At 74.9% G+C, this 114,496-nt stretch carries 103 protein-coding genes (1 of these 103 cut by a window edge); 63 read left to right on the top strand and 40 right to left on the bottom strand.

What is annotated here, in order from left to right; translation table 11 throughout:
- On the top strand, positions 1-337 hold the 3' portion of the coding sequence (locus tag G3T38_RS06505) for a hypothetical protein (protein WP_163771273.1). It extends 50 nt beyond the left edge of the window; 337 of the gene's 387 nt are visible here — the last part of the coding sequence; its start codon lies beyond the left edge, outside the window; it ends in the stop codon at positions 335-337.
- Between the two features lie 21 nt (positions 338-358).
- Here the strand turns inward: G3T38_RS06505 and G3T38_RS06500 are convergent, their stop codons facing one another.
- Genes G3T38_RS06500 through G3T38_RS06490 form a run of 3 tightly spaced genes read right to left on the bottom strand, consistent with a single transcriptional unit; the run spans position 359 to position 3,149 of the window.
- A complete protein-coding gene (locus G3T38_RS06500; protein WP_163771272.1) occupies positions 359-1,189 on the bottom strand; it encodes an ABC transporter ATP-binding protein in 831 nt (276 codons plus the stop codon).
- Positions 1,186-2,181: an iron chelate uptake ABC transporter family permease subunit gene (locus G3T38_RS06495; RefSeq protein ID WP_163771271.1), complete on the bottom strand. Its 996-nt coding sequence runs from the start codon at positions 2,179-2,181 to the stop codon at positions 1,186-1,188. Before G3T38_RS06495 ends, G3T38_RS06500 begins: the two co-directional genes overlap by 4 nt.
- The gene (locus G3T38_RS06490) at positions 2,178-3,149 is read right to left on the bottom strand and encodes an iron chelate uptake ABC transporter family permease subunit (RefSeq protein ID WP_163771270.1); all 972 of its coding nucleotides are present in this window, start codon (positions 3,147-3,149) and stop codon (positions 2,178-2,180) included. Before G3T38_RS06490 ends, G3T38_RS06495 begins: the two co-directional genes overlap by 4 nt.
- An 82-nt stretch (positions 3,150-3,231) precedes the next feature.
- On the opposite strand from G3T38_RS06490, the gene G3T38_RS06485 reads away from it, so the two are divergent.
- The 6 genes from G3T38_RS06485 to G3T38_RS06465 all read left to right on the top strand — a co-directional run bounded on the left by G3T38_RS06485 (position 3,232) and on the right by G3T38_RS06465 (position 9,434).
- Complete coding sequence (locus G3T38_RS06485; protein ID WP_163771269.1) at positions 3,232-4,200, top strand: ABC transporter substrate-binding protein; 969 nt, start codon at positions 3,232-3,234, stop codon at positions 4,198-4,200.
- A gap of 283 nt (positions 4,201-4,483) precedes the next feature.
- Positions 4,484-4,627, top strand: coding sequence for a streptamidine family RiPP (gene amiA / locus G3T38_RS20865; protein WP_174267677.1), 144 nt, complete (start codon positions 4,484-4,486; stop codon positions 4,625-4,627).
- Positions 4,628-4,719: 92 nt separating this feature from the next.
- Positions 4,720-5,433: a hypothetical protein gene (locus tag G3T38_RS06480; RefSeq protein WP_163771268.1), complete on the top strand. Its 714-nt coding sequence runs from the start codon at positions 4,720-4,722 to the stop codon at positions 5,431-5,433.
- 7 nt (positions 5,434-5,440) lie between these two features.
- Positions 5,441-6,727, top strand: coding sequence for a CocE/NonD family hydrolase (locus G3T38_RS06475; RefSeq protein ID WP_163771267.1), 1,287 nt, complete (start codon positions 5,441-5,443; stop codon positions 6,725-6,727).
- Complete coding sequence (locus G3T38_RS06470) at positions 6,712-8,112, top strand: YcaO-like family protein (RefSeq protein ID WP_206675802.1); 1,401 nt, start codon at positions 6,712-6,714, stop codon at positions 8,110-8,112. The genes G3T38_RS06475 and G3T38_RS06470 overlap by 16 nt, the downstream gene beginning before the upstream one ends.
- On the top strand, positions 8,109-9,434 hold the full coding sequence (locus G3T38_RS06465; protein WP_163771266.1) for an MFS transporter: 1,326 nt from the start codon (positions 8,109-8,111) through the stop codon (positions 9,432-9,434). The genes G3T38_RS06470 and G3T38_RS06465 overlap by 4 nt, the downstream gene beginning before the upstream one ends.
- A 31-nt stretch (positions 9,435-9,465) precedes the next feature.
- Here the strand turns inward: G3T38_RS06465 and G3T38_RS22140 are convergent, their stop codons facing one another.
- Positions 9,466-9,669, bottom strand: coding sequence for a helix-turn-helix domain-containing protein (locus G3T38_RS22140; RefSeq protein ID WP_163771265.1), 204 nt, complete (start codon positions 9,667-9,669; stop codon positions 9,466-9,468).
- A 4-nt stretch (positions 9,670-9,673) separates the two neighbouring features.
- Positions 9,674-10,069, bottom strand: coding sequence for a hypothetical protein (locus tag G3T38_RS06455; RefSeq protein WP_163771264.1), 396 nt, complete (start codon positions 10,067-10,069; stop codon positions 9,674-9,676).
- 102 nt (positions 10,070-10,171) lie between these two features.
- Here G3T38_RS06455 and menB point away from each other — a divergent pair, with 102 nt between their 5' ends.
- Positions 10,172-11,002 (top strand): 1,4-dihydroxy-2-naphthoyl-CoA synthase, encoded by an 831-nt coding sequence (gene menB, locus G3T38_RS06450; RefSeq protein WP_163771263.1) that lies wholly within the window; start codon positions 10,172-10,174, stop codon positions 11,000-11,002.
- A gap of 243 nt (positions 11,003-11,245) precedes the next feature.
- Positions 11,246-11,701 carry a hypothetical protein gene (locus G3T38_RS06445; RefSeq protein ID WP_163771262.1) on the top strand — a complete coding sequence of 152 codons (456 nt, stop codon included), beginning with the start codon at positions 11,246-11,248 and terminating at the stop codon, positions 11,699-11,701.
- Positions 11,702-11,775: 74 nt separating this feature from the next.
- Here G3T38_RS06445 and G3T38_RS06440 read toward each other — a convergent pair whose 3' ends face one another.
- The 3 genes from G3T38_RS06440 to G3T38_RS06430 form a co-directional block, all read right to left on the bottom strand.
- Positions 11,776-12,489, bottom strand: coding sequence for an enoyl-CoA hydratase (locus G3T38_RS06440; protein ID WP_163771261.1), 714 nt, complete (start codon positions 12,487-12,489; stop codon positions 11,776-11,778).
- Between the two features lie 38 nt (positions 12,490-12,527).
- Positions 12,528-15,368, bottom strand: coding sequence for a phosphoenolpyruvate carboxylase (gene ppc / locus G3T38_RS06435; RefSeq protein WP_163771260.1), 2,841 nt, complete (start codon positions 15,366-15,368; stop codon positions 12,528-12,530).
- Positions 15,369-15,452: 84 nt separating this feature from the next.
- Positions 15,453-17,288: a phosphoenolpyruvate carboxykinase (GTP) gene (locus G3T38_RS06430; RefSeq protein ID WP_163771259.1), complete on the bottom strand. Its 1,836-nt coding sequence runs from the start codon at positions 17,286-17,288 to the stop codon at positions 15,453-15,455.
- 172 nt (positions 17,289-17,460) lie between these two features.
- Here G3T38_RS06430 and G3T38_RS06425 point away from each other — a divergent pair, with 172 nt between their 5' ends.
- Positions 17,461-18,072 (top strand): DUF6198 family protein, encoded by a 612-nt coding sequence (locus tag G3T38_RS06425; protein ID WP_163771258.1) that lies wholly within the window; start codon positions 17,461-17,463, stop codon positions 18,070-18,072.
- 15 nt (positions 18,073-18,087) lie between these two features.
- Here G3T38_RS06425 and G3T38_RS06420 read toward each other — a convergent pair whose 3' ends face one another.
- Together G3T38_RS06420 and G3T38_RS06415 are read right to left on the bottom strand one after the other, a co-directional pair.
- Positions 18,088-18,627 carry a thermonuclease family protein gene (locus G3T38_RS06420; protein WP_163771257.1) on the bottom strand — a complete coding sequence of 180 codons (540 nt, stop codon included), beginning with the start codon at positions 18,625-18,627 and terminating at the stop codon, positions 18,088-18,090.
- A gap of 221 nt (positions 18,628-18,848) precedes the next feature.
- Positions 18,849-19,466, bottom strand: a complete 618-nt coding sequence (locus tag G3T38_RS06415) for a C40 family peptidase (RefSeq protein ID WP_206675801.1) — start codon at positions 19,464-19,466, stop codon at positions 18,849-18,851.
- Between the two features lie 361 nt (positions 19,467-19,827).
- Between G3T38_RS06415 and mftF the strand changes: the two genes are divergently transcribed.
- The 3 genes from mftF to G3T38_RS06400 all read left to right on the top strand — a co-directional run bounded on the left by mftF (position 19,828) and on the right by G3T38_RS06400 (position 23,158).
- Positions 19,828-21,243 (top strand): mycofactocin biosynthesis glycosyltransferase MftF, encoded by a 1,416-nt coding sequence (gene mftF / locus G3T38_RS06410; protein ID WP_163771256.1) that lies wholly within the window; start codon positions 19,828-19,830, stop codon positions 21,241-21,243.
- Positions 21,244-21,253: 10 nt separating this feature from the next.
- The gene (locus G3T38_RS06405; RefSeq protein WP_163771255.1) at positions 21,254-21,862 is read left to right on the top strand and encodes a TetR/AcrR family transcriptional regulator; all 609 of its coding nucleotides are present in this window, start codon (positions 21,254-21,256) and stop codon (positions 21,860-21,862) included.
- A 243-nt stretch (positions 21,863-22,105) separates the two neighbouring features.
- On the top strand, positions 22,106-23,158 hold the full coding sequence (locus tag G3T38_RS06400; protein ID WP_163771254.1) for a type IV toxin-antitoxin system AbiEi family antitoxin domain-containing protein: 1,053 nt from the start codon (positions 22,106-22,108) through the stop codon (positions 23,156-23,158).
- Between the two features lie 167 nt (positions 23,159-23,325).
- On the opposite strand, the gene G3T38_RS06395 is transcribed toward G3T38_RS06400, so the two are convergent.
- Complete coding sequence (locus tag G3T38_RS06395) at positions 23,326-23,730, bottom strand: hypothetical protein (protein WP_163771024.1); 405 nt, start codon at positions 23,728-23,730, stop codon at positions 23,326-23,328.
- Positions 23,731-23,919: 189 nt separating this feature from the next.
- Between G3T38_RS06395 and G3T38_RS06390 the strand changes: the two genes are divergently transcribed.
- Positions 23,920-24,516, top strand: a complete 597-nt coding sequence (locus tag G3T38_RS06390) for a hypothetical protein (RefSeq protein ID WP_163771253.1) — start codon at positions 23,920-23,922, stop codon at positions 24,514-24,516.
- Here G3T38_RS06390 and G3T38_RS06385 read toward each other — a convergent pair.
- From G3T38_RS06385 to mftA, 6 genes are all read right to left on the bottom strand, one after another.
- Positions 24,513-25,250, bottom strand: a complete 738-nt coding sequence (locus tag G3T38_RS06385) for a mycofactocin-coupled SDR family oxidoreductase (protein WP_163771252.1) — start codon at positions 25,248-25,250, stop codon at positions 24,513-24,515. The genes G3T38_RS06390 and G3T38_RS06385 overlap by 4 nt on opposite strands.
- On the bottom strand, positions 25,247-25,999 hold the full coding sequence (mftE, locus tag G3T38_RS06380; RefSeq protein WP_163771251.1) for a mycofactocin biosynthesis peptidyl-dipeptidase MftE: 753 nt from the start codon (positions 25,997-25,999) through the stop codon (positions 25,247-25,249). The genes G3T38_RS06385 and mftE overlap by 4 nt, the downstream gene beginning before the upstream one ends.
- A 30-nt stretch (positions 26,000-26,029) precedes the next feature.
- On the bottom strand, positions 26,030-27,295 hold the full coding sequence (mftD, locus tag G3T38_RS06375; RefSeq protein ID WP_163771250.1) for a pre-mycofactocin synthase MftD: 1,266 nt from the start codon (positions 27,293-27,295) through the stop codon (positions 26,030-26,032).
- Positions 27,296-27,413: 118 nt separating this feature from the next.
- Positions 27,414-28,808 (bottom strand): mycofactocin radical SAM maturase, encoded by a 1,395-nt coding sequence (gene mftC, locus G3T38_RS06370; RefSeq protein WP_163771249.1) that lies wholly within the window; start codon positions 28,806-28,808, stop codon positions 27,414-27,416.
- Positions 28,805-29,122, bottom strand: a complete 318-nt coding sequence (mftB, locus tag G3T38_RS06365; RefSeq protein ID WP_163771248.1) for a mycofactocin biosynthesis chaperone MftB — start codon at positions 29,120-29,122, stop codon at positions 28,805-28,807. The genes mftC and mftB overlap by 4 nt, the downstream gene beginning before the upstream one ends.
- Positions 29,123-29,146: 24 nt before the next feature.
- Complete coding sequence (gene mftA, locus G3T38_RS06360) at positions 29,147-29,245, bottom strand: mycofactocin precursor MftA (protein WP_163771247.1); 99 nt, start codon at positions 29,243-29,245, stop codon at positions 29,147-29,149.
- 245 nt (positions 29,246-29,490) lie between these two features.
- Here mftA and mftR point away from each other — a divergent pair, with 245 nt between their 5' ends.
- The 3 genes from mftR to G3T38_RS06345 all read left to right on the top strand — a co-directional run bounded on the left by mftR (position 29,491) and on the right by G3T38_RS06345 (position 32,695).
- Entirely contained in the window at positions 29,491-30,084 is a 594-nt protein-coding gene (gene mftR / locus G3T38_RS06355) for a mycofactocin system transcriptional regulator (RefSeq protein WP_338037496.1), read from the top strand.
- A gap of 383 nt (positions 30,085-30,467) precedes the next feature.
- Entirely contained in the window at positions 30,468-31,652 is a 1,185-nt protein-coding gene (locus G3T38_RS06350) for an acyl-CoA dehydrogenase family protein (RefSeq protein WP_163771246.1), read from the top strand.
- Positions 31,649-32,695 carry a phosphotransferase family protein gene (locus G3T38_RS06345; protein ID WP_338037495.1) on the top strand — a complete coding sequence of 349 codons (1,047 nt, stop codon included), beginning with the start codon at positions 31,649-31,651 and terminating at the stop codon, positions 32,693-32,695. The genes G3T38_RS06350 and G3T38_RS06345 overlap by 4 nt, the downstream gene beginning before the upstream one ends.
- Before the next feature lie 168 nt (positions 32,696-32,863).
- Here the strand turns inward: G3T38_RS06345 and G3T38_RS06340 are convergent, their stop codons facing one another.
- Together G3T38_RS06340 and G3T38_RS06335 are read right to left on the bottom strand one after the other, a co-directional pair.
- Positions 32,864-33,907: a hypothetical protein gene (locus G3T38_RS06340; RefSeq protein WP_163771245.1), complete on the bottom strand. Its 1,044-nt coding sequence runs from the start codon at positions 33,905-33,907 to the stop codon at positions 32,864-32,866.
- Positions 33,904-34,857, bottom strand: a complete 954-nt coding sequence (locus G3T38_RS06335) for an enoyl-CoA hydratase-related protein (protein WP_163771244.1) — start codon at positions 34,855-34,857, stop codon at positions 33,904-33,906. The genes G3T38_RS06340 and G3T38_RS06335 overlap by 4 nt, the downstream gene beginning before the upstream one ends.
- Positions 34,858-34,987: 130 nt before the next feature.
- On the opposite strand from G3T38_RS06335, the gene G3T38_RS21160 reads away from it, so the two are divergent.
- From G3T38_RS21160 to G3T38_RS06165, 34 genes are all read left to right on the top strand, one after another.
- Positions 34,988-37,390: a CoA transferase gene (locus tag G3T38_RS21160; protein ID WP_206675800.1), complete on the top strand. Its 2,403-nt coding sequence runs from the start codon at positions 34,988-34,990 to the stop codon at positions 37,388-37,390.
- Entirely contained in the window at positions 37,387-38,337 is a 951-nt protein-coding gene (locus G3T38_RS22525; protein ID WP_163771243.1) for a 2Fe-2S iron-sulfur cluster-binding protein, read from the top strand. The genes G3T38_RS21160 and G3T38_RS22525 overlap by 4 nt, the downstream gene beginning before the upstream one ends.
- Before the next feature lie 198 nt (positions 38,338-38,535).
- Positions 38,536-40,071, top strand: coding sequence for a class I adenylate-forming enzyme family protein (locus tag G3T38_RS06320; protein WP_163771242.1), 1,536 nt, complete (start codon positions 38,536-38,538; stop codon positions 40,069-40,071).
- 87 nt (positions 40,072-40,158) lie between these two features.
- Positions 40,159-40,953, top strand: a complete 795-nt coding sequence (locus tag G3T38_RS06315) for an enoyl-CoA hydratase-related protein (RefSeq protein ID WP_241728540.1) — start codon at positions 40,159-40,161, stop codon at positions 40,951-40,953.
- A complete protein-coding gene (locus G3T38_RS06310) occupies positions 40,950-42,191 on the top strand; it encodes an FAD-dependent oxidoreductase (protein ID WP_163771241.1) in 1,242 nt (413 codons plus the stop codon). The genes G3T38_RS06315 and G3T38_RS06310 overlap by 4 nt, the downstream gene beginning before the upstream one ends.
- Positions 42,181-43,074: an alpha/beta fold hydrolase gene (locus tag G3T38_RS06305; RefSeq protein ID WP_163771240.1), complete on the top strand. Its 894-nt coding sequence runs from the start codon at positions 42,181-42,183 to the stop codon at positions 43,072-43,074. Before G3T38_RS06310 ends, G3T38_RS06305 begins: the two co-directional genes overlap by 11 nt.
- On the top strand, positions 43,071-43,511 hold the full coding sequence (locus G3T38_RS20995; RefSeq protein ID WP_194247564.1) for a hypothetical protein: 441 nt from the start codon (positions 43,071-43,073) through the stop codon (positions 43,509-43,511). Before G3T38_RS06305 ends, G3T38_RS20995 begins: the two co-directional genes overlap by 4 nt.
- A gap of 142 nt (positions 43,512-43,653) precedes the next feature.
- The gene (locus G3T38_RS06295; RefSeq protein ID WP_163771239.1) at positions 43,654-44,832 is read left to right on the top strand and encodes an aromatic ring-hydroxylating oxygenase subunit alpha; all 1,179 of its coding nucleotides are present in this window, start codon (positions 43,654-43,656) and stop codon (positions 44,830-44,832) included.
- A gap of 7 nt (positions 44,833-44,839) precedes the next feature.
- Positions 44,840-45,820, top strand: a complete 981-nt coding sequence (locus tag G3T38_RS06290; RefSeq protein ID WP_163771238.1) for a hypothetical protein — start codon at positions 44,840-44,842, stop codon at positions 45,818-45,820.
- Positions 45,821-45,977: 157 nt separating this feature from the next.
- Positions 45,978-47,480: an aldehyde dehydrogenase family protein gene (locus G3T38_RS06285; protein ID WP_163771237.1), complete on the top strand. Its 1,503-nt coding sequence runs from the start codon at positions 45,978-45,980 to the stop codon at positions 47,478-47,480.
- A gap of 5 nt (positions 47,481-47,485) precedes the next feature.
- A complete protein-coding gene (locus G3T38_RS06280; RefSeq protein ID WP_163771236.1) occupies positions 47,486-47,692 on the top strand; it encodes a ferredoxin in 207 nt (68 codons plus the stop codon).
- Between the two features lie 43 nt (positions 47,693-47,735).
- Positions 47,736-48,992, top strand: a complete 1,257-nt coding sequence (locus G3T38_RS06275) for a cytochrome P450 (protein ID WP_163771235.1) — start codon at positions 47,736-47,738, stop codon at positions 48,990-48,992.
- Between the two features lie 73 nt (positions 48,993-49,065).
- A complete protein-coding gene (locus tag G3T38_RS06270; RefSeq protein ID WP_163771234.1) occupies positions 49,066-49,455 on the top strand; it encodes an SCP2 sterol-binding domain-containing protein in 390 nt (129 codons plus the stop codon).
- Between the two features lie 140 nt (positions 49,456-49,595).
- Positions 49,596-50,708 (top strand): NDMA-dependent alcohol dehydrogenase, encoded by a 1,113-nt coding sequence (locus G3T38_RS06265; RefSeq protein WP_163771233.1) that lies wholly within the window; start codon positions 49,596-49,598, stop codon positions 50,706-50,708.
- Between the two features lie 202 nt (positions 50,709-50,910).
- Positions 50,911-51,795, top strand: a complete 885-nt coding sequence (locus G3T38_RS06260) for an MlaE family ABC transporter permease (protein WP_206675799.1) — start codon at positions 50,911-50,913, stop codon at positions 51,793-51,795.
- Positions 51,792-52,592, top strand: a complete 801-nt coding sequence (locus G3T38_RS06255) for an MlaE family ABC transporter permease (RefSeq protein WP_163771232.1) — start codon at positions 51,792-51,794, stop codon at positions 52,590-52,592. Before G3T38_RS06260 ends, G3T38_RS06255 begins: the two co-directional genes overlap by 4 nt.
- A gap of 30 nt (positions 52,593-52,622) precedes the next feature.
- On the top strand, positions 52,623-53,444 hold the full coding sequence (locus G3T38_RS06250) for an ABC transporter ATP-binding protein (RefSeq protein ID WP_163771231.1): 822 nt from the start codon (positions 52,623-52,625) through the stop codon (positions 53,442-53,444).
- A 2-nt stretch (positions 53,445-53,446) separates the two neighbouring features.
- A complete protein-coding gene (locus tag G3T38_RS06245) occupies positions 53,447-54,697 on the top strand; it encodes an MCE family protein (protein ID WP_163771230.1) in 1,251 nt (416 codons plus the stop codon).
- Positions 54,694-56,208 carry an MlaD family protein gene (locus G3T38_RS06240; protein WP_163771229.1) on the top strand — a complete coding sequence of 505 codons (1,515 nt, stop codon included), beginning with the start codon at positions 54,694-54,696 and terminating at the stop codon, positions 56,206-56,208. Before G3T38_RS06245 ends, G3T38_RS06240 begins: the two co-directional genes overlap by 4 nt.
- Complete coding sequence (locus G3T38_RS06235) at positions 56,205-57,452, top strand: MlaD family protein (RefSeq protein WP_163771228.1); 1,248 nt, start codon at positions 56,205-56,207, stop codon at positions 57,450-57,452. Before G3T38_RS06240 ends, G3T38_RS06235 begins: the two co-directional genes overlap by 4 nt.
- Before the next feature lie 20 nt (positions 57,453-57,472).
- Positions 57,473-58,789, top strand: coding sequence for an MlaD family protein (locus tag G3T38_RS06230; protein ID WP_163771227.1), 1,317 nt, complete (start codon positions 57,473-57,475; stop codon positions 58,787-58,789).
- Positions 58,789-60,036: an MlaD family protein gene (locus tag G3T38_RS06225; RefSeq protein ID WP_163771226.1), complete on the top strand. Its 1,248-nt coding sequence runs from the start codon at positions 58,789-58,791 to the stop codon at positions 60,034-60,036. The genes G3T38_RS06230 and G3T38_RS06225 overlap by 1 nt, the downstream gene beginning before the upstream one ends.
- Positions 60,036-61,331, top strand: a complete 1,296-nt coding sequence (locus G3T38_RS06220) for an MlaD family protein (RefSeq protein WP_163771225.1) — start codon at positions 60,036-60,038, stop codon at positions 61,329-61,331. The genes G3T38_RS06225 and G3T38_RS06220 overlap by 1 nt, the downstream gene beginning before the upstream one ends.
- Positions 61,331-63,778, top strand: a complete 2,448-nt coding sequence (locus tag G3T38_RS06215) for an RND transporter family protein (protein ID WP_163771224.1) — start codon at positions 61,331-61,333, stop codon at positions 63,776-63,778. The genes G3T38_RS06220 and G3T38_RS06215 overlap by 1 nt, the downstream gene beginning before the upstream one ends.
- Positions 63,775-64,890, top strand: a complete 1,116-nt coding sequence (locus G3T38_RS06210) for a peptidylprolyl isomerase (RefSeq protein ID WP_163771223.1) — start codon at positions 63,775-63,777, stop codon at positions 64,888-64,890. Before G3T38_RS06215 ends, G3T38_RS06210 begins: the two co-directional genes overlap by 4 nt.
- Entirely contained in the window at positions 64,887-66,539 is a 1,653-nt protein-coding gene (locus G3T38_RS06205) for an FAD-dependent oxidoreductase (protein ID WP_163771222.1), read from the top strand. The genes G3T38_RS06210 and G3T38_RS06205 overlap by 4 nt, the downstream gene beginning before the upstream one ends.
- The gene (locus G3T38_RS06200) at positions 66,536-68,071 is read left to right on the top strand and encodes a hypothetical protein (RefSeq protein ID WP_338037494.1); all 1,536 of its coding nucleotides are present in this window, start codon (positions 66,536-66,538) and stop codon (positions 68,069-68,071) included. Before G3T38_RS06205 ends, G3T38_RS06200 begins: the two co-directional genes overlap by 4 nt.
- Positions 68,072-68,157: 86 nt before the next feature.
- Positions 68,158-68,526, top strand: coding sequence for a hypothetical protein (locus G3T38_RS06195; protein ID WP_163771221.1), 369 nt, complete (start codon positions 68,158-68,160; stop codon positions 68,524-68,526).
- A gap of 11 nt (positions 68,527-68,537) precedes the next feature.
- Positions 68,538-68,996: a zinc ribbon domain-containing protein gene (locus G3T38_RS06190; RefSeq protein WP_206675798.1), complete on the top strand. Its 459-nt coding sequence runs from the start codon at positions 68,538-68,540 to the stop codon at positions 68,994-68,996.
- Complete coding sequence (locus tag G3T38_RS06185) at positions 68,993-70,174, top strand: thiolase C-terminal domain-containing protein (protein WP_163771220.1); 1,182 nt, start codon at positions 68,993-68,995, stop codon at positions 70,172-70,174. Before G3T38_RS06190 ends, G3T38_RS06185 begins: the two co-directional genes overlap by 4 nt.
- Complete coding sequence (locus G3T38_RS06180) at positions 70,171-71,643, top strand: aldehyde dehydrogenase (protein WP_163771219.1); 1,473 nt, start codon at positions 70,171-70,173, stop codon at positions 71,641-71,643. The genes G3T38_RS06185 and G3T38_RS06180 overlap by 4 nt, the downstream gene beginning before the upstream one ends.
- A gap of 59 nt (positions 71,644-71,702) precedes the next feature.
- Entirely contained in the window at positions 71,703-72,332 is a 630-nt protein-coding gene (locus tag G3T38_RS06175; RefSeq protein WP_163771218.1) for a TetR family transcriptional regulator, read from the top strand.
- Between the two features lie 94 nt (positions 72,333-72,426).
- A complete protein-coding gene (locus G3T38_RS06170; RefSeq protein WP_163771217.1) occupies positions 72,427-73,572 on the top strand; it encodes an acyl-CoA dehydrogenase family protein in 1,146 nt (381 codons plus the stop codon).
- Complete coding sequence (locus G3T38_RS06165; RefSeq protein WP_163771216.1) at positions 73,569-74,336, top strand: SDR family oxidoreductase; 768 nt, start codon at positions 73,569-73,571, stop codon at positions 74,334-74,336. Before G3T38_RS06170 ends, G3T38_RS06165 begins: the two co-directional genes overlap by 4 nt.
- Positions 74,337-74,346: 10 nt before the next feature.
- Here G3T38_RS06165 and G3T38_RS06160 read toward each other — a convergent pair whose 3' ends face one another.
- The 5 genes from G3T38_RS06160 to G3T38_RS06140 all read right to left on the bottom strand — a co-directional run bounded on the left by G3T38_RS06160 (position 74,347) and on the right by G3T38_RS06140 (position 79,230).
- The gene (locus G3T38_RS06160; RefSeq protein WP_163771215.1) at positions 74,347-74,991 is read right to left on the bottom strand and encodes a TetR family transcriptional regulator; all 645 of its coding nucleotides are present in this window, start codon (positions 74,989-74,991) and stop codon (positions 74,347-74,349) included.
- Positions 74,992-75,117: 126 nt separating this feature from the next.
- Entirely contained in the window at positions 75,118-75,921 is an 804-nt protein-coding gene (locus tag G3T38_RS06155) for an SDR family NAD(P)-dependent oxidoreductase (RefSeq protein ID WP_163771214.1), read from the bottom strand.
- A 3-nt stretch (positions 75,922-75,924) separates the two neighbouring features.
- A complete protein-coding gene (locus tag G3T38_RS06150) occupies positions 75,925-77,118 on the bottom strand; it encodes an acetyl-CoA C-acyltransferase (RefSeq protein ID WP_163771213.1) in 1,194 nt (397 codons plus the stop codon).
- A 112-nt stretch (positions 77,119-77,230) separates the two neighbouring features.
- The gene (locus G3T38_RS06145; RefSeq protein WP_163771212.1) at positions 77,231-77,995 is read right to left on the bottom strand and encodes an SDR family NAD(P)-dependent oxidoreductase; all 765 of its coding nucleotides are present in this window, start codon (positions 77,993-77,995) and stop codon (positions 77,231-77,233) included.
- Between the two features lie 65 nt (positions 77,996-78,060).
- On the bottom strand, positions 78,061-79,230 hold the full coding sequence (locus G3T38_RS06140; RefSeq protein ID WP_163771211.1) for an acyl-CoA dehydrogenase family protein: 1,170 nt from the start codon (positions 79,228-79,230) through the stop codon (positions 78,061-78,063).
- Between the two features lie 96 nt (positions 79,231-79,326).
- On the opposite strand from G3T38_RS06140, the gene G3T38_RS06135 reads away from it, so the two are divergent.
- Complete coding sequence (locus G3T38_RS06135) at positions 79,327-79,905, top strand: TetR/AcrR family transcriptional regulator (RefSeq protein WP_163771210.1); 579 nt, start codon at positions 79,327-79,329, stop codon at positions 79,903-79,905.
- Between the two features lie 477 nt (positions 79,906-80,382).
- Here G3T38_RS06135 and G3T38_RS06125 read toward each other — a convergent pair whose 3' ends face one another.
- Both G3T38_RS06125 and G3T38_RS06120 read right to left on the bottom strand, forming a co-directional pair.
- Complete coding sequence (locus tag G3T38_RS06125; RefSeq protein WP_338037493.1) at positions 80,383-80,721, bottom strand: chorismate mutase; 339 nt, start codon at positions 80,719-80,721, stop codon at positions 80,383-80,385.
- Between the two features lie 29 nt (positions 80,722-80,750).
- Positions 80,751-82,355, bottom strand: a complete 1,605-nt coding sequence (locus tag G3T38_RS06120; protein WP_163771209.1) for a glycoside hydrolase family 30 protein — start codon at positions 82,353-82,355, stop codon at positions 80,751-80,753.
- 255 nt (positions 82,356-82,610) lie between these two features.
- Here G3T38_RS06120 and G3T38_RS06115 point away from each other — a divergent pair, with 255 nt between their 5' ends.
- From G3T38_RS06115 to recD, 5 genes are all read left to right on the top strand, one after another.
- Positions 82,611-84,107, top strand: coding sequence for an MDR family MFS transporter (locus tag G3T38_RS06115; RefSeq protein WP_163771208.1), 1,497 nt, complete (start codon positions 82,611-82,613; stop codon positions 84,105-84,107).
- A gap of 39 nt (positions 84,108-84,146) precedes the next feature.
- Positions 84,147-84,584 (top strand): hypothetical protein, encoded by a 438-nt coding sequence (locus G3T38_RS06110; protein ID WP_163771207.1) that lies wholly within the window; start codon positions 84,147-84,149, stop codon positions 84,582-84,584.
- Between the two features lie 229 nt (positions 84,585-84,813).
- Entirely contained in the window at positions 84,814-88,263 is a 3,450-nt protein-coding gene (gene recC, locus G3T38_RS06105; protein ID WP_163771206.1) for an exodeoxyribonuclease V subunit gamma, read from the top strand.
- Complete coding sequence (locus G3T38_RS06100; RefSeq protein ID WP_163771205.1) at positions 88,260-91,805, top strand: UvrD-helicase domain-containing protein; 3,546 nt, start codon at positions 88,260-88,262, stop codon at positions 91,803-91,805. Before recC ends, G3T38_RS06100 begins: the two co-directional genes overlap by 4 nt.
- On the top strand, positions 91,802-93,700 hold the full coding sequence (gene recD, locus G3T38_RS06095; RefSeq protein ID WP_163771204.1) for an exodeoxyribonuclease V subunit alpha: 1,899 nt from the start codon (positions 91,802-91,804) through the stop codon (positions 93,698-93,700). Before G3T38_RS06100 ends, recD begins: the two co-directional genes overlap by 4 nt.
- A 9-nt stretch (positions 93,701-93,709) precedes the next feature.
- On the opposite strand, the gene G3T38_RS06090 is transcribed toward recD, so the two are convergent.
- A complete protein-coding gene (locus G3T38_RS06090) occupies positions 93,710-95,209 on the bottom strand; it encodes a polysaccharide deacetylase family protein (protein WP_163771203.1) in 1,500 nt (499 codons plus the stop codon).
- 157 nt (positions 95,210-95,366) lie between these two features.
- Between G3T38_RS06090 and G3T38_RS06085 the strand changes: the two genes are divergently transcribed.
- The 4 genes from G3T38_RS06085 to G3T38_RS06070 all read left to right on the top strand — a co-directional run bounded on the left by G3T38_RS06085 (position 95,367) and on the right by G3T38_RS06070 (position 98,896).
- On the top strand, positions 95,367-96,017 hold the full coding sequence (locus G3T38_RS06085) for an ACT domain-containing protein (protein WP_163771202.1): 651 nt from the start codon (positions 95,367-95,369) through the stop codon (positions 96,015-96,017).
- Between the two features lie 247 nt (positions 96,018-96,264).
- A complete protein-coding gene (locus G3T38_RS06080; RefSeq protein ID WP_206675797.1) occupies positions 96,265-96,954 on the top strand; it encodes an NAD-dependent deacylase in 690 nt (229 codons plus the stop codon).
- Positions 96,951-97,784 carry a hypothetical protein gene (locus tag G3T38_RS06075; RefSeq protein ID WP_163771200.1) on the top strand — a complete coding sequence of 278 codons (834 nt, stop codon included), beginning with the start codon at positions 96,951-96,953 and terminating at the stop codon, positions 97,782-97,784. Before G3T38_RS06080 ends, G3T38_RS06075 begins: the two co-directional genes overlap by 4 nt.
- Before the next feature lie 131 nt (positions 97,785-97,915).
- The gene (locus G3T38_RS06070; RefSeq protein WP_163771199.1) at positions 97,916-98,896 is read left to right on the top strand and encodes a hypothetical protein; all 981 of its coding nucleotides are present in this window, start codon (positions 97,916-97,918) and stop codon (positions 98,894-98,896) included.
- A 23-nt stretch (positions 98,897-98,919) separates the two neighbouring features.
- Here G3T38_RS06070 and G3T38_RS06065 read toward each other — a convergent pair whose 3' ends face one another.
- The 9 genes from G3T38_RS06065 to G3T38_RS06025 all read right to left on the bottom strand — a co-directional run bounded on the left by G3T38_RS06065 (position 98,920) and on the right by G3T38_RS06025 (position 107,864).
- The gene (locus tag G3T38_RS06065; protein ID WP_338037492.1) at positions 98,920-99,516 is read right to left on the bottom strand and encodes a CPBP family glutamic-type intramembrane protease; all 597 of its coding nucleotides are present in this window, start codon (positions 99,514-99,516) and stop codon (positions 98,920-98,922) included.
- 68 nt (positions 99,517-99,584) lie between these two features.
- Positions 99,585-100,544 (bottom strand): NAD(P)H-binding protein, encoded by a 960-nt coding sequence (locus tag G3T38_RS06060; protein ID WP_338037491.1) that lies wholly within the window; start codon positions 100,542-100,544, stop codon positions 99,585-99,587.
- A 61-nt stretch (positions 100,545-100,605) separates the two neighbouring features.
- Positions 100,606-102,414, bottom strand: a complete 1,809-nt coding sequence (locus G3T38_RS06055) for an ABC transporter ATP-binding protein (protein ID WP_163771198.1) — start codon at positions 102,412-102,414, stop codon at positions 100,606-100,608.
- Positions 102,411-104,156 carry an ABC transporter transmembrane domain-containing protein gene (locus G3T38_RS06050; protein ID WP_163771197.1) on the bottom strand — a complete coding sequence of 582 codons (1,746 nt, stop codon included), beginning with the start codon at positions 104,154-104,156 and terminating at the stop codon, positions 102,411-102,413. Before G3T38_RS06050 ends, G3T38_RS06055 begins: the two co-directional genes overlap by 4 nt.
- Positions 104,157-104,229: 73 nt before the next feature.
- Complete coding sequence (locus G3T38_RS06045) at positions 104,230-104,547, bottom strand: hypothetical protein (protein ID WP_163771196.1); 318 nt, start codon at positions 104,545-104,547, stop codon at positions 104,230-104,232.
- Positions 104,547-104,993: a nitrile hydratase accessory protein gene (locus tag G3T38_RS06040; protein WP_163771195.1), complete on the bottom strand. Its 447-nt coding sequence runs from the start codon at positions 104,991-104,993 to the stop codon at positions 104,547-104,549. The genes G3T38_RS06045 and G3T38_RS06040 overlap by 1 nt, the downstream gene beginning before the upstream one ends.
- Positions 104,993-105,592 (bottom strand): nitrile hydratase subunit alpha, encoded by a 600-nt coding sequence (nthA, locus tag G3T38_RS06035; RefSeq protein ID WP_163771194.1) that lies wholly within the window; start codon positions 105,590-105,592, stop codon positions 104,993-104,995. The genes G3T38_RS06040 and nthA overlap by 1 nt, the downstream gene beginning before the upstream one ends.
- The gene (gene nthB, locus G3T38_RS06030; protein WP_163771193.1) at positions 105,589-106,329 is read right to left on the bottom strand and encodes a nitrile hydratase subunit beta; all 741 of its coding nucleotides are present in this window, start codon (positions 106,327-106,329) and stop codon (positions 105,589-105,591) included. The genes nthA and nthB overlap by 4 nt, the downstream gene beginning before the upstream one ends.
- Positions 106,326-107,864 (bottom strand): amidase, encoded by a 1,539-nt coding sequence (locus G3T38_RS06025; RefSeq protein WP_206675796.1) that lies wholly within the window; start codon positions 107,862-107,864, stop codon positions 106,326-106,328. The genes nthB and G3T38_RS06025 overlap by 4 nt, the downstream gene beginning before the upstream one ends.
- Positions 107,865-108,029: 165 nt before the next feature.
- Between G3T38_RS06025 and G3T38_RS06020 the strand changes: the two genes are divergently transcribed.
- Entirely contained in the window at positions 108,030-108,401 is a 372-nt protein-coding gene (locus G3T38_RS06020; RefSeq protein WP_206675795.1) for a metalloregulator ArsR/SmtB family transcription factor, read from the top strand.
- 53 nt (positions 108,402-108,454) lie between these two features.
- Complete coding sequence (locus G3T38_RS06015) at positions 108,455-109,906, top strand: substrate-binding protein (RefSeq protein ID WP_163771191.1); 1,452 nt, start codon at positions 108,455-108,457, stop codon at positions 109,904-109,906.
- 75 nt (positions 109,907-109,981) lie between these two features.
- On the opposite strand, the gene G3T38_RS06010 is transcribed toward G3T38_RS06015, so the two are convergent.
- The 4 genes from G3T38_RS06010 to G3T38_RS05995 form a co-directional block, all read right to left on the bottom strand.
- Positions 109,982-110,458 carry a DUF779 domain-containing protein gene (locus G3T38_RS06010; RefSeq protein ID WP_163771190.1) on the bottom strand — a complete coding sequence of 159 codons (477 nt, stop codon included), beginning with the start codon at positions 110,456-110,458 and terminating at the stop codon, positions 109,982-109,984.
- Entirely contained in the window at positions 110,458-111,981 is a 1,524-nt protein-coding gene (gene exaC, locus G3T38_RS06005; RefSeq protein ID WP_163771189.1) for an acetaldehyde dehydrogenase ExaC, read from the bottom strand. Before exaC ends, G3T38_RS06010 begins: the two co-directional genes overlap by 1 nt.
- A gap of 138 nt (positions 111,982-112,119) precedes the next feature.
- Complete coding sequence (locus G3T38_RS21150; RefSeq protein WP_206675794.1) at positions 112,120-112,989, bottom strand: collagen-like protein; 870 nt, start codon at positions 112,987-112,989, stop codon at positions 112,120-112,122.
- A gap of 118 nt (positions 112,990-113,107) precedes the next feature.
- Positions 113,108-114,304, bottom strand: coding sequence for a GAF domain-containing protein (locus G3T38_RS05995; protein ID WP_163771188.1), 1,197 nt, complete (start codon positions 114,302-114,304; stop codon positions 113,108-113,110).
- Between the last annotated feature and the right edge of the window lie 192 nt (positions 114,305-114,496).

Below are 114,496 nucleotides of genomic sequence, written 5' to 3'. Positions count from 1 at the left end.
CCCCGCGGTCGCTGTCGTCGCCGCGGCTCCCGCCGTCGCCGCGAGCACGGCTCCCGAGATCCGCATCACCAGCATCGCGCCGCGCGGGTTCGGTGATCGGACGGACGTCTTCTACACGGTCGACGGCGTGCCGACCGGCCCCACCCGCATCGTCCGGGTGAGCCGGACGCCGTCTGACGGCTCGACCATCGGGCCCGACTTCGCGGTGAGCCAGGGGCCGGGGTCGGGCAGCTTCATCTTCGTCGGCCTCGTGCCCGGCACGACCTACGACTTCACCGTCACCTACTACGTCGACGGCTCGCCGGTCGCGAGCCACTCCCTGCCCTACACCGCGTGAACCCGCGCCGCCCCCGGCAGCTCACCGCTCCACGAAGTGCGGGCGGCCGCTGACGGGGTCGGGGACCACGACGGCGTCGATCTCGAACACGCCGCGGAGCAGCGCCGGCGTCACGACGGCCTCGGGTGCGCCGTCGGCCACGATGCGGCCCTCGCGGAGCGCGACGACGCGGTCGGCGTAGCGCGCCGCCTGGTTGAGGTCGTGCAGCACCATCACGACGGTCATCCCCTCGTCGCGGAGCCGCCCGACGAGGCGGAGGAGGTCGAGCTGGTGGCGGACGTCGAGGTACGTCGTCGGCTCGTCCAGCAGCAGCACGTCCGTCTCCTGGGCGAGCGCCATCGCGATCCACGCGCGTTGCCGCTCGCCGCCCGAGAGCGTCGCGAGGCGGCGGTCGGCGAGGTGGGCGACACCGGTGCGCTCGAGGGCGCGCTCCATCGCGGCGTCGTCGGTGCGGCGCAGCATCGCCCACGGGCCGCGCTGCGGGTAGCGCCCCTGCTCCACCAGTTCGCGCACCGTCGCCCCGGGCGGCGCCGTCGACGTCTGCGGGAGCAGCGCGATCCGGCGCGCGACGGCCCGCGTGGGCAGGTCCCGCAGCGGCGTGCCGTCGAGCCGCACGGCGCCCGACCGCGGCGCCAGGACGCGCGCGAGGGCGGCGAGCAACGTCGACTTGCCCGACCCGTTGGGTCCGACGAGCGCCGTCGCCGTGCCGGCCGCGACCGCGAGCGAGAGGGCCTCGAGCACGAGCGCGTCGCGGTAGCCGACGGTGATCCGGTCGGCGGCCAGCACCGGCGCGCCCGGCGTGGAAGGCGGCGTGGAAGGCGGTGGGAGAGGCGTGGGGAGGGACGAGGTCATCCGCGCTCCTGGAGGGTGGGGCGCGCGCTCCGGCGCACCAGGTGGACGAGCAGGGGCGCCCCGATGAGCGCCGTCACCGCGCCGACGGGCACGCCCGCGACGTCGGGCCGGGCTCCCGGGAGCTCGAGGGACACGGCGAACGCGACGAGGTCCGCCGCCGACAGCAGCAGCGCCCCCAGCACGGCGGCGGCCGGCACCAGCCGCCGGTGGTCGGACCCGACGAGCATCCGCGCCGCGTGCGGCGCCACGAGGCCGACGAACGCCACGGCACCCGCCGCGGTGACGGCGGCCGCGGCCGCGAGCACCGCGACGCCGAGGATCGCGGCGGGGGTGAGCAGGCGCCGTACGCCGAGGCCCACCGCCGTCGTCTCCCCGAGCGCCCACGCGTTCATGTGGGAGGCCAGCAGCCACGCCAGCGGCACCGTCAGCAGCCAGGGGGCGACGGCGTCCCAGTCCCCGGTCGTGCGCGCGTTGAGCGAGCCGACGAGCCACCGGAGCACCGTGCCCATCGGAGCGGAGTCGAGCACCAGCGCGAACGAGGTGAGCGACCCGAACACCGCGCCGAGCAGGATCCCGGTGAGGGCGAGCGAGCGGCGGCCGAGCACGAACAGCAGCCCGCCGGCGGCCAGCGCCCCGAGGAGGGCGGCGACCGCGACGTACGGGTGCCCCGGCGCCACCAGCAGGCTCACCACGACGGCGAGCGCGGCACCCGAGCCGACGCCCGTCGTGGCGGGCTCGGCGAGGGGGTTGCGCACGACGGCCTGCACGAGCACGCCCGACGTCGCCAGCAGCGCTCCCGCCGCGAGCCCCACGAGCACCCGCGGCAGCCGGAAGCGGAGCACGATGATCTCGTGCGCGGGCTCGCGGGCGTGGCCGAGCAGCGCTGCGGCGACATCGCCGGGCGCCAGCGCGGAGCGTCCGACGAACAGGTGCGCGGCGACGAGTGCCACCACGGCCAGGGCGGCGCCGACGGCGAGCGCGAGGGTCCTCACCGCGCCTCCCGGGTGCGGGCGAGGATCCAGACGAGGGCGGGTACGCCGACGAGCGTCGTGGCCACGCCCACCGGGACCTCGACGGGGTAGAGCACGAGGCGCGAGACGAGGTCCGCCGCCACGAGCAGCACCGCCCCGACGAGCCCCGTGAGCGCGAGCACCCGAGCCGTGCTGGTGCTGCCCCGCAGGCGCCGGGCGACGTGGGGGGCCAGGAGCGCGACGTACGCCACCGGGCCGCAGACGCTCGCCACCGCCGCGGCGAGCGCGGCCGCGACGGCGAGGGCGGTGAGGCGGGTGCGGACGACGGGTACGCCGAGGCCGGTCGCCGCGACGTCCCCGAGCGCCAGCGCGGCGACGCGACGGCGGAGCAGGACGGCGACCCCGACGCCCACGACGACCCACGGCAGCACGACCTCGACGTGCGCCCACCCACGGGCGGCGAGGCTGCCGAGGAGGTAGCGGAACAGCACGACGACGTTCCCCTCGGTGCCGAGACCGACGATCGCGACCACGAGCCCGGCGCAGGCCGCGGAGACGGCGGCGCCGACGAGCACGACCTGATCGGGGTCCCGGGTGCTGCCGCCGATCGCGAGGAGCACGAGCACGCCGGCGACGAGCGCGCCGACCAGGGCGAGGTGGGGCAGTGCTGCCAGCGGGACGGGCAGGGCCAGCACGACGACGGCCGCCGTCACGACGGCAGCACCGGAGGAGACCCCGAGCAGCTCGGGTCCGGCGACCTGGTTGTGGAGCGCGTCCTGCATCAGCAGTCCCGCGACCGCGAGGCCGAGCCCCGCCAGCGCGCCCAGGACGGCCCGCGGCAGCCGCGCCTGGGTGACCGCCACGTGCTGGGGGTGGGTGGGGTCGCGCAGCGCGTCGAGCACGGCCGCGGGGCTCAACCGCGGCTCGCCGAGGCAGAGCGCGGCGCCCACGAGCGCCGCGAGCGCGAGGGCGGCGAGGAGGTGGGGCACGACGGCGGGCGTGGACCGCGCCGTTGCGCCGCGAGTGAGAACCATTATCATTTCGGCGCCATCGTCACGTACAGGAGATCCCATGCGCAACCCGAGCCCGTCCCGCGGCGTCCGCCGCGTCCGTCCCGCCCTCGCCGTCGCCGGCGTCCTCACCCTCGGAGCCGGCGTGCTCGGGGGGTGTGCCAGCGACTCCTCCGAGGCCGCCCCCGGGTCGGGTGGTGGCGGAGCGGTCAGCGCCACCGACGCCACCGGGGTCGAGGTCACGCTCGACGCCCCCGCCGAGCGCATCGCCTGCCTCACCATGATCTGCGTCGACGCGCTGACCGAGGTCGGCATCACCCCCGTCGCCTACCGGGAGCCGCTGGCGCTCGACGAGCGGTACGCCGGGCCCGACGCCGACATGCGCGAGATCACCGGCGGCTTCGGCGAGGAGAACGTCGAGGACATCGCGCTCGCCGCGCCCGACCTCGTCATCGGGCTCGCCGGCGCGCAGGACGGGCTGCGGGACGCGGTCGAGGAGATCGCGCCGCTCTACCTCGTCGACCCGGCGTCCTGGGAGGAGTCGGTCGACGTCCTGCGCACCGTCGGCGAGCTGACGGGCACGCAGGATGCAGCCGACGCCGCCGCCGACGCCTTCACCGAGCGCGTCGAGCACGCGGCCGAGCACCGCTCCGACCTCACGACGCTGTCGATGTTCGGCGAGCCCGGTTCGCTCGGCGTCGACTCGGTCGCGACCCCGGTGGGCTCGCTGCTGGCGGAGGTGAGCGACTACCCGTGGGAGGCCGGCGCCGACCCGTTCGCGACCGTTGCCGTCGAGCAGGTCGCCGCGGTCGACCCCGACGTCGTGTTCGCGCAGGCGTTCTCGGCGTCGACCGACGCCGAGCCGCTGTCGGAGCGCCTCGCCAGCGACCCGCAGTGGGCCCAGCTGACCGCCGCCCGCACCGATCGCGTCGTCGAGGTCGAGGCGGCCGTGTGGGCGACCGGCCGCGGCACGATCTCGCTCGGCATCGTGCTCGACCAGGTCGAGGACGAGCTCGGCATCGAGCACTGATGCCCGAGGAGGAAAACGCGGACCGGCTGTCGGGAGGGCGAAAGAAGACGCGGACCCGGACCCGCGACACGCCGATCGGCAGGGCCTTCCGATCCGCGTTTTCTTTCCCCCGGGCGCACTTTCCTCGCCCCCCGGGCAATGAGCCCGGGCTCCGTCCTCGTTCGCGACCGGCGCCGGCGCCGGAAAGTCGCCCCACCTCGCACTTGAGAATCATTCTCAGAAATGGTCTGATCCTCCCGCAGGTCCGTTCGGGGCCTGCGACACCGATGCGAAGGAGCAGCAGATGAACGAGTTCTTCAGCCCCGTCCCCGCCCGCGCCGCCCTGGCGACGCACTCCGCCGGTCACAGCAACGCGCTCGTCGAGAACCCGTTCGACGAGGTCGAGGCCGTCGAGGCCCAGGCCGTCGAGGCGCAGCGCGACCGCTGACCGCGACTGTCTGACCCGCTGCCCGTGCGCCCCACCTCTCCGGGGGCGCGCGGGCAGCGCTCGTCCGATCCGATCCACCCTCGGGAGCACCCATGACCGTCCTCACCGCGCCGCGGCTGGCCCCCGGCGTCCAGCTCCACCGCACCGCCGACGGCGACCTGCTGCGCACGGCGGACGGCACCCTCCACGCCGTGCACCTCCCGCCCGCCGAGGCCGACGAGCTCCGGCGCGCGCTCGTCGCCGGCCGGCGGCCGGGCACGCCGGTGGCCGCGGCGGCGTACGACGCCCTCGGCGCCGCCGGGCACCTGCGGCCCGCGACGTCCCCGGCCGCGCGCGTGCAGGGCACCGGACCGCTCGCCGCCGCCACCGCCGCCGCCCTGCGCCGGATGGGCGTGGAGGTCGGGCAGGACGAGGCGAGCACGCTCCGCATCGACGTCACCGCGCCGCGAGCCGCGCGCGTGGAGGCGTGGTGCGCGGACGGTCACCTCGTGGTGGCTCCCGCCGCCGTACCCCTCGCCGACGTCGCCGCCCGCTGGCGCGCCGCCGGGCACCACCGGCGCCTCGACGAGGTCGACCCCGCCGACGAGGTCGCGCCGTCCGTCGTGGCCGCCTCCGCGACACCCTCGTCCCGCGCCGTCGAGCTCGTCGCCCACACGCTCGCGAGCGAGGCGCTCGCCCGGGCAGACCGCGCGGACCGCGCGGACCGCCCGCAGGGCCGCGACGCCTACCTCGCCACGACGATCGACCTCCGCACCCTCGCGGTCGCGCGACGCCCCGTCCTCCCCGTCCCGCCCGCGCCCCGATGACGCCCCGATGACGCTCGCCGCCGCAGCCCCCACCACCGTGCACGCCGAGCGGCACGAGGTGGGCGGGCTCGCGACGTACGCCTGGCGCCCCGACGGCCCGCCCCGCGCCGTGCTCGTCGCCCGCACCCCGTACGACGCCGTCGGCCACGCGCCCGAGGGCGTGGGCTGGGCGCGCCACGGCGTCGCGCTCGTGCTCCAGGACGTGCGCGGCCGCCACGGCTCGCCGGGCCGGTTCACGCCCTACGCCGGCGAGGGACCGGACGGCGCCGACCTGCTCGCGTGGACGCGACGGCAGTCGTGGGTCGCGGGGCCCGTCGTGCTGCACGGCACGTCGTACGGCGCGCACTGCGCCCTCGCCGCTCTCGCCGAGCTCGAGGAGCGGGGCTCCGCACCCGCCGACGGCCCCGACGCCGTCTCGGTGGGCGTGCCCGCGCTCGGGCTCGGCGAGACCGCGTGGACGCGCGGGGGAGCGTTCCAGCTCGCGTCGCGCCTCGGCTGGTGGGGCGAGCACGCCGACCTCAGCGACTGGGGGCGCGTCGTGGACGCGACCCGCGACGACGCGGGCCGCGCCGCGCTCGCGGCCCGGCAGCGCGTGCCGCTGCTGGCGATCGGCGGGCTCCACGACCACTTCGCCCACGACACCGTCGACCTGGCCCGCGCGTGGGGCGGCCCCGTCCACCTCGTGCTCGGGCCGTGGGCCCACGACCTGCGCGGGGCGCAGCGCGCGCGCCGCGTCCTCGCGTGGCTGGACCAGCTGGCCGCCGGGACGCCCCCGACCGGGGCGTCGGTCGGGGCGTCGGTCGGGGACGGGACCCGCTCGCTCCGCCCCGGCACCCCGCTCCGCCGTCGGTTCCCCGCTGGCCCGGGCGGCGTGCTCCGCGTCGACCCGGCACGGCCCGTCCCGTCGCCGCCCCTCGGCTCCCGGGCGCTCGACCCGCGGGGCCGTCCCGACCGGCTGCTCCTCCCCGTCGACCTCCCGCGCCCGGGGGCCGGGCGTGCGCTGGTGGCCGACGTGGCGGCGTACGTCGCCGGTGACGCCCCGCCCGCCGCGCCCTGGTGCGTGGCGCTCGCGCGCCGGGGGCGCGGGGGTGCGGTGCTCGAGGAGCTCGCCCACGGTGCCGCCGTCGGGCCGCGGGTGACGCTCGGTCCGGTCGTCCTCGACCCCGCGGACGACCACGTGCTCGTCGTCGCCGCCGACGCCTTCCCCCGCACTGCCCCCGCCCGCTCGGGGGCCCCGCACGTCCGTACCGTCCGCCACGTCGACCTGGAGGTCACCCCATGGCCGCTCCGCTGACCGCGCCCGCTCCGCTCACCTTCGACGACCTCGTCGACCCGCTCGTGGGGCTCGTCCGCGAGCTGCACCCGGTGGACCGGCTCGACGGGATGCCGCCGGCGTACGTCGGCCTCACGGCCGCGGTCGCGGACTCCCGCACGTACGGCGCGTGGCCGAGCGACCTCGTGTCGCTCGGCACGACCTTCGGCGACCTGGAGGGCGCCCGGGTGGCGGCGGTGGGCGAGGCGGTGGAGCGGTACTGCGGCAACTACGTGCCCGCCGGGCTCCGCCGGGCCAGCGCCGCGGAGCTGCGCGCCGAGGGGCGTCGCCTGCTCGGGCCCGAGGACCTGCGCTGGTTCGCGGACTGGCAGCACGCGCGGCCGGGCTTCCCCTACGCCCGGTTCACCGACGACGTCGAGATCGCCTGGGCGGTCGGCACGGGCGACGGCGGCGGTGCCGGCGGTGGGGGCGAGGTGCTCGTCCCCGCGTCGTGGGTGCACCTCAACTGGCGCACCGGCGAGCGGCGCGGGGACCCGTTCCTGCACCACCTCAACTACGCGGGGATCGCCACCGGTCAGGGGCTCGCCGACGCCGCGCGCCGCGGGCTGCTCGAGCTGGTCGAGCGCGACTCCCTGTCGCTGTGGTGGCACCTCGACCTGCCGGCCCGCGGCATCGACGTCGCGAGCGTGCCGGGGCTGGCCGACCACCTCGCGGGCTCGCGGCTGGAGGTGCACCTGCTGGAGCTGCCCGCGTGGTTCGGCGTGCCGGTCGTCGCCGCCCTCGTGCGCGACCCCGTCACGGGCATCGCCGCCGGCGGGTTCTCGGCCAAGCTCGACCCGGTCGAGACGGCCACCAAGGCCGTGCTCGAGGCGGTGCACAGCTGGGTCTTCACCCGCGGCCTGCTCGACGCCGACGGCTGGGTCTTCGGGTCGATGGACGCCGGGGTGCTGTCGCGGGGGCTCTACCTGGAGCACCGGGCGGACCGGTCGTACCTCGACGCCGCCGGCCCGGTGCAGGAGCACGTCCGGGACCTCGGCGCGCAGGCGCAGGTGTGGCTCGACCCGCGGGTGCAGGCGACGCTCGGCCGCCGGTTCACCGATCCCGGCGAGGTGGTCGGCATCGACGCGCTGCCCGTCGGCACCGAGGAGGGGATGCGGGCGGCCCTCGCCGCGGCGGGGCACGAGGTGGTCGTCTGCGACCTCACCACGCCCGACGTCGCGCTCACCCCGCTGCGGGTCGCGCGCGTCTGTGCCCGGGGGCTCGTGCCGAACGCGCCGGCCGCGTTCACCTACCTCGGGCTGCCGCGCTGGGCCGAGGTGGCCGCCACGACGCCGAACCGGCACGAGCGCCGGGTCGACGTCACCGACCCGGGCCAGCTGCTCCTCCTGCCCCCGCCCAGCCTGTGAGCGCCCCGCCCCTGAGTGCGTGGGACGTCCCGGCGTACCGGACCTACCTCGCCGCCCGGGCGCTGGCCATGGCCGGCGGTGCGCTCACGTTGGTCGCCCTGCCGGTGCTCGTCTACCGGCTCACCGGCAGCGCCACCCTCACGGCGCTGATGGCGGCCGCGGAGACGCTGCCCTACCTGGTGCTCGGCCTGCCGGCCGGCGCCCTCGTCGACCGGTGGCACCGGCGGCGGGTGCTCGTGGGTACGTCGCTGGGCGTCGCCCTCCTCCTCGCCGCCATCCCGCTGGCGGACGCCGTGGGCGTGCTGACCTATCCCCAGCTGCTGCTCACGGGCCTGCTCGTCGGTGCGCTGTTCGTGTTCGCCGACGCCGCGTCGTTCGGGGTCGTGCCGCAGATGGTCGGGCGCGAGCGGGTCGCGTCGGCCACGTCGCTGCTCGTCACCGTCGGCACCGCCATCAGCGTCGCCGGTCCCGTCGTCGCCGGCGTGCTCGTCGCCACGCTGCCGGTGGCGCTCGTCATCGGCCTCGACGCGGCCGCCCACCTCGTCGCCGGGCTCGTGCTCGCCCGGCTCCGCTGGGAGGGGAGCGAGACGCGGCCGGCGGTGGCCGCGGGAGGTGGGTCGCGCCGTACGCGCCTCGGCGCCGACATCCTCGAGGGCCTCCGGTTCGTGCTCGGGCAGCCCGTCGTGCGTGCGCTGACGCTGCTCGGGATCGGGTGCAGCCTTGCGGGCGGCGCCGTCGCCGGGCTCGTCGTCGTGATCGGGGTCGAGCGCCTCGGGCTGGGCGCGGAGGACGCAGCGATCGGTTGGCTGTTCGCGGCGGGCGCGCTCGGCACGTTCGTCGCCAGCCTCGCGCTGCCGCGGCTGCAGCAGCGGGTCGGCGTCGGGATCATCACGACCTGCGGGTTCGCGGTCGCCGCCGTCGCCGTGGGTGCGCTGTCGGCGACGACGTCGCTCGTGCTCGCCCTCGTGCTCCTCGCCTGCTTCCACCTGGCGTCGACGACGCTCATCGTCAACGGCATCGTCGTGCGCCAGGTCGTCACGCCCGACGCGCTCCAGGGCCGCGTCAACACCACCGCCCGCATGATCGCCTGGGGCGGCAGCCCGCTCGGCGCGGCGGCGGCGGGCGTCGTGGCGGGTACGGCGGGGGTCGAGTGGGCGCTCCGCCTCGCCGCGGGCGCGCTGCTCGTCAGCCTGGTGGGGGCGCTGGTGTGGGGGGTGGCGCGCTACCCGCGGCTGGCGGCGCTGGAGGTGGAGCGGGCCGAGCCGGGCCGGGCTCGGAAATGTGCGCCTGGTGCCGCTCGGACCGAGCGGGAGCGGTCCTAGCCGCACAGTTCTGGACCTCGGGTCCGGTCCCTCAGGCGTCGGTGCCGCCCGGCTCGAACAGCGCGTCGACCGACGTCTCGAACAGCGCCGCCAACCGGAACGCCAGCGCCAGCGCGGGGTCGTGCCGCCCGCGCTCGATGGAGATGACGGTCTGGCGCGAGACGCCCAGCTGCTGCGCCAGGTCCTGCTGCGTCCAGCCGCGCTGTGCGCGGAGCGTGCCTATGTGGTTGCGCACGGCGTCACCACTGCTCCTTGATGCGGAGGAGCCAGTAGCGCAGGCCGTAGTCGACGCCCGCAAGCACCATCAGAGCGGCGAGGTAGACGAGCGGTGCCGTCTCGTGGGCCCAGCCGATCACCAGCGACACCAGCATGAGGATGGGGACGAAGAACTGCATGGTGTCGAGGAAGGTGCCGGCCTGCACGCGCCTGCTCCAGTCGGCCTCGATGTCCGTGGGGCCGGGCTGGGGCCGGTGGCGGCGGTGGTAGAGGCCACCGATGAAGCCCATCAACGAACACGCCATGGCGAAGAGCGGCGCGATCGTGTGCCATTGCCATGTGTAGACGATGCCTATCGCCACCAGCATCACGACGGTCAGCGCCGACCGCACCTTCGTCTCGAGCGTCATGCCCCTCATGTGTCCCCCTCGTGTCAAACATCCTTGACACCGAACGCTAGGACCGCCCCTCGACCGGAGTCAAGTTCTCTTGACATGGAACGCCCGGTCACAATGAACGCCATGAGCGACGAGACGACCTGGACCACCGTGGGCGACTACGAGGACATCATCTTCTCCACGACGGACGACGGGATCGCCAAGATCTCGATCAACCGGCCCGAGGTGCACAACGCGTTCCGCCCGCAGACGCTCATCGACATCTCCCACGCGCTCGACATCGCGCGCGAGGACGAGCGCATCGGCGTCATCATCCTCACCGGCGAGGGCGGCAAGGCGTTCTGCTCCGGCGGCGACCAGCGCGTGCGCGGCGACTCGGGCTACAAGACCCACGAGAGCGCCACCGGCCGCTTCCACGTCACCGACCTGCACGTGCAGATGCGCCGCTGCCCCAAGCCGATCGTCGCGTCCGTCGCCGGCTGGGCGATCGGCGGCGGCCACGTGCTCCACCTCGTCGCCGACCTCACCATCGCGGCCGACAACGCCCGCTTCGGCCAGGTGGGCCCGAAGGTCGGCTCCTTCGACGGCGGCTACGGCGCCAGCATCCTCGCCGACCTCGTCGGCCCGAAGAAGGCGAAGGAGATCTGGTTCCTCTGCCGCCAGTACGACGCAGCGACCGCCCTCGAGATGGGCCTCGTCAACACCGTCGTACCCCTCGCCGACCTCGAGGCCGAGACCCTCACGTGGTGCCGCGAGATGCTCGAGCTCTCGCCCTGGGCGCTGCGCCTCTCGAAGCTGTCGTTCAACGCGCACGAGGACGGCTACGCCGGCATCCAGCAGCTCGCCCACGACGCCAACCTGCTCTTCTACGGCCAGGCCGAGGCGCAGGAGGGCCGCGAGGCGTTCAAGGCGAAGCGGAAGCCCGACTTCACGCAGTTCCCGCGCCGGGCCTGACCCCTCTCTGGGTCGTGGTGTGAGGCCGCGGATTTCCGCAGGTCTCGCACCACGACCGGGTAGGCCCCTGAGGCGCCCTCGCCCCCGCCGTCAGAAGTGTGCAGCTGGGGCGGGCCGGAAGCGACCGGCGCCGTACCAACGTCCCCTTTCGGAGGGCCGGCCCGGCCCGGCCCGGCCACGAACGGGAACGAGGAGAAGGCAGGTCTCGCACCACGACCGGCGGAGGCGTGGGAGCCTGCGAGGGTGACCGCCGTACGCCGCGTCCTCGCCACCACCGCAGCCGTCGCCGCCCTCGGCGCGACGGCGGGCTGTACCGCCGTCTCGGTCGGCGAGGCGACGTTGGCGCGGGCCGCGGACGGCACGTACGTGCTGCTCGTGGAGATCTGTGACGACGACCCGGAGGTCACCTGGCTGTTCGTCGACGAGTGGGAGACTCGGGCGCCGGGCGCGACGGCCGGACGCTCCTACTCCGTCGTGCTCACCGGCCTCGACGTGTCGGCGGTGCCGCCCCGCCAGGAGCTCTACATCGGCGGCTGGACCGAGGACGTGAACCACTCGCTGCCCGGCCCGGACATCACCGCCGCGGAGCTCGTCGCCCTCCGCCCGGGTGAGCTCATCAGCACGGACGACGACGGCCACCACGAGGCGACGGCCACGACCGAGAGCGACTGGCGCGCCGACGCCTGCGTCACCCGCTGAAGCCCCGGTCGTGGTGCCAGACCCGCGGAAACCCGCGGCCTCGCACCACGACCCGGGAAGGGCGAGGAAAGAACTCAGACCCCGCGGAACACCGGCGTCCGCTTCTCCGTCCGCGCCGTGGCCGCCTCGCGCACGTCCTCGCTCGCCCAGCAGGCGGCGAAGGTGCGGTCGATCTCGGCGTCGCTGCCGCCGTTGAGCACGAGCTTGTTGTGCGCCAGCGTCAGCGGGGCCAGCGTGGCGATCTCGGCGGCCCACGCGAGCGCGTCGTCGAGGGTGCCGGCACGGTCGGCGAGACCGCAGTGCAGCGCCTCGTCGCGGTCGACGGTCTCCGCGGCCAGCATCAGGCGTCGTGCCATCCCGCCGCCGGCGACCGTCTGCAGGGTGCGCATCGTCCAGGCGTCGACGGCCATCCCGTTCCGCGCGGTGGGCACGCCGAACCTCGCGGACTCGTCCGCGATCCGCAGGTCGGAGGCGAGCGCGAGCTGCGTCCCGGCCCCGATGGCCGGTCCGTTGACGGCCGCGACGACCGGGACGGGCAGGCGCGTCAGCCCGTGGAGCATGCCGTACAGCGCGTCGAGGAACTCCGCGCCGTACACGCCTCCGAGGTCGGCGCCCGAGCAGAACGACGTGCCCTCGCCGGTGAGCACGAGCACCCGGGCGCCGGCCTCCACCTCGGCGTGGGCCGCCGCGTCGATGGCGCGACAGAGCTCCAGGTTCAGCGCGTTGCGCCGCTCCGGGCGCTGGAGGGTGAGCAGGGAGACGGCGCCGTCGCGGGTCGTGGCGAGCATGACCGCACCCTAGGGCCCACCCCGAGGGCCGAGGGCCCTCACCCCGTGTTGCGCAGTCCCGCCGCGATGCCGTTGATCGTCAGCAGCAGGGCCCGCTGCACCTGCGGGTCGGGCTCCGCGCCCTCCGGCGTCTCCCGCACCCGGCGCAGCAGGGCGACCTGCAGCGCGTGCAGCGGCGTCAGGTAGGAGTCGCGCAGCGCCAGCGTGCGCCGCAGCACCGGCGCGTGCTCCAGCAGCGTCGACTGCCCGGTCACCTCGAGCACGTTCGCGACCGTGCGCGCGTGCTCCGCCCGCACCTGCTCGAACAGCCCGTGGTGCTCGGTGGGCACGAGCGCGGCGACGTACTCCGCCGCGATGTCCAGGTCCGTCTTCGCCAGCGTCATCTGCACGTTGGAGAGGAAGGTGCGGAAGAAGGCCCAGGAGCCGTACATCTCCCGCAGCGCGTCGCCGCGCCCGGCGTCGAGGGCCGCTTGGAGGCCCGACCCCACGCCGAACCAGCCGGGCAGGATCATCCGCGTCTGCGTCCAGCCGAAGACCCACGGGATCGCCCGGAGGTCGTCTAGCCCGCCCGCGCCGCCCGGGCGCTTGGCGGGGCGCGAGCCGATGTTCATGCGGCCCAGCTCGTCGACCGGGGTCGCCGCGACGAAGAACGGCACGAGGCCGTCGTCGCGGACGAGGCCGCGGTAGGTCGTCTGCCCGGCCGAGGCGATGACGTCCATCGTGTCGTTCCACGTGGCGAGCAGGTCGGCGGGGAGCTGCGAGCGCCGGTGCAGCAGGGACGCCTCGACGACCGCGGCGAGCGCCCCCTCGAGGTTGCGGCGGCCGAGGCCCGGGAGGGCGTACTTGTCCGAGATGACCTCGCCCTGCTCCGTCACCTTGATCGCGCCGGTCAGCGACCCGTAGGGCTGGCTCATGATCGCCTCGGCCGTCGGCCCGCCGCCGCGGCCCACCGACCCGCCGCGCCCGTGGAACAGCCGCAGCGTCACCCCGTGCTGCGCCGCCACGTCGCGCAGCGCCCGCTGCGCCCGGTGGATCTGCCACTGGGACGCCGCGATGCCCGCGTCCTTCGACGAGTCGGAGTAGCCCAGCATGATCTCCTGCACGTCGCCGCGGGCGGCCACGAGGCGCCGGTACGACGGCTCCTCCAGCAGCGCTGCCAGCAGCGGTCCCGCGTTCTCGAGCTCGGCGACCGTCTCGAAGAGCGGCGCGAAGCCGATCCGGGCCCGCGCGGGGCGGTCGGCGGAGCCCAGGTCGACGAGCCCGACCTCGCGGGCCAGCACGACGACCGCCCACAGGTCGTCCACGTCGTGGGTCATCGACACGATGTAGGTCTCGACCACCCCGTCGCCGTAGGTGTCGAGCGCCGTGCGGATGGTGCGCACGAGGTCGAGGGAGGCCGTCGCGGCCTCGCCGAGGTCGCTCGCCGCCGCTCCCGTCAGGGGGCGCGACGACGCGAGCTCGCGCGCCAGGAGGGCGATGCGCTCGGGGCGCTCCAGCTCGTCGTACGGCGTCGTGAGCTCCCCCGTGCGGGCGTACAGCTCGGCCAGGGCGGCGTGCGCCTTGGCCGAGTGCTCGCGCACGTCCATCGTGGCCAGCCCGGCGCCGAAGGTGACGGCGGTGCGGATGAGCCGCAGGACCGCGCCGTCGCCGGTGAGGGTGTCGCCGGAGGCGAGCATCGAGTCGCGCACCAGGCACAGGTCGGCGACGAGCTCGTCCACCGACAGGTAGTCGCGGCCCGGCTCGTGCGGCGTGCCCTCGCGCAGCCGGTCGCGGGTGCGCTGCAGGCGCACCTTCACGAACGTCAGCTTCACGCGGTAGGGCTCCTCCGCGTTGAGCCGCCGCACCGTGCTCCACGTGACGGGCAGCGCGGCCGCGTCCCGCTCGAGGCTCTCGGTGAGCGCGTCGGACGGGGTCACCACCCGCGTCGAGGCGGTCATCTCGGTGAGCACCTCGTCGACGGCCTCGACGAGCTCGGCGAGGCCGGCCGCGTGCTGGAGCGCCAGGATCTCCAGCGTCACGGCGGGCGTCACGTTGGGGTTGCCGTCCCGGTCACCGCCCGCCCACGTGCCGAACCGCAACGGTCGGGCCGTCGCCGGCAGGGCCACGTCGAGCGTCGCCAGCGTCCGGTCGAGCTCGCCCAGCAGCTCCGGCACCACCTCGGCGGCGATGGAACGCAGGTAGTAGACCGCCGTGCGCGCCTCGTCGCCGGGCTCGGGCCGCACCACGCGCAGCTCGTCGGTCTGCCACAGCAGGTCGACCAGCTCGGCGAGGCGCCGCTCGTCGGCGGCCCGGTGGGCGGCGGGACGGCCGGGCTGCTCCGCGGCGGTCACGACCTCCGCGACCTTGCGGAGCAGGCGCAGGACCGTGCGGCGCGACGCCTCCGTCGGGTGGGCGGTGAAGACGGGTCGGTACTCGATCCTGCCCAGCACGTCGAGCAGGTCGTCGCGGGTGAGGGTGCCGTCCGCGAGCGCCTCGCCCACCCGGCCGAGCGTGGCTGCGAACGGACCCTCCTCGCCCGCGTCGAGCTCGCGCAGGCGGTGCAGCTGCTCGGTGGTGTTGACGAGCTGGAAGTACGCCGTGAACGCCCGGGCCAGCACCACGGCCGTCGCGGGGTCGACGTCGGCGAGCAACGCGTGGAGCTCGGCGTCCGACGGCTGCCGGGCCAGGCGCCGTACCTTCTCGACCAGGGCCAGCAGGTCGGGGCCCTCGTGGCGCGTCAGCGACTCGCCCAGCAGCGTCGTCAGCTGGCGCACCGAGGCGCGCAGCGCCGCGTGCTGCGGCTCGGATCCCACGCCACCGGCGAAGAGGGCCGCGTCGGGCTCGCGACGGTCGGCCTCGAGGAGGTCGTCCACGGTGGCCGGCGTCTTCTCGGTCGTCATGCCCCCAGTCTGGCGGGTGTTTGTTACGCCCCGGGGAGGGGCTCGCGGGCCGGGCCGGGTCGAGAGCGACCCGGCCCGACGCGCTCAGGCCTCGTCGAGGGCGGCGGCCACGCGGCGGTGCGCCTCCCAGATCTCCTCGGGGAGGCCCTCGAACAGCTCGAGGTGCGCCTGGCGGAAGCCCATCTCCTGGCGCCAGCGGTCCACGTCGATGTCGAGGATGCGCTCGAGGTCGGCCTCGGGGAGGTCGAGCCCGGTCAGGTCGAGCTCCTCGCGCGTGGGGAGGATGCCGACCGGCGTGGGGCGGCCCTCGACCTCGCCCTTGCGCAGCTGGACCAGCCACAGGAGCGCCCGCAGGTTCTCGCGGTAGCCGGGCCACAGGAAGTGGCCGTCCTCGGCGTCGCGCTGGAACCAGTTGACGTGGGCGAAGATCGGCGGCTTCGAGGCCGCGCCCACGATCTTCAGCCAGTGGGCCGCGTAGTCGGCCTCGGCGTAGGACATGAACGGCCGCATCGACATGGGGTCGTAGCGCAGCTGGCCCTCGACGCCCTCGGCGGCGAAGGTGGCCTCGGCGCCGAGCGTCAGGCCGTCGTACACGCCCTCGGCGACGTCGTGGATGGCCCGCACGAGCGGCTCGCGGTCACGCGTGCGGCCGCCGAAGATGATCGCGTCGACGGGCACGCCGGCCGGGTCGTCGTAGTCGGGCGCCACGTTGGGCACCTGGCTCAGCGCGGTCGTGAAGCGGCTGTTCGGGTGGGCCCACGGGGCGTCCTTCTCGGACTCCGAGCGGTCGGCGATCTTGTCGCCCTTCCAGTCCTCCCAGCCCGTCACGTCGGCAGGCGGCTGGGGCGTCTTGCCCTCCCACCAGACCTCCTGCGTGTCCGGGTTGTAGGCGACGTTGGTGAAGATCGCGCCCGAGCCCTCGTCGACCGAGTGCAGCGCGGTCGGGTTGGTCAGCTCGTTGGTGTCCTTCGCGACGCCGAAGACGCCGCCCTCCGGGTTGAACGCGTAGAGGCGGCCGTCCTCGCCGGGCCAGATCCAGGCGATGTCGTCGCCGTAGAACTCGACGTGGTAGCGGTCGCCCAGCGCCTCGGGGGCCAGGGTCATCGCGAGGTTGGTCTTGCCGGACGCGCTGGGGAAGCCGCCGACGACGTGGTGCTTCTCGCCGGTCTGCTTGTCGGTGATCCCCAGGAGCAGGAACTGCTCGGAGAGGAACTCGCCGGAGGCGAAGCCGTCGAAGGCGGCCTGGCGGAGGCCGTGCGCGATCTTGCCGAGGAGCGCGTTGCCGCCGTAGGACGAGCCGTAGTGCAGGATCGTGCGCTCGTCGGCGATCGTCACGAAGTAGCGCTGGTCGTCCGGGGTGCCCTGGCCGAGGTTCGGCAGGTCGCCCGCGACGTGCACGGCGCGCACGAAGCTGTCGGGCTCGGCGAGGTCGTTGATGAAGGAGACGCCCACGCGGGCCATCCGGATCATGTGGAGCACGACCGTGCGGGTGTCGGTGAGCTCGACGCCCGCGGCGTACTTCTCCAGGGGCGAGCCCTGCGGCGCCATGAGGTAGGGGACGACGTACATCGTCTTGCCCGCCAGCTGGCCGCGCATCTTCGACGTCAGCAGCTCGCGCATCTCGGCGGCCGGGCGCCAGTTGTTGTACTCGCCCTTGTGCCGCTCGTCGTTGGTCGCGACGATCGTCCGCTCCTCGGAGCGGGCGGTGTCCTTGTGGTAGCTGCGCGAGTAGTACCGGCCCTCGCCGGCGGGCAGCAGCTCGCCGGCCTCGAGCGCCTCCGCGACGAGACGGGCGTCGTCGGCGGCGTCCACCACCTCGATGCGGGCCGCTCCGGTCACCTCCGCCCAGTGCGCGACGTACTCCCGCACGTGCGGGTTCAGCAGGCCGGCCTCGTCGAGGGCGGTGTCCACGAATCCCATATCTCCCCGGATCCCTTCGTCGGTGGCACCCCGGGGGGTGCGCACGGCGTCCACTGGCGCTGATGCTCGCACACCCGCTCCGAGGCGGTACTGCGGCCCCATATTTGGTACTGGGTGCCGCACTGGGTCCCACGCGGTCGGGAGTGTCCCCCGCCGTCGTTAGGGTGCGGGCGTGAGCGCCGCGCCCGACACCGTGCCCCACTCGTTCGCGGAGAACGTGCTGGGCGTGCTCACGGGCACCTTCGTGGTGTCCCTGGGGCTCCTGTTCCTCACGACCAGCGGCGCCGTCACCGGGGGCACGGCCGGCCTCGCGCTGCTGCTGACGTACGCCGCGGGCGTGCCCTTCGGCGTGGTCTTCGTGCTCGTCAACCTGCCCTTCTTCGCCCTCGCCGTGGCGAAGAAGGGCCTGGCGTTCACCGCCCGCAGCCTCGCCTGCGTCGTGCTGGTCAGCGGCTTCTCCGAGCTGCACCACCGCTTCGTCGACCTCGCCGGGCTCGACGCCGTCTACGCCGTCGTCGCGGGCAACCTGCTCGTCGGCATCGGGCTGCTCATCGTCTTCCGCCACGGCGCCAGCCTCGGCGGCTTCAACGTGCTCGCCCTCCTCGCCCAGGAACGGCTCGGGTGGCGGGCGGGCTACGTGCAGATGGGGCTCGACGTCTGCGTCGTGCTCGCCGCGCTCGCCGTCGTCGAGCCCGTCGACGTGCTGTTCTCGGCGCTCGGAGCGGCGCTGCTCAACCTCGTGCTCGCGCTCAACCACCGCCCCGGGCGCTACCTCGGGGCCTGACGCCGGCCGGGCGGGTCAGCACGCCCCCCACGCGCCGCGGCCCTCGGCCTCGGCACGGTCCTGCGCCGCGGCGTACCGCCCCAGGCGCTCGAACTCGTCGCGGAAGACGTACGTCGCGACCCAGCCCGACGCGACCAGCCGCTCCCCGACGTCGGTGCCGTCGGGACCCTCGACGTAGCGCAGCAGCCGGTCGTAGCGGTCCACGTCGTCCTGGGTCGGGTCGCCGACGAGCGTGACCGTGGTGCCCACCGGCAGCAGGTCGACGAGGACGTCGGTGGCCTCGGTGCCACCGCACTCGGGGGTGCCGCGCACCTCGGGCGCGTCGAGGCCGAGCAGCCGCACGCGGCGCTCCTCGTCCGAGCCCCCGGTCACCACGCGGATCGTGTCGCCGTCGACGACGGCGGTCACGGTGGCGGTGCTGGACGAGCCGCTCCCGCTGCCCGAGCCCCCGTTCGCGGACCCGTCCGCGGACTCGTCGTCCGCCCGGTCGCCCGCCCACCAGATGGCGCCCACCACCAGCAGCGTCAGCAGGACCCCCACCATGCGTGTGCGCACCGCGCACCCCCTCTCACGACCGTCGGGGGGGGGGGGGGGGGGGGCCCCCCCCCCGGGGGGGGGCGGGGGGGGGGGGGGGGGGGGGGGGGGGGGGGGGCGCGCCGAAGCGGGGGGCGCCCCCCCCCCCCCCCCCCCCCCCCGCGGGGGGGGCGCGCCTGGGTCCCCCCCCCGACGGTTCTCGGGACGTGCGGTGGTGCGGGTGGTGCCGAGGGGTCCGACGCTCAGACGCGGCCGAAGGTGACGCTGGTCGTCCAGATCTTCTCGAGCTTGACGCGCTCGCCGGTGCCGGGGGCGTGCCAGACGTAGCCGTCGCCCGCGTAGATCGCCACGTGGTAGACGCGGCCGCCGCTGTAGAAGAAGACGAGGTCGCCGACGCGGGCCGACTTCGTGCTGATGCGACCGACCGACTCGGCCATCTGGCTCGACGTGCGGGGGAGGGTCTTGCCGACCTTCTTGTAGACGTAGCCCACGTAGCCCGAGCAGTCGAAGCCCGTGCTGGGGCTGGTGCCGCCGTAGCGGTACTTGACGCCTTCGAGCGACCGGGCCGCCTTCAGCACCTCGTAGTTGCGGATCTCGATCTGGCGCTCGTACTCGGCCCGCTGGGTCGAGGACCAGTGGGCGGGGTAGGCCTCGGCCGGCTGGGCCGTGCCGACGCTGAGCGCCGCCGTGGAGGCGACGGCCGCGAGGGCGAGGCCGCCGGCCGTGGCGGCGCGGCGGAGGGTGGACGTGCGACCAGCGGTGCGGGCCGTCATGCGGGCCCGGCCGTGGGCGCGGTGGCGGGGGGAGTGGGGGTGTGCGGGGGTGCCCGGACGTGCGGGCACGCTGACATCAGCATGCATGGAGGGGATTCCTTGCGGCGACGCCTACGAAAGATGACCTGTCGGGTTCGGGCTGCCGTTGCCCGGGTCGGCCGCCTCGCGGCGGACCGACCTTCACCCCGAGCCGTTCCACCTGGTGGTGGAGCGGCGTACTGCCTGGGTCTCCCGTGCTCACCACTCGCGCGTGCGCGATCTGGTTCTCCCCCGGCCGTGGTGAGCCTCGGCGCAGCCTGGGCGGCCCCGTCGACCACGACGAGGACTTCGGCCGTCCACACTGCGGTCTGACCGTGGCGTTGGCAAGAGGTTGAACTGTCATTTATGTCACGCGTGTAAACGCCCAGGTGCGGGGTGGTGACGCCGGGGACAACTACGTTGGACCCCCGTGACCGTCCCCCCGCCGCCCGCGCACCCCCCGCTGCCCGAGGGCACCCGGGTGGTGCTCGACGCCGGCGTGCGGCGCTACGGCGCGCTCCTCGTGGGCGGTGCCCCGGTGCGGGCCGTGCGCCTCGGCGCCGGTGGCGTGCGGCTGCTCGAGGGCGGCTCCTTCGCGCTCGACGGCACGGCCGGTCGCGCCGGGCTCGCGGCGCAGCTCGTGGGGGCCGGGCTCGCGGCGTACGTCGCGGAGGAGCCCCCGCCGACCGGCGACGACGTGCTCGTCGTCGTGCCCGCCCACGAGCGCGCCGACGGCGTCGAGCGCCTGCTCACGACCCTCGCCGGCGCCGTCCGCGTGCTCGTCGTCGACGACGCCTCGCCCGATCCCGGCCCGCTCGCCGCCGCGGCCGCGCGCCACGGTGCGGACGTGCTCCGGCTGCCGACGAACCTCGGCCCGGCGGGTGCGCGCAACGCGGGCCTCGCCGAGGCGCGGCGGCGGGGCGCGACGTACGTGCTCTTCGTCGACTCCGACGTCGTCGTGACGGTGGACGAGCTGCACCGGCTCCGCGCCGCGTTCGTCGATCCCGGCCTCGCCGTGGTCGCGCCCCGGATCCGCGGGCTGGTGGAGACGGGGTCGGCGCTGACGCGCTACGAGGCGGTCGCGTCGTCGCTCGACCGGGGTCCCCGCTCGGCGTTCGTGGCGCCCGGCACCGCGGTGGCCTACGTGCCCTCCGCGGTGCTCCTCGCGCGGGTCGCGGCCCTGGGGGAGGGGTTCGCCGCCGACCTGCGGGTCGGCGAGGACGTCGACCTCGTGTGGCGGCTGGTGGGCGCGGGCTGGCGGGTGCGGTACGACGCGGGTGCCACCGCCCGCCACGACCACCGGGTCGCCCTCGGGGCGTGGGCCCGGCGGCGGGCGGACTACGGCGGCAGCGCGGCCGTCCTCGCCGCCCGGCACGGCGACCTCGTCGCCCCGGCGGTGCTCGCCCCGCTCGGCGTCGCGCAGGTCGCCGCCCTCCTGCTGCAGCGGCCGGTGCCGACGGCCGTGGCCGGCGGCGCGTCCGTCGTGGTGGCCGCGCGGCTGGCGCGGCGGCTCGGCGGGGACGCCGACGCCCGCCGCACCGCGACGTCCCTCACGCTCCTCGCGACCTGGATGAACGTCGAGCAGGTGGCCACGGGCCTGCTCCGCCACCACTGGCCGCTCACCGTCGTCGGCCTCGCCACCTCGCGTCGGGTACGGCGCCTGGTCGCCGCCGCCGTCGTCGCCGACACCGCGGCGGGCTGGGTGCGGCAGCGTCCGGCGATGGAACCCGCGACGTACGCCGTGCTCCGTCGGCTCGACGACCTGACCTACGGGTGGGGCGTCTGGCGCGGCGCCGTGAGCGAACGCTCGGTGCGTTCGCTGCTTCCGGCGTGGCGGAGGTCGTAGGGTGCTCCGCATGGTTGCGGAGCCGCTGGAGTGGCGGAAGTACGACGACGCCGAGCTGCCCCGGGTCCTGGAGGCGGCGCTCGAGGCGTTCGCCAAGCACGGCTACCACGGCACCTCGATCCGGGAGCTGGCCTCGACGGCCGGCCTGTCGGTGCCGGGGCTGTACCACCACTACCCGTCGAAGCAGGACATCCTCGTCGCCCTGCTCGAGGACGTCATGCGCGACCTCGTGCAGCGCACCGCAGCGGCGCTGGAGGAGGCCGGACCGTCCCCCGCCGCGCGGTTCGACGCGTGGGTGGAGTGCCTCCTGCGGTTCCACATGTTCCGCACGAAGCACGCGTTCGTGACGTCCAGCGAGCTGCGGAGCCTCGAGGGCGACAACCGCGACCGCATCGTCGCGCTGCGCGACGAGCTCCAGGGCATGCTCGACCACGCCGTCGAGGACGGCGCGGCCGGCGGCACCTTCGCCACGCCGTACCCCAAGGCCGCGAGCCGCGGCGTCACCGTGCTCTGCATCGGGGTGTCGTCGTGGTACCGCCCCGACGGGCCGCTCAGCCCCGAGGACCTCGTGCACCGGCACCTCGTGCTAGCGCGCGGCGTCGTCAACGCGACGGAGTGACGCCTCAGCCCGCGGCGGCTTCGCCCGGTGTAACGCGGTGTCCGGGCTACTGCACATGTGGTCGACCACCGCAGGAGTAGCACCAACCCTTCCAAGGTAGCCCGGACACCGCGTTACACGGGCTGATGGTCACCGTCGGTCGGCCGGCCCGCTCGCCCTCCCCAGGTGGGCCGCCGGGTACGTCTGTCCCCAGGCAGCGCGCCGTACAGGTTCGTCGGTCCAGCGGTCGGTCACCGTGGGTGCATGCATCCCCTCCTCGCAGCGACGGCCGCCACCCAGGGCGGCGTGTTCACCCGCGAGCAGGCGGCGGGGGCGGGTTACCGGACACCGGAGATCCGCACGCTCCTGCGGCCCGGCGGGGAGTGGGTGCGGCTGCGACGAGGAGCGTACGTCGCCCGGCCCCCCTGGGAGGCGGCCGACGAGCTGGGGCGGTGGCGCATGCGCGACCGCGCCGTCCACCTGACGATGAAGGCCCCGCACGTCCTCAGCCACGACTCGGCGGCGCGGGCGCTCGGCATCGACGTCGCGGTACCGCGCGAGAGGCTCATCCACGTCACCCGGGGCAGGGTCAACGGCACGCGCACCGAGCACGGGGTCAAGCACCACGTGGCGCGCACTCCGCCCGGCGATCTCGCGCTCACCGACGGCGTCCCGCACCTCGGCGCCGCCCGCACCGCCGTCGATCTCGCCCGCGAGCACGGGTTGACCACCGGCGTCGTCGCGATGGACCAGGTGCTCCGGCGCAACGTCACCGTCGCCGACCTGCGCGACGAGATCGCCGGCCAGAGGCACTGGCCCGGTGTGCACGAGGCGCGTCGGGCGGTCGACCTGGCCGACGCCGGCGCAGAGAACGGCGGGGAGTCGATCGCTCGCCTGCTGGTCGTCGAGGCGCTCGGGCTGCGTCCGGTGACCCAGTTCCCGGTACGGCTCGGCCGCGGTGTCGTCTGGATCGACATGCTGGTCGGATGTCTGGCCATCGAGCTCGACGGGCGGGTGAAGTACCTGTCGGTCGCCGAGGGCGGTGTCGCCGTCGGGCCCGTGGCCGACGTCGTGATGGCGGAGAAGGGCCGGGAGGGCGGACTGCAGGGGGTCGGCCTGGCGGTCCAGCGCCTCACGCCCGACGACTTCTGGGGCGAGCCGCGGAAGCGGGCGATGGCCCGGCTCCGTCAGCAGTACGCCGCAGCCGTCGTGTCGTTCGGAGCGATGACCCCGACGGCCCTGCTGGAAGCGGCGCGGCAGATGGAGGGGCTGCGCAGCGAGCGCCTGCGCGACCGGCACCTCGGCGTCGCGAGCTGACGGGTCGGCGCTCGTCGTTCATCGGTGGGGGGTGAATGCGGCTCATCCTCGCCGTTGTAACGCGGTGTCCGGGCGTCCATGGAAGGGTTGGTGCGTCCTGTGCGGTGGTCGACCACTGCTCCAGTAGCCCGGACACCGCGTTACACGCCGCCCCACGCGCCGGCTGGTCACCAGTAGACGGGCACGACCCCGCGCACGTCGCCGGCCTCGTCGCGGAGCACGTTGATCTCGGTGTGGAACCGCTCGCCCGTGGCGAGCGCACCGCGGAAGGTGACCACGGCGGTGCCGTCGTCCTGCAGGTCGACCTCGGTGGCGACGTCGCCGGTCGGTTCCCCGGGGGCGTCGGCGAGGGTGCGCTCACACATGCGCACGACCGCGGCCAGGTCGCAGACCTCCGCCGGCGGCAGCGCGAGCAGGTCCTCGGCCCATGCCTCCGCCTCAGCCGTGCTCACCGGGCGGGGCTCCTGGTGCGTCACGCCGGCGATGCCGGCGCTCGCAGCCAGGCCGACGCCGGCGATCCCGAGCACAGCTGCGGCCAGCAGGGCGGACCGGCGGATCGGGAGTGTCGTCATGATGCTCATCATGGGGCGGGCCGAGCGCCGCCGCTGGAGTTCTGCGGAACGGACGCGATCCGAGGGCCCGGGTGCAACAAATCGGTGGCGTCGCCACGACCGGCAGCGCATCCTGCTCTACTCGGCCGACGGCGCCGGGGGGTGGTGCGAGGCCGACTCGCGACGGCCGGTCCGGCCCGGAGGCCCACGATGGTCTACCTGCAGTTCTTCAGTGACTACACCGAGCACCCGCTGTGGCTCCGCGGACCCGCGTGGGACGACGTCGGGCACGCCGACGCGGACGAGCTCGGGTTGAGCACGCCGTTGCAGGAGGACCTCGCCGACTGGTGCGCTCGCGACGACGGTGACGACCAGGTGCGGGACGGTCTGCTCGGCCACCTGGTGCGCGCCCTCGACCTCGCGCGACGGGTCCAGCTCGAGCTGGGCGGTGAGCACGAGGTGTGGCGGTGCGAGTCGGGGCGGCACGCGCTGCTGCTGGCCCTCCCGGGCGAGGGCGCCGACCTCCTGCGGATGGAGGCTGGTCGGCCCGTGCGGCTCCCGATCCGGACGCTCGGTGTCTCCGTGGCGACGCGTCGCCGCATCCACCGGTGGCGCGCGCAGCGCCGTCACGCGGACGGCCTGCCGGGCGACGCGGCGTGGCGCGCGGAGGGCCTGTCGATCGCGGCCGCGATCCAGGAGGAGGTGGGTCTCGATGCGGTGGTCGCCTACCGCAGCGGTCGGACGGAGGAGCCGCCGCGGGCCCCGGTCCCGCCCTGGTTCCGCGGAGGGCAGTGGCGCGCCTCCTAGATGCCGAAGCCCCCGTCGGCGTTGACGACGGACCCGTGCAGCGCGGCGCCCGCCGGGGAGCAGCAGAGCGCGACGACGTCGGCGACCTCCGCCGGCTCGAGCGCCCGGCGCAGCCCCTGGTGGCGGGCGAGCTCGTCGACGCCGTCCTCGCCCGCGAGGCCGTAGAGCGCCGCGGTCGCCTCGAGCATCGGCGTGCGCGTCGCGCCGGGCGAGACCGCGATCGCCGCCACGCCGGTGCCGGCGAGGTCGGCGGCCAGGCCGCGCACGATCCCGACGACGGCGTGCTTCACGGCCGTGTAGGCCGCCAGCCCGAACAGCCCGTGCTCGCCGGCCGCGGAGGCGATGCCGACGAAGCGGGCGAGGTGGGGCTCGGGGGAGGCGAGCAGGTGGGGCACGGTCGCCGCGGCGGTCGTCCACACGCCCTTGGCGTCCACCTCCCACAGCTCGTCGAGCACCTCGTCGGGGGTGGCCCAGAGCGGGCTGCCGCCGCCGACCACGGCAGCCGCGGCGACGACGGCGTCGAGGCGGGCCCGGCGGGCCACGACGTCCGCGGCCAGCTCGCGCAGCGCCGTACCGTCCCGGACGTCCAGCCGGTGCGACTCCGCACAGGGCGCCGCCACGGGTGCGACGTCGACCCCGACGACGTCGTAGCCGTCACGGGCCAGCGCCGCCAGGATCGCCGCGCCCATGCCCCCGGCCGCGCCGGTGACCAGCGCGACCCGGCGGTCGGTCACGCCGGAGCCTGCGCCGGTACGCGGCCCGCGGCCCGCGCTGCGGGTGCGACGAGGTGTCCCCGGGCGTCGGGAGCGGCGTGGCGGACGCGCTGGAGCACGTCGCGCACCAGCTCGGCGACGAGGGAGCGGCCCTCGTCAGCGGTCGCGCCGGTCGGGTCGCCCAGGACGCCGTTGGGGGAGACGGCCTTGACCCCACCGGTCATCAGGGTCGGGAGGATCTCCGTCAGCGTGCCGGTGTTGCCCACCTCGGCCCGTCGGAGGTCGACGGTGGTGGGGCGCAGGTGCAGCATGATCGAGGTCTCGGTGCGGCCCGCGTGGAGGTCGACGTCCTCGGTCGCGCACGCGACCCAGGCGGTGTCGTGGCCCTCCTCGCGGAGCTGGCGGACGGCCTTCTCGAGCGCGAAGACGTTGCCGCCGTGGGCGTTGACGAAGACGACGCGCGGGGTCCACAGCTCGGCGGAGCGCACCAGCTCGACGAGCATCGTCGCGAGGGCGTCGGTGCCGATGGACAACGTGCCCGGGAAGCCGTGGTGCTCCCCGGAGGCCGCGAACAGCAGCGGCGGGGCGACGAGCACGGACAGCTCGTCGAGCAGGTGGACCGCCACCCGGCCGGCGACCTCGGCGGCGATGACGCCGTCGGTGTCGAGGGGCAGGTGGGGGCCGTGCTGCTCGATCGAGCCGACCGGCACCAGGAGGAGCGCGCCGGGCTCGACGTCCGGCCACGTGCGGGACGACAGGGCGGGGTTCACGGAGCGCTCCTCTCGGTGGTCGTGCAGGGATCAGACCGCCGCGGGCGCGGCGTGGCTGCCCTCGCGCGCGGGCACGGCGCCCAGCGTGCGGTGGAAGCCCTCGGGCACGAGCAGGTGCTCGGGCGTGAGGTCGTGGATGGACGCGACGCCCATGCCGCGCAGCGCCGAGTCGACGCCCATGCGCAGCACGTCGAGCACGTTGCCCACGCCCTGCTCGCCGTTGGCCGCGAGGCCCCACAGGTAGGCGCGACCGATGAGCACCGCCCGGGCGCCGAGCGCGACGGCCTTCACGACGTCGGAACCGCGGCGGATGCCGCCGTCGATGACGACCTCGATGTCGTCGCCGACCCGCGAGGCGATCGGGTGGAGCATGCGGATCGCGGCGGGGGTGCCGTCGAGGTTGTTGCCGCCGTGGTTGGACACGGAGATGGAGTCGACGCCGGCGTCGACGGCCCGGAGCGCGTCGTCGACGCGGCTGACGCCCTTGAGGATGAACGGCTTGCCGCCCGAGATCTGCTTCCACTGCTCGCGCATCCACGTGACGTCGTCCCACGACGGCGGCTCGGTGTTCATCCACTCGTAGTAGGCGCCGAAGAACGTCGGGCCCGCCACGCCGCCGGGAGGCGCGAGGTTGGGGGCCGTGAGGTCCGGGATCATGCCCGTCCTGCCGAACGTCCACAGCCAGCGCGGCTTGGTGGCCACCTTGGGTGCGAACCGCACCATCGTCTTGAGGTCGACCTTCTCGGGGATCTCGGGCGAGCCCCAGTCGCGGCCGATCGAGAACGACCAGTCGGTCGTGGCGATGAGGCCGAGCGCACCGGCGTCCTGCGCGCGCTGCATGCGGTGGAGCATGACGTCGCGCTCGCCGGTCCAGTACATCTGGAAGAACGTGCGCGCCCCCGTCTCGGTGACCTCCTCGACGGACTTCGACGCGAAGTTCGACAGGCCCATGAGCGTGCCGCGGTCACGGGCGGCGCGGGCGACCGCGACCTCGCCGTCGGGGTGCACGGCCTGCACGCCCGTGGGGGAGATGACGACCGGCTGGGAGATCTCCTGGCCCCACAGCGTGGTGGCCTGCGACCGCTCCTTCTTCTGGCCCGCGACGACCGGCTGGAGGCCGATCTCGGCGAAGGCCGCCTGGTTGTCCCCGGCGGACTGACCGCGCTCCGAGCCGGCGACGAGCGCGCCGTACACGGGCTGCGGCAGGCGCTTGCGCGCCCGCTCCTGGGCGACGGCGACGGACTCGAACCAGGGGTTCTGCTTCCAGGGGTTGCTCAGCCACTCGGGCTTGGCCATGGGTCTCTCCTGCGGTGGTGTGCCGGCGGGCGCGGATGGTCGGCGCAGACGCGCCCGCCGGCGGATCGGGGGGGTGGGGCTGGTGGTGCGGGCTGCTCGGGGGGGGTACGGCGCGGGGTCAGCACCCGCAGGCGCCGGAGGCGCAGCCGCCCCCGCCGCCCAGGGCACCGGTGCCCGGGTCGAAGCCCGCCAGCGGGCTCTCGGCGCACGCCGAGACGGGCATGCCGCGGGGCTGGAGCGACGCCTCCAGGTCGTCGGGGCGACGGCCCAGCTGCAGCATCACCGGCTGGTTGCGGGTGGGGTTCTTCTTCGAGTGGTCCTGGCTGGACTCCGGGATGACCCGGCCGCCGGCCGCGTTCATCGACGCGAGGGCGGACTCGCCGTAGCCCTGCACGCACTCGGGGTCGGGGCCGTCGAGCGGGAGGCCGGTGAAGAACTTGGCGGCCATGCAGCCGCCGCGGCAGGCGTCGAAGAAGGAGCACTTCGCGCACGCGCCACCGGTCTGCGGGGCCCGCAGGTCCTGGAACAGCTCGGACTTCTGCCAGACCTGCTGGAAGCCGCCGTCGGTGAGGATGTTGCCGGCGTGGAAGTTGTCGTGGATCGCGAACGGGCAGGCGTAGACGTCGCCGATCGGGTCGATCAGGCAGACCACACGGCCCGCGCCGCACAGGTTGAGGCCGGGCAGCGACTCGCCGAACGCGGCGAGGTGGAAGAAGGAGTCACCGGTGAGGATGTTCTCGCCGTTGGCCATCAGCCAGTCGTACAGCTCGCGCTGCTGCTCGGGGAGCGGGTGCAGCTCGTCCCACACGTCGGCGCCGCGGCCCGAGGGGCGGAGCCGGGTGAGGCGGAGCATCGCGCCGTACTTGTCGGCGATCGCCTTGAACTCGTCGAGCTGGCCGATGTTCTGGCGCGTGCAGACGACGGAGATCTTCGCGTCGGAGAAGCCGGCGGCCTGGAGGTTCTCCAGCGCCCGGATCGCGGTGTCGAACGAGCCGGGGCCGCGGACGTAGTCGTTCACCTCGGCGGTGGCGCCGTCGAGCGAGATCTGGATGTCGACGTACCCGTTCATCGCGGGCGAGGCGAGGAACGCGGCGCGCTCCTCGCTCAGCCGCACGCCGTTGGTGGAGAACTTCACGCCGACGTTGTGCTCGATGGAGTACTCGAGCAGCTCCCAGAAGTCGGGACGGATCGTGGGCTCGCCGCCGCCGATGTTGATGTAGAAGACCTGCATGCGCTGCAGCTCGTCGATGACGGCCTTCGCCTGGTCGGTCGACAGCTCACGGGGGTCGCGCCGACCCGAGCTGGAGAGGCAGTGGGCGCACTCGAGGTTGCACGCGTAGGTCAGCTCCCACGTCAGGCAGATCGGCGCGTCGAGACCGAGCTCGAACTGGTCGACGAGGCGGTCGCCGCGGGGCGTGCGGTCGCCGGTCGTGGGGAGCAGCTGGCCGATCCGGGTGCTGGGTCCGGTGCTGGGGCCGGCGCCCGTGCCGGGGCGCTCGGGGGCGATCGTCATGCTGCGGCTCCTTCGGTCTGGCGCGGGCGGATCATGTCGGTGCGGGCGAGGCCCTGCAGCGCCGCGAGGTAGCCCGGCCACTGGGCCTCGGGCACCGCGGCGGCCGCGAGGGCGGCGGCCACGTCGGGGGCGTCAGCCAGCCCGCGCACCACGGTGACGAGCTCGGGACGCTTGAGGAACGTCAGCTTGCGGTTGCCGAAGTGGTAGGCGAGCGCCCCGAACGGCTCGGGCCGCAGCGCCACCGCGGGCGAGATGGCCCACGGCTGGTCGAGTCGCACGGCGTCGGGGGCCGAGCTGTCCGGGGCGTCGCTCATCGCAGGTCTCCTGGGCTCGTCGGCTCAGTAGACGCCGCACATGCCGTCGATCGAGACTTCCTCGATCAGCATGTCGGCGCTCAGGTCGGTCTGCGTCTCGACGGACTCCTGGGGCTTGCTCATGCGCGTCTCCTCACGGTGTCGGGTGCGGGTGGCGGACCTCCCGCGTGTGCCGTGCGCCACAGTAGTGACACGGAGTGCCACTTGGGAAGGGTTCGGCGGCACCCGGTGTCATAACTGCCCGGTCGGGCAGGTCGGACGCGACCTTCTTCTCGGCGCCCGGCCTCGCGTGGTGGGATGCTCGCGGTCCGGGCCGACGTGGCGCGGCGCGGGTCGACGTGGCGCGGTGCGCGGGAGAGGGGGCGGTGGTGCGGCACGAGCGCGGCGAGATGTTCGGCCGACCGCGGTCGACGACCCACGAGTCCATCGAGTCGGTCGCCCTCGACCTCTTCGGCCGGAACGGCTTCGAGCAGACGACGGTCGACGACATCGCCGCCGCTGCCGGCATCGGGCGACGCACGCTCTTCCGCTACTTCGCCTCCAAGAACGACATCCCCTGGGGCCGCTTCTCCGAGGGCCTGGCCGAGCTGGCGCGGCGCCTCGAGGAGGCCCCGCGCGACGAGCCCGTGTGGCAGGCCCTCCACGACGCGATCCTCGACTTCAACGCGGTGCCCGCGGGGGGCGAGGACCAGCACCGACGGCGCATGCGCCTGCTCCTCGGCACACCGGCGCTGCAGGCGCACTCCGCGCTCATGTACGCCGAGTGGCGCGGCGTGATCGCCCGCTTCGTCGCCGAGCGGCGCGGTATCGCGGCCGACGACGTGCGCGCCGTCGTCGTGGGCCACGCGGCCCTCGGGGTGTCGCTCGCGGCGTACGAGACCTGGCTGGCGCACGACGACGCCGACCTCGGCGAGCAGCTCGACGCCGCCCTCGGCGCCCTGCGCGACCACCTCGCGGAGTAGGGCCGCGCGTCGAGTCGGACGAGGTGTGCGGTTCTGGCCGGCCCCCGTGACGTGGGCCGCTGGGACGGTCCTGGTCGCCGCTGGGCTGCCCGGGGTGAGGCCCGGGCGAGGCCCCGGGCGAGGCCCCGGGCGAGGCCCAGGGTGAGGAAAACGCGGACCGGAGGCCCTGGAGAGTCCGCGTTTTCCTCACCCTGGCCGGGTCCGGTCCGCGTTTTCCTTCCTCGAGCCCCCAGCCCCCAGCCCCCAGCCCCCAGCCCCGAGCCCCCGAGCCCCCAGCCCTGCGCGACCACCTCGCGGGGCAGGGGCGCGGAGATTGCGCGAGGTCCGGACCGTCTGGCACCCTGGACCGCGATCCGAGCGAGCGCTCGGTCGGGAAGGGTGGAATGGGAACGCTGGCCGAGGACCTGACGGCGCGCACACGGGCGTTCGTGGCGGAGCACGTGCTGCCGCTCGACGACGAGCACGACGGAGACATCGAGGCGGCGGGCGGCGACGAGCGCCGCGTCGCGCTGCAGGAGGCCGCGCGTGCCGCCGGGGTGTTCGCGCCGCAGGTGGCGCGGGAGTACGGCGGCCACGGCCTCGGCATGGTGGACCGCTCGGGTCCGCTCGAGGAGGCCGGCTACTCCCTCTTCGGCCCCATCGCCACCAACGTGGGCGCTCCCGACGAGGGCAACATGCACATGCTCGAGGCCATCGCGAGCGCCGACCAGCGCACGCGGTTCCTCGAGCCGCTGGCGCGGGGCCTCGTGCGCTCCGCCTTCGCCATGACCGAGCCCGCGCCCGGTGCGGGTGCCGACCCGTCCGCGCTGCGCACGCGCGCCGTCCGGGGCGACGGTGGCTGGGTCATCAGCGGCGAGAAGCGGTTCATCACGGGCGCGGACGGCGCCGGTTTCTTCATCGTGATGGCGCGCACCGGCGGCGAGGCCGGCGGTGCGGGCGGCGCGACGATGTTCCTCGTGCCCGCGGACACCCCGGGCGTGGTCGTCGGACGGCACCTCCCGACGGTCGACCGGGCCATGATCGGCGGTCACTGCGAGATGCGCTTCGAGGACGTCGTCGTCGGCGACGACGCGGTGCTGGGCGAGGTCGACCTCGGCTTCCGCTACGCCCAGGTGCGCCTCGGTCCGGCCCGGATGACCCACGTGATGCGCTGGACCGGCGCGGCCCGGCGGGCGCACGAGACCGCGGTGGCGTACGTCGCCGGTCGGCAGGCCTTCGGCGGTCGGATCTCCGACCTGGGCCTCGCCCAGCAGCACATCGCCGACAACGAGATCGACCTCGCGGCGACCCGGGCCCTGCTGCGGGTGGCGTGCGAGGAGCTGGACGCGGGCGGACGTGCGTCGGAGTCGACGTCCATCGCGAAGACCTTCGCGGCCGAGGCGCTCGACCGGGTCGTCGACCGCTCGCAGCAGCTGTGCGGCGGCCTCGGTGTCACCGCCGACCTGCCGGTCGCGAAGATCGCCCGCGAGATCCGCCCCTTCCGCATCTACGACGGCCCCTCCGAGGTGCACCGCTGGTCCATCGCGAAGCGCGCGGTCAAGCGCATCACGAACGGCGCGCCGTCGTGAGCGACGCCGTCGGCGGGCTCGCGCCCGCGGAGCTGGACCGGGTCACCGCCTGGCTGGCGACCCAGGGGATCACGACGGCGGGACCGCTCGAGGCCCGCCTCATCGCGGGCGGGAAGTCCAACCTCACGTTCGCCGTCACCGACGGCACGCACCGCTGGGTGCTGCGGCGTCCGCCGCTCGGGGGCCACACGCCCTCGGCGCACGACGTGGGCCGCGAGTTCCGGGTGACCCGGGCCCTCGAGGGCGCGGGCGTCGCGGTCGCGCCGACGATCGCGTCGTGCACCGACGAGAGCGTCCTCGGCGCGCCGTTCACGGTCGTGGAGTTCGTCGACGGGCTCTCGATCGCCCGGCGCGACCACCTCGACGCGCTCGACGACGCCGAGGTGGACCGCGTCGTCACCGGGCTCGTCGAGGCGCTGGCCCGCCTCCACGACGTCGACCACGTCGCTGCGGGCCTCGAGGGCTTCGGGCGACCGGACGCGTACGCCGCGCGCCAGCTCCGGCGGTGGAGCGGCCAGTGGGAGCACGTCCGGCAGCACCACGACCCGAGCGTGGACGCGCTCGCGACGCAGGTCGCTGCACGGCTGGGCGAGACCGTCCCCGGGCAGGACCGCACGAGCGTGGTGCACGGCGACTACCGCATCGACAACACGCTGCTGGCGGCCGACGCCGCCGAGCGGCCCACCGGCGCGGTCGCGGCGATCGTCGACTGGGAGCTCTCCACCATCGGCGACCCCGTGGCCGACGTGGCACTGATGGCGGTCTACCGCGACCCGTCGCTCGACCTCGTCCTGGGCTTCGACGCGGCCTGGACCTCGCCGCGCCTCGCCGACGAGGCGGCGTTGGCCGCGGCGTACGAGGCCACGGGCGGAGCCCTGCCCCACTGGGAGTTCCACCTGGCGCTCGCGGCGTTCAAGCTCGCCGTGATCGCGGCCGGGATCGACCACCGCTACCGCGCGGGCGGCACCGTCGGCGACGGGTTCGACACCGCCGGCACGGCCGTGGCGCCGCTGCTGGAGCGGGCCCTGCGGCAGCTCCCCTAGCACGCGGTCGTGGGGGGGGGGGGGCGGGGGCGCGGGGGGGGGGGGGGCGGGCCCCGGGGCGGGCGCGCCGGGGGCCGCGGCGCCCCCCCCCCCCCCCCCCGCCGCGCGCCCCCCCCCCCCCCCCCCCGCCCCCCCCCCCCCCCCACGACCGCGTCAGGGACCGAGCCGTCAGCCGAGGGCCTGGTCGACGGAGCAGGCCGCGAGCGTGCCGTCCTCGAGGGTCTCGAGGAGACGGCTGCCCGCCGCCCGGAAGCGCACGACCACCACGTCGTCGTCGACCTCGACCGTGACGTCGGCGAGGTCGAGGCGCTCGGCCACGTCGGCGCCGTCCTGGCCCTGGGCCGCGACGAGCCCGCGGCGGTCGGCCGCGGCCCGCTCGACGTCGGCGTCCCGGGGCGGGGCCAGGCGGACGAGGCCGGCCACCCCGCCGTCGGCGGGCACCACCGCGGACCCCACGGCAGCGGCGCAGTCGCTGTCCTGCCGCAGCACCGCGGCCTCGGCGTCCTCGTCGGGGAGCACGGCGTCGAAGCGCCCGGCGTCGGCCAGCGAGTCGGCGTCCCCGTCGGCGACCTCGGTGAGCGGTCCGGCCTCGCCGATGCCGAGCACGTGGCCGTCGAGGAAGGTGACGCGCGTGAGGAAGGGGTAGTCCCCGAGCGCCGCGTAGTCCGTCATCTCGAACGAGCGGCGCCCCGCGACCTCGGCCTCCGTGTAGCCGTGGTCCACGAGCTCGTCCCCGACCGCGTCCAGGTCGACGTCGCCGTCGAGCTCGAGCACCGCGTACGACGTCGCCCCGGTCCGCCCGACCGCCGACCAGCGCACGTCGAGGGCGCTCCAGGCGCCCCCGTCCATCGTGTCCTCCCACGTGACGAGGTCCGACGCGCCGAGGGGTGCCAGCCACGGCGCGCCCGCGACGGCGGCGGCGTACTCCTCCTCGTGGTCCGCGTAGCTGCCGCGCTCGACCTCGAGGTCGAGGCGTGCGGCGGTGGCCGCGCTGTCGGCGTACACCACCGACGTCACGGTGGCGGGCAGGAGCCGCAGGGCCCGCTCGAGGTCGCTCGGGCCACCGAGCCGCGCGACGAGGTCGAACCGGAGCGCCGCGGCACCGAGGAGCACGATCGCCACGAGCGCGACCAGCAGGAGCCGGCCGCGGCGGCGCACCCACCGCAGGGCGCCGGTGAGCGGGGAGGAGACGGTCAGGTCCGCGTCGTTCACGAGCGCTCCTCCTGCGGCCACCGGGGCACGTACGGCGGGTGGTCGCGCGGGACGCGCAACGGGAAGCGCGGAGGCCGGCGCTCGAGGAAGGAGGCGACCCCCTCGGCCACGTCGCCCGCGTCGGGGAACCGCGCGACGGTCGCGGACTCCGTGCGGTGCACCGCCCAGGGCGAGGTCTCGGAGAGCGCGCCCCAGAGCAGCTGGCGCGCCGTCGCGACCGCGACCGGAGCCGTGTGCTCGGCGATCTCGCGGGCGATGGCGAGGGCGGTGGACAGCACCTCGGCGTCGGGTACGACGCGGGTGGCGAGACCGGCGGCGTCGGCCTCGGCCGCGGGCACGAGCCGGCCCGTCAGCACCCACTCGGTGGCCCGGGTGATGCCGACGACCCGGGGGAGGAACCAGGCGGCCACCGACTCGGTCGCGAGGCCGCGGCGCGCGAAGACGAAGCCGAGCCGCGTGCTCTCGCCGAGCACCCGCACGTCCGCGGGCAGCACCATGCTCGCGCCCGCGCCGACCGCCGCGCCGTTGACGGCGCCGACCACGGGCTTCAGCGACGCGGCCATCCGGAGCGTCACGTAGCCCCCGGGGTCGCGCGGCTCGACCACGCCGTCGGGGGCGACGACCCGGCCGGCGGCCGCCTCGTACGGCGCGAGGTGCGGCGACGGGGTGGCGGCGCTGTGGAAGCCGACGTCGAGGTCGGCCCCGACGCAGAAGTGGCGGCCCTCCCCGGTGAGGACGACCGCGCGCACCTCGTCGTCGGCGTCGACCGCGTCGAGCGCGGCGACGATCTCGAGGCACAGCCGCATGGTCATCGCGTTGCCGGCCTCCGGCCGCGCCAGCGTGAGCACGGCGATCCCGTCCGTGACGTCGAGCCGCGTGACCGGCGGGCCCTCGAGCTCCGCGACGGCCTCGGCGGCGGTGAGGTGGGGGGCCAGGTCGTCGGGCCGCATCGAGCCTCCTCGCTCGGGGGTGCAGGGCCTCGCCCGAGGGGCGGGGGTTGACCAAACTATCTACTGTCTTTAGGTTTTTGTCCACGGTCCGGCGTCCCGGGCCGCGCGCCCAGGAAGAGGTGACACCGTCGTGACCGAGCTCCCCGCCGCCCCCACCGACCGCCGCGCGGAGGCCCCGCCCGACGGGCGTCCGCTGGACGGGTTCGCCGTCGGCGACCTCGCCGCGGGCGGCGACGTCGCCGAGGTGGCCGCCACGGCGACCCGGTTGCTCGGCGACCTCGGCGCGCGGGTCCTCCGCCACGCCCCGGGGGCCGGTCGCGGGCCGGGCCTGGTCCCGCCGCTCACCGTGGACGGCGTCGACCTGGGCCGCGCGGTCGCCGACGTGGGCGCGGAGCCGGTGGCCCTCTCCGACAGCCCGGGCGACCAGGACCCCCACGCCGTGCTGGCGGCCCTCGCCGGCACCGGCGGGGGCGTCGACGCCGTGGTCGTCGACCTGGCGACGTACCGCGCCCTCGACGTCCCCGCGGTGCGGGCCGCGCACCCGCACCTGGTGCTCGCGGTGGTCTCGCCCTTCGGGTCGACGGGACCCCGCGCGGACTGGGTGGCGAGCGAGCGCACGCTGTATGCGCTCGACGGCTCCCTCTCGCGCTCGGGACGGCCGGGCGCGGTCCCGCTGCTGCCGCCGGAGGGCATCGGGACCTTCACCGCGGCGGTCCACCTGGCCTGGACCGTCCTCGTCGCGGTCGGCCGGGCCCGGCGCACCGGCCGGGGCCAGGTGCTCGACGTCAGCGTCCACGAGGCGATGTCCGTCGGGCTCGATCCCGCGTTCGGCACCCAGGGCTCCGCCGCCGCCGGCCGCTCCGGCCCGTTCCGGCGCGACCGGCCGCCGGCCGACTCCTACCCGGTGTTCGCGTGCGCCGACGGTCACGTGCGGCTCTGCCTCCTCGCGAAGCGGCAGTGGCGGGCGATGCTCGCGTGGCTGGGGAGCCCGGCGGAGCTCGCCGACCCGGCGCTCGACACGATCGCCGGACGCGCCCGCGCCGCCGACGTGCTCCACCCGCGGCTGGCCGCCCTCTTCGCCGACCGCGACGGCGCCGACCTCGTGGCCGAGGCCGCCTCCCGGGGGATCCCGCTCGCCCAGGTGCTGACGGTCGCCGACGTGCTGCACACCCCGCACTTCGCCCAGGCCGGTTCCCTCGTCGACCTCCCGCTGGGCGGGGGGCGCGTCGCCCGGACGGCCGCGGGCCCGGTGGTGGTGGACGGGGTCCGGCTCGGCGCCGGTCCCGGTGCGCGCGGCGTCCCGGCTCCGCGCCACGTCCCGCCTCCGCGCCGGTTGGCGGCCGACCCCGCGGACCTGCCGCTGGCCGGGGTGCGGGTGCTCGACCTGGGGGTCATCGTCTTCGGCGCGGAGGTCGGCCGAGCGCTCGGCGACCTGGGGGCCGACGTGGTCAAGGTGGAGAGCCTGGACTTCCCGGACGGCCTGCGCCAGACCTTCCGGGGCGAGGCGATGAACGCCTCCTTCGCCTGGGGCCAGCGCAACAAGCGCAGCCTCGGCCTCGACCTGCGGAGCAGCGAGGGCGCGGCCCTCTTCCGCGAGCTGGCCCGCGACGCCGACGTCGTGCTCAGCAACTTCAAGCCCGGCACGTTGGCCTCCCTCGGGATCGACCACGCCGCCCTCGCCGCGGCGAACCCGGGGATCGTCGTCGTCGAGAGCGCCGCGTTCTCCTCGGGCGGGGAGTGGGCGCGCCGGTTGGGCTACGGCCCGCTCGTGCGGGCGGCGTGCGGCATCTCCGGCCTGTGGCGGTACGACGCGGACGCCGTCGACTGCTGGGACGGCGTCACCGTGCACCCCGACCACGTCGCCGCGAAGGTCGCGGCCCTCGCCGTCCTGGCGCTGCTGGAGCGGCGCGAGCGCACCGGTCGGGGCGGAGCGATCGAGGTCGCGCAGTCCGACGTGGTCCTCGCCCAGCTGGCGCCGTGGATCGCGGCGGAGTCCGCGCGCCCCGGGACGCTGCGGGCCCGCGGCAACGCGGGGCGGGGCCTGCTCGCGGGCGACGTCGTCGCCTGCCTCGGCGACGACGAGTGGGTCGTCGTGGACGCCCGCACGCCGGCGGAGCTCGCGGCCCTGGCGCAGGTGGTCGGGACCGACGCCGGCGCCGGTCGGGCCGTCGTGGAGGAGGCGTTGCACGCGTGGGCGGCCGCCCGGACGCCGCTGGAGGCCGCGACGGTGCTGCAGGCGGAGGGCGTCCCGACGGCGCCGCTGCTCCGGCTGCCGGAGCTCAAGGACGACCCCCAGCTCGTGCACCGCGGCACCTACCGCGCGCTCCGCCACCCGCTCGTCGGCGACCTCCCCACGGAGGACGCCTCCGCGGCGTTCGAGGACCTGCCGCCGCTCCCGGTGGCGCCTGCCCCGCTGGTGGGCGAGCACACGCGAGCCGTGCTCGAGGCCCACGGCACGACCCCCGAGGAGGTCGAGCGCCTGCTCGCCACCGGGGTCGTCCACGAGGGCGCTCCGGCGGGGGTCCCCGCGTGAGCGACCGTCGCCGGCTCCGCGTCGTCGCGCGCACGGAGGTCGCCGACGGCGTCGTGCGCCTCGACCTGGGGCCGGAGGAGGGCGGCGCGCCGCTGCCGACCTGGAGCCCGGGAGCCCACCTCGACCTGCACCTCGCCGACGGCCTGGTGCGGCAGTACTCCCTCTGCGGCGACCCCGACGACCCCGAGCGCCTGAGCGTCGCGGTGCTGCGCGAGGCCGACGGCCGGGGTGGGTCGGAGCACGTCCACACCCGCCTCGCCGCGGGCGACACGGTCGAGGTGGGCGGGCCGCGCAACCACTTCGAGCTCGTCGACGCCGCGTCGTACGTGTTCGTCGCCGGCGGCATCGGGATCACGCCGATCGTGCCCATGCTGCGCGCGGCCGAGGAGCGCGGCGTGCCGTGGGTGCTCGTGTACGGCGGTCGCTCCCGCGCGTCGATGGCCTTCGCCGAGGACCTCGTCGCCGCGTACGGCGCGGACCGCGTGCGGCTGCGTCCCGCGGACGAGCACGGCCTGCTCGACCTCCCCGCCGAGCTGGGGGACGTGGTGCCGGGGCGAGCGGTCTACTGCTGCGGCCCCGGTCCGCTCCTCGACGCCGTGGAGCGGGTGGTGGGCGAGCGCGACGGCGAGCAGCTGCACCTGGAGCGCTTCGCGCCGACCGGCGACGTGGACACGACGGGGGAGGCCTTCGAGGTGGAGCTCGCCCGCACGGGGACGACGCTCGAGGTCGGCCCCGACGAGAGCGTCCTCGAGGCGCTGGAGGACGCCGGGATCGCCGTCGAGTCGTCCTGTCGCGAGGGCACCTGCGGCACCTGCGAGACCGCCGTGCGCGGCGGTGTCCCCGAGCACCGCGACGCGATCCTGACGCCCGAGGAGCGGGCGGCGAACGACGTGATGTTCGTCTGCGTGTCCCGCTGCCTGCAGGGGCCGCTCGTCCTCGACCTGTGAGGCGCCCGCCGGGGTGCCTCGGGGTGCCTCGGGGTGCCGCGGGCGGGACAAACCTCGCCGCTGCCCGTTGACAGTGACGCGCATCACTCTCTATAACTAATGCCTGTAGATAAACGGCAGTCGCGAGGCTGCCGGGGGCTCGGGCCCGATCCGTCCCGACCGCCGGTCCCACCGGGGCCGCACCGACAAGGAGTACCCATGTCCGCAACCGTGGGCTCGGCGCTTGCCTGGTGGGCACGCACGCAGCCGGAGCAGACCGCGATCGTCGTCGACGGCGAGAGCCTCGACTACCAGGGCTACGAGGCCTGGAGCAGCCGGGTGGCCGTCCACCTGCGTGACGCGGGGATCGTCCCCGGCGACCGCGTCGGCCTGCTCGCCGAGAACTCGCTGCCCTGGTCCGCCATGGCGCTCGGCATCATCAAGGCCGGAGCCGTCCTGGTGCCGCTCAACAGTCGCTTCAAGCCGGCCGAGCTCCGCAAGGTCGCGGACGACGCCGGTCTCGCGCGGGTCATCGCCTCCGATGCCGTCGTCGCGGTCGCCCGGGAGGCGGCGGGGATGGGCGCGCCGTACGAGGTCACCGCGTTCGCCGACGTCGTGGGCCTGCGGGACGCCGAGCCGGACCCGGCGACCGACGCCTTTCGCGTCGACCGGGAGCCGACGGACCCGATCGCCGTGCTCTTCACCAGCGGGTCGACCGGGCGCTCCAAGGGCGTCGTGCTCACCAACCAGTCGCTGCTCAGCATCGTGTTCGAGGCCAGCCTGACCGAGGAGGGGTTCCGCCAGGGCTCGACGTCGCTGCTGGTGCTCCCGCTCGCCTTCACCCCGGGCCTCGTCTGGGGCGTGCTCATGACCACCGTCCTCGGCGGCACGATCGTCATCGAGAAGGACCTCGTCCCGGGGCGGGCGGTGCGCCTCATGGAGGAGCACCGGGTCCAGGCGGTCTTCGGCGTGCCCCTCATCTTCGACGCCTTCAGCCGCACGCCGGAGTTCGCGGAGGCCGACCTGTCGTCGCTGCGCACGGCGATCGTCGGCGGCGCGGCGGTCCCCGTGCCGCTGCTCGAGGCCTACGCGGCCAAGGGCGTGACGCTCCGCCAGATCTACGGCATGACGGAAGCGGGCGGCGTCGCCACCGCCACGCTGCGCCACGAGGCGAAGGACCACCCGGCCACCTGCGGCTACGGCTCGATCTTCACCGAGCTCAAGATCGTCGACGCCGACGGGCAGGAGGTCGGTCCCGACGAGGAGGGCGAGATCCTCATCAAGGGCCCGGGCGTCACCCCCGGCTACTGGGGCGACCCGGAGACCACCGCCGAGGTCATCACCGCCGACGGCTGGCTGCGGAGCGGCGACATCGGGCGGAAGGACGCCGACGGGCGGATCGCCTTCGCCGACCGCCTCAAGGACCTCATCATCACCGGCGGCATCAACGTGTCGCCCATCGAGATCGAGCGCGTCCTCATGGGCCTCGACGGCGTCGCCGAGGTGTCGGTGATCCCCGCGAAGGACGAGAAGTTCGGGGAGACCCCGGCGGCCATCATCACGCCGTCCTCGCCCGACCTCACCGCAGCGGACGTCGTGGCGCACTGCGAGCAGCAGCTGAGCGACTACAAGGTGCCGCGCTACGTGGTGCTGCGCGAGGACCCGCTGCCACGGCTGCCCAGCGGCAAGATCGCCAAGCCGCAGATCAAGCAGGACTACGCCGACGTGCACGTCGACTTCGACAAGGTGCGCTGACCGCCCGTCCTGCCCGCCCCCGAACCGGGCCGGGCTCGGCTCCCTCACCGAGCCCGGCCTGCACACCGTCCCCACCAGGAGTCCCCGTTGAGCAGCGCAGCACCCGTCGTGACCTCCCGCCGGAGCGGCGAGCACGTGGCCGTCCTCACCCTCGAGCGGCCGGAGGCGATGAACGCGGTGGACCGGGCCGTCACCCAGCAGCTGGGCGCGGCCCTCGCGGCCGCGGAGGCGGACCCCGACGTGCGCGCCATCGTGCTCACCGGGACCGGACGCGCCTTCTGTGCCGGGGCCGACCTCAAGGCCATCGCCGCCGGCGAGCGCATCGACGACCCGGAGCACCCCGAGCGCGGCTTCGCCGGCTACGTCCAGCACTTCGTGACGACGCCGACGATCGCCGCCGTCAACGGTTTCGCCCTGGGCGGCGGCACCGAGCTGGTGCTCGCCTCCGACCTCGCGGTCCTCGACGAGGCGGCCACGCTGGGCCTGCCCGAGGTGCGGCGCGGCCTCATGGCGGCGGCGGGTGGCGTCATCCGCGTCCAGCGGCAGCTGCCCTGGAAGGTCGCCGCCGAGCTGGCCCTCACGGGCGAGCCCATGGACGCGGCGACGGCGTTGCGCTGGGGCCTCGTCAACCGGGTCGCCCCGGCGGGCACCGTGCTCGAGGTCGCGCTCGAGCTGGCCGGTCGCATCGCCGCCAACGCTCCCGTGGCGGTGCGGGAGACCAAGCAGATGCTGCACCGCACCGCGACGCTCGACTCGGCGTGGGAGGGCCCCGCGTGGGACCTCAACGCCGACGCGATGCGCCGGGTGCTGCGCAGCGAGGACGCCCGCGAGGGCCCGCGAGCCTTCGCCCAGAAGCGCGAGCCCCGCTGGAGCGGACGGTGAGTGAGGAGCACCTCGTCGTCGTCGGCGCCTCGCTGGCCGGCGCGCGTGCCGTCCAGGGCGCCCGTGACGCCGGGTTCACCGGCCGGGTCACGCTCGTCGGCGAGGAGCCGCACGCGCCGTACGACCGCCCCCCGCTGACCAAGGCCGCCCTCGTCGACGACCCTGAGCCCCCGCCGGCGTGGCACCTGCCCGACGCGGCGGAGTGCCCGGTGGACCTGCGGCTCGGGACGCGGGCGACCGGGCTCGACCCGGTGGCCCGGGTGCTCGCGACCGACTCCGGGGACCTGCCGTACGACGCGCTCGTCGTCGCCACCGGCGCCCGCCCCCGGCGGCTCGGGGTGCTGGACGCGCCCGGCGTCGCCGACCACGTCCACGTCGTGCGGACGCTCGAGGACGCCCGCCGGCTGCGATCGGCCCTCGTGCCCGGTGCCCGGGTGGTCGTCGTCGGGGCCGGCTTCGTCGGCGGCGAGGTGGCCTCGGCGGCCGTCGCGCGCGGCGCCTCGGTGACCGTCCTCGAGGCCGGACCGACCCCGCTGGCGCGGGTGCTCGGTCCCCCGCTGGCCGCGATCGTGGTCGGCCTGCACCCGCTCCACGGCGTCGACCTGCGCTGCGGCACGAGCGTCGTGGCCGCCACGGCCGCCGGGGCCGCCGGGGCGGACGGCCCCGGCGTGGTCCTCGACCTGTCGGACGGCTCGCGCCTGGCCGCCGACGTGGTCGTCGTGGGCATCGGCGCGGACCCGGCCACCGACTGGCTCGCCGGCAGCGGCCTCGAGGTGAGCGACGGCGTACGCTGCGACGCCACCCTGCGGGCCGCACCCGGGGTGCACGCGGCCGGCGACGTGGCCCGGTGGACCAACGCCTGGGACGGCGCCGAGCAGCGGATCGAGCAGTGGACCGCGGCCGGCGACCAGGGTGAGGTGGCGGGACGCAACGCGGTGCTCGGCCTCCGGGGCGACGCGGGCGAGGAGTGCGCCGTCGTCCCCTACTTCTGGTCGGTCTGGCACGGCCACCGGATCCAGTTCGCGGGCGCCCTGCACGGCGGGGTCGACGAGGTCGCCGTGCTCGACGGCGACCCGTGGGGCGCGCCGGCCGACGGCTGGGCCGTCGTCGTCCGCAGCGCGGACCGCGTCGGCGCGGTCCTCGCGGTCGACCGGCCCGGCGTGCTGGTCCGGCAACGTCGTCACGTCGCCGCCCGTGCCGGGTGGGACGAGGTGCTGGGAGCGCGTCGTGCGGGATGAGCACTGGGAGCTGCCGACGGGTGTCCGGCTCGCCGTGACCCACGCCGGGTCCCCTGCAGGCGGTGGCGGTGGCGACCCGACGGTGGTGCTGCTCCACGGCGGCGGCCAGAGCCGAGGCTCCTGGCGCCGCACCGCCGCGCGTCTCGCCGACGCCGGCGTCCGCAGCGTCGCCGTCGACCTGCGGGGCCACGGCGACAGCGACTGGTCGCCGGGCGGTGACTACACGCTGCCGACCCTCGGGGACGACGTCGCCGCCGTGGCCGAGCGGACGGGTGGCCCCGTCGTGCTGGTGGGCGCCTCCCTCGGCGGTCAGGCGGCGGCCGCGGCGGCCGCGCGCCACCCGGGCGACTGGTGCCGCGCCGTCGTGCTCGTCGACATCGCGCCCAGCTACGCGACGGCCGGCCGCGAACGGGTGCTCGCCTTCATGCGGGCCGGCGTCGTCGGCTTCGCCAGCCTCGAGGCCGCCGCCGCGCACCTCGACGCGGGCGCCCCCCGGCCTCCGGGGCGGGCGACCGGTCCCGACGCCGTGCGCCGCCTGGTCCGGCGCTGCGACGACGGCCGCTACCGCTGGCGCTGGGACCCGGCGCTGCTCGACGACGGTCGCACCGGACGCGAGCAGGAGGAGGCCGCGCTCTTCGCGGAGCTCGCCCGTGCGCTGCGCCCACCGGTGCTGCTCCTGCGGGGCGAGCACAGCGACATCGTGACCCCCGCGCACGCGGCGACCTTCGTCGCCGGTCTCGCCGACGGCGAGTGGCGCACGGTCCCCGGCGCGGCCCACATGGTCGTGGGGGAGAGCAACGAGGCCTTCACCGCCGAGGTGCTGGCCTTCCTGGACCGCCGCGGGCTCGTGGGCCCGCCGGCGGGGGAGGAGCGCGCATCGTGATCGTCTGGATCCTGCTGGCGGCCGCGGCCGCCGCCCTGGGCTGGGGGGCGTACGACGACCGCACCGCCCTCGTCGTCGCCGGAGGCGCGCTGGCCCTGGTCGCGCTCCTCGCCCTCGTCGCCGACCGGTGGCTGGTGCCCTGGTGGCGCACCCGGTCGTCGGAGCCCGAGCCCGAGCCCGAGGTGGAGCCCGAGCCCGAGGTGGAGCCCGAGCCCGAGGTGGAGCCCGAGCCCGAGGTGGAGCCCGAGCCTGAGGTGGAGCCCGCGCCGGACCCGGAGCCCGAGCCCGAGCCGTCGGACGAGGTCGTCTTCGTGCCGGGGCAGCTGGTCGTCCACGCCGCCGGGTGCGCGCAGGTCGCCGGCGTCACCACGGCGCCCGGGCGGCGGTCGGTCCTCGAGGCCGCCGGCATGACGCCCTGCGCGCTCTGCCTCGGCTGAGGTTCCCGGAGCCTCGCGGGGGTCTCCCGAGGCCCCTCCGCGGTCCGGCCCTTGCCACCGTCGCGGTCCCCGAATAACTTATGTCATTAGATTTACGACCGGCTCGGAGGCCGGTCGTCGACCCCGGGAAGGGATGAGGACGATGGACGCAGAGGTCGTCGCGGACCGGGAGGCCCGCATCCGCCGAGCGCTCGAGCACCTGCGCAACGACACGACGGACCAGATGGAGAAGGTCAGCCCGTTCGAGGCGGTGGATTACACGGATCCCGACCTGGCCCGCCGCGAGCGGGACCTCGTCTTCGGTCGCGTGCCGTCGATCGTGCTGCACGGTTCGGAGATCCCGAGCACCTACGACTTCAAGACCGTCGAGCTGCCCCGCAACAACGCGATCGTGGTGCGGCAGCGCGACGGCGGGGTGAAGGCCTTCGTCAACCTGTGCCGCCACCGCGGAGCGCTCCTCGAGGAGGAGGCGAGCGGCCGCTGCCGGCTCTTCTCCTGCCGCTACCACCGGTGGAGCTACGACATCGACGGCTCGCTGCGCACCATCACCCGGGACAACACGGTGGGCGACGTCGACCGCGCCCAGCACGGTCTCGTCGAGCTGCCCTGCGAGGAGCGCCACGGCTTCGTGTGGGTCGTCGACAACGCCGAGGGCGAGATCGACGTGAAGGCCTGGCTCGGCGAGGAGATGGACGCGATCCTCGCGACGTACCCGATCGCCGACCTCCACTGCATCCGCTCCGAGGGGTTCGCCGAGCCGGTGAACTGGAAGATCATGCAGGACGCGTTCCTGGACGGGTACCACATCCAGTACGCCCACCCGAACACCGCGGCGAAGCACATCCACACCAACGTCCTGGCCTTCGAGGACTTCGGCAACCACTGCCGCTTCGTCGCGCCGCGCAAGACGATCGACCGCTTCCTCGAGGAGGACCCGGGCGACCGCAGCCTCGTCGACTTCGTGACGGAGACGCACTTCCTCGGGCCGAACACGACGTTGCTCAAGCAGCCCGACCACTTCCAGCTGCTGACGTTCCGGCCGCACCCCACGTCGGCCGAGCACTGCGTCATGGAGATGCGGCTCATGGTGCCGTCGGCGGAGCAGATGGGCCTCGACGAGGAGCGCTACGAGCGCCTGTGGGAGAAGAACTGGCAGATCCTCATCGCGGTGCTCCACGAGGAGGACTTCCCCGTGCTGCGGGCCTCCCAGCGCGGGATGCGCAGCCGCAACGCGGGGTCGATGCTGCTGGGCCGCAACGAGGTGGCCAACCAGGTCTTCCAGCGCATGCTCCGGCGGCTGCTCGACGCCGGCGAGGAGTGACGCCGCGGTGATCAGGCACGCGTGGCGCGACCGGCTCGCCCCGGACGAGCAGGCACAGGTGGCCGAGCTGCTGCGCAGCGCGGTCGCGTACGACGAGGAGGCGGGCTTCTCGACGGCCCTCGTGCCCGACGGCGGGCAGGGCGGGGAGCCGACGGGTGCGGCGGGACCGATCGGTGCCGCCGAGCGGGTGGAGCAGCTCGTGGTGACGCTCCTGCCCCGCGAGGAGCGCGGCAGCGCGGCCCACGACCACCTCCCCGAGGGCACCGTGGTCGCCTACCTCCGGGCCGACGTCGACGCCGGGGGAGGTGCCCTCGTGCAGCTCGTCGTGCGGCCGGAGCTGCGCTCGCTCGGCGTCTCCACGCTCCTGCTCGAGCAGCTGTCCGACCCCGACCGCGACGACGGCTGGGCCTCCCGCGGGATCGTCGCCCTCCGGGCGTGGTCCCACGGGCGGCACCCCGCCGCCGAGCGCATGTCGCGACGGTTCGCGGCGACCCGGAGCGCCGAGGTGTTCAAGGTGCTGCGCGCGGTCGGCGGCTCCCGCCCGTTCCGCGATGACGGCGTCGACCGCGACGCGCCCGGCGACCCGGCGATCGAGCCGGTCGACGGCGAGCGGCTGCACGGCACCCGCATGCCGGAGGAGCACCTCGCCACGCTCGCGCCGGTCGACCGGGAGACCCGCGGACGACGCAGCTCCCTCATCACCTCCGCCGACGTCGCAGTGCTCGCCATCGGTGCCGACGCGGACGAGCCGGCCCGTCGCACGGCGGTGCTCGACCTGCTCGGCGACGTGGAGCTGGACCGCGCGGAGCTCCGTCGGGTGCTCGTGACGGGCCTGCTGCGGATCCAGGAGCAAGGTGCCCGCCTGGGGCAGCTCTACGTCGACGCCTCCGACCGGGACCTCGTGTCGGTGTCGCGGAACCTCGGGTTCGTGCACGACCAGTCCGACGTGCTCTACCGGGCGGACGCCACGCAGCGCGCCGTCGGCTGAGTCGGGCCCTCCCGCTCCTCCACCTCAAACAGTTCGGTAAATCCCGCCGGACCCGTTGACACCAAAAACCTACAGCAATAAGTTTTAGGCCGTGACGCAGGCCACAGGGCCGCGTTCCGGAGGCCGAGAGTCGGGCCGAGCGGACGGAGGAGGATCCATGCGGAGGTTCGCCAACTTCATCGACGGCGAGTGGGTCGAGCACGCGGGGGCGACCCTGCCGGTGGACGACCCGTCGACCGGTGAGCAGATCGCCGAGGTGCCCGACAGCGACACGACGGTCGTGGACCGCGCGGTCGCCGCGGCGCGCCGGGCGTTCGACACGGGCTCGTGGCGCCGGATGAGCGCGGCCGACCGGGCCGACCGGCTGCGCGCCCTCGCGCGGGTGCTGGAGACGCGCTTCGACGGGCTGGTCGACGACCTCGTCGCCGACTCGGGCTCCACGGCGCGCTTCGCGCCGATGATGCAGGTCGGCGCCCCGCTCGCCCACCTCCGCGACTTCGCGGACATGGCGCCGCTGCTGGCGGCCCCCGCGGCTTACCCCGTGCAGACGACCCCGGGCTTCGGCCAGTGGGAGCTGCACCGCGAGCCCATCGGTGTCGTCGGCGCGTTCTCGCCCTACAACTTCCCGCTCTTCATGGCCGTCTGGAAGGTCGCGCCGGCCCTGCTGGCGGGCAACACCGTCGTGCTCAAGCCGTCGCCGCTGACGCCGTACGGTCCGGACGCGCTGGCCCGGGCCGCTGCCGAGGCCGGCATCCCGCCGGGCGTGCTCAACCTCGTCCACGGCGACCGGGTGGCCGGCGAGGCCCTCGCCGAGCACCCCGGCGTCGACCTCCTCACCTTCACCGGCAGCTCGGCCGTCGGCTCCCTCGTGATGGGAGCCGCCGCCCGCGGCCTCAAGGACGTCGTCCTCGAGCTGGGCGGCAAGTCCCCGGGCCTCGTGCTCCCCGACGCCGACCCCGAGCTGGCGGTGCGCGGCATGCTCTTCAGCTCGCTCATGCACGCCGGCCAGGCGTGCGTGGCGCTCACCCGCATGCTCGTCCCGGCGTCGCAGCGCGACGACTACCTCGACCTGCTCGCCGAGCGGGCGGGCGCGGTGTCGCTCGGGCCGGCCGCCGACCTCGCCACCGACGTCGGCCCCGTGATCTCGGAGGCGGCCCGCCAGCGGGTGGAGAAGCTCGTCTCGGCCGGCCTGGAGGCCGGCGGTCGGGCGCTGGTGGGCGGTACGCCGCCGGTCGGCGTGCCCGAGGGCGGTCACTACGTGACGCCGACCGTGATCGTCGACGCCGCCCCCGACAACCCCGTCGTGCGCGAGGAGGTCTTCGGTCCCGTGCTCGTCGTGCAGACCTACGACGACGTCGAGCACGGGATCCGGCTGGCCAACGACACGCCGTACGGCCTGGCGGCCGGGGTCTGGGGCGGCGACCTGCAGCGCGCCCGCCAGGTCGCGCTCCGCCTCCGCGGCGGCCTCACCTGGGTCAACGACGCCGCGCAGGCCGACGTCGCCCGCACGCCGTTCGTCGGACGCGGGCGCAGCGGGGTGGGCGGTGAGCTCGGTCCCGAGGGCCTCTTCGCCTACACGGTGACCCGCAGCCTCTACACGGCGTTGGACGCCGACGTCGGCGCCCGGCCCTACGGGGTCGTCGGCAGCGAGTGGGAGTGAGCGCCATGACCGACCGCTCGCGCATCACGATCGACCGCGACTTCTGCGCGGGCCACGGGCGCTGCTACACGCTCGCGCCCGCCATCTTCGAGCCGGACGACGACGGCTTCCCGGTGGTCGTCGCCGGCGCGGACGACGCCGCCACCGAGGCGGCGCTCGACCGGGCCCGCCGCAACTGCCCCGAGCGGGCCGTCCAGGTCGCCGACGCCTGAGCGCGTCGTCCCCCATCCCGACCCTCCCGAACGAGAGGCAGCCATGACCACCCAGCAGGCCGACTCCGCGACGTGCCCCGTGACCGGGGCCCGGTTCTCCGCCGACAGCCCCGAGATCGCCACCGACTTCGACGTCCACAGCCCCGCGGTGGCGGACGTCGCCTACGAGCGGTACGCCGCGATGCGGGCCGAGCGCCCCGTCGCGCACTCCGACCTCTACGGCGGGCACTACGTGCTGACGCGCTACGAGGACATCCACGACGTGTGCCGCAACCCCGGCGTGTTCTCCAGCGAGTCGGTCAACGTGCCGGGCTCGATCGGCCAGGACGGCCCGATGATCCCCATCGAGGTCGACCCGCCGGACCACACGACGTACCGGCAGATCATCACGCCCCTCTTCTCGCCGAAGCGGATGCGCGCGATGGAGGACCACATCCTCGAGATCGTCACCGAGCTGCTCGACGCCATGGAGGGCAAGGAGCAGGTCGACTTCCTCAACGACTTCGCCAAGCCCCTGCCCACCCGCGTCTTCCTGGCGATGATGGGCTGGCCCCAGGAGCACGCGGAGCAGTTCCACGAGTGGGTCGACGTGATCGTGCTCGGCGTCCCGGGCGCCTCCGAGGAGGAGGCGATGGAGGCGCGGATGGGCGCCGCCATGCAGGTCTACGCCTACTTCGCCGAGATGATGGACGAGCGGGACGAGCAGGACGTCCCCGAGGACGACATCACGCAGATCCTGCTCGACGGCTCGTTCGGCGACCGCGACCTCACGCAGTTCGAGATCCTCAACATCCTGTTCCTGCTGCTCATCGCCGGTCTCGACACCGTCAAGGGCGCGCTGTGCCACAGCGTGATCTACCTGGCGGAGCACGCCGACCAGCGCCACCAGCTCGCCGAGGACCCCGACGTGATCCCGGCGGCCGTCGAGGAGCTCCTCCGCTACGAGTCCGCGGTGATCCCCGCCCGGGTCGTGAAGGAGGACGTCGTCGTCGGCGACGTGCAGCTGCGGGCCGGCGACAAGATCCTCATCCCCTTCGGTGCGGCGAACCGCGACCCGGAGGTCTTCGAGGAGCCCGACGAGGTCGACTTCACCCGCGAGCCCAACCCGCACCTGGCGTTCGGCGCGGGGCCGCACCGCTGCGTCGGCTCGCACCTCGGCCGCCTGGAGCTGCGGATCGCGTTCGAGGAGCTGCACCGCCGCTTCCCCGACTACCGCCTCGACCCGGACCGCCCGCCGGTCCGGCACATGAGCCAGATCAAGGGCGTCGCCAGCCTGCACCTGCTGCTCGGCCCGGCGTGACCCGTCCCCACCTCATCACCAGCGCGACCACCAGCGCGACCACCAGCGCGACCACCAGCGAAGGAGCACCGACATGGCAGTGAAGCTCGGAACCGTGGAGTTCTACCAGGCGATGGCCGACGAGCTGAACAACGACCCGGAGTGGAAGGAGAAGGGCAAGAACCTCTCCTACACGATGGTCTACAAGTACGAGGCGCCCATCGAGGGCGAGTTCTTCACCGTCTTCGACCAGGGCAAGGTCACCGAGGTCCGCCACGCGGAGCCCCAGGACGTGGAGAAGGCCGACTTCGTCATCTCGGGCTCCTCCGACGTGTGGCGCGGGTGCTTCGACGGGTCGATCAACCCCACGGTCGCCATGACCCGGGGCCAGCTGCGCGTGCGCGGCAAGATGTCGCAGCTGCTGAAGAACATGTCGGCGTTCCAGCACGTCATCACCGCGATGTCGCGCATCGACTTCGAGTGATCCGCCCGGCGGGCCCGCCGCGGCCCGCCCCGGCGCCGACGTCCCGTCCGCGCCCTGCGTGCACGACGCACGACCACGCACGACCACGCACGAACCACGAACGACACGGCGCCGACGCCGACCACGGAGAGGTGGAGCAGATGAAGTCGAGGGCAGCCGTCCTGATGGACGGACCGGGGGACTGGGAGATCATCGAGGTCGAGGTGGGCGACCCGCAGGAGTTCGAGGTGCTGGTGCGCTTCGAGGCTGCCGGGCTCTGCCACTCCGACGACCACTACGCCAAGGGGGACGTGCCGCCGCTGTCCTACCCGTTCTGCGGCGGCCACGAGGGCGCGGGCGTCGTGCAGGCGGTCGGCCCGGGGGTGCGTGACCTGAAGGTGGGCGACCACGTGGTCGCGGCGTTCATCCCCGGCTGCGGTCGCTGCACCTGGTGTGCCCGCGGTCAGCAGAACCTCTGCGACAACGGTGCCTACATGATGCTCGGCACGCAGCTCGACGGCACCTACCGGCTCCACACCGAGTCCGGCGACCCGGTGGGGCAGTGCTCGCTGGTCTCCACGTTCTCGGAGTACTCGGTGCTCCCCGAGTGGGCGGCCGTCAAGATCGACGACGACATCCCCCTCGCGACCGCTGCCCTCGTCGGCTGCGGCGTGCCGACCGGGTGGGGCTCCGCCGTCAACGCGGCCCAGGTGCGGCCCGGCGACGTCGTCATCGTCATGGGCGTCGGCGGCATCGGCATCAACGCCGTGCAGGGCGCGAAGTTCGCGGGTGCCTCGCGGGTGATCGCCGTCGACCCCGCGCCGTTCCACCGCGAGATGGCCCTCAAGCTCGGGGCGACCGACGCGTTCGAGTCCATGCCGCTGGCGCAGGACCTGGCGCAGGCCCTGACCAACGGGCAGGGCGCCGACTCCGCGATCGTCACCGTCGGCATCGTCACCGGTGAGCACGTCGCCGAGGCGGTCAGCGCCATCCGCAAGGCCGGCACGGTGGTGCTCACCAGCATGTGCAACATCGACGAGGTCGGGATCCCGACCAGCCTGTTCGAGCTGGCGATGTTCCAGAAGCGCATCCAGGGGTCGCTCTTCGGCATGATGCAGCCGACGCGCGCGATCACCGACATGCTCCGGCTCTACAAGGAGGGCAACCTCCTGCTCGACGAGCTGATCACCCGCCGCTACCCCCTGGAGGAGATCAACCAGGGCTACGCGGACATGCACGCCGGGATCAACCTCCGCGGCGTCGTGCAGTTCTGATCCCTCCCACCAGAACCTAAACGCATCAGATTTAGGCGTAACCCCCCGTCGGTCCCGGTCGTTGTGTGTGACGTGGACCACCCGTCGCCCCGACCGGCCGACGGGGGCCAGCCGCTCCCGGGCTGACCGCCCCGGCGGCGTCCCACCGGACGCCGCCGGAGGCCGCCCGGCCCTCCCACCCCTCCCGTGTCCGAGGTGTCCCATGATCATGACAGTCCCGGTGGAGCCACCACCACCGGCCGAGCCCCCGGCTCCGGCCCCCGCCGGCCCCTACGACGGCCGCGCGAACGCCGTGCTCGGCCGCGTGCCGGCGGCGGTGCGGACCCCGGTGCTCGAGGCCGGCGGCATGATCCTCCTCCTCGGTCGGATCGTGCACAGCGCCGTCCGGCACCCGCGGGGCTACTGGGGGTCCGTGGTCGACGAGATGTACCTGACCATCCGCCAGGCCTGGATCCCGATCGCCGCCGCCCTCTTCGGGTTCCTCATGTTCATGTCGATCCTGACGGTGCAGTTCTTCGCGATGGCGGGCGCCTCGCAGCTGTTCGGACCGCTGCTCTTCCTCCAGTCCATCCGCACCTTCAGCATGTGGATCGACTCGATGGTCGTGGCGGGCGTCATCGGCACCGCGCTCACCGCCGACGTCGGGGCCCGCAAGGTGCGCGAGGAGATCGACGCCATGGAGGTCATGGGCATCGACCCCGTGCGCGACCTCGCCGTGCCGCGCGTCCTGTCGATCACCTTCATCACGACCCTGCTGGCGATCCCCTCGATGCTCATCACGATGTTCTCGATGCAGATCGGTGCGGCGTACGTCGCGGGCATGCCGGCGTCGCACTTCTACTCCAACCTCTTCTCCAACATGTCGCCCGTCGAGGTCGCCTCGGTCGTGGCGAACCACTTCCTGGTGGGTCTGCTCATCGGCACGATCTGCTGCTACAAGGGCCTCAACGCCTCGGGCGGCGCGATCGGGCTGGGACGCTCGGTCAACCAGGCGGTGGTGCTCTCGTTCGTCGCCGTCTGGATCCTGCAGCTCGCCTACAACTCGCTGCTGCTCGGCGTCGTCCCGGGGCTGGGGGCGTTCCGATGACCGACGTCGCCCCCCGCGCCGGGGTGGAGCGCCGCCTCGAGGAGGTGGGGTCGTTCGTCGACTTCGCCCTCCAGGTGCTGCGCGAGATCCCCGTCGCGATCCGGCTCTACCCGGGCGAGATCGTGCGCCACGCCGGCTCGTTGATCCGCCAGAACTGGCTCGTCATCTTCTTCATGCTGTTCATGCTGGGCGCGGTCCTGGGCCTCACGGCCCATTTCCTGTTCAGCAACATCGGCATCGACAGCTACATCGCGGCCGTGAACTCGGTGGCCGGCATGCGCGGCATCATCCAGGTCGTCTTCGGCTGGATCGTGGCGGCCAAGGTCGGCTGCGGCATCGTCGCCGAGCTGGGCGCCATGCGGATCAGCGAGGAGATCGACGCGCTCGAGGTCATGGGCGTGCGGTCGGTGCCCTACCTCGCGAGCACGCGGGTGGTGGCCGGGATCATCGTGATGCCGCTGCTCTTCGTCTCGGCGATGGCCGTCAACTTCTACGCGGGCTACCTGTTCAACGTGGAGTTCCTCGGCACCGTCTCCTCCGGCGGCTTCGAGTACTTCCTCTTCCTCTTCCAGAACTTCCGCGACTTCGTGATCGCGATCGTGTGGGGCACGTTCCTCGGCCTCACGATCCTGCTGGTCGCGTCGTACTACGGCTTCACGGCCGCCGGCGGGCCGGTCGGCGTGGGCCGCAACACCGCCCAGTCGATGCTCGTCAACCTCGTCCTCGTCAGCGTCATCGGCATGGCCCTGGTCCAGCTGTTCTACGGCAACGACCCCAACGCCCCGATCGGCAACTGACCCGTGACCCCCCACCTGGAGGCACCTCCCATGTCCGTCGACGCCCCCGTCCGCCGGCACGCACCGGCGACCTCGCACCTCGACCAGCCGCGCGGCACCCACCCGATCGAGCTCCGCGGCGTCCGCAAGGCGTTCGGTGGCAACGCCCCCATCCTCGACGGGGTCGACCTGGGCTTCCCCGACGACGCCATCACGACCGTCCTGGGGCCCTCGGGCACGGGCAAGAGCGTGCTCCTCAAGCACATCGTCGGGCTCCTGGAGCCCGACGAGGGCGAGGTGTCGGTGTTCGGCAACGACATCTGGCGGGTCCCGCCCGTCGAGCGCTACGAGCTGCGCAAGCGCTTCGGCGTGCTCTTCCAGGACGGCGCGCTGTTCGGGTCGATGAACCTCTACGACAACGTCGCCTTCCCGCTGCGGAAGCACACGCAGATGTCCGAGCGGGAGATCCGCGACACCGTGATGACGCACCTCGCGGAGGTGGGCCTGGAGGCGGCCGTCGACAAGGCCCCCAACGAGATCTCGGGCGGCATGCGCAAGCGGGCGGGCTTCGCCCGGGCGCTCGTCATGCGACCCGACGTCGTGCTGTTCGACGAGCCCGACTCGGGTCTCGACCCGGTGCGCACCAAGCTGCTGTGCCAGCTCATCGCGGAGGTCCACCGCGAGCACGGGGGCACCTACATCGTCATCACCCACGACATCCCGAGCGCGCGGACGCTGTCGGACTACGTCGCGGTGCTCTGGAAGGGCAAGATCCAGCACCACAGCGCCGCCGACGAGGCCTTCGGGTCGAGCGACCCGTTCGTGCGCCAGTTCCTCGCCGGCGCGGCCGACGGCCCCCTGGGGATGGACTGACGATGGCGCTGTCCCTGCCCCGCTCCAGCACCGTCGTGCGGCTCGGCCTCGTCGCGGCGCTGCTCCTGGTGGCCTTCACGGTGCTCCGGGCCTCGACCTCGACGCCGTACACCCTCACCTTCGTCATGCCCAGCGCCAACCAGGCGTTCGAGGGCGGTCGGGTGCTGCTCGACGGCGAGACGGTCGGGTCGGTCGAGGAGGTCGGCGTCCGCGACGGCCAGGCCGTCGTGACGGTCGCGGTCGATCCCGACCACGCACCCCTGCCGTCGGGCACGTCGGCACGCATCACCTGGGAGTCGGTGCTGGGCGCCCGCGTGCTCGAGCTCCTGCCCGGCGCGGCGGGGAACGCCGCGATGCCGTCGGGCCACCTCGTCACCGAGAACGTGGAGGCGGTCGAGCTCGACGACCTCCTCGCGCTGCTGGACGAGCCCACCCGAAGGTCGCTCCAGGGCCTCGTGGTGCAGCTCGACAACGCCCTGAGCGGCAGCGAGGCGGACCTCAACGAGACCATCCGCGCCGCCGGTCCGACGATCGAGGCCCTCGGCGAGGTGCTGCGGGCCGTCGGCGAGGACGGGCCCGCGATCCGCGCGCTCGTGACCGAGCTGTCCGGGGTCGCGCAGACGGTCGCCTCCCGCGACGACGAGCTGTCCGCCAGCGTCACGCACCTGCGCACCGCCCTCGGCGAGCTGGCCGGCCAGCAGCAGGCGCTGAGCGCCACCCTCGAGCGGCTGCCCGGCACCCTGGCGACCGCCGAGCAGACGCTCGACGGGGCGGTGGCGCCGATCGGTGCGGCCCGCGAGCTGCTCCAGGACCTCCGTCCCCTGACCGACCCGCTGCCGGAGATCGCCGCGACGCTGCGGCCCGTGCTCGCGAACGCGCGTCCGGTGCTCGAGGACCTGACGCCCACCCTCGCCGACGCCGACGAGCTCCTCACGGCCACGCCCGCGCTGGTGAACGGTCTCAACGACGCCCTGCCGACGGCCTCGAGCGCCCTCGACCAGCTGAACCCGATGGTCGCCTTCCTGCGTCCCTACACCCCCGAGCTGGCCGGCTGGCTGAGCAACTGGGTCGGCATCTTCGGCAGCCAGAACACGACCGGGAACTACGCCCGGGCCCTCATCACCGCGTCGACGACGAGCGTCGTCGGCAACCCCGGCATCCCCCTGCCGGGCACCTACCAGGACGCCCGACCGGCACCGGGCTCGATCGCCGGCCAGTCCTGGACGGACGCGAACGGAGACGACATCTCATGAGAGCGGCCCTCCACCTCCCCCGCACGGTCCTGACCGGGATCGCCGTCGCCCTCGTGGCGGTCCTCGTCGTCGCCGTCCTGGCGCGGGGCACGGCCACCGACCGCACCGACCTGGTCGGCGTCTTCGTCGACGCCAGCCCGCTCGAGGTCGGCAGCGAGGTCCGCGCCTCCGGCGTCAAGGTCGGCGAGGTCACCTCGATCGAGCTCGACGGCAGCGTCGCCCGCGTCGGGCTCGACGTGGAGGACGGCGTGCTGCCGGTCCACCGCGACGCCCGCATGGTCATCAAGCCGATCAACCTGCTGGGCGAGAACTACGTCGACCTCGTGCCCGGCTCGGCCGACGCCGGGGACCTCGACGGCGACGTCGTGCCGGTCGAGCAGACGGAGACGGCGGTGACGCTGCAGGCCGTGCTCGACACCTTCGACGACCCGACCTCGGCGGCGCTCGCCGCCCTCGTCGCGGAGGCCGGGACCGGTCTCACCGGCAGCGGCGAGCAGGTGGCGGAGGCGCTGTCGGCGCTCGCGCCGGCCATGGGGGAGATCGACGAGCTCGGCGACGTGCTGCGGGAGCAGAACGCCGCGCTCGGCAGCCTGGTGGAGTCGGCGGACCCGGTCGCGGCGGCCCTCGTCCGCGACGGCGGCGCCGACCTCGACCGCCTGCTGGCGGCGACGGAGACCGCCCTCGGCACGCTCGCGGCCAACCAGCAGGGCATCGAGGCGACCGTCGCGGAGCTGCCGGGCACGCTGGCGGAGGCGCAGGCGACGTTCGTGGCCCTCGACGAGCTGTCGACCCAGCTGACGCCGGTGCTCGACGAGCTGCGGCCGGTCACCGACGACCTCGACGTCATCGCCGGCGAGATCGACGTGTTCGCCGACGAGGCGACGCCGGCCTTCAACTCCTTCGACGAGGTCTTCGCCGAGGCCGACCGGCTGCTCGTCGAGGCCGCCCCGGTCGCGGAGCAGCTCCGGGCGTCGGGCGCGGACCTGCAGGGCACGGCCGCCGGGCTCGAGCCGGTCGGCGAGGTGCTCCTCGACGCGCACCTCGACGACCTCATGCAGTTCGTGCGCAAGTGGGCGCTGAGCACCAACGGCCGCGACGCCTACGGTCACTACTTCCGCGGCGTCTTCCACGTGACGCCCGCCTCGCTCAACGCGCTGCTCGGGGTGGACGCCCTCCCGGAGCTCAACCTGCCCGACCCGTTCGCGGGGGGGCAGACGCCCGGCGACGGCGACCTGGTGACCCTGCCGGACCCGGGCACCGTGCTCGACCAGTCGGGGGAGCTGGTGGAGGGCACCCTCGGCCAGCTCGACACGGACGACCCGGACCACGTCCTCGGCGGGCTGCTCGGCAACCTGGGCAGCCTCTTCCAGCCGCAGGCGGGGCCGACGCCCCCGGCGGCGAGCCGGCAGCAGTCCGGGACCACCAGCAACCCCGGCAGCGGCGGCGCGACCGGCCTCGACGCGACGCAGGAACGCAACCTGCTCGGCATGCTCCTGGGAGGACAGCGATGACGAGGAACCTCCACCGCGACGACGTCCGCAAGTTCGGCGTCGGCGTCGTCACCATCGCCGTGGGCGGTGCCATCGCCTGGGTCGGGATGACGGTGCAGACCGGCGGCGAGCTGCCGGCGCGCTCCTACACGGAGGTGCAGGCGGTCTTCGCCGACGCCGGCACGCTGAAGAAGCAGCAGAAGGTCACCCAGGACGGGGTGCGGGTCGGCATCGTCACCGACATCGAGTACGTCGAGGGCGACGCCCTCGTGACGATGCGGCTGGACGGCGAGCACGCGCTGCACGCCGACGCGACCGCCCGCATCGGCAACGAGTCGGCGCTCGGCAAGAAGCTGGTCGAGATCGACCCGGGCACGGAGGCCGCCGGTGACCTCGACGGGGCGATCCCCGACGAGCAGACGGTCGACGCGACCAGCCTCGACGACGTCTTCGCCGCGTTCCCGGAGGAGTCCCGGGCCGGCCTGGCGACCGGCGTGCAGAACCTCGGCGGCGGCCTCCTCGGCCACGGCCAGGACCTGCAGGACGTCACGACCGTCGCCCCCGACCTGCTCGCCGACACCCAGGTGCTGGGCGCGGCGCTCAACGACCCGGCGACGGACCTCGACGGCCTGCTCGTCTCCGCCGACCGGCTGGCGACCAGCTTCGTCGGGCGCGAGGACCAGCTCGCGGGCCTCCTGGACGGCGCGGCCACGACGCTCGAGGCGGTGGCCGTCGACGGCGGTGCGCCGCTCGACGAGACGTTGCAGCGCGCGCCGGAGACCCTGGTCACCGCCCGCGAGGGCCTGGCCGCGGTGCACGAGCCGATCGGCCAGGTCGCGGACGCGGCCGCGGCGCTGCGTCCCTCGGTCGACGAGATCGTGGCCGCGGTGCCCGACCTGCGCGGCTTCCTCACGGAGTCCCCGCCGGTCGCGCAGACCGTGCAGCAGTTCACCCGCGAGGCGGAGCCCGCGGTGCGGGCCCTCGTGCCGGCGGTGGCGGACCTCCGGCCGGTGGTGACCCGCCTGGGCCGCACCCTCGCGCTGACCGACCCGTTCCTCACGGAGCTCGCGCCGTACGTCCCCGACGCGGGGCGCCTGTTCAGCCTGCACGACCTGCTGAGCGGCAACTACGGGCCCGACAAGCACTACTTCAGCGCGCAGCTGAGCTTCCCCGGCCTCCACACCCTGAGCCTGCCCGACCCCCTGGCCGACGTCGACGCCTACCCGGGCGCCGGCCAGGCCTGGGGCCGCAGCTACGACGACTGACGACAGACGGAGCACACGAGATGTCCTCGATCGCACGCACGCGGACCCCGCGTCGACGCAGCCTCGTCCGCAAGGGCACGGTGTTCGTCGTCGTGATGGCCGCCGTCCTGCTCGGCCTGGGCCTGAAGAACCAGATCAAGGTCGCGCTGCGGAGCGGTGACACGATCACCGCCGAGTTCGCCGAGAGCTACCGGGTGGTGCCGGGCAAGACCCGCGTCAAGCTGGCCGGCCTGCAGGTCGGCGTCGTCACCGCGGTGGACCACACCGACGACGGCACGGCACGGGTCGAGATGAAGGTCGACGAGGACGCCGTCGACACCCTCGGCTCGTCGCCGTCGGCCCGGATCGTCCCGCTGACCGTGCTGGGCGGCGAGTACGCCGTCGAGCTCGCGCGCGGCGGCGACGGGAGCTACGACGGCGCCACCATCCCCACCGACCGCACCCGCCTGCCCGTGGAGCTCGACCGGGTGCTCGAGGCCCTCCCGCGCGACACGCGCACGGCCACGCAGTCCCTCGTCGGCAACCTCGAGGGCGGCCTCGAGGCGGGCGGCGAGCCCCTCAAGCAGGTGCTGCGGACGGCCCCGGACGTCCTCCCGCCGGCCGCCGGCACGCTCGAGGCGCTCCAGGGCACGCCGGGCGAGGGCCAGCTGGCGGGCCTCGTGACCGACCTGCACGGCGTGGGCGTGGCGCTCCGGTCCGAGGACGCGGCCCTGGGCTCCTCCCTCGACAACCTCGCGGTGGTGTCGGGCACCCTCGCGGACGGGAGCACGGCCCTCGCACAGACGGTGGCGGCGCTGCCCGCCGCCCTCGACGCGACGGACGCGGGTCTCGCCGCGCTCGACTCCACGCTCCAGCGGGTCGACACGACGGTGACGGCGCTGCGCCCCACGCTCGCCGTCCTCCCGCCGCTGGTCGACGTGCTCCAGCCGACCCTCGTCGAGGCGGAGCCGGTGCTCGAGCAGGCCGTCCCGCTCCTCCAGGACGCACGGGAGCTCGTCGGGGGGCTGACCCCCGTCGTACCCACCCTCACGAGCGTGGTCGACGACCTCCGCGGTCCCGTGCTCGACCGGCTCGACGGGCCGATCCTGGCGAAGCTGGGGTCGCCCTGGCGGGGCGAGGGCGAGTACCGCAACTCCGGTGGCGGGATCCAGGCCGACAACCGGTTCTACGAGGAGATCGCCTACATGGTGGTCAACCTCGACCGCTCGTCGATGACGCAGGACGCCCAGGGCAGCCTGCTCAACTTCCAGGCCGGCGCCGGGCCGTCCTCCGTCGCGCCGCTGGCGCTCGACGAGGCCCTCGCGGCCCTCGTCCCCGGGATCGCAGGAGTCGAGTGATGTCCAGGATCACCACCGCCGTGGAGCGGATCCGCACGACGCCCGGCCTGCTGCGCGACCTGTCCGCGGTGCTCGTGTGCCTCGTGCTCGGCATCTCGTGCGGCGTCTACATCCTCGCCGGGCAGTCGTGGGAGAAGCCGTGGGAGGAGCGCTTCACCTTCGCGGCCGACTTCGACAAGGCGCCCGCGGTGCGGCCCGAGTCGCTGCAGGAGGTGCGGATCGCCGGCGTGCAGGTCGGGCGGATCACCGACGCGGAGCCGACGGAGGCCGGCACGGCCCGCGTGACCATGTCGATCGACCCCGACCAGACCGTCTACGAGAACGCCCGCGTCGTCATCCGCACCAAGTCGCCGCTCAACGTCATGTACGTGACTCTCGACCCGGGCGGCCCGCCGGCGGCCCCGCTCGAGCGGGGCGCGGTCATCCCCGTCCAGCAGACCGACCGGGCGATCCAGCCCAACGAGCTGCTCGACAACCTCGACTCCCGCACCCGCAGCGCCCTGACGTCGCTCCTGGAGGAGGCCGACGTCGCCCTCACGGACGCGGCCGTCGACCTGGGTCCCGGGCTCGACGCCACGCGCGGGGCGATGACGAGCTTCCAGCCGGTGCTCGAGCTGCTCGACGAGCGGCGGGAGCACCTGGCGAGCATCGTGAGCTCCTTCGCGGTGATCGCCGAGACCGCCGGCGAGGACGACGAGCGGCTCGCCTCCCTCGTCGCCTCGCTCGACGACACCCTCGCGGCCCTGGCGGCCCGCGACACCGAGCTGGCGGCCTCCCTCGCGTCGCTGCCCGGCTTCACCGAGAGCCTCGGCTCCTCGATGACGACGGTGCAGACGCTCACCGCCTCGCTCGACCCCACGCTCGACGACGTGGTGGCGGCCGCCGCGGCGCTGCCCCAGGCGACGCGGGAGCTGACCGGGACCGTGGCGGCGATCCGCCGCTTCGTCGCCGGCGCCGCGCCGGTGATCGACAAGGCCGGCCCGGTCGTGGCGGACCTCCGGCCCGTCGTCCCGCAGCTCGCCGCCGCCGCCACGTCGCTCGACACCTCGGTCACCCGGTTCCTGCCGTCGGCGACCGAGCGGATCGTGCCGTGGATGGACGACCTGGCGGCCTTCGTCTACCAGACGTCGTCCTCCTTCTCGCTCTACGACGCCAACGGCGGTCTCGGCCGCGCCAACGTGACCGTCGACCTCACCAACCCGACGGGTGGCCTCGGCGACGAGGGCATCGAGCAGGAGGGACGCTGATGAACGCAGCACGCAGCCTGAGGCTCCGCGGCCTCGTCGTCGTCGGGGTGATCGTGGGGATCTGCGTCGTGGGCTTCCTGCGGTTCTGGTCCTCCGCCGGAGGCACGCTCCCGTGGGACGACGACACCTACCGGGTCAGCTTCACGACCACGGACGTGAAGAACCTCCAGCCCGCCGGCGAGGTCCGCATCGCCGGCGTGAAGGTCGGCACGATCGCGTCGACGGAGATCGAGGGCGGGTCCGCGACCGTCACCCTCGACCTCGACCGGGACGTGGCGCCGCTCCACGAGGGCGTGACGGTGCGGGTCGGTGTGAAGTCGGTGATCGGCCAGTCCTTCGTCGCCGTCGAGGACGGTGACGGCCCCGAGCTCGACGACGGCGCCCGCCTCGCGGCGGACGCCGTCGTGCCCGCGGTCGACATCGACGAGGTCGTCGCGACGTTCGACCCCGAGACGCGCGCCAGCCTGGCCGACGCGCTCACCTCGCTGGGGGCCTCCACCGACGGCACCTCCGAGCAGCTGTCCGCCGTCATGGCCGGGCTCGGCGACCTCGGCCGTGAGGGCTACACCGCGGTCGACGCCGTCGCCGCGCAGGGCGAGGACCTGCGCCTGCTCGTCAGCGACGCGACCACGATCCTCGACGCGCTCGACACCGGACGCTCCGACCTGACGACCCTCGTCGGCGACGCGCAGACCGTGACCCAGACGGTGGCCGGGCAGCGCGAGGACCTCGAGGCCACCATGCGGGCGCTCCCCGGCCTGATGGCGTCCGCCGACACCGCGCTCGGCACCCTCGGGGGCCTCGGCGAGGACCTGTCGCCCGTGGCGACGAGCCTGTCGGCGGCGGCGCCCGACCTCGGCATCGCGAGCCAGGACCTGCCCGCCGTCACCGAGCAGCTCCGGGCCCTCCTGCCCTTCATGGACTCGGCGCTCGGACGCGCCGACGAGACCCTCACCCCGGTGCCGGAGCTCGCCGCGAACCTGTCGGCGATCGCCCCCGACGTCGACGTCCTGCTGCGCGACGTGAACCCGATGGTGGACTACCTCTCGCCGTACGCCACCGACATCGGCACGTTCTTCGGCAACTTCGGCTCGTCCTTCGACGGCCAGGTCGAGAACGGGGTCCGACCGGTGCGGCTCTCGCCGATCTTCAGCGAGTACTCCGTGCGCGGGAACCCGCTGCGGCTCCTCGAGATCAACCCGCTGCACTGGAACAACCCCTACCCCGCCCCCGGCGCCGCCGAGGACCCGCAGCCCTACCAGGGCACGTACCCGCGGGTGGAACGGGAGGAGTGATGCGCCGCCGCATCCTGTCCGCGCTCGTCCTGCTCGCGGTCCTCGCCCCCGTCGCGTGGGGCCTGGGCCGGGTCCAGGTGGACACGAGCGTCGCCTCGTTCGTCCCGCGCGGGGACGACGCGGCGGCGGAGCTCGAGGCGCGCGACGAGGCGTACGGCGCGGACCCCCTCGTCGTGCTGCTCGACGGGGGCGAGGGGGCGGGCCTCCTCGCCGACACCGAGCAGCTCTACCAGCTGGTCGCGCTGGAGGGACGCCTCGCCGGCCTGGACGACGTCGCCGCGGTCTACGGGCCGGGCACGGTGCTCAACCAGACCGCCCAGGCGATCCAGGACGTGCTGGTGCAGATCAGCGGTGCCGTCGACGCCACCCGCAACGTGGCCGAGGAGGAGGCGCGGGCCGCGGGTGCCTCCGACGCGGAGGCCGTCGCCGCGGGCGACGCGGCCGTGGCGCCGCTCGAGGAGCGGTACGGCACCCTGCTGGCCGACGGCATGGGGGTGGGACTGCCCACCCTGCGGAACCCGTCGTTCGCCCGCGGCGTGCTGTTCGACGACGACGGGACGCCGAAGCCGATGTGGCGCTTCCTCGTGCCCGACGCCAAGTCGGCGACCCTGCTCGTCAAGCCCCGGGCGGGGCTCGACCAGGCGGAGAACGCGGAGCTGACCCGCCAGGTGCGGCACGCGGTCGAGACGGCCACGACCACCTCGGCCGCCCCCGACCCCTCGGGCCCCTCAGGCCCCTCAGGCCCCGCGGCCGACGCGACCGGCCTCCGCCTCGCCTCCGACCCCGTCATCACGGGTGTGCCGGCCCTGACGTCGGCCGTCTCCGCGACCGCCGCCGACGAGGCGCCCCGCCTGGGTCTCCTCGCGCTGGTCGCGGTCGGCGCGGTCTTCCTGCTCGTCCCGTGGGCCCGCCGTCGTCGCGACCGGCTCCGGCCGGTCGCGTGCGCCCTGCTGGGCACCGCCACGACCGTGGCCGTCTTCGGCTGGGCGGACCGCCCGCTGTCCCTGGGCGTCGTCGCCTTCCTGCCGATCATCCTGGGCGTCGGCAGCGACTTCCCGCTCTACCTCAGCCAGGCGGGTGCCCGTCGCCAGGTGCTCGCCGTGGTCGCCGCCGCGGTCGTGGCGTTCGCCTCGCTCGTCGTGTCGCCGCTGCCGCTGGTGCAGGAGTTCGGGGTGGCGCTCGCGCTCGGCATCGTGGTCACCGCCGGGTGGGCGCTCGTGCTGCGCCGCGTCCTCGGCGCGGTGCAGCCCGCCGGGACCGAGCCCGCCGGGACCGAGGACGCCGGGACCGAGGACGCCGGGACCGAGGACGCCGCCGCCCGTCCCGCGCCCCCGGCCCGCGGCCCGCGGCTCGCCGGGGCCGTCGCCGCGGCCGCGCTGGCCGTCGTGGGCTGGGCCGCGCTCCCCTCCCTGCCCCTGCAGACGAGCCCCCAGGAGCTGGCCGCCGGCCTGCCCGAGCTCGCCGACGTCGAGGCGGCCGAGGACGTCCTCGGGTTCTCCGGCGAGATCACGGTCGTGCTCCGCGGGGACGACGTGCTCACCCCCGAGGCCGCGCGCTGGAGCACGGAGGCCGAGGACGTCGTCGCCACCGGGTACGCCGACCGCCTGCGTCCGCTCCTCACCGTCGACCGCCTGCTGGGGTTCCTCGGCGAGGACGCCACGCTCGACCAGGTCGACGCCGCGGCGGAGCTGCTCCCGTCGTACCTGCTCAGCGCCGCCGTCAGCACCGACCGGACGACCGCGGCCTCGACGTACGGCGTCGTGCTCGACGATCTCGACGACCAGCGGGTGCTGGTGGACGAGCTCCGCGCGGCGCTCCCCGAGCCGCCACCCGGCTACACGGTCGAGCTCGCCGGGCTGCCGGTGGTCGCGAGCAGCGGGCTCGAGGCCGCCTCGTCCCAGCGCTACCTCGTCGGGACGCTCGGCATCCTCGGCGCCGGCCTCGCGGTCGCGGTCGTCACGCGGTCCCGCCGCCGCGCCCTGGCCGTGGTGGCCACGTCGGCCACGGCGACCGGCTGGGTGTTCGCCGCGGTCGCGGTCAGCGGCTCCGCCCTCAACCCGTTGACGCTGGCCGTGGGCGCGCTGGTGACGGTGACCTCCGCGGAGTTCGTGCTCATGCTCCGCCAGGCGCGGCGGCCGGGGTGGCGGCACCTGCGGCGCAGCGTCCTCGCCGCCGCGGTGGCGGGCACGCTCGGCTACGCGTGCCTGGCCCTGTCCGACCTGGCGGTGCTCCGTTCCTTCGGCCTCACGCTGGCCGGCGGCGTGCTCGCCTCCCTCGCGGCGGCCGCGCTCGTCGTGGCCGTCGAGCCGGCGCTGCGCCGCGGCGGGCCGCGGCCCGACCCGGCCCCAGCTGCGGCGGCCCCGGCCGTCCCCACCCGCGACCGCCCCGGCCCGGGCACCTCCCGCGCCGTTCGCCCCCGCCCGACCGACAAGGAGCCCGTCGGATGACGTCCCTCGCCGACCTCGTGTCCCGCCTGCGCCGCCGCGCACTGCCGCCGGAGCGCCAGCGCGTGCCGGCGCTCCTCGCTGCCGGCGCCCTCGTCGTCGGCTCGGTGACCGTCACCGCCATGACGTGGGACCGCGGCCTGCCCGACGACGCCCTGCTCGCCGTCGGCGAGGAGGTCGTGACCGAGGAGGCGCTCGACGAGCGCATCGAGGTGCTGCGGGCGCTCTACCAGATGGACCTCCCCGAGGACGACGGTGCGCGTGAGGAGCTGCGCCGTGGCGCCGCGAAGGCCTACGCGACGGCGGAGCTGATCGCGGACGCCGCCGCCGACCGCGGCATCGACGTCTCCGACAAGGAGGTCGGCGACGAGCTCGACCGCATCGTCGACGAGCGGCTCGCCGGCGACCGCTCGCTGTTCGTCGACTGGCTCTCCGAGCAGGGCATCACCGAGGACGACGTCCGCGACGAGATCGAGCGCACGATGACGACCTACCGCCTGATGGAGCAGGTGGTGGCCGACGTGCCGGCGGCGACGGCGGAGGAGGCGCAGGCGGAGTACACGGCCCGCGAGGACGAGATGCGTACCGCGGAGCAGCGCAGCCTGCGCAACATCGTGGTCGAGACCCGCGACCAGGCCGAGGCCGTGCGCGACCGCATCGCCGGGGGCGAGGACTTCGCCGCCGTGGCCCGCGAGGTGTCGCGGGACGCCAGCACCGCGGCGTCCGGCGGCGACCTCGGCACCTACGCGGCGGCCGACCTCGACCCGGCCTTCGCCGTGGCGGCCTTCGGCGCCGAGGACGGCGCGCTGTTCGGCCCCGTCGAGTCGGCCTTCGGGTGGAACGTCGGCCAGGTGACCGCGGTGGTCCCCGGTGAGCCGTTGGCCTTCGAGCAGGTCCGGGACACGCTCGTCGAGGCGCTCACGGCCCGCGCACAGCTCGCGGTGTGGCAGGACTTCGTGGGCGGCCTCCTCGAGGACGGTGACGTCGAGTACGCCGCGGGCTACGAGCCCGACGACCCGACGGCGCCGCCGTCGAACCTGCCGCCGGCGGCAGGCGCGACCGACCCCGGCACCGACCCCCAGTCCGACACCGGCTCCGAGGAGGAGGCCCCGTGACCCACGTCGTGACCCAGAGCTGCTGCAACGACGCCGCCTGCGTCGCCGTCTGCCCGGTCAACTGCATCCACCCGACGCCTGAGGAGCCCGACTACGGCACGGCGGAGATGCTCTACATCGACCCCGACGGCTGCATCGACTGCGGCGCCTGCGTCGACGCGTGCCCGGTGGGCGCGATCGCCGCGGACCACGACCTCCCCGAGGAGTTCGCCCGCTACGAGGAGATCAACGCCCGCTACTTCGCCGCGCCGGGCCGCACGGACTACCCCGACGAGGCACCACGGCCGCCGGTCCGCACGTGGACGGGCGCCCCGGACGGACCGCTGCGGGTCGCCGTGATCGGGTCGGGGCCCTCCGCGTCGTACGCGGCGGAGGAGCTCCTGTCCCAGCGGGGCCTCGCGGTGGAGGTCGACATGTTCGAGCGGCTGCCCACGCCCGGTGGGCTCGTGCGGTACGGCGTCGCGCCCGACCACCAGGACACCAAGCTCGCGGCCGGCGCCTTCGCCCAGACGATGCGGCGCAAGGGCTTCCGGCTCCTCCTCAACGTGGAGGTGGGACGGGACGTCGCCCACGCGCAGCTGCTGGAGCGCTACCACGCGGTCGTCTACGCGGTGGGGGCGTCCAGCGACCGCAGCCTCGGCATCCCCGGGGAGGACCTGCCCGGCTCGCACGCGGCCACCGACTTCGTGGCCTGGTACAACGGCCACCCCGACCACGCCCACCACACCTACGACCTCGCCGCGGAGCGGGCCGTCGTGCTGGGCAACGGCAACGTGGCCCTCGACGTGGCCCGCGTGCTCGCGAGCGACCCGGCACGGCTGGCGCGCACGGACATCGCCGACCACGCGCTCACGGCGCTCCGCGCCTCCCGGATCCGCGAGGTCGTCGTCGTGGGGCGGCGCGGACCGGCGCAGGCGGCGTTCACGACGCCCGAGCTGCTGGGGCTGGCCGACTGCGACGGCGTCGACCTCGTCGTGCGCCCGGACGAGCTGGGCGGCCCCGCCGCGCCCGGGACCGCCGGGGACCTCAAGACGGAGCTGCTGGCCGAGCTGGGCACCCGCACCCCGCGCCACGACCGCCGCGTCACCCTGCGCTTCGCGGCGTCGCCGACCGCGGTGCTGGGCGACGGGTGGGTCGAGGGCGTGCGGCTCGTGCGCAACGAGGTGGTCGAGCAGGACGGGCGGGTCGTGGCCCGGCCCACCGCCGACGTGGAGGAGCTCGCGTGCGGGCTGGTGCTGCGGGCGGTCGGCTACCACGGCCGGCCGGTGCCCGACCTGCCCTTCGACGAGGTGCGGGGGGTGGTGCCGCACGACGGCGGTCGCGTCCTGGCGACGACCGGGGGCGCCGCGGTGCCCCAGGTCTACGTGACGGGGTGGATCAAGCGGGGTGCCTCGGGCGTGATCGGCACGAACAAGGTGTGCGCCCGGGAGACCGTCGGCCGGCTGCTCGACGACTTCGCCGCAGGGCGGTTGCCCGCGCCCGTCGCCGACGCGGCGACGCTCCCCGACCTGCTGCCCGAGCACGTGGGGCTGGCCGGGTGGCGCGCCATCGACCAGCACGAGAAGCGCAGCGGGCGGGCCGAGCGCCGGCCGCGGGTGAAGCTCGTGGACGTGCCCGCGCTGCTCGCCGTCGCCCGGGGCGAGGAGTGAGCGCCCTGGACCCGCGGACCCCCGTGCTCGTCGGCGGCGGCCAGTGGACGGTGCGCGACGACGAGCGCGACGAGACGCGGTCGCCGGTGCAGATGCTCGCGGAGGCGGTACGGCGCGCGGCGGCCTCCGCCGGCGCGCCCGCCCTCCTCGGGGCGATCGACTCGGTGCGGGTCGTCGGGCTGCTGTCGTGGCGCTACCGCGACCCGGGCGCGCTCGTCGCGGCCGCCCTCGGGACGTCGGTGCGGCACACGGTCTACACGGGCAACGGCGGCAGCCACCCCCAGGCACTCGTCAACGACGCCTGCGAGGACGTGGCGGCGGGACGCTGCGACGTCGTCGTGGTGGGCGGAGCGGAGGCGTGGCGCACCCGCACCGCGCTGCGCGCCGAGGGCCGCCGCCCGGCGTGGGAGCAGGAGCCGGACGACGCCGCCCCGACCGAGACCCGGCCCGACGTGCCGATGCGGCACGAGACGGAGGTGCGCGTCGGGCTCGACCGCCCCGTCCACGTCTACCCCCTCGTCGAGCAGGCGGTGCGGGCCGCGGCCGGTCGCGGGGTCGAGGAGCACGGCCGGCGCGTCGCGGACCTCTGGGCCCGCTTCGCCGCCGTGGCCGCCACCAACCCGCACGCCTGGGTGCGGGACGCCCCGGACGCCGCGACCATCGGCACCCCCGGACCCCGCAACCGGATGGTGGCCGCGCCGTACCCCAAGCTCCTCAGCTCCAACAACGCCGTGGAGCAGGCGGCCGCGGTCGTGGTGTGCTCGGTGGCCGCGGCGCGACGGCTCGGGGTGCCCGAGGACCGGTGGGTCTTCCCGCTCGCGGGCGCGGAGGCGTCCGACACGGCGGCCATCGCCGCCCGGCCGGTGCTGGCGGGCTCGCCCGCGATCCGGCTGGCGGGCGCGGCGGCCCTCGACCTCGCGGGGGTCGCCCTCGCGGACCTCGGACCGGTCGACCTCTACTCGTGCTTCCCGTCGGCCGTGCAGGTCGCGGCCGCGGAGCTCGGTCTCCCCGTGGACGACCCCGGGCGCGAGCTGACGGTGACCGGCGGCCTCACCTTCGCCGGCGGCCCGTGGAACAACTACACGACCCACGCCCTGGCGACGATGCACGAGCGGGTGCTCGCCGAGCAGCGACCGGGCCTGGTGACCGCGAACAGCGGCTACCTCACGAAGCACAGCATCGGGGTGTACGGCGCGGCGCCGCCCCGCGACGGCTTCCGGCGCGCCTCGGCGCGGGCCACGCAGGCGGCGGTGGACGCGGTCGGCACGACGCCGGTGGTCGCGACGTGGGACGGCCCCGCGGAGCTGGAGGCGTGGACGGTCGTGCACGACCGGGACCTGCGCCCGGAGCGCGTGCTCGCCGCCCTGCGGGTCGACGGTCGCGACGGCCCCCGCGACCCCGACGGTCCCGACCGCCGGGGCCGCACGCTGGCCGCGAGCGACGACGCCGCCCTGGCGGCGCACCTCGTGACGGCGGCCGCGGAGGGCAGCCGGGCGCGAGTGCGGGCCGACGGCTCGTTCACGCTCGTCTGACCGGGAGCGCGTGTCGGGGCGGCGGGGGCATTGCCCCGAATAACCTAAAGACATTAGGCTAGACGCATGGTTGAGGAGCTGGACGCATGACGACCCACGGAGCCGACGAGGCGCTCGCCGCGTTCGAGGGCACCTACCGGGCCCACGTCGAGGCGGTGGAGCGCGGGGACCTCGAGGCGGTGCTCGCGGACATGGCCCCCGGCGTCGTGCCCGGGGTGTTCGAGGGCGTGCGCACGCCCCGGGGCGCCGTGGCCGCCGAGGTCCGCCGGATCGGTCTGGCCGAGCGGACCGGCGCGGTGCACGGCGTGGGGGAGGCCGTCTACACGCCGGTGGACGGGTCCGCGCCGATCGCGCTGCGGTCGTGGTGGACCCGGGGGATCGACGGCGTCTGGAGGGCCGACGGCCTCGAGAACTTCGAGCCGGAGGCCGAGGTCGAGACCGGGGCCACGGAGTGAGTGCCGCTGCCGTGACCGAGGTGTCCGGGGAGCTGCCCTGCGGCCCCGCGGACGACGGGCTCGACCGGCCCCACTGGGAGGGCCTGCGGGAGGGGCGGCTGCTGCTCCAGCGGTGCGGCCGCTGCCGGACCTGGCGGTGGACCCCGCGACTGCTGTGCCCGGGCTGCCGGTCGTTCGACGTCCGCTGGGAGGACGTCGAGCCGCGCGGCCGGGTGTTCAGCTGGATCCGGACGCACCACCCCTACCTGGTGGAGCTGGGGCCGGACGCGGTGCCGTACACGACCGTGCTCGTCGAGCTGCCCGGCGCCGGCGGGTCGCGGGTGCTGGGGCGCGCGGCGGCCGGGGTGGACCCGGCGCGCGGGTTCCGGATCGGCGAGGAGGTCGTCGGTCGCATCGAGGACGTGCCCGGGGCGGCCTGGCCGCTGCTGCGGTGGGCGCCCGTCGGCACGCAGCAGGACGTGGCCGCGTGAGCGGGCTCCGCGGCGCCGCCGCCGTCGTCGGGGTCGCCGACCACTTCCACCCCCGCGGCCAGGGGCCGGGCGGCGAGCGCCGGATGGTCCTCGAGGCCGTCCTGGACGCCTGCGCCGACGCGGGCGTCGAGCCGCGGGAGGTCGACGGCTTCGTGTCCTACGCGGGCGGCGACCTCACGGGTCCCGTGCTGGGGACGGAGCTCGGCATCGACGAGCTGCGGTGGTCGTCGATGGTGTGGGGCGGCGGGGGCGGCGGTGCCGCCGCGGCGATCGGGCAGGCGGCCGCGGCCGTCGCGACCGGGCAGGCGGAGTGCGTCGTCGTCTTCCGCGGGATGGCCCAGGCCGACATCGGCCGGCTCGGCTACGCGAAGTACCACTTCGACCAGCACTACCTCGCGCACGGCGTCGCCGCCCCCGCCCAGGTCTGCGCGCTGCGCACCCAGCGGATGCTCGAGGTGGACGGCGTCCCGGCCGAGGCGATGCGGGCGCTGGTGCTCGCGGCGTACGCGCACGCGCAGCGCACCCCGGGTGCCGTGGGGCACGGGCGCCCGCTCGACGTGGAGACCTACGAGGCCTCCCGGCTGATCGTGGAGCCGTTCCACCTCTTCGACTGCAGCCGCGAGAACGACGGTGCGGTGGCGCTCGTCGTCGTCCCGGCGGAGCGGGCGCGCGCGCTGCGGCCCGACCCGGCGTACGTCGTCGCGGCGGCCCAGGGGGCGCCGGGCGGCTACGCGGGGACGACGGAGAACGACACGCCCTACGTGACGGCCGGGTTCGGCCCGGGGGCGCGCGGCGGCGGGGTCGCCGCGCGGCTGTGGGCGGCGGCGGGCCTCGGTCCCGCCGACGTCGACGTCGTGCAGGTCTACGAGAACTTCTCCGGCCCGGCGGTGGCCTCCCTCATCGACCACGGCCTCGTGCCGCCGGGGCCGGCGGCAGGTGAGGTCATGACGGTGGAGCAGCTGACCGCGCCGGGCGGACGGCTGCCGGTCAACACCAACGGCGGCAACATCGCGGGCTCCTTCGTCAACGGCATGGGTCTCGCCGTCGAGGCGGTCCGCCAGATCCGCGGCACGTCGACCAACCAGGTCGACGACGTCCGCACGTCCCTGTTCATCGGTGGCCCGATGGCCCCGATGGTGAGTTCCGTGCTGTTCGGCACGGCGGAGGTGATCGCATGACCAGCACGACCGCGACCGTGGCGGAGGAAGACCTGCTGGTCCCTCCGGGGCTCTGGGTGGACGGCGGCTGGCGTGCACCGACCGGGGGAGGTGCCGAGGTCGTCGAGGCGGCGACCGGGCTCCCGTTCGGGCGCACCCCGCTCGCCGGCCCGGACGACGTGGACGCCGCGGTCGCCGCCGCGCGCGCCGCCCTGCGGGGTCCGTGGGCCGCGTGGTCCGCCGAGCAGCGGGGTGCCGCGGTCGCGGTCCTCGCCGGGGCGCTGGAGGCGGAGGGGCGCGCGACCGCGCGGCTCGTCAGTCGCGAGAACGGCATGCCGATCGCCCTGTCCCGGGTGGTCAACGGACGGGCCCCGGCCTTCATCGGGTTCTACTACGCCCGTCTGGCGGCCGCGCTCGTCGCCGAGGAGGAGCGCCGGAGCCCGACCGGCGGGCGCACCCTCGTGCGCCGGGTGCCCGTCGGCGTCGTCGCGGCGATCACGCCCTGGAACTACCCGCAGCCGCTCGCGATCATGAAGCTGGCGCCCGCGCTCGCTGCGGGCTGCACGGTCGTGCTCAAGCCCCCGCCGGAGACGGCGCTCGACGCCTTCGCGTTCGCGCGGGCCGCGCAGGTGGCCGGTCTCCCGCCCGGCGTGCTCAACGTGGTGCCGGGCGACCGCGAGGCGGGAGCCCGGCTCGTCGAGCACCCCGACGTCGCCAAGGTGGCGTTCACGGGGTCGACCGGGGCCGGGCGCGCGATCGGTGCGACCGCGGGGCGCCTGCTGCGGCCGGCGACCCTCGAGCTGGGCGGCAAGTCCGTCTCGCTCGTGCTGCCCGACGCCGACCTCGACCTCGTCGCCGCCCGGCTGCTCGAGGTGTCGCTGCCCAACAACGGGCAGACGTGCCACGCCGGCACGCGGATCCTCGCGCCGCGGTCGCGGTACGACGAGGTCGTCGCCGCCGTCACCGACACCGTCGCCGCGCTCGTCGTGGGCGACCCGCTCGACCGCGCCACCCAGGTCGGCCCGCTCGTCTCGGCCGCCCAGCAGGAGCGCGTGCTGGAGTACGTCGCGGCCGGGCGCGCGTCGGGCGCGCGGCTCACCACGGGAGGGGGGCGCCCCGACCGGCCCGGCTGGTTCGTGGAGCCCACCGTGTTCGCCGACGTCGACAACGCCGCGGTCATCGCCCAGGAGGAGATCTTCGGCCCGGTCCTGGCGGTCATCCCCTACGGCGACGAGGAGGAGGCGGTGGCGATCGCGAACGACTCGCCGTACGGGCTCGGCGGCACGGTGTGGAGCGCCGACGAGGAGCACGGGCTCGCGGTGGCCCGGCGCATCGAGTCGGGCACGGTCGGCGTGAACCACTACGAGCTGCACGTCAACGCGCCGTTCGGCGGCGTGAAGGACTCCGGGCTGGGCCGGGAGCTCGGCCCCGAGGGCCTGGAGCCCTACCTCGCCCACCAGTCGCTCTACCTCGGGCCGGCGGCTCGCTGAGGCTGTCGCGGGACGTAGCCTGACGTCGTGCCCGCGGGCGCGCGAGGAGAGGGGTGGGGGTGGCTCGACCGAGCAAGCCGTTGATCAGCCGGGAGGCGACGGTCCGGACCGCGCTGGCCATCATCGACGCGGACGGGCTCGACGCGTTGAGCGTGCCGCGCCTCGCGCGCGAGCTGAACGTGAAGGCGCCGTCGCTCTACCACCACTTCGCCGACAAGCGGGCGATCCTGCAGGAGGTCGCGGCGGAGATCGTCGCGCCGATCGAGGTGCCGGACCCGCCGCCGGACCACGACTGGATCGGGTGGTTCACCCAGCTGGCGCTCAACCTGCGGGCCGTGGTGATGCCGCACCGCCGCGCGGCGCCGCTGCTCATCGAGCACCTGCCGCGCGACCTGCTCACGGACTACTTCGAGCTGACGTGCGCCTACCTCGCGGAGTGCGGGGTCCCGGCGCACCTCCACGTGCCCTTCCTCGACGGCATGGAGAAGCTGGCGCTCGGGGCGACGATCGCGGAGGCGATGCGCCCGGAGGTGGGGGCGGACGGCTCGGTCTTCGCGCACCTGGACCCCGACCAGCACCCGCACCTCGCCGACGCGGTCGCCGCCAACGAGCACGAGGCACGCGGCATCTTCGAGCAGACGATCCGCAGCTTCCTCGCGGGCATGGAACGGCTCGTCGCCGAGGCCTGACCCCTCCCACCGATCGCACGCTCGGTGACCCCTGGTGCCCGGACGACGCCTGCTCTAACCTACAGACATTAGTTTCTAGGAGAGGAGCACGACCGTGGAGAGCGACCTGTTCGAGGCGGACCACGAGGAGTACCGGAAGGTCGTCGCCGAGTTCGTCCAGCGGCACGTGGTGCCGCACCTCGACCGGTGGACGGAGCAGCGGCTGATCGACCGCGACGTGTGGCGGGAGGCCGGGCGCCAGGGGCTGCTCGGGCAGGCCGTCCCGGAGGAGCACGGCGGCCCCGGGGTCACCGACTACCGGTTCCGGATGATCACGCAGCTCGAGATCGCCCGGGTGGGGGCCTCCGCCCTCCAGTCCGGCTTCTCCACCAACGACGACATCGTCCTCAGCTACCTGCTCCGCCACGCCGACGCCGACCAGGCGAAGCGGTGGCTGCCCGGCTTCGTGACGGGCGAGACGATCGGCGCCATCGCCATGACGGAGCCGGGCGCCGGCAGCGACCTCCGCGGCATCGCGACCACCGCGACGCGGGTCGACGGGGGCTGGGTCCTCAACGGGTCGAAGACCTTCATCACGTCGGGGATCCTGGCCGACCTCGTCATCGTGTTCGCACGGACCGGCGACAACGAGTTCAGCCTCCTCGTCGTCGAGGACGGGGCGGAGGGCTTCAGCCGCGGCCGCAAGCTCGACAAGGTGGGGCTGCACGCGCAGGACACGGCCGAGCTGTTCTTCGACGGCGTGCACGTGCCGGACGAGAACGTGCTCGGCGAGATCGGCCGGGGCTTCGCCTACCTGATGCAGAGCCTGCCGCTCGAGCGCCTCGGCATCGCGATCGCCGGGCAGGCCTCGGCGGAGGCCGTCCTGGGCTGGACGGTCGACTACGTGAAGGAGCGGACGGCCTTCCGCAAGCGGATCGCGGACTTCCAGGTGCCGGCCCACCGCCTCGCCGAGCTGCGGACGGCCGTCGAGGTGTCCCGGACCTACGTCGACCGCTGCGTGCGCGAGCTCAACGCCGGCACCCTGACGGCGGTCGACGCCGCCAAGGCGAAGGCCTGGTGCACCCAGCTGCAGCACGACGTCATCGACGTCGGCGTGCAGCTGCACGGCGGCTACGGCTACATGATGGAGTACCCGGTCGCCCGGGCCTTCGTGGACGCCCGCGTCCAGCGGATCTACGGCGGCACCAACGAGATCATGATGGAGATCGTGCAGCGCGACCTCCTCGCCGACCGCGGGTGAGCGCCCCCGTGGACCCGTTCGGTCTCGACGGCCGGGTCGTCGTCGTGACCGGGGCGTCGAGCGGGCTGGGCACGGGCTTCGCCCGGTCCCTCGGGGGTGCCGGCGCGCGCCTCGTGCTGGCCGCGCGGCGCGTCGAGCGGCTCGAGGCGGTGGCCGCCGAGCTGCGGGACGCCGGGGTCGAGGTCGCGACCGTGGCGGCCGACGTGGCGCGGCCCGACGACTGCGCGCGCGTGGCCCAGGCGGCGGTCGACGCCTTCGGTCGGCTCGACGGGCTCGTCAACAACGCGGGGCTGGGCGGCGCCGTACCGGCCCTGAAGGAGACCCCGCAGGGCTGGCAGGACGTGGTGGGGGTCAACCTCGACGGCGTCTTCTGGACGGCCACCGAGTGCGCGCGCCGGATGGCCGACGGCGGCGCCATCGTCAACGTGGCCAGCGTCCACGGCCACCTCGCCCCGCGCAGCTTCCCCCACGCGGCGTACGCCGCCACGAAGTCGGGGGTCCTGGGGCTGACGCGCGCGCTCGCCGCCGAGTGGTCGGGGCGGCGGGGGATCCGGGTCAACGCCCTGTGCCCCGGCTACTTCGCCTCCGAGATGACCGACGCCGGCGGGGAGCAGCTCGCGAGCGCGGTCGTCGGTCGCACGATGCTGGGCCGGTACGGCGAGCAGCACGAGCTCGACGGGGCCGTGCGGTTCCTGCTGGCGCCGGCCTCGTCGTACGTGACGGGGACGTCGCTGACGGTGGACGGCGGCTACAGCGCCTGGTGACGCCGACGGGTCAGGCGGTGCGCTGCAGCCGGGCGACCTGGACGAGCCGCTCCATGCCCACCAGGTAGCTGCGCACCGTCTGCTCGAACACCTGCCGCGGCGTCAGGTCGTTGGCCTCCTGCGCCGCCAGCAGGTGCGGGTGCCGCTCGGGGTCGATGTGGGGGAAGGCGACACGGCGCTGCTGGGTGGGTCGCATCGCCTCCGCGATGGTCGAGCCGAGCGACAGCTTCTCCAGGCCGTCGAGCAGCAGCACGTGCACCGAGACCGGCACCTCGCACGCGATGAGGAAGGTGCAGACGTCCTCGTACGACGTCGTGAGCAGCTCGCGGGGCAGGAACTCCAGCAGGATCGGGGCGGCCCGGCGGTGCCGCAGGACCGCCGTGCGGAAGTTGAGCGACAGCTGGACGAACCAGCCCTGCCAGTCGCCGTCGGTCGGCTTCCGCGGCTGCACCGTCTTCGCGACGATCTCGCGGGCCACCGCGGCGAGGATCTCCGACTTGTCGGAGAAGTGGTGGTAGAGCGACGGCGCCTTCACGTTCATGTGGCGCGCGAGGCGGGGGAGGCTGAGCGCCTCCAGGCCCTCGGAGTCGATGATCTCGAGCGCGGCCTGCACCGTCGAGTGGCGGCTGATGAGGGGCTTGCTCGGGCGGGGCACCGCTCGAGTCTAGGCCGGTCGGCGGGCCGGTGGGTCGAACTGTCAACCGAATCACGTTCGGTAAATGCGCTCGTGGCCCCAGCGCGTCGGAAAACGGTGCGCTGGGGCCACGACCCGGTCCTGCGCTCAGCGCGGCGCCATGCGGATCGCGCCGTCGAGGCGGATCACCTCGCCGTTGAGCATCGGGTTGGCAGCGATGTGGGCGACCAGCGCGCCGTACTCGCTCGGCTCGCCGAGGCGGCTCGGGTGCGGCACCTGGGCGCCGAGGGAGGCCTTCGCCTCCTCGGGCAGCGTCGCGAGGAGCGGCGTGTTGAAGAGGCCCGGGGCGATGGTGACGACGCGGATGCCGAGGCTCGCGAGGTCGCGCGCGATCGGCAGCGTCATGCCGACGATGCCGCCCTTGGAGGCGGAGTACGACGCCTGCCCGATCTGGCCGTCGAAGGCTGCCACCGAGGCGGTGTTGACGATCGCTCCGCGCTCCTCGGGGGTGCCGAGCGCGCCGGGGAGCGGCTCGAGGGCGGCCATGCGGGCCGCGGCCAGGCGGATCACGTTGAACGTGCCCACGAGGTTGATCTCGATGATCCGCTGGAACGACTCCAGCGGCAGGGGCTCGTTGCCCCGGCCCACGGTCTTGCCGGGGGCGCCGGTGCCGGCGCAGCTCACGGCGACGCGGAGGTCGCCGATCTCGGAGGCGAGGTCGACGGCCTGCTGCACGGCGTCGGCGTCGCGCACGTCGGCGGCCGCGAACCGTACGTCGCGGTCGAAGCGCTGCGACAGCTCGGCCGCGACGTCGGCGCCGGCCGAGGAGGGCAGGTCGAGGATGACGGCACCGCGGGCGCCGGCCTCGAGGAGGGCCTCGACGGTGGCCCGGCCGAGGCCGGAGGCGCCGCCGGTGACGAGGGCGGTGGAGGAGCCGGAGGAGAGGTCCACGGGTCAGAGCCTTTCGATGATGGTGGCGTTGGCCATGCCGGCCGCCTCGCACATGGTCTGCAGGCCGTAGCGGCCGCCGGTCTGCTCGAGGTCGGCGAGGAGCGTGCCGAGCAGGCGCGTGCCCGACGAGCCGAGCGCGTGGCCCAGCGCGATGGCGCCGCCGTTCGGGTTGAGCTTCGCCGGGTCGGCGCCGAGCTCGCGTGCCCACGCCAGCGGCACCGGGGCGAACGCCTCGTTCACCTCGTAGGCGTCGAGGTCGTCCATGCCGAGGCCCGTGCGGGCGAGCACCTTCTGGGTGGCCGGGATCGGGGCGGTCAGCATGAGCACCGGGTCGTCGCCGGTCACGGCGAAGCCCACGAAGCGGGCGCGCGGGGTGAGGCCGAGCTCCCTCAGCACCCGCTCGCTCACGACGAGCGCGGCGGAGGCGCCGTCGGTCAGGGGCGAGGAGTTGCCGGGCGTGATCTGCCAGGCCAGGTCGGGGAACCGGGCGGCGAGCTCGTCGGTGCGGAACGACGCCCGGAGGCCGGCGAGGCCCTCCGCGCTCGTCGAGGCGCGGATGGTCTCGTCCACGCGGTGGGTGAGCGTGGTGCCGTCCGGCAGCGTGACGTCGATCGGCACGACCTCGCCGTCGAAGAAGCCGGACTCCGTGGCCGCGGCGGCCCGGCGGTGGGACTCGGCGGAGAAGGCGTCGAGCTCGTCGCGCTCGAGCTTCCAGCGCTGGGCCACCAGCTCGGCGGAGACGCCCTGGTTGACGAGGCCCTCGGGGTAGCGCGCGGCGACCTCGGGGCCGTCGGTGTCGAGGCCGAGGGTCGAGGCGCCCATCGGCACGCGGCTCATCGACTCCACGCCGCACGCGATCACGACGTCGGCGAAGCCGGACATCACGGCCTGCGCGGCGAAGTCCACGGCCTGCTGGCTCGAGCCGCACTGGCGGTTGATGCTGACGGCCGGCACCGAGTCGGGGAACCCGGCGCCGAGCAGCGCCGTGCGGCCGATGTTCATGGCCTGCTCGCCGACCTGCTGGACGCAGCCGGTGATGACGTCCTCGACGCGGGCGGGGTCCACGCCCGTGCGCTCGGTGAGCGCCTTCAGCACGTGGGACAGCAGCACGGCGGGGTGGGTGCCGGACAGCGCGCCGCCGGGCTTGCCCTTGCCGGACGCGAGCCGGACGACGTCGATGAGATAGGCCTCGGCCATGGGTTCTCCTGGGGTTCGGGGTCGGATGAAACCTAAAGACAATAGGTGAAAGCGGTCAAGGGTCGGCGGCGACCCGGACGGGTGTGCCGGGCCGCCGCGCGGGCGGTGAGGGTCAGCGCGGGGCCATGCGCAGCGCGCCGTCCATGCGGATGACCTCGCCGTTCAGGTAGTCGTGGTCGATGATCGCGAGGGCGAGCTGGGCGTACTCGTCCGGCCGCGCGAGGCGCTGCGGGAACGGGACGCCGGCGGCGAGCCCGGCGCGGAACTCCTCCGACACGGTGGCGAGCATCGGCGTCTCGACGATGCCCGGCGCGATGACGTTGACCCGGATGCCGTACTGCGCCAGGTCGCGCGCCGCCGGGAGGGTGAGGCCGACGACGCCGCCCTTGGAGGAGGAGTACGCCGCCTGCCCGACCTGGCCGTCGAACGCCGCGATCGAGGCGGTGTTGATGACGACGCCGCGGGCACCGTGCTCGAGCTCGGGGGTCTGGGCGATCCGCTCGGCGGCCAGCGTCAGCACGTTGAAGGTGCCGATGAGGTTGACCTGGATGATCTTCGCGTAGAGACCGAGGTCGTGGGGGCCCTTGCGCGAGAGGATCCGCGCCGACGGGCCGATGCCCGCGCAGTTGACGACGGTGCGCAGCGGGACGCCCTCGGGGTTCTCGGCGGCCGTCGCGACCGCCGCGGCGACCTGCTCGGGGTCGGTCACGTCGGTCGGCACGTAGGTGACGCCCTCGACCGACGGGGCGGTCTCGAGCGAGGCGGGCAGGTCGAGGCCGACGACGGTCGCGCCCTGCGCGGCCAGCGCGGAAGCGGTCGCGGCGCCGAGGCCGGAGGCGGCGCCGGTGACGATGGCGGCGGTGTCGACGAGCTGCATGGGTGGTCTCTCCTGGGGTCGGGCGGTCGGCTGGTCGGTGGGTCGGGGGTCGAGCGGCGTGCCGCTCAGGCGGTGACGTGGAGCGAGGCGTCGGGCTTGGCGTCGAGCGAGCGCGCGACGACCATCCGCTGGATCTGGTTGGTGCCCTCGAAGATCTGCATGACCTTGGTCTCCCGCATGTAGCGCTCGAGGGGGAAGTCGCGGGTGTAGCCGACGCCGCCGAGCACCTGCACGCCGTCGGTGGTCACCTTCATCGCGTTGTCGGTGGCGACGAGCTTCGCCACGGAGGCCTCGCGCGAGAACGGCAGGCCCTGGTCGCGCAGCCGCGCGGCGTGGAGCGTCACGGCGCGGGCGGACTGCACCGCCGCTTCCATGTCGGCCAGCACGAAGCCGAGGCCCTGGTGGTCGATGATGCGGCGGCCGAACGCCTCCCGCTGCTGCGCGTAGGCCAGCGCCGCGTCGAGCGCGCCCTGGGCGACACCGGTCGCGACGGCGGCGATGCCGAGGCGGCCCGAGTCGAGGCCCGCGAGCGCGATCTTGAGGCCGTCGCCCTCCGCGCCGAGCCGGCGCTCGACGGGCACACGCACGTCGGTCAGCAGCATCGAGGCCGTCGTCGAGCCCATCAGGCCCATCTTGCGCTCGGGGTTGTCGGCGACCAGGCCCGGCGTGCCGGCCGGCACGAGGAAGCACGAGATGCCGTTCTTGTCGTCCGACGTGCGGGCCATGATCTTGTAGAAGTCGGCCTCGCCGCCGTGCGTCACCCACGCCTTCGCGCCGTTGAGCACGTACTCGTCACCGTCGCGCCGCGCCGTCGTGCGCATCGCGGCCGGGTCGGAGCCGGCGTGGGCCTCGGAGAGGCAGTAGGCGCCGAGCAGCTCGCCCCCGAGCATGTCGGGCAGCCACTCCTGCTGCTGCTCCGCGGTGCCCCGCGTGGCGAGGCCGAAGCACGAGAGCGCGTGCACGGAGACGCCGACGCCGACGCTGGCCCAGACGCGGCCGATCTCCTCGAGCACCTGGAGGTAGACCTCGTAGGAGACCCCGCCGCCGCCCACCTCCTCGGCGTACGGCAGCCCCAGCACGCCCGTCCGGCCGAGCAGGCGGAACACCTCGCGGGGGAACTCGCCCTTCTCCTCGGCCTCCGCGGCGCGGGGCGCCAGCTCCTTGGTGACGAGCTCGCGGACGAGTGCGATGAGGTCGGCGGACTCCTGGTCCGGCAGCAGGCGGCGGGCAGGCATGGGTCCTCCTCGGTGAACGATACTCAGATCAGTTCTACAGTATCGTTCTCGGTATCGCTAGGGTGAGGCAGGAGTCGAGGAGGTGGACGTCAGGTGGTGACCGCGGCACGCACGCGACGTACGGCGCGGCAGCAGCAGCTCCTCGACCGCCTCGTCGACCTGTGCGAGGCGGAGGGGTTCGCCGGGTTCACGCTCGACGACCTCACGGTGCGGCTCGGCTGCTCGAAGACGACGCTCTACTCCCTCGCGGGCTCGAAGCTGGAGCTCGCGGTCGAGATCGTCCGGGCCTCGTTCCGCCGTGCCACCGACCTCGTCGAGGCGCGCCTCGACGGCGTGGAGGGAGCGGGCCCGCTGATCGACACCTACCTGCGGGCCGTGGCCGATCGCCTGCAGTCGCTGTCCGTCGCGTTCCTGGCGGACATCGCCGCCTTCCCGGCCACCGACGCCGTCTACCGCCGCAACACCGAGGCCGCGGCCGACCGCATCCGGCAGCTCGTCAGCGAGGGCGTCGCGTCCGGCGAGCTGCGCCAGGTGCACGCGGGGTTCGTCGCGGAGATGGTCGCGGCGACGATGTTCGACATCCAGCGCGGACGGCTCTTCGAGCGGCTCGAGCTGAGCGACGCCGAGGCCTACGCCGAGCTCGCCGACTTCGTCGTGCAGGCGCTGACGGACTGACGGCTGACGGGCTGAGGGGCTGACGGCGGCGCCGGGCGGGGTGGCCCCGCAGTGGGCGGGGCCTGCAGCGGGCGGGGTCCGCAGTGGGGGGCCGCAGCGTGGGGCCGCAGCGTGGGCAAAGAAAAACGCGGACCGGCCCGGGCGGCCGTCGAGCCGGGGTGAGGAAAACGCGGACGGGTCCGGGATCGGCCCGGGAGCGCGCGAGAAGAGTGCGGGATCGGACCAGGCGACACGCCGGTGGAGCGCCCTCCGCGTCCGCGTTTTCCTTCTCCCGCCGCCAGGCGCCGCGCACTTTCATCCCCCGCCCGAGGGACCGCGCGCATTCTTCTTCTCCGCGTCCGCGTTTTCTCTCCCCCGGCGACCCCGGCGACCCCGGCGACCCCGGCGACCCCGGCGACCCCGGGCGACCCGGACGACCCGGACGACCCGGACGACCCGGACGACCAGGGCGACCCGGGCGACCCGGGCGTACCTGCGTCAGCCGCCCTCGGCGATGCGCTGGTGGTGGTGGATGACCTCGGCGATGACGAAGTTGAGGAACTTCTCCGCGAACACCGGGTCGAGGCCCGCCGACGTCGCGAGCGAGCGCAGCCGGGTGATCTGCCGTTCCTCGCGCGCCGGGTCGGCGGCCGGGAGCTGCTGCTCGGCCTTGAGCACCCCGACGCGCTGCGTGCACTTGAACCGCTCCGCGAGCAGGTGCACGAGGGCCGCGTCGATGTTGTCGATGCTGGAGCGCAGGGCGGCCAGCTCGGGCGGAACCTCGCCGGCCGTCGCCCCCGCCGTAGCCGTCCCCGTCTCGGTCACGTCGTCGCTCACGGGAGCCAAGGATAGGCGGGCGGCACCGCTCAGCGGCCGAGCAGTCCCCGCACGAGCTCCCGGACCGTCCCGAGCAGCACGGAGGCCGGGTCGCGACCCGGCTCCCCGGGCGACCCGGGCGACCCGGGCGACCCGGGCTCCGCCGGTCCGTCGGGCGGTGTGCCCCAGTCGAGCGTGCTCCACGACGCGTTGAGCACGACGAGCACGCGGGAGCCGTCGGGGTTGGCGTAGGCCACCGTCTCCACCGGCGACCGCTGCGTCGAGGTCAGCAGCACCGCACCGGGCTGCACGAAGCGGGAGAGCTGGGACCAGTACGCCGCGGACTGGCCCACCGTGTAGCCCTCGTCGCCCACCTCGACCATGCCCCGGCAGGTCGCGCACCCGCCGAGGTGCGGCCCGCCGGCCGTGTCGAGCGCCAGGTTCCAGTAGAGGGAGGCGACCGCGCCGTACCGGAGCGGGTTGAGGAGGGCCAGGTGGGTCTCGTTGACGAGGTTCTGCCGCGTGTCGCGCCAGTGGCTGGTGCCGGTGCACTCCGTCATCCACGCCGGTCGCGCGGTGGTCTGCTGGGCGGCGGGCTCGCGGCGGCGGTTGGACTCGTAGCAGTGGTAGCCGATCGCGTCGACCTCGTCGCCGGCCGCGGCGAGAAGGGCGGCGGGGTAGCCGGTGGGGCGGTCGGTGCCCTCGTCCACGTAGTTGTGGTCCCAGCCGAGGATGGCGACGTCGTCGAACCCGGCGGCGTCGAGCACGGGTCGCAGCACGGTCGCGAGCCGGGCCTGCGTGGCGACGGGCATGGTCATCGTGGGGTAGGTCGAGTTGCAGTGCTGCGGCTCGTTGCCGAGCGACACCTGGGCGACGTCGACGCCCTCCGCGGCGTACGCCTGGAGGAAGCGCACGTAGTAGCGCGCGTATACCTCGACCATGTCGTCGCGCAGCTGGTTCTGCTGCTGCCAGCAGTCCCCGACGTACTTCCCCGACCGCTTCATCCACCCCGGCGCCGACCACGGCGCGGCGACGACGACGAGGTCGGGGTCGACCGCGAGCGCGTCCCGCAGCACCGGCAGCACGTGGGCCCGGTCGCGCTCGATCGAGAACGACGCGAGCGTGGGGTCCGGCGTGTCCGCGTAGCTCGCGTGCCCCGGTGTCGCGACGAAGTCGCTCGCCCCCATCGCCAGGCGCACCACGTCGAGCGAGGCGCCGTCGGCGCCGAACAGGTCGTCGAGGATCGCGTCGCGCTGCGGCGAGGTGTCGATGACGTACGCCGCGGAGTCGGTCAGCGCGCCGCCGAAGCCCACGACGGGGGAGGTGTCGGGCACGGCGTCGCCGACCGCGAGCTCCTCGCCGCCCACGACGGGTCGGGCGGCGAGCGGCGCGCGCGCGGCGACCTGCTCGGTCAGCCCGTCGGCGGTGGCCGTGGTGCGCCACGACGCGACGCCGGTGTCACCGGGCCGCCAGACGTAGGTCGTCACGGACGTCGGCGGCAGGGTGTCCCGGACCGCGACGTCACCCAGGTCGATGCGGACGTCGCTGCGGGTGTCGGCGGCGGGCTGCGCGGGCGCGGCCGCGCTCGTGGTGGCGACGAGCGCCACCAGGGCGGTGGTCGTGACGGAGAGGCGCAGGAGGGGCGTGGGGAGCATGGGAGGCGTCGACTTTCTGGGGCCCGGGGGAAGGCGTGGCGCCCTGACGACCGGAGGGGGAGGGTGTCGTCGTCCGGCAACCTACGGCATCTCGGGCCCCGGCGGAACGGTTCCTCAAGGAATCCTCAAGGCGCGTCGGGCGGAATAGCGACCCGGTGGAAAACGATTCGCTCCTCGACGATGAGTTCTGGGAGCCTCTCCGGTCGGACCCGTCGTCCGTCGCACCACCCGCCCCCGCTCCAGGAGACGCCGCTCATGACCGACACCCGCGCCGAGGCGCTGCCCGCGACGGGACCCGCCGCGGGGTCCGCGCTCGAGCGCCGCGACGTCGTCCTCATCGGCGTGCTCCTGGTCGCCACCTTCGTGGTGATCCTCAACGAGACCGTCATGAGCGTCGCCCTGCCGGTGCTGCAGACCGAGCTCGGGGTCGACCCGAGCGTCGGCCAGTGGCTCACGACGGCGTTCCTGCTGACCATGGGCGTGGTCATCCCGCTGACGGGCTACCTCATCTCGCGGCTCGGCACCCGCACGCTCTTCGGGGTCGCGATGAGCCTCTTCACCGCCGGCACGACGCTCGCCGCGCTGGCTCCCGGGTTCGGCGTGCTCCTCACCGCGCGGGTCGTCCAGGCGTCGGGCACGGCGATCATGCTGCCGCTGCTGATGACCACGATCATGACGCTCGTGCCGCCGTCCCGCCGCGGCGTGATGATGGGCAACATCTCGATCGTCATCTCCGTGGCGCCGGCCCTGGGGCCGACGCTGTCCGGCGTCGTGCTCGAGCACCTCGGCTGGCGCTGGGTCTTCGGCCTCGTCGTGCCGGTCGCCGTGGCCGCCCTCGTGCTCGGGCTGCGCCTGGTGCGGCCGGTCGCCGCCCCGCTGGCCGCCCCCGTGGACCTCGTCTCGGTGCCGCTGGCGGTGCTGGGCTTCGGCGGCCTGGTCTACGGCCTCGTCAGCCTCGGGCACGCCGCAGAGGGGTCGCACGGACTGTCCCCGGCGGTGCCGTTCGGCGTGGGCGTCCTGGCGCTGGCGGCGTTCGTCGGGCGCCAGCTGCTCCTCGCCCGCACCGACCGCGCGCTGCTCGACCTCCGCGTCTTCGCCTCGCGCCAGTTCACCGTCGCGATGGCGGCGATGCTGGTGGCGATGGCCGCGATGATGGGCACCTTCATCCTCGTGCCCTACTACGCCCAGACCGTGCTGGGCATGGGACCGACCGCGACCGGCCTGCTGACCCTGCCGGGCGGCATCCTCATGGGGGTGGCCGGCCCGATCGTCGGACGGGTGTACGACGCCCGCGGACCCCGTCCGCTCCTCCTGCCCGGTGCGGCCCTCATCAGCGCGGCCCTGTGGATGCTCGCGACCATCGGGGCCGACACCCCCGTGGCGTGGTTGCTCGCGGCGTACGTCGTGCTCTGCATCGGTCTCGCCGTCACCTTCACGCCGCTGATGACGGTGGGCCTGGGGTCGGTGCGCCCGGCGCTCTACGCGCACGGCTCGGCGGTGCTGGGCACCTTCCAGCAGGTGGCCGGGGCGGCCGGTACGGCGCTGTTCGTCACCGTCATGACCATCGTCTCCACGCGGTCGGCCGAGGGTGGCGCGACGACCGAGGTCGCGGTGGCGGACGGCGTGCGGTCGGCGTTCCTCGTCGGCGCCTGCGTGTCGCTGCTGCTCCTCGTCGTCGTGACGTTCGTGCGGCGCCCGGAGCAGGAGCCTGCGTCGGGGCCTGCTGCGGACGGCGCGCCGCTGCCCCACTGAGCGGCGCCCGCGGCGCGGGCATCCGTCACACTGGTCGTCGTGGACGTGACCGCGTGCATCTACTCGCCGGACGGGGCGCTGCGCCTCGAGCCCGACGAGTTCCTCGACGCCGCGCTGCTGTGGTGGCCGGACGCGGTCGCCGTCGACGTGCGTCGCCGGATCCCCCGGTCGCGCCGCGTCGGGGTGCGGATCGAGGCGCCCGGCGAGCGGCCGTTCCAGGTGCGCCTGTCGCAGGACGGCACCGAGCTCGTCACCGACGGTGACCACGTGCAGCAGATCTGGTTCGCGATCTGGGCCCGCTCCCGGGTGCCGTACGACGCGCCGGGCCGCCTCGTGCTCGTCACCGCCGACGCCTCCGAGGCGGCCCTGCTGACGCCGGGGATGACGCCGCGCGAGGTGTGGGCGGCCTGGCGGGGGCAGAGCGAGGAGTGGCAGCGCTTCGCCCGCGGGTGGCTCGCGGGCACGTTGGCGGGGTAGGTCCTGCGTCGAGGTGGGTCGTACGGCGCGGCGGGCCGGCTCGGCGGGCCGGCTCGGCGGGCCGGCTCGGCGGGGCCACGAAATGGTCAGCAACGACAGGTGAGTCGGCGTCCGGACCGTCGTCGGTGACCATTTCCGGGAGTCGCGCTGCGGCGGGCGGTGGCACCTCGTGCGGGTCCCTGTGGAGGACCGTCCGGGAGTGTCGGTCGCTCGTGGCAGGCTCTCCCGCGTGACCCTCACCGTGCACCGCGCGACCAGCACCGGCGTCCTCGCCGACGCGCTGGCCGAGCTGCTCGCGCACCCGGTGGACGACCCGTTCGCCGACGAGCTGGTGGTCGTGCCGGAGCGGGGCATCGAGCGCTGGCTGGCCCAGCGGCTCTCCCACCGGCTCGGGGCCGGGCCGCGGGGCGGCGACGGCGTGTGCGCAGGCGTGCGGTTCCTGAAGCCGCACTCGTTGGTGACGCTCCTCCTCGATCGCGACCGCGAGGACCCGTGGGACCCGGCGCGTCTCGTCTGGCCGGTCCTGGCGGTCGTCGACGCCCACCTCGACGAGCCGTGGTGCGCCCCGCTGGCGCGGCACCTCGGCGCGGTGCTGTCCCCCGGTGAGCCGCCCGAGCTCGGCGAGCTCCGGCGTTCGCGCCGCTGGTCGGTCGCGCGTCGCCTCGCGGGGCTCTTCGGTTCCTACGCGTCGCAGCGTCCGCGCCTGCTGGCCGACTGGCGGGAGGGACGGGCTCTCGACGGCGCGGGCGAGCGGCTGCCCGACGACCTGCACTGGCAGGCCGAGCTCTGGCGTCGGGTGCTCGACGAGGTGGACGCGCCGCCGCCCGACGTGCGGCACGCGCAGACCGTCGCCGCCCTGCGCTCCGGCGCTCTCGGCGAGCTGGACCTGCCCGGCCGTCTCTCGCTGTTCGGGCACACGCGCCTGCCCGCGGCCGAGCTCGAGCTCCTCGCCGCCCTGGGGGAGCACCGTGACGTGCACCTGTGGCTCCCGGTCGCGTCCACGGAGGTGGCACGCAGGCTCGACGCGCACGCCCCCGGGGGAGCGGCGGCGCCCGTGCGGGCCGACCACGACACCGACGTGCTCGTCCACCACCCGCTGCTCGCCGCGCTGGGTCGGGACGCACGGGAGCTGGGCCTGCGCCTCGCCGCGCTGCCCCGCATCGCGGTGGTGACCCACGACGACCTCGACGAGCCCGGTCCCGGCGCCTCGCTGCTCCGCCTCCTGCAGGCCGACGTGCGTGCCGACCGGCTCCCCGACGAGCACGACCGTGCCGCGCGCACGCGGGCGGTGGACACGTCGGTGCAGGTGCACGCCTGCCACGGGCCCGCGCGCCAGGTCGAGGTGCTCCGGGAGGTGCTCGTCGGCCTGTTGGCGGACGATCCCACGCTCGAGCCGCGGGACGTGCTGGTCATGTGCCCCGACGTCGAGACCTACGCGCCGCTGATCGAGGCGGGCTTCGGGCTCGCCGGTGCCCTCGACGAGGGCGAGGAGCCCGCGGCCCGGGAGGGGCGCCACCCCGCCCACCGGTTGCGGGTCCGTCTCGCCGACCGTGCGCTCGGCAGCACCAACCCGCTGCTGGCCCTCGCCGAGCGCCTCGTCGCGCTGGCGGGTGGGCGGGTCACGGCATCCGACGTCCTCGACCTGGCGTCGCTCCCCGCGGTGCGGCGCCGCTTCCGCCTGGCCGACGACGACCTGACGGTGCTGCAGCGCTGGGTGGCCGACGCCGGCGTGCGCTGGGGGCTCGACGCGCCCCACCGCGCGGGGTTCGGCCTCGACGGCATCGCCCAGAACACCTGGCGGGCGGGCCTCGACCGGGTCCTGCTCGGCGTCGCGCTCTCCGGCGACGAGCCGCACTGGTTGGCCCACGCCCTGCCGCTCGACGACGTGGGCAGCGGCGCGATCGACCTGGCCGGGCGGATCGCCGAGCTGGTCGACCGGTTGCAGCACACCCTCGACGCCCTCCACGGCCCGGCTCCGGCCGACCGGTGGGCGACGGTGCTCGCGGAGGGAGTGGCGTCGCTCGCCGCCGTCGCCCCGGCCGACGCCTGGATGCAGGCCGAGGTCGAGCGCGAGCTGGCGCGCCTCGCCCCCGACGACGACACCGCGTCGCCGCCCCTGGTGCTGCCGGACGTCCGTGCGCTGCTGTCCCGCCGCTGGTCCGGCCGCCCCACGCGCACGAGCTTCCGCACGGGCACCCTGACCGTCGCCACGCTCGTGCCGATGCGCTCGGTCCCGCACCGGGTGGTCTGCCTGCTCGGTCTCGACGACGGCGTGTTCCCGCGGGCCGGCATCGACGACGGCGACGACGTCCTCGCCCGGCGGCCGCTCCTCGGCGAGCGCGATCCCCGCGCGGAGGACCGGCAGCTGCTCCTCGACGCCGTCATGGCGACGGGCGAGCGGCTGGTGGTGACCTACACCGGGGCGACCGAGCACACCGGCGGGGTGCGACCGCCGTCGGTGCCGGTGGGCGAGCTGCTGACCGCGGTGCGGGCCACCGCTCCGGTCGAGCGACCCGTGGTGGTGCGGCACCCGTTGCAGCCGTTCCACCCGGCCAACCTGGCGTCGGGGACGCGCACGGGGGACGGTCTCGTGCCGCCCGGGGCACCGCCCTTCAGCTTCGACCCGACCGCCCTCGCCGGTGCGCGCGCGGTCGTGCGCGAGCGCGCCCCCCGCGGTCCCTTCGTCGACGCGCCGCTGCACCGCGCCCGCGACACGGAGGTCGCGCTGGAGGACCTCGTGCGGTTCGTCGAGCGGCCCGTGCGGGAGTTCCTGCGCACGGGGCTCGGGGTCGGCAGCCGGTTCGACGCCGACGAGGTCGAGGACGCGCTGCCGCTGGAGCTCGACGCGCTCGACCGGTGGGGCGTCGGTGCGCGCCTCCTGGCGGACGTGCTGGGCGGCGTCCACCCGGAGCTGGCCCGGGAGGCCGAACGGCGCCGGGGACACCTGCCGCCCCGGGCGCTGGGCGCCCGCACCCTCGCGAGCGCCGAGCGGGACGTGCGGGCCCTGTACGTCGACACCGTCGACCTGAGGTCCGGCGACGCCCGCACGCTCGACGTGGACGTCGACCTGGGTGACGGCCGGCGGCTGGTCGGCACCGTCGGCGGTGTGCACGGCAACCGTCTGGTGTCGGTCGGGTTCTCCGGCGTGCGGGCGCGGCACCGCATCGGGGCGTGGGTGCGGCTGCTCGCCCTGTCGGCGGGCCATCCCGACGCGTCCTTCACGGCCCACACGGTCGGTCGCAGCGGTCGGTCCGGGCCGCAACGCTCCCTGGCGGGCCCGCTCGACCACCGGGCGCTCGACCACCTCCGCGCCCTCGTCGACCTCCGGGACCGCGGGCTGGCCGAACCGCTGCCCATGCCGGTCCGCACGACCTGCGCGGTGGCCGAGGCCATGCGCCGGCAGCGGGCCGGCGACGACGTCGAGCTGGAGGTGGTGGCGCGGCGCGAGTGGGAGACGTCGCGCGACCGGGCTGCCGTGCCGGGCGAGCAGGAGGATCCGGAGCACACGTTGGTCTTCGGCGACGCCTCCGGCGTGGAGGTGCTGCTCGGGCCGCCGCGCGACGACGAGCTGTGGGTCCCGACCACCGAGGGCGCGGGCTTCCGCACCCGGATCGGGCAGCTCGCCTGGCGGGTGTGGGGTCCGCTGGTCACCGGCGGCGAGCGGATGGGGCCGCTGTGAGCGCGGGGACCGCGCCGACGCCGGAGCTCGCGCCGTTCGACGTGCTGGGTCCGCTGCCGCAGGGCACGACACTGCTCGAGGCCAGCGCGGGCACCGGCAAGACCTGGACGATCGGGGCGCTGGTCGCGCGGTACGTCGCGGAGGGCCACGCCCGTCTCGACGAGCTGCTCGTCGTCACGTTCGGGCGGGCCGCGAGCCAGGAGCTGCGCCAGCGGGTGCGGGGCCAGCTGGTCGACGTGGCGTCCGCGCTGGCGACGACGCTCGCGCGACCCGAGGCCGGGGGAGGCGCCGAGGACGCCACCACGACGGGTGACGAGGGGCCGGCCGGGCCGGCCGGGCCCCGGTCCGCGACGGAGGCCCCGGACGTGGACGAGGTGGTCGCCCTGCTGTGCACCGGCGACCGGGAGACCCTGCGGGCGCGGCACGCCCGGGTCAGCACCGCGCTCGCCCACTTCGACGGTGCCACCATCGCCACGATCCACCAGTTCTGCCAGCAGGTGCTGCGCAGCCTGGGGGTCGCGGGTGACACCGACCCGTCGGCCCGCCTGGTGGAGGACGTCGGAGACGTGCGCGACGAGGTGGTCGACGACCTCTACCTGCGGGGCTTCGTCGACGAGGAGGCGCCCGTCTTCTCGGTCGCGGAGGCCCGTCGCCTGGGCGCGGTCGCGGTCGGCGACCCGCAGGCAGCGCTGGTCCCGGAGCACCCGGCGGAGGGCACGCCCGCCCTGCGGCGGGTGCGGTTCGCGCGTGCCGTCCGGGCGGAGGTCGAGCGTCGCAAGCGCCAGGCCGGCCTGTTGGGGTACGACGACCTGCTCAGCCAGCTCGCCACCGCCCTGGAGGACCCGGACGCTGCTGCGCGCACCCGGATGCGGCAGCGCTGGCGCGTCGTGCTGGTCGACGAGTTCCAGGACACCGACCCGGTGCAGTGGCAGGTCTTCGACCGGGCGTTCTCGGGCCACGCCACGATGGTGCTGATCGGCGACCCCAAGCAGGCGATCTACGCCTTCCGCGGGGGTGACGTCGCGACGTACCTGGAGGCGGCCGCGACCGCGTCCACCCACCAGACGCTCGCGACGAACTGGCGGTCCGACCGCGCGCTCGTGGATGCGACGAACCGGTTGCTCGAGGGCACGGCGCTGGGCGACGACCGCATCGTCGTGCGTCCCGTGAGCGCCCACCACACGGTCGCGCGACTGGGCGGCGCGCCGTCGGACGCGCCCTTCCGGCTGCGGGTGGTGCGGCGCACCGACGTGAGCCGGGTGACGCGCCAGGGGCGCGGCCTGCGCATGGACCAGGTGCGGCCCCACGTCGACACCGACTGCGCGCGCGACATCGCGGCGCTGCTCGCCTCCGAGGCGCAGTGGGACGGGCGACGGCTGCAGGCGGGCGACGTGGCGGTGCTCGCCCACACCCGGCGCCAGCTCGGAGCCGTGCGCGACGCCCTCGCCGAGGTCGGTGTGCGCGCGGTCTTCGCGGGCGGCGGCAGCGTCTTCGCGACCCCCGCCGCGGAGGAGTGGCGCACGCTGCTGAGCGCCGTCGACGCGCCCCACCGCTCGCTGCTCGTGCGGGCGGCCGCGCTCACCTCGTTCTTCCCCGACACCCCGGCCTCGCTCGCCGCGGAGGGCGACCGTGCGACCGACCGCACCGCCGACGCACTGCGCCGCTGGTCGGTGCTGCTCGCCCGCCGGGGCGTGGCGGCCGTGTTCGAGGCGGCCCAGCGCGGGGGCCTGGCGGCGCGCGTGCTCGCCCGTGTCGAGGGCGAACGCCACCTGACCGACCTGCGACACCTCGCGGAGGCCCTCCACGCGGCCTCCCGCGGCGAGGCCCGGGGCGCCGGCGACCGTGCGCGGGGCGAGGCGCTCGGTCCGTCGGGCCTCGTGGCCTGGCTCGAGCACGAGATGCGGGAGGGCGCGGGCGACGGGGTCGACGAGCGCACGCGTCGGCTCGACAGCGACCTGGCGGCCGTGCAGCTCGTGACGATCCACGGGAGCAAGGGCCTGCAGTACCCGGTGGTCTACCTGCCCTGGCTGTGCGACCGCTACGTCTCCGAGCCCACCGTCCCCCTGTTCCACCTGCCCCCCGACGAGCGGGGGCACCGACGCCGCGCGATCGACGTCGGCGGGGAGTCGGGGCCGCACTGGCGGCGCAGCTGCGAGGAGCACCAGGCGGAGGATGCGGGGGAGTCGCTGCGGCTGCTGTACGTCGCGGCGACCCGCGCGCAGTCCCAGGTGGTCGCCTGGTGGGCGCCGACGAACAACACGGCCGGCTCCCCGCTGCACCGGGTGCTGTTCGGCCGCACCCGCGGGGTGCCCACGGTGCCGCTGACCGTGCCCCTGCCGAGCGACGACGACGCCTGGGCCCGGCTGGCCGCGCTCGAGGCCGCCGGGGGGCCCGTGCTGGAGCACGCGCTGCCCGCCCCGACACCGGCGCGACCGCCCGAGACGGCACCGCCCGTGCTCGCGGTGCGCTCGTTCGACCGCGACGTCGACCTCGGCTGGCGGCGCACGTCGTACTCGGCGTTGGCGGCCGGTGGCGCCGGGTCGGTAAGCGGCGGGCACGAGCCGGTGCTGCCTCCCACCAGCGAGCCCGAGGTCGTGCCGCGCGACGACGAGCCCGACACGGCGAGGCCGCCGGACGACGACCCGCCGGAGGTTCCCGGCGACCTGGTCTCCCCGATGGCGGACCTCCCGGTCGGCGCGACCTTCGGCTCGTTGGTGCACGCCGTGCTCGAGCACGCCGACCTCACGGCCCCGGACGCCGCGGAGCGGATCGCCGTGCTGGTGGCCGAGCAGCGCACGTGGTGGCCGGTGCCCGACCTCGACGAGGAGGCCCTGGTGCGGGCCCTCCTCGCGGTGGCCACGTCACCGCTCGGTCCGCTGGCCGGGGGGCGCACCCTCGCGGCCGTCGCCCCGGCGGACTCGCTGCGCGAGCTGGACTTCGAGCTCCCCCTGTCCGGGGGCGACCTCGCCCGGGGCGCGGGAGGCTCCTCGATCGTGCTGGGCGACCTCGCGCCGGTCCTGCGGGCGCACCTCCCCGAGGGGGACCCCGTGCGGAGCTACGCCGCGGTGCTCGACGCCGACCCGGCGCTGGCGGAGCAGCCGCTGCGGGGCTACCTGGGCGGGTCGGTGGACGTGCTCCTCCGGCTCCGCGGGGCGGGCGTCGACCGGCACGGGAACGAGGTGGACCGCTACGTGGTGGTCGACTACAAGACGAACTGGCTGGGCCCGCACGGCGACGACGCGCCTCCGCTCCGGGCCTCGACCTACCGACCGGAGGCGATGGAGGCGGCCATGGCGGGCAGCGACTACCCGCTCCAGGCCCTGCTCTACGCGGTGGTGGCCCACCGGTTCCTGCGGTGGCGCCTGCGTGACTACGACCCGGCGACCCACCTGGGGGGCGTCCTCTACCTCTACCTGCGCGGCATGTGCGGTCCGCGCACCCCCGTCGTCGACGGGCAGCCGTGCGGTGTCTTCGCCTGGGTCCCGCCCGTCCCGCTGGTCGAGGCGGTCAGTGCCCTGCTGGACGGGGGTGACGACCGGTGAGCGAGCTCTTCGAGCCCGACGGGCCCCACGACCACCGGATCGCCGCGGCGGCTCCGGAGGGGGTGCTCCGTGCGTTCAACCACGCCGGGGTGCTCACGGCGGCCGACGTGCAGGTGGCGACGCGCGTCACCGGCCTGGCGGTGCTGGCCGACGGGCGCGGCGCCGAGGACGACCTGGCCCTGCTGGCCCTGGCCCTCTGCGTGCGGTCGGTCCGCAGCGGCTCGGTGTGCCTCGACCTCGACACCGTCACCGTGTCCACCGCGGCGCCGGACGGTTGGGACTGGCCCGACCACGACACGTGGTGCGCCGCGATCGACGACAGCGCGCTGGTGGCGACGGGCGTGCTCCACCGCGGCGGGTCCCTGGTGCACCTCGACCGCTACCTGCGGGAGGAGCGCCAGGTCGCCGACGACCTGCGGGTCCGCGAACGGCAGCCGGCGCCCGCCGTCGACCTGGGGGTGCTGGAGCACGGCGTGACGCGCGTGTTCCCCGCGCCGGAGGACGAGGAGCAGCGCACCGCGGCCCGCCACGCGCTGACGCGCCGCACCACGGTGCTGACCGGAGGTCCGGGCACCGGGAAGACGACCGCGGTCGCGGGGCTGCTCGCGCTCCTGGCCGAGCAGGCGGAGCACGATCCCCGTGGCCGCGCGCCCCGGGTAGCGCTGGCCGCGCCGACGGGCAAGGCCGCTGCACGCCTCACGGAGGCCGTGGCGGAGTCGGCGCAGCGCTTCGCGGCCGCCGACTCCGAGCGCGTCGCCCGGCTGGTGCAGGGCGCGCCCGCGACGACGCTCCACCGGCTCCTCGGCGCGCGGCCGGACTCCTCCGTCCGCTTCCGGCACCACCGCGGCAACCGCCTGCCCCACGACGTCGTGGTGGTGGACGAGGCCTCGATGCTGTCGCTGACCCTCACCGCCCGGCTGCTCGAGGCGGTGCGGCCCGACGCCCGGCTGCTGCTGGTCGGCGACCCCGACCAGCTGGCCTCGGTGGAGGCCGGAGCGGTGCTCGCGGACCTGGTGGCGGGCTTCGGCGACGCGACCGGACGCGAGAGCCCGGTCGTCCGGTTGCGCACCTCCCACCGCTTCGGGGCGTCCATCGGCGCCCTGGCCGCCGCCCTGCGCGACGCCGACGTCGAGCGCGGCACCGGGCCCGCGACCGGCGAGCCCGCTGCCGCGGAGCGCGTCCTGGGGCTGCTCCGCGACGTACGGCGCCGGCCCGGGGCCCCGGTCGATCCCACGGCACCCGTCGGGTTCGTCGCGATGGCGGAGCCAGCGACGGAGGGGGCCCTCGACGAGGCGCTGCGACCGCTCGTGCTGCCGACGGCCCGTGCGGTGCGGGCCGCCGCGCTCGCGGGGGATGCCGCGGCGGCGCTCGCGCTGCTGGCCGAGCACCGGTTGCTGTGCGCGCACCGGTCCGGCCCCGCCGGGGTGGCCGCCCAGAACCGTCGCGTGGAGACGTGGCTGGCGGAGGAGGACCCCGGGGTGGTGCCGGGGGGCTCCTACGCGGGCCGTCCCCTCCTCGTCAGCCGCAACGACCCGGGCCTCGGCCTGGCCAACGGTGACACCGGCGTCGTGGTGCGGGCACCGGACGGTGCGTTCCGTGCTGTCTTCGCCACGCCGGGCCGTCCCCGGGAGCTGGCGCTGAGCCGGGTCGGCGACGTCGAGACCATGCACGCCCTGACGATCCACAAGGCGCAGGGCAGCCAGGCGGAGCGCGTCACGGTGCTGCTGCCCGGCCCGGAGTCGCGGTTGCTGACGCGGGAGCTGCTCTACACGGCGGTCACCCGCGCGCAGCGCTCCGTGTGCCTCGTGGGGTCCGAGGAAGCGGTCACGGCCGCCGTGGGGCGCCACGTCCAGCGCGCCAGCGGCCTCCGCGAGCGGCTCCGCGCGGCCGACTGACCGAGCAGGTCAGTCGGTGCTCTCGGTGTCGTCCGAGCCGTTCGAGCCCTCCGAGCCGTCGGTGCTCTCGAGGAGTCGGCTGGCGGTGACGAGCGTGAAGCCCCGCTGGCGGAGGCCGGTCACGATGGCGGTGACCGTGGCGGCGCTGGTGGTCGTGGTGTCGGGGAGCACGATGATCCCGCCGGCCTCGGCGTCGGCGACCACCTGCGCGGCGAGGGCTGCGGGCTCGAGGTCAGCGAGCGTGTCGGGGTCGACGGTCGGCAGCACCTCGGTGAGCCCCGCTGCGTCGGCACGGGTGCGGACCCGGTCGTCGGTCGCGCCGTACGGCGGCCGGAACAACGTGGGCGTCTGGTCCACGGCGTCCTCGACCACGGCGACGGTGCGGGCCAGCTCGCGGTCGACCTCGGGCAGCGGGAGGCGGGTGAGGTTGCGGTGGTCCCACGTGTGGACGCCCAGCTCGTGGCCGGCGGCGGCGATGGCGGAGGTGACGCCGGGGTACGTCGCGACCTGCTGCCCCAGCACGAAGAACGTGGCCGGCGCGTCGAGCGTGCCGAGCGCGTCGAGGAGCGCGGGCGTGCCCACGCCGGGCCCGTCGTCGAAGGTGAGCGCGACGCACTGCTGGACGGCGCAGTCGACGTCACCGGTGTCGACCGGGGGAGTGGAGGTGGCGGGCTCGCTGCTCGCCCCGTCCGTCCCGCCGGTCTCCTCGGGCTCGGGCTCGACGGCCCCCGGGGGCAGCGCGGGATCCACCAGCGACGCCTGGGCGACCTCGCCGAGGTCGGAGAGCAGGTCGTCGGTCTGGTCGAGCGTGAGCACGACGCTGACCCGGCCGGTGTGGGCGGGGGAGATCTGGCCCTCGTCGAAGCCGACGAACAGCTCCCCGTTCTCGGTGAACCCGAGCACGGGCACGCCGGTGGCGAGGGCTGCCGCGAGCAGGTCGGCGTCGACCGCCGGCTGTCCCTCGAGGGCCTCGGTGACGTCGTCGGCGAGCGCCGCGGGGTCGTCCACGAGTGCGTCGTTGGGGACGACGGTGCCGGTCGCCGCGTCGTACCAGGTCGTCTGCCACGTCTCCGCCGAGCGGCCCTCGGCGAGGCGGAAGGTGTCGGTGAGCACGCCGACCACGTCGCCGGAGGACCCGACGAAGCTCCAGGTGGCGTTGAGCTCGGAACCGTCGGGGTCCGTGGCGACGACGGGGCGGAACGCGGTCACCTCGTCGGCCCCGAGGCGGTCGAGCTCGGCGTCCAGGGCGGCGATGCCGAGCCGCGGCCAGGTCACGTGCACCTCGCCCTGCTGCTCGGTGACGGTGACCGTCGAGGCGGCGGGCACGTCCTCGAGCACCGAGGGGTCGACCACGGCCGGGTAGCCGTCGACCGTGACGGCGGTCGCGTCGACGGGCGGCTGCGAGGGGGCGAGCTCGTGGGGCCGGTCGGGCTCGGTCGCCACGTCGTCGGAGCAGCCGGTCACGAGCGCGCCCACGGCGAGCAGCGCGACGAGGGCGCGACGGGACATGGTCCTCCGATCCGGCGGGGTGGGACTGCAAGCATCATGCCAGCCCGGTGCGCGGCGTGCCGGACGGCACGTGGGCACCCGAGCGTCCGGCGGTGGTCGAGCGACTATCGTGGCCCCGGAACGTACGACACCCGAGGCCCGAGGAGGGACCTGCGCCATGCCCTTCCTCCTGCGGGTCGAGCTGCCCGACGTGCCGGGATCGCTGGGCCGGGTGGCCTCCGCGATCGGTGAGGCCGGCGCCGACATCGAGGCGATCGAGATCGTCGAGCACCGCCCCGACGGCACCGCGGTCGACGACGTGCTCCTCGAGATGGCCCCCGGCGCGATGCCCGACTCCATCGTCTCGGCCTGCAACCGTCTCGACGGGGTGCGGGTGGTGTGGATCAGCCGGTACGCCGCGGGCGGCAACCTCTTCCTCGACCTCGAGGCCGTCGAGGAGCTGACGGCCCACCCCGCCGAGGCCCTGGACCGTCTCGTCGACCTCCTGCCGGTGACGTTCCGGGCAGACTGGGCGGCGCGGGTACGCCGCGTGGACGCCCCCGGCGGGCACGACAGCACCAAGATCCTCCACGCCACCGGCGCGGCACCGGGCACGGTCGGCTGGTTCGCCGTCGATCGCGTGAGCCGCGTCGAGCAGCCGGACGACGACGTGAACGTGCTGTGCGCCGTCCCGCTCGCCCCGACCGGCGGCGGCCGTGCGGAGCAGGTGGTGGTCGGTCGTCGCGGTGGCCCCGAGTTCCTCGAGTCCGAGCTGGCCCGCATGGGCCACCTCGTCGCGCTCGCGGTCTCGATCGCGCGCCCGAGCTGAGCCCGGCCGAGCCCGAGCCGGCCCGAGCTGGCCCGAGCCGGCCCGAGCCGGCCCGAGCCCTGCTGCGAACGCCCCTCCCGTCATGTAACGCGGTGTCCGTGCTACTCATGCGGTGGTAGAGCACGTGCGGAGTAGCCCGGACACCGCGTTACACGGGGCGGGCGGACTGTCCGGGCGGCACAGCCCGACCGTCCACGTGTGACGGCCCCCACCGTGACCTGGCGCACGGGCGTGCAGAATGTCGGCCATGCGCATCGTGGTGCTGACGGGGGCGGGCATCTCCGCCGAGTCGGGCGTGCCGACGTTCCGTGACTCGGACGGCCTCTGGGAGGGCCACCGCGTCGAGGACGTGGCGACGCCCGAGGCCTACGAGATGCAGCCCGGGGTGGTGCAGGCGTTCTACGACGCCCGGCGCGCTGCGCTCGACCTGGTGGAGCCGAACCCGGCCCACGCGGCCCTGGCCCGGCTCGAGGAGCACCTCGGCGACGACTTCCTCCTCGTCACCCAGAACATCGACGACCTCCACGAGCGGGCGGGCTCGCAGCGCCTCATCCACATGCACGGCGAGCTGAAGAAGGCGCTGTGCCGGTCCTGCGGCCGGCGGAGCGAGTGGCTCGGGGAGCTGTCCGACCTGCCGCCGTGCCCGGCGTGCGGCACCTGCGAGCTGCGGCCCGACGTCGTCTGGTTCGGCGAGATCCCCTACCGGATGCCGGAGATCGAGGACGCCCTCGCGGAGGCCGACCTGTTCGTCTCGATCGGCACGTCGGGGGCGGTCTACCCGGCGGCCGGCTTCGTGCAGGTGGCGCGGGCCTACGGGGCGCACACCCTCGAGCTCAACCTGGTGCCCTCGGAGGGCCGCTCGATGTTCCACGAGGCCAGGCACGGCAGGGCCGGCCAGATCGTGCCGGAGTGGGTCGAGGAGCAGGTCCTGCGATGACCCGTCGCCGGCTCGCGGCGCTCGCCGCCGTCCCGCTCCTGGCGCTCCCGGCCCTCGCGGCCTGCAGCGGTGCCGACGACGGCGACGCGCCGGCGCCCTCCGGCTCGGGCACCCCGCCGGAGCCCGGTGCCGGGGCGGACGACGGCCCCGCGGCCGCCGAGCGCTTCGCGGGTCTGCCGACCTCGTCGATCGAGGCCGCGGTGCTCCAGGACATGTCGGAGGTGTCCACCGTGCGGGCGCGGGTGCGCGCGACGCACCTCGGCCTCTCCGTCGACGCCCAGGTGGCCGTGGGTGAGGCGGGCGCCTGCCTCGCGACGCTCACCGCCGGGTCCGGCACGGCCGAGGTGCTCCGCCCCACGGGCATGGTCTCCGGCATCGGCGACAGCGCGGACGTCTACGGCGCGTTCGACGCCGCCTTCCTCGAGGAGGTCGGGTTCACGGCCGACCAGGCCGACGGCATCGCGGCGGCCGTCGCCGACCGCTGGGTGCTCCTCGACCCCACCTCGGGCATCGCCGACGTCGCCCTCGTGTGCCAGGCCGTCGACGACGCCCGCGACGGCCGGCTGCTCGGCGGCGAGGACGCGACCACCGAGGTCACCGGTCTCGAGCAGGTCGACGACCGCCCCGTGCTCGGCCTCGAGCGCACCGGCGAGGCCGGCACCGTCTCGCTCCTCGTCGCCGCCACCGGCGAGCACCGCTTCGTGCAGGTCGTCACGCCGGCCGGCGGCTCGCCGGCGACCGTCGACGAGCTGGCGTACGACGAGGAGGTCGTCGTCCCGGACCCGGCCGCCCGCGGGGTGGTGCCGGCGGCCGAGGTCGGTCTGGGCTGAGGCCCACCGCGCCGACGTGCGCCCCGACCGGGCGGCCGGCCTGCTGACCGCTCTCAGGGGCGACCGGTAGCGTTCGCCGACGGCGCGCCGCGGTGGTGCGCCGCACGAACGACGTCGATCGGAGCGAGACGGTGGCCGACGAGCCCGACCAGGAGCGCGACGAGCAGCCCGCTGACGAGGTGGCCGCGGAGCAGTCGAAGGACACCCCCGACGGCAGCCCGGACGGCACCCCGGACCGCACCCCGGCCGAGGAGCCGACGCTGCTGGTGAAGCGCGGCGTGGAGAAGCCCCGCCGCTTCTCGCGTCCGGCGGTGGTCGGCGGCGGGGTCGCCCTCGCGCTGGTCGCGGTCGTCGGAGGGCTCGCGGTGCTCTCGGAGTCCCGGCAGGACGACGACGCCAGCGCCGCGGGCGCGGAGCGCAACGACATCGAGGACGACCCCATCGGCGAGATCGGCGAGCGGATCGACGCCGCCATGCGGGACCTCACCTCGGTGCGCGTCGTCCTCCAGCCCACCGACGCCCAGCTTCCCCCGTTCGACCTCCGGCTCGACGTCGAGGGCGACTGCTCGGGCTCGGTGGGGACGGACGGGGCGTTCGGCGAGGTGCTCGCCGTGGACGACCAGTTCTTCTTCCGGCCCGGTCCGGAGTACTGGGCGGCGTACGCCGGCGCCCCCGCCGAGGGCGAGGGCCAGGGCGAGGGAGAGGGCCAGGCCGCCCAGATCGCCGCGCTCCAGGAGGCCGTCGGCGACCGGTGGATCGACGGCACGGAGTCGGCGGACGCCACCTCGCTCGGCGTCCTCTGCCGCCAGGGGCTCGAGGCGCTGCTCGGCGACACCTACGACGCCGACGCCTTCGAGGAGGACGGCTGGCTCGTCAGCGACGAGGTCGAGGTCGACGGCCGCCCGGCGGTCACGCTCACCAACGGCGCCGGCAACGCGACGTTGCGGGTGGCGACGACGGGCGAGCCCTACATCCTCGAGGCCGAGGTGGCGCAGGGGTCGTCGGGTGCGACGTACACGTTCTCGGAGCAGAACGAGCCGCTCGACCTGAGCGCTCCCGCCGCGGACGAGATCGCGACGAACGAGGAGCTGCAGGCCGCCGTCGGCGGGTGAGCGGTGCGGCGCTCCACCCGGGCTCAGGTCGAGGGAAAGAGCATCGGCAGGATGAAGAGCATCCCCACCGACCACGTCACGTGGGTGATGCACCCGGCGAGCACGCCGCCGGTGGCGCGTCGCTGCAGCCCGGTCACGACGCCCAGCAGGGCCGCCGCGAAGGCCAGCATGATGTTGCCGGTGGCGGCGGTCGCGACGACGTACACCGCTGCGGTGACGAGCACGGGGTGGCGGTGGACCGCGTCGTAGAGCGCGCCGCGGAAGAACAGCTCCTCGCAGATGCCCGCGACGGCGGTGACGACGACGAGGCCCGGGGCGACGCCGTCCCCGGTGAAGGCCACGACGTGGCGCACGGCCTGGTCCAGCGGTTCGAGGAACGGGACCTCGCGCACGACCAGTCCGCCGGCGACGAACAGGGCGATGAGCCCGAGCCCGATCGAGAACGGCACGAGCAGGGGGCGGCGGCCCGGCGCGCGTCCGGTGCGGCCGAGGTGCACGGGGCCGGCGAGGAACGCGCCGGCGGCCCACACCGCCGCGAGCGCCACGGTGCAGGTGTAGAAGCCGACGGAGCCGGGGTCGAACCGCAGCATGAGGGCGAGGACGACCGCCCCCGCCGCCACGGTTCCGATCGTGACGACGCGCTGCCGGGTGTCGACGCCCCGGGGCGGGGGCGCCGGAGGTGCGGGACTCAGTGCTCGGCCCCTGCCTTCCCCTCCGCCTCCTCGGCCTCTTTCTCGGCCAGGGCGCGGCGGACGGCCTCCGCGTAGGTCAGCGGCTCGCCCGGCACGATGTCGCGGATCGAGTGGTCGGTGACGACGACCTCGACGCCCATCGAGTCGACGAGGTTGCGTCCGGTGGTGGCGTCGACGGTCGTGACGAGGGCCAGCCACCGCGACGACAGCCGGGGCGAGAGCACCGGGACGGGCACGATCGGGGGCGCGTGGCCCTTGATGATCTTGGCGGCCTCGCGCAGCATCCCGAGGTAGTCGAGCCGGTCGGGCCCACCGATCTCGAAGGCGCGGTCGAGGGCCTCCTCGCGGTCGGCGACGCCGGCGAGGTAGCGCACCACGTCGTCCACCGCGATCGGCTGCGTGCGGGTCTTGACCCAGCGCGGCGCCACCATCGCGGGGAGCTTGTCGACGAGCTGGCGGGTGATCTCCCAGGAGATGCCGCCGTGGCCGACCACGATCGCGGCCCGCAGGGTGGTGACGGGCACGCCGCTCTCGGCGAGCAGGTGCTCGACCTCGCGGCGCGAGCGCAGGTGGGGCGAGAGCTCCTCGTCGTCGGAGCCGAGGCCGCCCAGGTAGACGATCTGGCGGACACCGAGGGCCGCCGCGGCCTGCCCGAACGCGCGGGCGGCTGCCGCGTCCTTCTCCTCGAAGTCGTCGTCGTCGAGGGAGTGCACGAGGTAGTAGGCCACGTCGACGCCCGTCAGGGGCTCCGCCAGCGAACCGGGGTCCGCGACGTCGCCGAACACGGGGGTGCCCTTGCCGTCGTACTTCTCCGGGTGCCGGGTCATCGCCCGGACGTCGTGGCCCTCCGCGACGAGCGCAGGCACGAGCCGGTGCCCGATGAAGCCGGACGCACCGGTCACGAGCACGGTCAGGGTTCGGCGCTGGGCGCCGGTGGAATCGCTGGTCGCAGCCACCTGTTCACTATGCACGCCGGGTGGTGAGGCCCCTGGCCGGCGCGGGCGAGCAGGCGCGGGCTCAGGCGTGCCAGGCCGCCGACAACCGCGCGTAGTGCCCGCCCGACGCGACCAGCTCGGCCGGCGTGCCGACCTCCACGACGCGCCCGGCGTCCATGACGACCACCCGGTCCGCCGCCTCCGCCTGGGTGAGGCGGTGGGCGATGGTGAGGGCGGTACGCCGCTCGACCACCCGCGCCGCCGCCCGCTCCAGGTCGCGGGCTCCCGAGGAGCCGGCCTCGGCGGTGGCCTCGTCGAGCACCACGACCGGGGGGTCGGCGAGCTCGACGCGGGCGAGCGCGAGGTGCTGCGCCTGCGCGGGCGTGAGCGCCGTGGCGCCCTCGCCCACGACGACGTCGAGTCCGCCCAGCGCGCGCACCCAGCCGGCGGAGCCGAGGTGCTCGAGCACCTCCCACAGGCGCTCGTCGGACGCGTCGGGGTCCGCCAGCGTGAGGTTGTCGCGCACGGTGCCCGCGAAGACGTGCACCTCCTGCGTCACGATGACGACGGGGGGCCGCGCCGCGACGCCGTGGACGGCGACCGGCACGTCGCCGAGGCGCACGCGGCCCGTGGTGGGCGCGATGCGGCCGGCGACGATCTGACCGAGCGTCGACTTGCCTGCGCCGCTGGCGCCCACCACCGCGACCCGCTCGCCGGGCTCGAGCACCAGGCTGACGTCGGCGAGGACGGGCCGCCCCGCGTCGTACGCGTGCCCGACGGAGTCGATGACCAGCGGCGCCGGGGCGGCCAGCGGTGCCACCGGTGCGGCGGCGTCGGTGCGCAGCTGCGCGACGCCGGTGACGCGCGTCATCGACGCGCCCGCCGACTGCACCTCGTCGAAGATCATGAGCACCGCCCCGATGGGGTTGAAGAGGCGGTGGAAGAACAGCGCGGCGGTCGTGACGGCGCCGACGGTGACCGCGGGGCCGAGGTCGCCGCGCACGAGGAAGAAGCCGGTGCCGAGCACGAGGAGGAGCCCGATCAGCTCGGCGCGGTTGGTGCGCTGGCCGAACCGGGTGAGCAGGTTCCACACGCTGAGCCCGATGGCGGCGGAGCGCCACGAGGCGTGGCCGACGCGCTCGGAGTGTGCCGGGGCCAGACCCTGCGCACGGAGCGTCGCGCTGCCGTGCACGGCGGTGAGGAGGGCCTCGGCGCGGGCGCCCATCGCCGCCCGCTCGGCGCGGTAGTAGGGGCCGGAGCGCGGCAGGTACCAGCGCAGCCCCAGCGCGTAGAACGGCAGCGTCGCCAGGCCCGCCACGCCCAGGCGCCAGTCGAGCGCGAAGAACCCGACTCCCGTGAAGGCGATCGCGACCACCGAGCGGACCAGCAGGGGGACCACCTTGGTCAGGGAGTCGGCCAGCACCCGCACGTCGTCGCCGGCGCGGGAGAGGAGGTCGCCCTCGCCGGCCTTCTCGACGACCTCGTGGTCGAGGCCGAGGGCGACCTCGACGACCTCCTCGCGCAGCCGCGCGAGGGCGGGCTCGCCGGCCCGGGCGAGGAAGGTCACGCTGGCCCAGGCGGCGACGAGCTCGACGAGCGCGGCGACGGCGATCGCGCCGGCCCCCCACCAGACGAGCCCCGTCGCGCTCCCCGAGCCGTCGGCGACGGCGTCGACGATCCGTCCGAACACGATCGGGGCCACGAGGCCGGCGAGACCGGACAGCGCGAACATGACGCCGGCGACCGCGAGCGGCGCCCGGTGCCCGTCGAAGGCCGCCCACGCCTTGCGCGCGGCCTCCCGCGGCGTGGCGACGGGCAGCAGCGTGCGCCCGGCCTCGGCGTCCGCGTCGCGCGCGATCTCCACCGTCTCGCCCCCGGTCTCCCGCGTCATCGGAGCACCGCCTCGCGGTACGCCGCGTGCTCGAGCAGCGCGGCGTGGGTGCCCGTGCGGGCGACGCGCCCGGCCACGACGTGGACGACCTCGTCGGCCACCGCGAGCAGGGCGGGGCTGGAGGTGAGCACCAGGGTGGCCCGCCCCTGCCGGAGGGCGCGCAGGCCGCCGGCGATGCGCTGCTCGGTGACGGCGTCGACCGCGGTGGTGGGCTCGTCGAGCACGAGCACCGGTGGGTCCGCGGCCAGCGCACGGGCCAGGGCGACCCGTTGCTGCTGCCCGCCCGACAGCGTCGACCCGTGGGCCGCGACGTGCGCGTCGAGACCCTCGGGGGAGAGGGCGACGACGTCGTCCGCGGCCGACGCGCCGAGCACCTCGTCGCGCCGCGCGCGGGGCAGCGTTCCCGCGGGGTCCACGTTCGAGGCCAGCGTGCCCTCGAAGAGGTCCACCCGATGGGCGGCGACGAGCAGCGTGCGGTGGCGCTCGGCGAGCGCCAGCTCGGCGAGGTCCACGTCCCCGAGGCCCACCCGGCCGGCCGCCGGCACGTCCTCCGCCCGGAGCAGGGCCAGCAGGGTGCCGGCGGCCGCCGGGTCGTCGACGACGAGGGCGACGAGGCACCCGGGGCGTACGACGAGGTCGAGCCCCTGCAGCGGTCCGGCCACCACGTCGCGGACGACGAGGGGCGCGTCGGACGGTGCCGGCCGGTCGCCGTGGCGCTCGAGGGGCGGCGTGGCGAGGAACGACGCGATCCGCCCCGCGCTGCCGCGTGACGCCGCGAGGGTGGAGACGAGCTCGGCGCACATCAGGAGGGGCTCCGCGAGGAACTGGGTGAGGCCGACGACGGCGATGAGCTCGCCGACGGTGAGGTCGCCGTTGACCGCGCGCAGGCCGGCGAGCAGCGCGACGACGGCGAGGAAGAGCATCGAGGCGCCGGCGGTGACGCCGAGCATGAGGCCCTCGGCGCGGGCGCTGGCCACGCCGGCGCCGGCTGCCTCGCGGCTCGCCGCCCGGTAGCGGCGCAGCGCCGTGCCCTGGGCGCCCACGCCCTGCAGGGGACGCAGGCCCGACACCAGGTCCGCCGCCAGGCCCGACGCGCGGGCGATCCGCTCCTGGGTGGCGGCGGTGCGGCGGCTCAGCAGCGGGGCCACGGCCTGCGAGCCCAGCAGGACCAGCGGCGTGCCGACCGCGACGACGACGCCCAGCAGCGGGTCCGTCCAGAACAGCACACCGACGGCGACGGTGAGGCCGGCGATGCCCGCGCACGCCTGGGCGACCTGGTGGACGACGAGGGTGCTGACCTCGGCGTCGGAGGTGGCGAGCGAGAGCACCTCGCCGGGCATGGCGCCGGTGCGCGCGCCGGCGGGCGACAGCACGTGGTCGGTGATCTCGGTGCGCATGCGGTGGTTCTCGACCTGCATCGCGTAGCCGGAGACCCGCGCGCCGTACCGGTAGCTGTAGCTGAGCACCGCGAACAGCGCCGCCAGGCCGAGCGCCGACCAGCCGAGCGCGACCAGGTCGCCGGTCGCCACCGCGCGGTCGATGATGATGCCGATCGCGACCGGGACGGTCGCCTCGCAGACCTGCCAGGTCGCGATGAGGGCGAACGCCGCGGTGAGCCGACCGCGGTGGCGCCGGAGGGTGCGGCGCAGGAGCTGCCCGCCCGTCGCCGGGCGCGCGTCGTCGACGGCGGGGGGCGCGACCTCCGGGTCCGGGACGAGGCGGGAGGCGATCCGGGTGCGCATGTTAGGGGACCCTAATCTGCGCGGGGGTGCTGCGGCGAACCGGGATCACGCCCCGGTCCGCCGCAGCCGCCGGTCAGGCCGCCGCAGCCCGGTCGGCTGCAGCGATCTCCAGCAGGTCGGCACCGAGCCAGGTGACGGGGCGCTGCTCGGCGAGGGCGACCGCGAGCGGCGTGCGCCGCTCGCGCTCGACCCGGCAGAGGCTGACGGCGACGGCACCGTCGAACACCTCGAGCAGGCGCTGGACCAGGGGCAGCTCCCCGTCGGAGCGGAGGTTGACGAGCATCTGCTCCGCGCCGGCGGCGTCGAGGGTGAGGCGGAGGTCGAGGGACGGGCCCGCGACGTACCGGGCCCGCCGTCTCGCCTGCGCCGGCGACGTGCGCCGGGCCGCCATCAGCTCGCCGGGTCCACGGCGATCGGCTCGAGGTGCGCCTCGTGGTGGTCCCGGTTCGCCGGGACCGCGAGGACGTCCTGCGTCCGCACCTCCAGCGCTGCGTCCTCGAGCAGGCCGGACGCGGCCATGACGGCCTCGAGCGCGGCGACCCAGTGCGCGTAGTAGGACCACGGGCCGCGCGTCGCGGGATCGGCGCCCTCCCACGCCTCGATGGACGCGACGAGGGCTCCCTGGAACTCCGCCCAGTCGAACCCGAGCCGCTCGTGGGCCGCGACGGCCATGGCGAAGGACCGGATCTCCCACGGGTGCTCGAAGCCGTCCTGGCCGGCGGTCGCCCCGGTGGGCCCGCCGGGGAGGCCGCAGACCAGCTGCTCGACGGCCGCGCGGGCGCGGCTGAGCTCGGCGGGGTCGGTGTACGGCGGCGGCAGCGTCGTGGCGGTGGCCATCACGCCGCCTCCGCGACCGGCCCGACGCCGATCATCGACTCGCGGGTGACGAGCGCGAGCAGCTGCTCCTCGGTCCACCCCTCGGTCCCGGCCGGGCGCTGGGGGAGCACCCAGTAGCGCATCTCGCTGCTCGAGTCCCAGACGCGCACCTCGACGGACTCCGGGACCTCGAAGGAGAACGCTTCGCGGAGCACCTTGCGGGGCTCGCGGGTGATGGCGGCCCGGTACTGGGGGTCCTTGTACCAGTTGGGCGGCAGCCCGAGCACCGGCCACGGGTAGCAGGAGCAGAGGGTGCAGACGATGACGTTGTGGACCGTGTCGGTGTTCTCGAGCGCCACGAGGTCCTCGCCCTGCAGGCCGCCGATGCCCAGCTCCTGGCAGGCCTCGGTGGTGTCGGCGAGGAGCCGCTCGCGGAAGGCGGGGTCGGTCCACGCCTTGACGACGGCCTTCGCGCCGAGCTGCGGACCGACCTCGTGCTCGTAGATCTCGACCATGCGGTCGATCGCCTGGGTCGTCATGACGCCCTGCTCGATCAGCATCGACTCCAGCGCCTTGACGCGGGCGGCGATCTCTTCCTGGGTGCGGATCTTGTCGCTCATGCGGAGGCTCCTTCGGGGGTGGCGGGGGCCGCGGCGGCGCTGCCGGCGGCGGGGGTCACGAGCTCGAGGTAGGGGTCCCAGACGTCGAAGTAGACGGCGCCGTTCGGCTCGGCGTGCTCCTCGCCCCACAGCTCGGCGTTGCTGAAGCGCACGGTGTAGACGTGCTCCGGGTCCTCGCCGAGGCCGTTGCCGGCGGAGTCCGGGTAGATCATCGGGCCGTGGTGGAGCACGATCTCGCCCACCGCTCCCCGGACGTAGCGGGCCCGCCGGGTGTGGCCCTTCGGCGAGGAACGGTCGATCCGCACGACGTCGCCCACGGCGAAGCGCGCGACCTTGTCGGACGGTCGGCCGGCGGGGGCGCCCGCGGGCACGACGGCCTCGACGAACGCGAGCAGCTCGGGGTCGTCCTCGTGCGCGGGCAGCGGCGCGTCGGGGTTCGCCAGGTAGTGCTCGGTGCGCCGGTCGAGCTCGGCCAGGTCGAGCTTGCCGAGCTTCGCGCCGAAGTGCTCGACGGTGTGCACCCAGTGCTCGTAGTAGGGCGACCTCAGGTAGACCGCCGGGTCGATCTGCTCGATGCCGTGGCGGAACTGGTCGACTCCGAAGAAGCCGGCGCGGAAGCACATGGCGAACATCGGGAAGACCGCCTTCTCCCACTCGGCGCGGAAGATGGGCTCGTCGTCGGGCACGACGACCGGACCGACGCCGTCGGTGCCGGCGAGGTCGAAGACTCCGTTCATCGGAGGGACTCCTTGTGGTAGGCGGGCGGGGTGAGGGTGCCGAGGACCTGCTCGAAGGCGTGGGCGGCGCGCAGCACGCCGGCGTCGTCGAAGCGGCGGCCGACGACCATGAGGCCGACGGGCAGCCCGTTGCTGAGCCCGGCGGGGATGCTGCAGGCGGGGTGACCCGTCACGTCGAACGGTGCGGTGTTGGCGAGCATCTCCAGCGCGCGCCCGAGCACGTCCGCCACGGGGGCGTCCGGCGGCGGGATCTCGCTGGCGGTGATCGGCAGGGTGGGCAGCACGAGCACGTCGTACGTCGCGAGCCCGGCGTCGTACGCCGCGGTCAGCGCCGGCTCCAGGTTGCGGGCCTTGGCGTAGGACGCGCCGAAGGTCTGCTCGAGGCCGTGGCGGCCACCGAGGGCCACGAGCTTGACGGTCTCGGAGAAGGCGGACGGGTCCTCGCGCCAGCGGCGGCCGTAGAACTCCATGAGCTCCGGGTCGTAGAGGCCCTTCCAGTTGAGGCCGTAGGCGTTGCCGTCGACCATCTGCCAGGTGGCGCCCTCGACGGAGATGACGTCCCAGATGGCCGCGCCGTGCCGGTGCCAGGGGATCGAGACCTCGGCGGCGTCGTGGCCGGCGGCGGTCAGCGCCTGCACCGCGTCGCGGACGACCCGGTCGACCGCCGGGTCGCTGGTGGCGAGCCCGAAGCCCTCCGTCAGCACGCCGATGCGCAGGGGGCGCGTCGCCTCGAGGGCCGCGACGTAGTCGGCGCCCTCCAGGTCCGCCGGCTGGCGGGGGTCGTGGCCGTCCGCGCCGGCGAGGACCGAGAGCATCGCCGCGGCGTCCGCCACGGTCGGGGCCATGGGGCCGAGGTGGTCGATGGTCTGCTCGATGGGGAACGCGCCCGTGTAGGGCACCAGGCCGAAGGTCGGCTTGTGCCCGACGACGCCGCAGAAGGCGGCGGGGATGCGGACCGACCCGCCCTGGTCGCCGCCGAGGGCGAGGTCCACCCTGCCGGCTGCGAGCAGGGCGCCGTTGCCGCTCGAGGAGCCGCCGGCGGTGCGGCTCAGGTCCCACGGGTTGCGGATCGGCCCGGCCTTGTTGGTGTGGGAGGCCCCGGAGAAGCAGAGGTCCTCGCAGGCCGACTTGCCGACGACGGTGGCGCCCGCCGCGAGGAGGCGGGTGACGGCGGTGGCGTCGCGGGACGGCACGAACCCCCGCACGGTGGCGGAGCCGTTCATCATCGGCACCCCGGCGACGGACACGTTGTCCTTGATGGCGACGCGCTTGCCCGCCAGGGGGCCGTCGCCGGTGGGGGGCAGCTCCGTGGTGACGTACCAGGCGCCCAGCTCGTCGTCGACGGGCTCGGCCCACGCGCGCTGCGGGGCACGGGGGGCGGCGACCTCGTCGTACAGGGCGTCGACGACGTCCCAGGAGCCGAGCAGGCCCGTGGCTGCGGCGTGGTAGGTCGCGACGTCGCTGTCGGCGATGCCCAGGCCGGACGCGCCGGCGATGCGCTCGATGTCGCCCGGCGTCGGTGGGGTCAGGCTCACGTGTTCCTCCGATGTGTCAATCAGTGTTGACGGATGCAGGAGGAGCGAACGCCGGTCACCTCGATATGTCAATAGATGTTGACGGATTTTCAAGAAGGCGGTCGTTGACGCCGAGCACCTGCTAACGTGTGCCGACTGACTGACATGAGACCGAGAGGTGGAGCGGTGGTGCGCAACGCGGCGCAGACGGCGTTCGAGGCCCTGTCCGACCCCATTCGACGCCGGATCCTGCACCTCCTCGCGGAGAACGACGAGACCACCGCCGGCGCGCTGGCCGACGCGATCCAGGAAGTCGGCCGGACGGCGATCTCGAGCCACCTCCGCGTGCTGCGGAGCGCCGACCTCGTCGTCGAGCGGCGCGAGGGGCGCTACCGCTACTACGCCCTGCACCCCGACGGCCCGGTGCTGGACGCGCTCGGGTTCCTGCAGTCGATCCTCTCCCAGGGCGCCTCGCCCGCCGCACCGTCGAGCGACGACGACGTCGCCGACGCCCCCGAGCAGACCGCTCCCGACCAGGACGCCGCCGAGGCCTCCTGAGGGTCTGCACCCACCACGCCCCGCCCGGGGCCCTCACGAGGGGCACGCACCGCATGACCACGGTCGTCCTCGTCGCCGGTGAGCGACACACCCTCGCGGCGCGGGACCTCTACGCCTCCTTCGGTGCCCGGGGCGGCGCCACGGGCGGTCCCGGCGGATGGCTGCTCGACGTCGACTGCGACGCCGTGCGCCCCGGCGCTGCCGTCAGCGCCCGCATCCCGCTCGGGCAGGGCGGCCCCGTCGTCCTGCTGCTCGGGCGCATCAGCGCCTGCGTGCCCGGGCGCCGCATCACGGTGGTCCACGACCAGCCCTGGCGGGGACGGCTGCAGCTGCACTTCGTCGACGACACGAGCGACGGCGCACCGGGATCACGCCTGCGGGTGGTCGCCGAGCTGGACGAGGCCGGTCTCGCGTGGTGGATGGAGCAGCGGGGGTGGCGGGACGACCGGGCCCCCGCCGGGGACGTGCACCGGGTCGGGCTCCTGACGAGCAAGACGGGTCCGGCTGCCGTCTTCGCCGTGGCCTGCGAGTACCTGGCGCGCCTCGCCGTCGACCGCGTGAACGCCGAGGGCGGCCTCGGCGGTCGTCGCCTCGAGGTGGTCGTCCACGACGACGCCACCGACCCCGGCCGCGCCGCCGTGGAGGCGCGACGGATGGTGCAGGACGGGTGCCGCGCGGTCGTCGGCAGCGTCACCAGCGCCTCCTTCGAGGCGGTGCGGCGCGCCATCGGTGGCACCGGGATCCCGCTCATCCACGGCGTCCTCAACGAGGGCGGCGCGGGGGAGGACAACGTGTTTCGGTGGGGCGAGCGGCCGCTCGCGCAGATGCAGGCGGCCACCCGCCACCTGCGCCGCGCGGAGGTCGGCCGTCGGTGGCACCTCATCGGCAACGACTACTCCTGGTCGCACGGCGCGCACGCCGCCAGCCGACGGGCCATCGACGAGATCGGCGGCGAGGTGGTCGCGAGCATCCTGACGCCCCTGGGCACGACCGACTTCAGCGAGGCCATCGACCGGTTGCAGCGCAGCGACGCCCGGGTCGTCGTCTCCTCCTTGGTCGGTGCCGACGAGGTCGCCTTCGAGCGCCAGATGTGGCGCTCCGGGCTGCGCCAGCGGTGCAGCGTGGTGTCCCTCGTCATGGACGAGTCGACGCGCGAGCACATCGGCGACGAGGCGGCGGCGGGCATCTGGACCGCCATGGGCTACTTCGACGGCCTCGACACGGAGGCGAACGCCGCGCTCCACCGGGACTACCGCGAGCAGTACGGCGCGTGGGCGCCTCCGCTGTCCAGTCTCTCGGAGGGCGTCTACGAGGCGCTGCTGCTGTACGCCGACGCGGTGCGCCGCTCCGGGGCCGAGGGCGGCTCGGACGTGGTGCGGGCCCTGCACGCGGTGGGTGGGGACCTGCCCCGTGGGCACGTCGCCGCCGCGGGGCCCCGGGCCATGACCCAGCAGATCCACGTCGCCCGCTCCGTGCCGGGGGGCTTCCGGATCGCCGGGGCGTGAGCCGCGGCGTACGGGGGCGGGACGCACGCCGGGGCGGGCCCCGTCGTCGTGACGGGACCCGCCCCGGCTGGTTGGTCAGGCCGACGCGATCTTGCTCTCCAGGGCGAGGAACTCCTCGTCGGTCAGCACGCGTGACCGGATGAGGAACCGCACGCCCTCGGGCGCCTCGAGCGAGAAGCCCGCGCCCCGGCCCTTCACCACGTCGATGGTGAGGTGGGTGTGCTTCCAGTACTCGAACTGCGCCTTCGACATCCACACCGGCACGCCGCGCTCCAGCCCGACGTCGAGGTCGCCCAGGTGGACGTCGGCGTCGCCGGTGATGAAGTCGCCGTCGGGGTAGCACATCGGCGCCGACCCGTCGCAGCAGCCGCCGGACTGGTGGAACATCACCGGACCGTGGGTCTCGGTGAGGCTCCGGACCAGCTCCGCGGCCGCGTCGGTGACCGAGACCCGCACCGGCTCGGGCGGCAGCGGCGAGTCCTCCGTGACGCCGAGGGCGCCGTCGGGGAGGTCGCTCGTCGTGCCGGCCGCACCGGTGTCGGGCGTCGTCATCAGAAGAAGCCGAGCGCGTCGGGGCTGTACGACACGAGCAGGTTCTTCGTCTGCTGGTAGTGGTCCAGCATCATCTTGTGGTTCTCGCGGCCGATGCCCGACTGCTTGTAGCCGCCGAACGCGGCGTGCGCCGGGTAGGCGTGGTAGTTGTTCGTCCACACGCGGCCGGCCTGGATCTCCTTGCCGGCGCGGAACGCCTGCGAACCGTCACGCGACCACACGCCGGCGCCGAGGCCGTAGAGGGTGTCGTTGGCGATCTTGAGGGCGTCCGCCTCGTCGTCGAAGCCCGTGAGGGAGACGACGGGGCCGAAGATCTCCTCCTGGAAGATCCGCATCGAGTTGTCGCCCTCGAAGATGGTGGGCTGCACGTAGTAGCCCTCGGCGAGGTCGCCGTCGAGCACGTTGCGCTCGCCGCCGGTGAGGATCTTGGCGCCCTCCTGCTTGCCGATGTCCATGTAGGACAGGATCTTCTCGAGCTGGTCGTTGGACGCCTGGGCGCCGATCATCGTCGTGTCGTCGAGCGGGTTGCCCTGCTTGATGGCCTCGACGCGCTTGACCGAGTCGGAGACGAAGTCGCTGTAGATCGAGCGCTGCACGAGGGCGCGGCTCGGGCAGGTGCAGACCTCGCCCTGGTTGAGGGCGAACATCGCGAAGCCCTCGAGCGCCTTGTCGTAGAACGCGTCGCGCTGCGAGGCGACCGACTCGAAGAAGATGTTGGGGCTCTTGCCGCCGAGCTCCAGCGTCACCGGGATGATGTTCTGCGAGGCGTACTGCATGATCAGCCGGCCGGTCGTCGTCTCGCCGGTGAAGGCGATCTTCGCGATCCGCGGGCTCGACGCGAGCGGCTTGCCCGCCTCCACGCCGAAGCCGTTGACGATGTTGACGACGCCCTTGGGCAGCAGGTCGCCGATGACTTCGAAGAGCTTCAGGATCGACCACGGCGTCTGCTCGGCCGGCTTCAGCACGACCGCGTTGCCGGCGGCCAGGGCCGGGGCGAGCTTCCACACGGCCATGAGGATCGGGAAGTTCCACGGGATGATCTGGCCGACGACGCCGAGCGGCTCGTGGAAGTGGTAGGCGATCGTGGTGCTGTCGATCTCGCTGATGCCACCCTCCTGCGCGCGGAGCGCGCCGGCGAAGTAGCGGAAGTGGTCGACGGCCAGCGGGAGGTCGGCGGCGAGGGTCTCGCGCACGGCCTTGCCGTTGTCCCAGGTCTCGGCGACCGCGAGGGCGGCGAGGTTCTCCTCGATGCGGTCCGCGATCTTGTTGAGCACGTTGGCGCGCTCGGCGACCGACGTCTTGCCCCAGGCGGGCGCGGCGGCGTGCGCGGCGTCGAGGGCGGCGTCGATGTCCTCGGACGTGCCGCGCGCGATCTCGGTGAACGCCTTGCCGTTGACCGGCGAGATGTTCTCGAAGTAGTTGCCCTTGATCGGGTCGACCCACTCGCCACCGATGTAGTGGCCGTAGCGGGGGGCGACGGAGACCAGCGAGTCGGGCTGGCCGGGTGCGGCGTAGACGGTCATGGGATGTGTTCTCCTCGCTGAGGCAGGTGTGTGACTGCCCTCACACCGTAGGAAGCCCCACGTTGCACCCTCGTTGCGACGGGTGCCGCGGGTCCGGACCGGTCCGGACCCGCGGCGTACGCCGGGGGTGGTCGTGCCTCAGCCGATCGTGATCGCGCCGTCGGTGATGACCACGTAGAAGCGCTTGCGGTTCTGGCTCGTCGTCACGGTGCCGTCGCTCAGGCGGGGGCTGATCACCAGGTGCTCGGCGTTGTTCGTGCCGGCCGGCGCACAGGCCACGACACCGGCGACGCCGCACAGCGTCGCGCTGATCTCGCCCGAGAACTCGGGGTTGGCATCGGCCGTGGCCGCCCGGCCGTTGGTGACGCCGTCGCCGTTCTGGTCCACCTGGTTCTGCAGGGCGATGGTGGCGACGATGCCCGACCCGGACAGGTCCTCCCCGGCGTCGACGTAGACGTTGCCCGCGGCGCGCAGGGCGTTGGACGGCGAGCCGGCGGGCGCGGTGTTGGCGAGCTCCGGGTAGGCCGCCGCGACGGTGAAGCCGCCCGACTGGGCGACGATCGCGCCGGTGGCGTCGACGAGGAACCAGCGCGTGCCCGTGCCGGGCTCGCCCTGCGGTCCCTCGGGGCCCTGCTCGCCGGGAGCGCCCGGAGCGCCGGGGGTGCCCGGGGTGCCCTGCGGCCCCTGGGGTCCGCGTGCGCCGGCCGCGCCGGCCGGTCCCTGCGGGCCACGGGCGCCGGTCGCCCCCTTCGGCCCGACGGGCAGCTGGCCCTGCGCGAAGTCCTGGCGGAACAGGGACCCGTCCCGCACGTCGAGGCCGGTGATGGAGCCGTTGCGGATGTCCTCGCCGCCGATGAGCTTGGCGGCGTAGGCGCCGGTACCGCTCGAGGCGGCGACCAGGGCGACGGTCGCGACGGCGAACGCCGGCGTGATACGGGTGCTCCGGAGCCGGGAGGGGAGGCGGGAGGTCAGGCGGGAGGCGAGCGACGGACGCGAGGAGGAGGACATGGCGGGGCCTTTCCGGGAGGGGGGAACGGAGGCGTTCCACCCTCGGTTCGGCTCCCGCTCGGCGCCGGATGGCGAGGACTAGACCACTTTCGTGACCGGGGTCACGTCGGCGGGAGCCCTAGAGCCCGAGGTCGCGGTCGAGCCGCGCCAGCTGGCCGTCGATGAGCGGCAGCATCGGCGACGTCGTGCCCACCGCGCGGCGCTGGGCCTGCCACATCTCGTAGTCGTCGGCCCCCCACGTCGAGCGCGTCCACTGCGACATGAGGTCGGCCTCCCGCGAGCGCAGCAGGGCCTCGCGCAGCTGGGACTCGAGGCTCTCCCGCAGGCGTACGACGCCGGGTGCCGTCGACCGCGGGAGCACGGGCCCGCCGTAGGCGCGCATCGCCGCGCGGAGGTCGCCCGCCGCGAGCATCGCCTCGACGGTCAGCCAGTCGCCGGTGACCTGGGCGGTCAGCCGGTAGGGCCGCGAGGCGAGGAGGTCGCCGCCGAGGAGGTGGCGCAGCCGGTTCAGCTCGGCACGGAGGGTGGAGGAGCCGGCGCCGTCCTCGGCGTACAGCAGCACCGCCAGCTCGTCCCCGCTCAGGCCCTGCGGAGAGCTGCCCAGCAGCATGAGGATCTCGCTGTGCCGCGGGGAGAGCCGCAGGGTCTGCGGGGCGCCGCCGGCGCCCTCGACCGTGAGGAGGGCGTCGGAGCGGCCCAGGCCCTCCATGACGAGGCGCGGCCCGGCCGCGGACGGCACCGCGGCGCGGCGGTCCTGGCGGCTGAGGAGGTCGCGGGCCAGCTCCAGCTCGGCCATGCGGGCGGCGGCGCGGATCATGGCCATGGTCTGGGGTACGACGATCTGGTCGCCGCCCGTGATGTCGAGGACGCCCAGCAGCGCGTTCGTGCCGGGGTCGTGGATGGGGGCGGCCGCACAGCTCCAGCCCTGCACGGACGACCGGAAGTGCTCGTCGCGCACGATGCTGACGGGTTGGTCGAGGGCCAGGGCGAGGCCCGGCGCGTTGGTGCCCGCGAGCCGCTCGTCCCAGTTGGAGCCCTCGACGAAGCCGATGGCCTCGCACCGCCGCAGGGTCGTCGGCGTCCCGCAGACCCACAGCAGGTTGCCCTCGGCGTCCGACACGGCCATCACCGCGTCGCAGTCGCGGGCCGCGTGGCCCAGCACCTCGTCGAGGAGGGGGAAGGCCCGCGCGAGGGGGTGCGCGTCGCGCCGGTCCTTGAGGTCGCTCTCGGGGACGGTGATGGGCACGCTCGCCGCGTCGGGGCGCACGCCGGCCGACGCGGAGCGGTGCCACGAGTCGACGACCGCCGAGCGCATGCCGGCATCGCGGCTCCGTGTGGAGAGAACGTCGGACCTCGTCACGCGGACCACCCCATCGGATCACCGACCCCTGGCGACGTTGCCCGTGAGCGGGGTCACAGCCCCATGATGCTCCGGATCCGGACGTTGCACCAACGTTGCAGGCCGTGCGACCTCCGGGTAGGTCCGCGGAGGTCCGCCGGGTCGGGC

Source organism: Nocardioides zeae (assembly GCF_010686755.1).
Classification (GTDB): Bacteria; Actinomycetota; Actinomycetes; order Propionibacteriales; family Nocardioidaceae; genus Nocardioides; species Nocardioides zeae.
The sequence above is the reverse complement of the archived record's forward strand: the minus strand, read 5'-3'. Positions and strand labels throughout refer to the sequence as shown.

Excerpts from the sequence above, each read along its gene's own strand:
- G3T38_RS06295 (WP_163771239.1), top strand. The coding sequence starts at position 43,654 with ATGGACGCAGAGGTCGTCGCGGACCGGGAGGCCCGCATCCGCCGAGCG.
- mftB (WP_163771248.1), bottom strand. The coding sequence starts at position 29,122 with ATGAGCGACGCCCCGGACAGCTCGGCCCCCGACGCCGTGCGACTCGAC.
- G3T38_RS06470 (WP_206675802.1), top strand. The coding sequence starts at position 6,712 with ATGGCCGCTCCGCTGACCGCGCCCGCTCCGCTCACCTTCGACGACCTC.
- G3T38_RS06040 (WP_163771195.1), bottom strand. The coding sequence starts at position 104,993 with ATGGCCACCGCCACGACGCTGCCGCCGCCGTACACCGACCCCGCCGAG.
- G3T38_RS06480 (WP_163771268.1), top strand. The coding sequence starts at position 4,720 with ATGACCGTCCTCACCGCGCCGCGGCTGGCCCCCGGCGTCCAGCTCCAC.
- G3T38_RS05995 (WP_163771188.1), bottom strand. The coding sequence starts at position 114,304 with ATGCGCTCGGCGGTCGTCGACTCGTGGCACCGCTCCGCGTCGGCCGGC.
- G3T38_RS06320 (WP_163771242.1), top strand. The coding sequence starts at position 38,536 with ATGTCCGCAACCGTGGGCTCGGCGCTTGCCTGGTGGGCACGCACGCAG.
- G3T38_RS06250 (WP_163771231.1), top strand. The coding sequence starts at position 52,623 with ATGTCCGTCGACGCCCCCGTCCGCCGGCACGCACCGGCGACCTCGCAC.
- G3T38_RS06075 (WP_163771200.1), top strand. The coding sequence starts at position 96,951 with ATGACCCGTCGCCGGCTCGCGGCGCTCGCCGCCGTCCCGCTCCTGGCG.
- G3T38_RS06275 (WP_163771235.1), top strand. The coding sequence starts at position 47,736 with ATGACCACCCAGCAGGCCGACTCCGCGACGTGCCCCGTGACCGGGGCC.
- mftA (WP_163771247.1), bottom strand. The coding sequence starts at position 29,245 with ATGAGCAAGCCCCAGGAGTCCGTCGAGACGCAGACCGACCTGAGCGCC.
- G3T38_RS06015 (WP_163771191.1), top strand. The coding sequence starts at position 108,455 with ATGACCACGGTCGTCCTCGTCGCCGGTGAGCGACACACCCTCGCGGCG.
- G3T38_RS06270 (WP_163771234.1), top strand. The coding sequence starts at position 49,066 with ATGGCAGTGAAGCTCGGAACCGTGGAGTTCTACCAGGCGATGGCCGAC.
- G3T38_RS06220 (WP_163771225.1), top strand. The coding sequence starts at position 60,036 with ATGAACGCAGCACGCAGCCTGAGGCTCCGCGGCCTCGTCGTCGTCGGG.
- G3T38_RS06215 (WP_163771224.1), top strand. The coding sequence starts at position 61,331 with ATGCGCCGCCGCATCCTGTCCGCGCTCGTCCTGCTCGCGGTCCTCGCC.
- G3T38_RS06350 (WP_163771246.1), top strand. The coding sequence starts at position 30,468 with ATGGGAACGCTGGCCGAGGACCTGACGGCGCGCACACGGGCGTTCGTG.
- G3T38_RS06240 (WP_163771229.1), top strand. The coding sequence starts at position 54,694 with ATGAGAGCGGCCCTCCACCTCCCCCGCACGGTCCTGACCGGGATCGCC.
- G3T38_RS06415 (WP_206675801.1), bottom strand. The coding sequence starts at position 19,466 with ATGCATGCTGATGTCAGCGTGCCCGCACGTCCGGGCACCCCCGCACAC.
- G3T38_RS06400 (WP_163771254.1), top strand. The coding sequence starts at position 22,106 with ATGCATCCCCTCCTCGCAGCGACGGCCGCCACCCAGGGCGGCGTGTTC.
- G3T38_RS06230 (WP_163771227.1), top strand. The coding sequence starts at position 57,473 with ATGTCCTCGATCGCACGCACGCGGACCCCGCGTCGACGCAGCCTCGTC.
- G3T38_RS06255 (WP_163771232.1), top strand. The coding sequence starts at position 51,792 with ATGACCGACGTCGCCCCCCGCGCCGGGGTGGAGCGCCGCCTCGAGGAG.
- G3T38_RS06500 (WP_163771272.1), bottom strand. The coding sequence starts at position 1,189 with ATGACCTCGTCCCTCCCCACGCCTCTCCCACCGCCTTCCACGCCGCCT.
- G3T38_RS06010 (WP_163771190.1), bottom strand. The coding sequence starts at position 110,458 with ATGACGACGCCCGACACCGGTGCGGCCGGCACGACGAGCGACCTCCCC.
- G3T38_RS06395 (WP_163771024.1), bottom strand. The coding sequence starts at position 23,730 with ATGACGACACTCCCGATCCGCCGGTCCGCCCTGCTGGCCGCAGCTGTG.
- G3T38_RS06150 (WP_163771213.1), bottom strand. The coding sequence starts at position 77,118 with ATGGCCGAGGCCTATCTCATCGACGTCGTCCGGCTCGCGTCCGGCAAG.
- G3T38_RS06180 (WP_163771219.1), top strand. The coding sequence starts at position 70,171 with ATGACCAGCACGACCGCGACCGTGGCGGAGGAAGACCTGCTGGTCCCT.
- G3T38_RS06115 (WP_163771208.1), top strand. The coding sequence starts at position 82,611 with ATGACCGACACCCGCGCCGAGGCGCTGCCCGCGACGGGACCCGCCGCG.
- G3T38_RS06140 (WP_163771211.1), bottom strand. The coding sequence starts at position 79,230 with ATGCCTGCCCGCCGCCTGCTGCCGGACCAGGAGTCCGCCGACCTCATC.
- G3T38_RS06050 (WP_163771197.1), bottom strand. The coding sequence starts at position 104,156 with ATGCGCACCCGGATCGCCTCCCGCCTCGTCCCGGACCCGGAGGTCGCG.
- G3T38_RS21150 (WP_206675794.1), bottom strand. The coding sequence starts at position 112,989 with ATGTCCTCCTCCTCGCGTCCGTCGCTCGCCTCCCGCCTGACCTCCCGC.
- G3T38_RS06475 (WP_163771267.1), top strand. The coding sequence starts at position 5,441 with ATGACGCTCGCCGCCGCAGCCCCCACCACCGTGCACGCCGAGCGGCAC.
- exaC (WP_163771189.1), bottom strand. The coding sequence starts at position 111,981 with ATGACCGTCTACGCCGCACCCGGCCAGCCCGACTCGCTGGTCTCCGTC.
- G3T38_RS06260 (WP_206675799.1), top strand. The coding sequence starts at position 50,911 with ATGATCATGACAGTCCCGGTGGAGCCACCACCACCGGCCGAGCCCCCG.
- G3T38_RS06245 (WP_163771230.1), top strand. The coding sequence starts at position 53,447 with ATGGCGCTGTCCCTGCCCCGCTCCAGCACCGTCGTGCGGCTCGGCCTC.
- G3T38_RS06235 (WP_163771228.1), top strand. The coding sequence starts at position 56,205 with ATGACGAGGAACCTCCACCGCGACGACGTCCGCAAGTTCGGCGTCGGC.
- G3T38_RS06090 (WP_163771203.1), bottom strand. The coding sequence starts at position 95,209 with ATGTCCCGTCGCGCCCTCGTCGCGCTGCTCGCCGTGGGCGCGCTCGTG.
- G3T38_RS06265 (WP_163771233.1), top strand. The coding sequence starts at position 49,596 with ATGAAGTCGAGGGCAGCCGTCCTGATGGACGGACCGGGGGACTGGGAG.
- G3T38_RS06210 (WP_163771223.1), top strand. The coding sequence starts at position 63,775 with ATGACGTCCCTCGCCGACCTCGTGTCCCGCCTGCGCCGCCGCGCACTG.
- G3T38_RS06045 (WP_163771196.1), bottom strand. The coding sequence starts at position 104,547 with ATGGCGGCCCGGCGCACGTCGCCGGCGCAGGCGAGACGGCGGGCCCGG.
- G3T38_RS06430 (WP_163771259.1), bottom strand. The coding sequence starts at position 17,288 with ATGGGATTCGTGGACACCGCCCTCGACGAGGCCGGCCTGCTGAACCCG.
- G3T38_RS06455 (WP_163771264.1), bottom strand. The coding sequence starts at position 10,069 with ATGAGGGGCATGACGCTCGAGACGAAGGTGCGGTCGGCGCTGACCGTC.
- mftD (WP_163771250.1), bottom strand. The coding sequence starts at position 27,295 with ATGGCCAAGCCCGAGTGGCTGAGCAACCCCTGGAAGCAGAACCCCTGG.
- G3T38_RS06405 (WP_163771255.1), top strand. The coding sequence starts at position 21,254 with ATGGTTGCGGAGCCGCTGGAGTGGCGGAAGTACGACGACGCCGAGCTG.
- G3T38_RS06225 (WP_163771226.1), top strand. The coding sequence starts at position 58,789 with ATGTCCAGGATCACCACCGCCGTGGAGCGGATCCGCACGACGCCCGGC.
- G3T38_RS06080 (WP_206675797.1), top strand. The coding sequence starts at position 96,265 with ATGCGCATCGTGGTGCTGACGGGGGCGGGCATCTCCGCCGAGTCGGGC.
- menB (WP_163771263.1), top strand. The coding sequence starts at position 10,172 with ATGAGCGACGAGACGACCTGGACCACCGTGGGCGACTACGAGGACATC.
- G3T38_RS06440 (WP_163771261.1), bottom strand. The coding sequence starts at position 12,489 with ATGCTCGCCACGACCCGCGACGGCGCCGTCTCCCTGCTCACCCTCCAG.
- G3T38_RS06285 (WP_163771237.1), top strand. The coding sequence starts at position 45,978 with ATGCGGAGGTTCGCCAACTTCATCGACGGCGAGTGGGTCGAGCACGCG.
- nthA (WP_163771194.1), bottom strand. The coding sequence starts at position 105,592 with ATGAGCGACAAGATCCGCACCCAGGAAGAGATCGCCGCCCGCGTCAAG.
- G3T38_RS06335 (WP_163771244.1), bottom strand. The coding sequence starts at position 34,857 with ATGCGGCCCGACGACCTGGCCCCCCACCTCACCGCCGCCGAGGCCGTC.
- G3T38_RS06485 (WP_163771269.1), top strand. The coding sequence starts at position 3,232 with ATGCGCAACCCGAGCCCGTCCCGCGGCGTCCGCCGCGTCCGTCCCGCC.
- G3T38_RS06145 (WP_163771212.1), bottom strand. The coding sequence starts at position 77,995 with ATGCAGCTCGTCGACACCGCCGCCATCGTCACCGGCGCCGCCTCCGGC.
- G3T38_RS06390 (WP_163771253.1), top strand. The coding sequence starts at position 23,920 with ATGGTCTACCTGCAGTTCTTCAGTGACTACACCGAGCACCCGCTGTGG.
- ppc (WP_163771260.1), bottom strand. The coding sequence starts at position 15,368 with ATGACGACCGAGAAGACGCCGGCCACCGTGGACGACCTCCTCGAGGCC.
- amiA (WP_174267677.1), top strand. The coding sequence starts at position 4,484 with ATGAACGAGTTCTTCAGCCCCGTCCCCGCCCGCGCCGCCCTGGCGACG.
- G3T38_RS06195 (WP_163771221.1), top strand. The coding sequence starts at position 68,158 with ATGACGACCCACGGAGCCGACGAGGCGCTCGCCGCGTTCGAGGGCACC.
- G3T38_RS06120 (WP_163771209.1), bottom strand. The coding sequence starts at position 82,355 with ATGCTCCCCACGCCCCTCCTGCGCCTCTCCGTCACGACCACCGCCCTG.
- G3T38_RS06055 (WP_163771198.1), bottom strand. The coding sequence starts at position 102,414 with ATGACGCGGGAGACCGGGGGCGAGACGGTGGAGATCGCGCGCGACGCG.
- nthB (WP_163771193.1), bottom strand. The coding sequence starts at position 106,329 with ATGAACGGAGTCTTCGACCTCGCCGGCACCGACGGCGTCGGTCCGGTC.
- G3T38_RS06280 (WP_163771236.1), top strand. The coding sequence starts at position 47,486 with ATGACCGACCGCTCGCGCATCACGATCGACCGCGACTTCTGCGCGGGC.
- mftC (WP_163771249.1), bottom strand. The coding sequence starts at position 28,808 with ATGACGATCGCCCCCGAGCGCCCCGGCACGGGCGCCGGCCCCAGCACC.
- G3T38_RS06085 (WP_163771202.1), top strand. The coding sequence starts at position 95,367 with ATGCCCTTCCTCCTGCGGGTCGAGCTGCCCGACGTGCCGGGATCGCTG.